The following is a 115,343-nucleotide window of genomic DNA, read 5'->3' on the forward strand; positions in this document are numbered from 1 at the left end:
CTAAAAGGAGAGAGCGTGAAAAAAATACATGGTAGTTTGTGTGTTACTTTATTATTTGCGATGATGCCAAATTTATCATTTGCTACTACGCAAGCTTTGTATGAAAAATCATCATCATCTTATATTATAAAAAATCATTCTTTTGAAAATCAAAATTTTTATGATTATTCAAAAGATGTTTTTATTAAACTTAATGGAAAAAATTATCATGGGATTAAAAATAGTCAAAAAGATATTGATGGGGCAAGGTTAATATATAATAACTTTGGTGTATTAACTCCAGATATTAAAGATGAGGATGTTGTTAGTGTATTAAACACTATGGCTTTTATGAACGCGCGATCTAGTATTTTTTATATTCCTTTTGTTGTAACAGGGTTTAATCTGAAAAAAAATGTAAAAAATAGTCAGCTTATCTTGGAAAATGGTGAATTATCATCAATATATTATATAAAACCTAAAAACATAAATAAAGAATTTCCAAAAGGTGTTGAGGATGCTTATAGATTTATAATTAGTCCTGCTTTTGTAAATTATGCTAATGCAATTAATAACTCACTTATAGTTAAAAATTCTTATATTAATATGGGTGTTGAAAATACTGAAACATTTGCACTAAATGGTGCTCCTTATATAGCAGGTTCTGTTGTTTTAAATGGTATGGCAGATTCGAATAAGCTAAACCTCGAAAAGGGTTCTAAAATAGGCTTATATAATACTCAATATATTACAAATTATGATGGTACCCAACTTTATGATCGTAGGATACCCCATCTTTTTGGTGGATTTGCTACAGATGGTGATGCAAAAAACAACTCAATTGTTTTTAATGGGGTTGATTTTATAGTGCATGGAAAAAAGAATGAATACTTTGCATCTAGTACTATTGAAGCTTATGGTGGATTAGCTAATGCTAGTACGAGTGAGAATTTTAATGCAATTAATAACAAACTTATAATTAATAATATTAATCTAGATTTGGAAGTTGATAAAACAAAAAATCCAAGCTTTTATGATGCTATTTTATTTGGAGAGTTTTTTGGAGGAAAATCTATTAAAGGAAATGCTCTTAAAAATAAAATTTATGTAAGAAATCTTAATACTATAGGAGAATTAAATAAAAATTCTAAAGTGCAAGCTTCTATGAATTTTTATGGAGGTTTTGCTAGTAATGGTCAAGCAAATGAAAATCATGTAGAATTTGACTTTAAAAATCCATTTAAAATTAGTGATAATTTTTCAGGAAAGAATTATTTTAGATTATATGGTGGTTATGCAACAAAAGGAGCAAATGGTAATGTTATTAGTATAAAAAATAATCTTAATGAAGAATTAGTTCCGCAAAACTATAAAGATGAACTTGTGGTGTATGCAGCTAGAACCTTAAGTGGTAATGCTAATGATAATAGTATTAATATTGAAAATTCTTTAATTTCTCTTCCTTTATATGGCTTTATAACCAAAAAAGTTACTATGCAAGATCATGTTTATACGCCTGAACAAGCAAATGGGAATAAAATCTCACTAAGGGAAGTCAAATCATCAAAAAATTTAAGCTTTTTAATCGAGGCAAAAGAAGTCAATGATAATAAGATAACTTATGATTTAGTACAAAGTCTTTCTGAAAATAGTTCTTTAGATAGAGGTTCAAAAATAGTTATAAGAGCAGATGAAAAAGCAAGTAATAATTATATATATTTAAAAGATTATTCTTCAGCTGCTAAAGAAAGTGCTACTGTAGTTGGAGCAGCTAATGAGAGTTCATATAATAAAGTCATACTAGAAAATGCTACATTTGGAACTTCTTCGGATAAAAGAGAAGGGTATTTGCATTTAATAGGTGGTGTATCTAAAAATACTCATCATAATATAGTAGAAATTTTTAATATTAACATAGATGAGTATAAAAACAAAAATGCTGTATTTATTGCAGCATCTGCTGTTTTTAAAGATAAAGACAAAGAGAGTAAATCTTATAATAATACTCTGTACTTAGGTGGTAATTTTTTTACTTATGAAAATGATAGCATGAACTGTATTAGCGGTACAATACTCCATGAACATGCTGAGAAAAAAGTTTATAATCATATAGCCCCACATTTAGAAAATTTATCTAAAAATAATCATCTGATATTAGACGTTGCTTATGTTGGCACTGAAATGGTAAATAATTTTGAAGATTTTACTTTTGTAATATCTAAAAATACTCAAGCAGATCAAGCGATGTTACATATTAGTAATGAACCATTAAACCTTACTTTATCTGGAATTTTTAAAGTATTAGTAAAAGATAACTTAGCACTAAAAAACAAAACCTTTAAACTAATACAAAGTGATAAAGGCTTTGTGGATGAAGATGGTAAAAGCTTAAGTGAATATAGACTCAATAAATATCTAAGTAAAATGTCCTCTAATGTAAAAGACATAGACTACAAACAAATAAAAAACTTAAAAGGTTTTAATAAAGTTAAATTTAGTTTAGAAGCTTCTAAAGATCTAAAAACTATTTATGTGAAATTTAATTAAATAAGGAGTTAAAACATGAAACAAGTTGGAAAAAAAATATTTCTTTCTACCATAGCATCATCTTTAATCTTTTCTCCACTAATGGCTTTACCGCAAGGTGGTAAATTTACTCATGGAACTAGTGGGACTATAATTACTAATGGTAATAGTATGAGTATTACCGGAAAAACAGAAAACGGTAATCATGTTATCCAATGGGGTGGCGGTTTTAATATAGATAGGGGTCAAAGTGTAAACTTTACTACTAGTGGTCAAAATTATCTAAACATTGCTTATCAAAAAGATGCATCTAAAATTTTTGGTTCTTTAAATGGTGGGACTAATAATATTTATTTAATTAATCCTATGGGTGTAGTGATAGAAAAAGGAGGTAGTGTTACCGCAAATAAATTTGTAGCTTCTACTACGCCTTTAAGTAATGATCAAGTTAATGTATTTGTATCACAAGGTTCAAAATTCTCTCCAGCATTTGATGTAAACAAAAAAGGAAACATAGTTAATCTTGGAACTATTAATGCAAATGATATACTTTTAATAGGTAATAAGGTGGAGATTAATGCTGGTAAAATTTCTTCAAATACTAAAAATAATAAATCCAAAATTCATTTAGTTGGTAATAGTGTATATGTGGATGCAGCTGTTGTTGGTAAGGAAAATGATGTTATAGCGACTATAGCAGATAAAAATGGTCAAGCTATAGCTCAGCAAAGTATTAATAGCTTTACAGACAATGGTAGCTTATTACCAGGTGATAATCTCAAATTTGGAGATTATGGAGATGTTGAAAATAAAGCTCAAACTTGGACTAAGTACGGAAGTATCTCAGACGCTGCTGAGTGGAATTTATTTGCACAATATTGGAATGAAAATAAACAAGTGAATGGAGAAAATTTTAGAAATTCTTTTGATAATTTTCGTTTAATTGATGATATTGATTTTAAAGGCCAAAACACTTCAATAGTGGGAATAGATGAAAGTAGTGCTTTTACAAAAAGTTTTGATGGATCAGGATATAGTTTAAAAAACGTGAATATTAATACCAATTCCCAATATGTTGGATTATTTGGTGTTGTAGAAAATAGCACCATAAGAAATTTAAGTATTGATGGTTTAAAAATAATAGGAAATATCAATAGTGCTTATATAGGTGGTATAGTTGGTAAAAATAAAGCAAATAGCAAAACAAATTTTACAAATGTAACAGTCAACGACATTGACATAAATATTAAAGGTGCTAACAATAGAGTAGGTGGAATTATAGGCTGGGGTAATGGTTCTAATGGTGCAATTAAGTTTGAAAATGTAGCTTTAAATAAAATTAGTGTTGAGGGTGGAGAAGGTTCATATGTTGGTGGAATAGGTGGTCACATAGATGGTGGTCATTTTAATAATGTTATTTTAAATGATATTGAAAAAATTATTGCTCATGGTAATTCTAATGGTAAAGCTGGTGGGATAACTGGGTATAGTGGAAGTGCTGCTATGATGAAAGATGTATATTTGTTTTTTAATGCAAATTCAGTTTTATCTGCTGATGGTAAAACATACAAAGCTGGTTTACTAGTAGGTCAAGCTGGAAATGTGGGTACATTTGACAATGTTTATGTTTATTATTCTAATAATCAAAGTGGTACTGTTGATGAAGATAAGGCTTTTATAGAAAAAATAAAATATACAAATGAAAGTGAAGCTAAAAATGGTTTTCATCAAAAAATAATAAGTCAACTTAAAGATGTAAAATACAAGGATGAAAAATATGCTTTTGCTGATTCTTTTAGTAAATCCATAGATGCTTCAAAACTAGAAAAAAACGATTTTGATCCTGCTATGCTTCAGCATATTTTAGATGATATTATGAATGGACATTATGCTTATGATACTAAAACAGGTAAATGGAAAATTGTAGGCGGAAATGAAAACAATGAAATTGATCAAAGTGTTGATTTTTTAAATACATTTTTTGCTAATGGTGCTATAGGAGATGAATTCTTTAAATTTTGGAAAGATGATGGTTCAGATTCTTATAAAAAATTTAAAGCAGCCTATGAAGTTTATACAAACAAAGAGACTATAAAAAAAGAAAAAGAAAAAGAAGTAAAAGCTGCTCAAGATGAATTTAATAATGCTTATAGTGCTTATCAAGATACTTTAGCTGCTTTGATAGAAAGAATTAACGAATATAACAAACTTAATGAGCAAGGTATAACAGATAATTTACAATCAACTTATGATTCTATCTTAGCTAATATTAAAGTACTTGATCAACTATACTCTAACTTAATGAGTTCTTATGATAATTTAAAAGATAATGTTTTTGTTAAAAATGACATTAAAGAAGTTGGAGGATATAATGGATATAGTGGTTCATATGAAATTTTAGGTAGTGTTAATTTACCTATTAAAGGATTATTACCAACATTTGATGAGCCTGGAAAAGGAGGAGGCGGTGAAGATCCAACTGAACCAGAAGTTAAACCTAATATCCCAAAACCTGATCATAACTTGGTAAAAATTGTTTATTTTGAAGATGAAGAGAAAGAAGAAAAAGAAGAAGCAGAAATAGGCGAAGCTAGTGCAGATGCGGGTGGAATTCGTTGTATAGTAAGCGATGAATCTAAAACTATGAATGTGTGTATTACAAGAAAGAGATAAGAGTATGAATAAAAAGATATTTTTTATAAGTTTAATCACAGCCCAAACTTTATTATGGGCTGAATCTGATGAAACAAAAGTTAGAAAAATGATAGAATTATCTCCTCATTCATCTAATCCTCAAGTTAAAAATTTAAGCAATAGCTTAAAAAACAAAGATCAAGCTATAGAGTATAAACAAGAAAAAGAAATAAAACCACAAAGTCAATCTCAAGAAAATGTTAGCTATATTAAAGATTTTATTTTGCATATAGATAATGAAGGTGAGACTTTTGAAAAATTAAAAATTAATAAGGCAGATATTTTACAAGTTCTAGAAGGTTATAAAAAACAAGAACTTAATCTTCAAAATTTAAAAGATATCACAAATATCATTTCTTATATGTGTCAAGTTAGTGGTTATCCATCAACTGTTGCTTATATACCACCACAAGATTTGAGCAATCAGGTAGTTCAGGTAAATATTGCATTTGGCACTTTAGGGAAATTTATCATAAAAGATGAAGAATCTTTAATTTCATCTTATGCTGTAAATAGTAAGTTAAATGAAAGCTTAAAAGGAAAAATTATAACTACCAAAAAGCTTGAAGATGCTATTTTTAGAATTAATGAGATGTATGGTATAAAAACATCAGCAACTTTACAATCTGGAACTGAATATGGCCAAAGTGATATTATTGTTGAAATAGAAAAAGATGACCCAGCTAGTTTTTTGATATATGCAGATAATTATGGAACCAAATCAACTGGTAAGTATCATGCAGGGGTAAGTGCTAGCTTTAACAATCTCTTTAAACAAGGAGATAATTATAATTTTTATCTACAAAATAGTGATGAACAACAAATTAATTTTGGAGCAACTTATAATACTTTTTTAGGGGACTTAAAAATTTCTCCAACTATCTCTAAAGGTTCTTATATACTTGCAGGGGAAAGATATGAAGGTTTAGGTGCTTATGGAACTTCTTTGAATATAGGAGTTAATTTTTCTTATCCTATATTCTTAACACACGAAGCCTCATCATATTTAATCTTTGGAATTACACATAAACAACTACAAGATTATTATTTTGATGGTAGTTTGGGTTTTAAAAAATACAGTGTTGTGGGTAATGTTGGAACACAAGGAACTTATAGAGGAATTCCAAATAACTCTTTTAGCTATACTTTTAATGTGTTTTATGGAAATGTAGATGATGATGGAGGTAGTATAACTTTAGCAGGACCTGAATTGGGTCATTTTGGAAAAATAAATCTAGATGTTAATAATGAGTATTATCTACACGAAAAACTTACCCATTTGTTTAGTTTTAGCTATCAAAAATCTATAGGAGGATCAATACTAGATAGTAGTGAAACTGCTTCTATAGGTGGTCCTTATGGGGTAAGAGCTTATTTAGAAGGAGAAGGTAGTGCAGATAATGCTGTAAAAGCTAGTTTTGGAATAAGATATGAAACCCCTTTGCCAGGATTTTATATTACACCTTTTTATGATATAGGATATTCTTGGTATGAAAATAGTGATAACTATATAGATGATCATTATTTTATGGATGCAGTAGGACTTGAATTGTTATATCTAAATCCTGGAAAATATTATGTAAAATTAGATGGAGCTAGAGCTGCACATCAGTATAAGTATGATGGAGAACACAGAACTAGAATTTATCTTAGTGGTGGGGTGTATTTTTGAAAAAATAAAAACTTTAAAATATAAACTATAACTTTGCTATAATTATATTTTATATTTTAGAGGTGTAAATGAATAAAATTTTATTACTAGCTGATGGGATTTTTGCTAAAGATTTTTTAAGGAAAATTCATAGCAATAAAACTTTTAAAGAATCTTTGAGTGTTGTTTATTATAATGATGAAAGTGTGGATTTGGATTTAGAAAATGAACAAATATCTTTTTATAAATTTGATCCTACAAGTTTGGTTAAACTAGAAAATTTATTAAAGGAAGAATTCCATCAAGCTATCATCTATATGCAAGAAGAAGCAGATATGTTAGCTTGCTATAAAAATTTAAGAAAATTACACCCAAGATTAAACATAGTTATCATGGATTTGTGGAATAGTCAAATTGATGATAATTTTTGCGAAGTGATTAATATTTATGATACTTTAAGCACGAGATTAACAGGTTGTTTAGATAACATGCCTTCTATGGCGCAATTTATAGGGCTTGGACAAGGTGAGATAATGGAGGTAAAAATTCCTGCAGGATCAAGCTTTGCTTATAGACATATAAGCTCTATTAGCCAAAAACGCTTTAAAATTGTAATGGTTTATAGAAATAATGAATTTATCCTAGCAAGACCTGGACTTATTTTAATGCCAAATGATAGTATTTTAATTGTAGGTGATCCTAAAGTTTTACAAAGTGTTTTTACTAATGTTAAAACAAGCTTAGGACGCTTTCCATCGCCTTTTGGAGATAATATACTTTGTATTATAGATATGAAAAAAATGAGTGAGTTTGCTATAGAAAAGCTTATTTTTGCAAGTTTACTTTTGCATGTAAGGATTAATAGTAAAAAGCTTTATTTTAAAGTGATTAATCCTACTTTAACTCCTATGTATTATAAACTTAAAGCCTTGCATAAAAATAGCACTGAGGTGATATTTGACTTTGAAAGTACAAATGTAAAAAACATTAAACCTTTTGTGGAAAATACTAGCATAGGTTTACTTGTAGTGGAAGATTATCTTTTTGAAAAAGAAAAAAGTTTTCTTTTTACTTTAAAAATTCCTGTTTTAAAAGCAGGTAAAGGGGATTTTGCTGACTTAAAATCATCGGTGGTTTTAAGCTCAAATTTTGAAGATGTGGAAGGTATTGCTTCTATTATGCTTGATTTAAATAAGCAAATCCAACTAGGGCTTGCTTTGTATTATTATGATTTAAAACTAAATAAAGCTGAAATTTTTGAATACCACCAATATTTTGAAAGCCTTTCAAAACTCCATGATGAAAAATTACTTTTAATAGAAGAAAAAGAACATAACCCTATCAATAAATTTTCTTATAAACAAAATGTATTGCATTTTGTGCCATTTAATGAAAAAATTTTAGGAAGTAATTTCAATAAAATTTTAAAAACAGATTTAAATACGATATATTATAAAATGAGTAAAAATTATCAATTATTTATACCATCGCTGTGAGAAAACAATGCAAGTTAAGGTAAATTTAGAAAATAATACAAGTTATAATGTCTATATAAATGAGCTAGAAAAGTTAAATTTTGATACTAAAGTAGTGATTTTAACTAATGAATTAGTAGCAAAGCTGCATTTAGATACGCTTTTGGAAAAAATTCAAGCTAAAGAGCTTTTTATCATAAAAATTAAAGATGGTGAAGAGTATAAAAATTTACAAACTATAGAATATATCTTAGATCAAATGTGTGCTTATAAGCTAGATAGAAAAAGTCTGCTTATAAGCTTTGGTGGCGGGGTTATCTCTGATATGGGTGGTTTTGTAGCAAGTATATATCAAAGAGGGATAGAATTTATCAATATTCCCACAACCTTACTAGCTTGTGTGGATGCAAGTGTGGGTGGTAAAACTGGAGTGAATAATAAATTTGGCAAAAACTTAATAGGTACTTTTTATCAGCCAAAAGCGGTGTATTGTGAAAGTAAGTTTTTAAAAACATTGCCTTCAAGAGAACTAGCTGCGGGCATGGCTGAATTTATCAAAATGGCTGTGGTTTTTGATAAGGAAATTTTATCTTTTTTAGAAAATTTGAATGAGGATAAATTTTTAAATGCTAAATTAGATGATATTGCCTTGGCTCAAATCATCCAAAAAAGCATAGAGCTTAAAGCTAGTGTGGTTTCACAAGATGAAAAAGAAAGCGGTTTAAGAATGCTTTTAAACTATGGACACACTTTTGCTCATGTTATAGAAAATCAAACAGGGTATAAAAAATACTTACATGGTGAAGCTGTGGCTATAGGTATGAATATGGCAAATGTTTTAGCGTTAAATTTAGGATTATTAAGTGAGAAAGAATGCCAAAGAGTGCAAAATTTACTTGTGAAATTTAAATTACCTATATCTTATAAAATTTCAAATACACAAGAGTTTTACAATGCCTTTTTCTTGGATAAAAAGACACATTTTCAAAAGATTAATTTTATTTTAGCTTGTGGTTTGGGAAAAGCTTGTATAAAAAATGATATAAACAAAGAAGATATTTTACGCACTTTAGAGGTGTTTGCATGAAAAAGATTTTTTTACTTTTATTTTTACCTTTTTTGATGCTTTTAGCACAAGATGATATAGAGCATTTAGAGCAAAAACTCAATGAATTGCATAATAATTTAACATATAATACTTGGGTGATTAAATATAATAATTTTAATATTTACAGAAAAACTCAAAATGAAATTTTAGCTTTAGAAAAAGAAAGCTTAAAGGCTAATGAGCGCAATAAAAGCATTATAGAAAGGCAAATTTCAATCTTAAAAGAAAGATTAGAGCTTTTAAGTGAGTATAAAAGTGCAAATTTTTCCAAGATGGTTTTAGCGCCTGAAGAAGTTGATAAAATAGATAAACTAACTAATCCTTTAGCCATCATTTCAGCATACTCACACATAAAAAAACTAAGACGTGATAAAGAAGAATATGTTAATCTCTTAAATAGTTTTAAGCAAACTTTAGATGAGCTTATAAAAGAAAATGTTTTAGTGGCTGAGATAGCTAAATTAGCCCCTAGTAAAGAACATGATGAGTATTTAAAAATATCCAATCAAATGGTAAGAGATTTTTCACAAACTCTGCGTTTTGGAGAAATTTCTTATTCTGTGTATGAGAAAAAAATTCAAGAAGAAATTGAAAAAACAACAGCTTCTATTAAAATTCAAGGTGTAAGAGCTTTTAATATAGTTTTGGCTATTATTATCGTTGTAGCCATAGCGTTTTTACTCAAATTTATAGCTAGAAAATATATAGGCGATAATGATCGCTTTTATACAGCAAATAAAATCATTAATTTTATTAATATCAATGTGATTATTTTGATTTTACTTTTTGGATATATTGAAAATATCAGTTACTTAGTAACTGTGCTTGGTTTTGCTTCTGCTGGTTTGGCTATTGCTATGAAAGATATGTTTATGTCTATGCTTGGTTGGTGTGTGATAGTTTTTGGTGGAAGTTTTAGAGTGGGCGATAGGGTTAGAGTTTTTCAAAACAATACGCATTATATTGGTGATATAATTGATATTTCGTTTTTAAGAATAACCTTATATGAAGATATTTCTTTGCTAACTTATACAGATAATCGAAGGAGTGGTAGGATAATTTTTATACCAAATAATTTTATATTTACTAATCTCATATCAAATTATACTCATCATGGTATGAAAACAGTTTGGGATGGACTTGATATTACTTTGACTTTTGATTCAAATCATCAAAAGGCCTTAGAAATAGTGGAAGAAATTGTTATAAAAGCTTCTAAAGGTTATACAAAAATTGCAAAAGAATCTATGAGTAAATTAAGAAATGAATACAGCATTAGAAATCCTAAAGTAGAGCCTAGGTTTTTTACATTTTTGGAAGGTTATGGTATGAGAATTTCTGCTTGGTATATGACAAATTCTTATGCGGCTTTGATTTTAAGAAGTAATATAAGCAAAGAAATCATTAATGAATTTAATAAACATGATGATATAAAAATAGCTTATCCATCGCAAAATTTATATATGGCAAAGCATGAATTTATAGAAAATAAGGAAGATATTTGAAAAAAAAAGTATATTTTAAAACTTTTGGTTGTAGAACTAATATTTATGATACGCAATTATTAAAAACTTATATTAAAGATCATATTGTCACGCAAAATGAGCAAGAAGCTGATGTGATAGTGATAAATTCTTGCACTGTTACAAATGGTGCTGATAGCGGGCTTAGAAGCTATATTAATGGTGTAAAGAAAAATGGAGTTAAGGTTATACTTACAGGCTGTGGTGCTGTAAGCAAGGGAAAGGATTTTTTTGATAAAAAAGAAATTTTTGGAGTTTTAGGGGCTTCTAATAAAGATAAAATTAACGAGTTAATCTCGCAAGATAAAGCCTTTTATGAGCTTGGAAATTTACGCTTTATTGATACAAAAATCGTAAGTAATTATGAAAACCACACTAAAGCTTTTGTAAAAATTCAAGAAGGATGTGACTTTGCTTGTAGTTATTGCATAATCCCAAGTGTTAGGGGTAAATCAAGAAGTATGCCAAGTGAGGAAATAATAAAACAAATCAAACTTCTTGCACAAAATGGTTATAGTGAAGTGGTTTTAACGGGTACGAATATAGGAAGTTATGGTTTAAAAGATAAAACTACACTTGGAAAATTATTACAAGAAATAGGTAAGGTTAATGGTATAAAAAGAGTAAGACTTGGGAGTTTGGAGCCTGCTCAAATTGATGAGAGTTTTAAAGAAATTTTAGATGAGTCTTGGCTTGAAAAGCATTTACATATTGCCCTGCAACACACTCATGAGAAAATGCTACGCATAATGCGTAGAAGATCGCATACGCAAAATGATTTAGCACTGTTTAATGAGTTAAGTCAAAAAGGTTTTGCTTTAGGAACAGACTTTATTGTAGCACACCCTGGAGAAAGTGAATTAATATGGCAAGAAGCTTTAGAAAATTTCAAGCAATTTAAACTTACACATATTCATGCTTTTATTTTCTCACCGCGTGATGGAACACATTCTGCTTCTATGAGTGAACGAATTAATGGTGAAATAGCCAAAGAAAGATTAAATATTTTAAAAGATATAGTCGCGCAAAATAATTATGAGTTTAGAAAAAATCAAAAAGATACTTTAGAAATTTTAGTTGAGAGTAAAAAAGATGGTTTTTATGAAGGCTATGATCAATTTTTTAATAAAATCAAAATTACAAGCAAAGAAGATATTGCTAAACAATGGATAAATATTGAAAAATATGAATGCAAAGAAGATTGTAATTATGTAAGGTTAAGGGATGAAAAATAAAAAGATTATCTTAGCTTCATTTTTATTGCTTTGTGTTTTTGTAATAGTTGCGTTTATAAAAAATCAACCTGATTATATTAGCAAGGCTGCTTATGAAGAGCTTTTAGAGCAAAATTTAATCCAAAAAGCCATAGTAGAAAATAATGAAATATTATTAAAAAGCAAAGAAGGAAATTTTTTAATTGCTAAAGATGTAGTGGATTTAAATGCTTTGTGGCAAAAAATTCCTTTAGAATATGCTAAAGATTATAATTTAAGTGAGTTTTTTTTGATATTTATTTTGCTTGCTTTTCTTGTAAGTTTTTTACTCTTTCTTAATAAAAAAAATAAAGATAGACAAAATTTACTTTCTTTAGAAAAAAATATTTTAGAAAAAAATGAACAAAATAACACTATACAAGATGTAGTAAGTGAAGTTAAATTTAAAGATGTAGCAGGGGTTGATGAGGCCAAGGTAGAGCTTTTAGAAATCGTTGATTTTTTAAAAAATCCTCAAAAATATAAAGATTTTGGCGTGAAAATGCCAAAAGGAGTTTTACTAGTAGGGCCTCCTGGAGTAGGTAAAACCTTGATAGCAAAAGCAGTAGCAGGCGAGGCTGGGGTGCCATTTTTTTATCAAAGTGGGGCTAGTTTTGTAGAAATTTATGTAGGTATGGGCGCAAAAAGAGTTAGAGAGCTTTTTTTAAAAGCTAAATCAAAAGCTCCAAGTATCATTTTTATAGATGAAATTGACGCAGTTGGTAAAAGTAGGGGGGATTTTTCTAATGTAGAAAGAGACAATACTCTAAATCAACTTTTAACTCAAATGGATGGATTTGAAGATAATAGCGGGGTTATAGTGATGGCCGCTACAAATAAAATCGATCTTATGGATAATGCGTTATTAAGATCAGGTCGTTTTGATAGAAGAATTTTTATATCTTTGCCTGATTTTAAAGATAGAATGCATATTTTGCAAAATTATATGAAAGAAAAAAAATCTAACGTAGATTTAGAAAAAATCGCAAAAGCTAGTGTGGGTTTTAGTGGAGCAGCTTTAGAGACTTTAGTTAATGAAGCGGCCATTAATGCTATAAGAAGAAAATCAGATTTAATAGAAGAAAATGATTTTTTTGCAGTGCTTAATAAAGTTTTAATGGGTAAAAAAAAGATTTTCTCTCTAAGCGATAAGGAAAGAAAAATTCAAGCCACATACCAAGCAGCTAAAGCTTTGTGTGCTTTTTATTTTGATGTTAAATTTGAAAAAATTACCTTAATTGAAGATAGATTTAAAGAGTATGAAAATACCATCAAATCAAAATCAGAATTATTAAATAAAATAAAAGTTTTTCTAGCAGGCTCAGTTGCTATGGAGCTTATTTTTAATGAAAGTTACACTAATGCACAAAGTGATCTTTTAAAGGTTAAAGAATTGCTCACTTTCATGGAAACTTTTGCTATGGCAAATGAGGGTTTATTACAAGAGCAAAAGCAAGAAGTGAAAGAATTTTTAGAATTAATGAAGGAAAAAGTAGTGATATTGGCTGGTATTCTTTTGGAAAATGAAAAAATAGAAAAACAAGATGTAGAAAAAATCATAATGGAGTAAAAATGGTAAAAATAGGAATTTTAGTACTTTCAGATAGAGCAAGTAGTGGAATTTATGAAGATAAATCTGGAGTAGAGATAGAAAAAATTTTAGATTCTTATATAAAAAATGAAAAAAGTTTTTATTATGAGCTAATTCCTGATGAGTATGATTTAATTATAGAAAAATTAGCTTATTTGGCTGATGAAGTAAAATGTGATTTGATTTTTACTACAGGGGGTACGGGGCCTGCTTTGCGTGATGTGACACCAGAAGCAACACAAGCAGTGTGTGATAAAATGCTACCAGGTTTTGGGGAGTTAATGCGTGCAAAAAGCTTAGAATATGTACCAACAGCTATACTTTCAAGACAAAGTGCGGGTATAAAAGGAAAATCATTGATTATCAACTTACCGGGTAATCCAAAAGCTATAAGAGAATGCATTGAGCCTATATTTCCTGCTATTCCTTATTGTGTGGATTTGATAGGTGGAGCTTATATTGAAAATAACGAAGAAGTAATTTCTGTATTTAGGCCAAAGAAAAAGTAAGTCTAACTAGACTTACTTTGAGGTTTCATAGCCTTGTGATAAAAGTGCGTTCATACCGCCTTTTAAATTAGTAACTTCTATGCCATTTTGATCTAGTAAAGCAGAAGCTTTAGTGCTTCTTGAACCACTTCTACAAACTATAGCGATAGGTTTATTACTTGAAATCTTTTTAATTTCCTCAACGAAATTTTTATTCACACTGCCATCTTCATTATAAAAGCTAATTTTAATGGCGTTTTTTATTGTACCAGTTTGCGCCCATTCGCTAGGTTTTCTAATATCAATTACTTGATAATTTTCCAAAATATCCGCATTAATATCGATATTTTTAACTTCTGCTAAAACAAAACTAGCACAAAGTGCCAAAGATAAAAATATTTTCTTCATAATTAACTTTCCTTTTTTGTAGCTTCATAGCCTTGCGATAAAAGTGCTACCATGCCACCATCTAGATTAGTACATTCTATACCTAGAGCATCTTCTATCATTATAGCAGTATGTTTGCTTCTTGAGCCTGTAGCACACACAAAGGCTATGTTTTTATTTTGATAATCTACTTTTTCTTTAAATTCTTGGATGAAATTTTCATTCATAAAGCCATTATCATCGCAAAGTGCGATGAGTATAGCTTCTTTTATAACTCCGCTTTTCCATTCGCTTGGGGTTCTTACATCTATAATGCAAAATTCGTGCAAAATATCTTTAGAAATAGCTATATTTTTCATTTTTCTAAAGCCTTAGAAACGATTTTGCTTAAGGCATTGTTAAATTCACTAGGGTTATCTATACCCATGCCTTCGCTAAGTTTAGCCATATTTAAAAGAATATGCGCCATTTCATTAACTAAGGTATCATTTTCTTTTAAGGCTTTTAAAATTTCATGATTAGGATTGATTTCAAGTATAGGTTTAACTTGCTGTTCTTGCCCCATTTGTTTAAGAATTTGTTGCATAGCAAAATCAGGTTTATTTTGATCATAAACAATACAGCTTGGACTATTTGAAAGTCTTTGACTAAGTTTTACCTCTTCAACTTCATCTTTTAAAACTTCTTTTATTTTGATGAGTAAGCTTGCAAATTCAGCCTTTTGTTCTTCGCTAGTTTCTTCACTAGCTAGATGGTTAATAGCACTAAATTTTAAACCTTCAAATTCATTCATCATAGGCATAACTATGGTATCAATTTCCTCATCAAGTAATAAAACATTGATATTTTTTTGTTTATAGCTTTCAAGAAGAGGAGAATTTCTTAAAAGTTTTTCATTTTTTCCGCTGATATAAAAAATTTCATTTTGACCTTCAGCTAGGTTTTGTTTATACTCTTCAAGATCAATTAATTCTTCTTTATTTGAGTTTTTAAAGTATAAAAGCTTAGCTATAGCGTCTTTATTTTCGCCAAAACCATATAAACCTTCTTTTAAAACTTTTCCAAAATTCTCATGGAATTTAAGATAGTTTTCTTTATCTTTTTCTTTGAATTTTTTAAGTTCAGCTAAGATTTTTTTAACACTTGCTTCTTGAACGCTTTTTAAAATTTTATTTTCTTGTAAAATTTCACGGCTTACATTAAGCGGTAAATCTTCTATATCGATAATCCCGCGCACAAATCTTAAATAAGTTGGTAATAATTCTTTATCATCATCGCTGATAAAAACTCTTTTTACATAAAGTTTTAAACCACTTTTATAATCTACTCTATATAAATCAAATGGAGCTTGTGCAGGTATAAAGAATAAAGAATTATACTCTATAGAACCTTCAGCTTTTGTGTGGATATAAAGCATAGGTTTGTTTGAGTCATGGAAGTTTTGTTCATAAAATCTTTCATAATCTTCAGCTTTTAAGCTGGCTTTATTTTGTCTCCATAAAGCACTTGCTGTGTTAATTTGAGTGTTTTTTAATTCTTTTTTAGGTTCTTTTTCACCTTCTTCTAATGGCAAATATTCTTCTTTTTCCATAAAAATAGGAAATTGTATGTGATTTGAGTATTTTTCTACTATACTTTCAATGCGGTATGAGTTTAAAAATTCTTCATCTTTTAAATGTAAGGTTATGCAAGTGCCTTGCTCATCTTTATTTGCATCTTCTATTTCATAACCACTAGCATCAGAAGTCCAAAGATAAGCTTTATCATCTAATGCTTTTTTGCTTAAAACTTCTATTTTAGAAGCCACCATAAAAGCAGAGTAAAAGCCTACACCAAATTGTCCTATAAGTTGAGAGTCTTTTTTGGCATCACCACTCAAGTTTTCCAAAAAGCTTTTTGTACCACTTTTGGCAATGGTTCCAAGATGATTGATTAAATCTTCTTTATTCATACCTATACCATTATCGCTTATGGTTAGGGTTTTTGCTTCTTGATTGAAGTTGATTTGAATTTTTGGTTCAAATTTTAAATTTTTATAAGCATCATCACTCACGCTTAGATAACTAAGTTTATCAAGTGCATCGCTTGCGTTAGAAATAAGCTCTCTTAAAAAAATTTCTTTGTTTGAATACAAAGAATGAATCATAAGTTGTAAAAGTTGATTAACTTCAGTTTGAAATTGCATTTATATCTCCTTTATTTAAAAATTAAAAAACCAATCCATACTGCCAAAAGACAAAGGATAACATTTAAAATAATATTTAGAAAAAAGTGAAAATAATCACCACTTTGCAAAAATAGCAAATTTTCATAAGAAAAAGTTGAAAAAGTCGTAAAAGCACTTAAAAAACCTGTGCTAATTAAACTTTTAGTAAAAATATGCACATCTTTAGAGTTTGCATAAGAAAAAAACAAGCCCATTAAAAAAGATCCTATGATATTAACAAGTAAAGTACCATAGGGAAAATCATGTGGAATGATTTTATTAAAAAAGCTACTAGTAAGCATTCTAGATATAGCCCCTAAAAAGCCACCAAAACCTACAGCTAAAATCGTGCTAATCAAGCTTGTGACCTTTCGTTATCTAAGATTGTTTGCATTTTTTCTCTAGTTTGCTCAAGCCAATCATCTTTACTTATATCAACAAGATCAAGAAATACTACTTTTAAAACGCCACTATTTGCACTAAAGTTTTGTGTGTCTAAAATTTTAGCTGAATCAACAATTACAACAGGTTGGACTTTTAGATTAAGTTTTTCACTTAAAATTTTAGCTCCAACTTTAAATTTTAAAAGTTTTTGTGTTTTAGATCTTGTACCTTCTGGAAAAATAGCCAAAATTCTATCTTCTTTTAGTCTTTCTTTGGCTTCTTTTAAAAGTTTTACTAGACCTTTTGGACTTCTATCTATACAAATAATTTTAGGTTTTTTAATCAAAGTTTTAAAAACGGGGAGTTCACCAAGTTCTTTTTTTGCTATCCAAGATATATTTTTTGGACATAAATCTTCCAAAACAACTATATCTAACAAGCTTTGGTGATTGATTAAAAGTAAATTAGCTTGAGGGTGTATAGAACCTTGAGTTTGGATTTTATAATTTATTATATATTTTTGCAGTTTTGACCATGCTTTTCTGATTTTCCAAATTTTTTCTTGTGATTGCAATAATAAAAAGGCAATGCATAAAAATATAATAGATAAAATAAATTCAATCCAAAATACTAAAGCTTTAAATCTTTGATAAATCTTCACTTTTTACCCAGCCTATTTTTCCATTATTAAATAAAATTTTTTTATATTCATCTCTTGAATCTAACACTTCTACTTCTTGGTTATATTTTCCAGAATAAAAATGAGTTGAGTTAAGAGTTGGTAAAATTTGCACTTTGCTTTCAGCCTTTAATATGGCTTTGTATATGTTATTTTGGGCTAAAAAACTTGCTATTAGAGCCAAAATTGCTAAGCCTAAAGCTACATAGCTTTTCTTAAATACAAACCATAAAGCAAAAATACCACACAAGCTCCACAAAAATACTTGTTTGTAAAAATTAAAGTCATTAGTTTTTGGATTTAAATCACTTTGTGTGCTTATGCTATCTTCTTTAAGTTCTATTTTTAAAGAAAAATCTTTTAATTCTTTAGAATTTAAATTAAAATAAGAAAAATCAAAGCGTGTTTTGCTTTTATCTAAAATAGCATAATAAAACCCACTTTGTTTTTCAAAATCACCTTTAATAGCCTCTACGCCTTGTTTTTGAATATCTTTTATATTAAAACTTGCTAGGTTTGTGTTTTCTCCTGCAAGTTCTATAAATAAAATCATATTATCATTGTCAAAATGGCTTGCTTTTACTTGTTTTACTTCTAAATTACTTGCAACTATGTGTGAGTATTTGTTAGATGGAGCGTCGATTTTTTTAAGTCTAATAGGTTTTATAATTAGTGATGAGCTTTGAAAAATATGATCATTTCTGCTTAAAGAAACGATGATTTTATTTAAATTAGCATTTAAACTTTTTGCTTCAAACCATAATTTTGTATGATATGAATTAGCCTTTTGCTCCCAAATAGGATTAGGATTAATCCAAAGCATATCGTCATTTTTTTCAAAACTCACATTTAAATCAAAACTTACATTAGTTGTGGTGATAACCTCAAGATCTATAGTAAAAGCTTCATCTATGTAAGCTTCATCAGTGTATTCTTTTGCATTTAATACTAAAGAGCCTTGAAGAATAAAATTTTCATCATTGATTTTACTTTCATAATTACTCTCATCGCTTGGAGCGATAGTTTGATAAATTTGCTTAGCTTGATCGTCTAATTGATTGTAGTTTTTTTCTAGGGTGTTATAATCTTCAAAAACGCTATTTTCTTGAGCATATAAATTAAACGCTAGTAAAAAAACACAAAAAACTTTGAAGGTTTTTAGCAATTTAAAAATCCTTCAAACATTTTAAGTCCTACTTTTGAGCCAAGTATATCATCACACATTCTTTCAGGGTGCGGCATAAGTCCAAAAACTTTTTTATTCTCATCACAAATTCCAGCTATATCGTTTAAGGAGCCATTTGGATTATTGATATATCTTAATAAAATCATATCTTTATCTTCTAGCATTTTAATACCATCTTCGCTATTAAAATAATTTCCTTCTCCGTGAGCAATAGGTAATTCTATAATGTCATTTTTTTGGAAATTTTTCAAAAAAGCATTATTGTTTGATACTACTTGCAATGCTTGCATTTTAGAAATAAAACTTAAGCTATTATTATGTTTCATAGCTCCCTTTAAAAGACCAAGTTCTAATAAAATTTGAAAACCATTGCAAATACCTAGGACATATCCACCTTTTTGTACATGTTCTTTAAGTGTTTTCATAGCAGGAGCAAGTTTTGCAATGGCTGCACATCTTAAATAATCTCCATAAGAAAATCCACCTGGTAAAACAATTAAATCAGCACTAAAATCTTGTCTTTCATGCCAAATGATTTCAATTTTTACACCTAGTTTTTCAAAAGCATAAGCTGTATCAAACTCGCAATTAGTTCCGGGAAAACGAATAATAGCTACTTTCATAATATTATCTCATAATCTTCTATCACAGTATTTGCAAGCAATTCTTTACACATTAAATCAACATGTTTTAAAGCTTCTTCTTTATCCTCACAAGCTATATCAAAACTAATTTGTTTTGAGGTTTTAACATTTGATATGTTATTAAAATCTAAAGAATGCAAAGCCTTTTCTATGGCTTTGCCTTGAGGATCTAAAACCCCGTTTTTTAGTGTGATATTTACAGTTACTTTCATTATTTTTCCTAACTTAAAATTCTTTTTAATACTTCTTCATAGGCCATTTTTACATTACCTAGATCTTGTCTGAAGCGGTCTTTGTCTAATTTTTCATTAGTTTTGCTATCCCAAAATCTACAACTATCAGGGCTAATTTCATCAGCTAGTATCATATTTCCTTCACCATCAATACCAAATTCTAATTTAAAATCAATCAATCTTAAACCTTTAGATTCAAAGAATTTAACCAAGATAGAATTGATTTGTCTTGCAATGTTTTTTATTAATTCTAAATCTTTTTCACTTTTTACTAAATTTAAAATCAAACAATGCTCATCATTGATAATAGGATCGCCTAAATCATCATTTTTATAACAAAACTCAACTACAGCAAAAGGTAAAATCGTACCCTCTTTAATGCCCAATCTTTTTGTTAAAGATCCTGTGGCTACATTTCTAGTAATAACTTCAATAGGTATAATATTGCATTTTTTTACAATTTGTTCTTTATCGCTGATAGTTTCTACTAGGTGTGTTTTAATACCTTCTTTTTCTAAAAGATGAAAAATTTCAGTACTAATTTTACAATTTAACGCACCTTTTCCCGCTTCATTACCTCTTTTTTCTGCATTAAAAGCAGTTAAATCATCTTTAAATTCCGTGATGAGTAAATTCTCATCATCAGTTTTAAACATTTTTTTACCTTTTCCCTCGTATAAAAGATCTAGTTTTGTTGCCATTTTACTCTCCTTTTGTGATGTTTAAAATTTTGATTGCATCTATTGCAGTTTTTAATTGTATATCATTATCAATTTGTTCTTTGGTGATGATATTTTTATCTTCTTTATTATCTTTTTTCTTTTCTTGATGTCCGATTTTATCAAGTTCAGCTTGTAAGTGTTTTTTTAGATCGCTTTCTTTGATTTCAAAGCCATGATTTTCTTCTTTACTTACTTTTCCTGGGAATACTTCTATATCAGGACTAACCCCGACAGCTTGTATGGTTCTACCACTTGGTAAATAATATTTTGCTATAGTAAGTCTTAAGCCTTCTTTGCCTTTTTCATCCATTGGCAATATAAGTTGTACGCTACCTTTTCCAAAGGTTTTTTCTCCTATGATAATAGCGCGTTTGAAATCTTGTAAAGCCCCACTTACAATCTCACTTGCACTAGCGCTACCACCATTTACAAGCACTACTAAAGGTGCGTTGGTGATTTTTTTACTAGGATTTGCTTTAAATTCTACATTCTCATTTTCTATTTTTCCTTTTTGTGAGACAATGACTCCTTTATCTACAAAAAGATTTACTAAGCCTACGGCTTGATTTAAAATACCACCCGGGTTGGTTCTAAGATCTAGTATAATTCCTTTTACATTAGGATGTTTTTTGATAGCTTTACTAGCTTCATCTACGACATTTTTATCAAAATTAGTCACTCTTAAATAAAGCAAGTTTTCATTTTCGATTAATTTTGTATAAACGCTATCTACTTTTATAATATCTCTTTTTAAATTGACATCAAATGGTTTTGCATCGCCTTTTCTATAGATAGTTAGAGTGACCTTTGTCTTAGGTTCTCCGCGCATTTTAGAAACAGCTTCATTTAAAGTCATACCTAAAGTTGATTCGTTATTAATTCTTAAGATAATATCATCAGTTTTAATACCTGCTTTATCTGCTGGACTTCCTTCTATAGGAGCTACAACGCTAATTGCTCCATCTTTTTGCGTAATAGTAAAGCCAAGTCCACCAAATTCTCCATTAGTTTGCTCTTTAAGTTCTTTATAACCTTTTTCATCTAAGAAAGAAGAATGAGCATCTAAATTTGTTAGTAAGCCTGCTATGGATTTATCAACCAAATCTGTATAATTAACATCATCAACATAGTATTGTTCTATAATGGACATGGTTCTTGTGAGTTTAGATAAAGCTTCTATTTTCTTTTCTGCTTCACTAGGAGCGGGGTTTTTAGCTTGTAAATTAGTAAAAATAAAAGAAGCAGTTACTAAACTGCAAATGCTAGCTGCGATAATAAGATTTCTTTTTGTCTTCAAAGGAAAAACTCCAAAATAAATATGAATTCATAAAATAATTATCTAATTTTAGTTATTTTTGCTTAAAAAATCGTAAATAAAGTAAATATTTTTATTATATTAGTGCGTTTATATAAAAAATTATTTATAAATATAACTAAATAAACTTGACAATAATAGACTAAAGTTATATAATACATCTCATATAAAAGTAAAAAAGGAGCAAAAATGGCAAATATACAAGATTTTTTAACAGATTCTATGCTTTCAAATATAGAAAGTGCGATTTCTTTGGCCATTCATTCTAAGAATAGTGAAATAAAACCTTTGCATTTATTATGGGCTTTAAGTATTGATAGTTCAAGTTTGCTAAATCAAGTTTTTAATAAATTAAATGTTTCTAAAGAGGCATTTGAGCTAGAAGTAAAAAGTAAAATTTCATCTTTTCCTACTAGCTCAAATGTAAATAAAGATAATATTAAATTTTCAAATGAATTTATTAATTCTTTAGAAAAAGCAAAAGGCTTTGCTTTAGAAAACAAAGATAGCTATTTGGCTGTGGATATGTGGCTTGTCTCAGAAAGTACGAGTGGGGTTATTAAAGAATTTTTATCTAAATTTGTAGATTTAAATGAATTTAAAAAAGAATTAGAATTTATTAGAGCTGGAGCTAAAATAGAAACCAAAACAAGCGATGAAACGCTTGATTCTTTGTCTAAATTTGGTATTGATTTGACTATGAAAGCTAAAAACAATGAACTTGATTCTGTCATAGGCAGAGAAGAAGAAATTCAAAGATTAATGCAAATTTTAATCAGAAAAACTAAAAATAATCCTATTTTATTAGGTGAGCCAGGGGTAGGAAAAACTGCTGTAGTAGAAGCTTTAGCACAAAGAATAGTAAAAAAAGATGTTCCTACTTCATTGCAAAATAAAAAAGTCATAGCCTTGGATATGAGTGCTTTAATAGCAGGAGCAAAATACAGAGGTGAATTTGAAGATAGATTAAAAGCTGTTGTAAATGAAGTAATAAAACACAAAAATATAATTTTATTTATAGATGAAATTCACACCATTGTAGGTGCAGGTGCAAATGAAGGAAGTATGGATGCAGCAAATATTTTAAAACCTACTTTAGCAAGAGGTGAGCTTCATACTATAGGCGCTACAACCTTAAAAGAATATAGAAAATATTTTGAAAAAGATGCGGCTTTGCAAAGAAGATTTCAACCTGTAAATGTAGCTGAACCTAGCGTGAATGAAGCTTTAGCAATGCTAAGAGGTATAAAAGAAAAATTAGAAATTCATCATAATGTAACTATTAATGATAGTGCATTGGTGGCAGCTGCAAAACTATCTAAGCGTTATATAGCTAATAGATTTTTACCTGATAAGGCGATTGATTTAATTGATGAGGCCGCAGCAGAATTAAAAATGCAGATAGAAAGTGAGCCAAATTCTTTAAGAAAGGTTAGAAAACAAATTGAAAGCTTAGAAGTAGAAAATGAAGCTTTAAAAATGGAAGAAAATGAAACTAATGAAAAAAGATTAGAAGAGATTAAAAAAGAATTAGCAAATTTAAAAGAAGAGCAAATCAAACTTAATGCCAAATTTGAAAATGAAAAAGCAGTATTTAATGGCATAAGTGCAAAGAAAAAAGAAATCGATACTTTAAAAAATGAAGCTATTTTGGCTAAAAACAAAGGAGATTTTCAAAAAGCTGCTGAAATAGAATATGGCAAAATTTTAGAGTGCGAAAAAGAGGTATTAAATTTAGAAGAAAAATGGAAACAAATGACCCAAGAAGGAGTTTTGCTTAAAAATCAAGTAGATGAGGATTTAGTAGCAGGTATTTTAAGCAAATGGACAGGTATTAGCGTGCAAAAAATGCTTACTTCTGAAAAGCAAAAATATTTACACATTCAAGAGTATTTACAAGAAAGCGTCGTAGGACAAGATGAGGCTTTGAGTGCTTTAGCTAAAGCTATTAAACGTAATAAAGCAGGGCTAAATCAAGCAACTAAGCCTATAGGAAGCTTTTTATTTTTAGGGCCAACTGGGGTAGGTAAAACAGAAAGTGCTAAAGCTTTGGCTAAATTTTTATTTGATGATGAAAAAGCTATGGTGCGTTTTGATATGAGTGAATTTATGGAAAAACACAGTATATCAAGACTTTTAGGTGCACCTCCAGGATATATAGGGCATGAAGAAGGAGGGGAACTAACCGAAGCTGTTAGAAGAAAGCCTTATAGCGTGATTTTATTTGATGAAGTAGAAAAAGCTCATAAGGATGTATTTAATATACTTTTGGGAATTTTAGATGATGGTAGGGCTACAGATAGTAAAGGCGTAACGGTGGATTTTACTAATACTATCATTATCTTAACTTCTAATATAGGTGCAAATTTTATTATGGAGTTAAAGGGCGAAGAAAGAGAAAAAGCTATCAAAGAAGCCCTTAGAAGCTTTTTTAGACCTGAGTTTTTAAATCGTTTAGATGATATCATTACTTTTAATCCTTTGGGAGAAAGTGAGGCTGAAAAAATAGTTAAATTGCTTTTTAATACCTTGCAAAAAAGTCTTGAAAATAGAGGTATTAAAGCAAGCTTGAGCGATAATGCTGCTAGGTTAATAGCAAAGGTTGGTTTTGATGTAGATTTTGGCGCAAGACCATTAAAAAGAGCCTTATATGACATGGTAGAAGATAAATTAAGTGATATGATATTATCCGATGAATTAAATGAAAATGATGAGATTATTATAGATTCTAAAGATGATGAGATTGTCATTATTAAACAATAAGCAAGTGCAATACTTGCTTATTTTAGAGTAAAATTATCCTATTAACATTAAATTGTAAATACTTCGTATATTTGTTTAAAAAAATATTATTTTTTATCTATTCTTAACAATAAATGTTTTAAAATCTTTAATGATATTTCTATATTTAAGGAACAACAAATGAGTGATTTAGATATTTTTAATCGCCGTTTAGACGCATTAGAAAAACTTCCTCTTTTGAAAAATGAGATTTCTATCTCTAAAGCCTTAGAACAATCAGGTTTTTCAAGAAGAGATTTTATGAAATGGGCTAGTGCAATGACTGCATTTTTGGCACTACCTGCTAGCTTTACTCCAGTAGTTGCAAGAGCTGCTGAGCTTAGTGATAGACTTCCAGTGATTTGGCTTCATATGGCTGAATGTACAGGATGTTCTGAGAGTTTATTAAGAAGTGATGCTCCTACTATTGATAGTTTAATTTTTGATCATATTTCTTTAGAATATCATGAAACTATAATGGGTGCAGCAGGTTGGCAAGCTGAGCATAATCTTGAAGCTGCTATGGAAAAATATAAAGGTAGATATATTTTAATGGTAGAAGGTGGTATACCAACAGGTGCTACAGAAAACTTTTTAACCATAGGACCACACGGTAAAACAGGTAAGCAAATAGCAGTTCAAGCTTGTGATAATGCTTTGGCTATTTTTGCTATAGGTACCTGTTCAGCTTTTGGTGGTATTCAAGCTGCTAGACCTAATCCAAGTAATGCTGTGAGTTTAAGTAAAGTTACAAATAAAACAGTTATTAACGTTCCAGGTTGTCCTCCAAGCGAGAAAAACATTATAGGTAATGTGATTCATTATATATTGTATCAAACATTGCCAGCGCTTGATGCTTATAATAGACCAAAATGGGCTTATGGATTAAGAATTCATGATCTTTGTGAAAGAAGAGGACGCTTTGATGCGGGTGAGTTTGTGCAACAATTTGGTGATGAAGGAGCAAAAAAAGGATATTGTCTTTATAAGGTAGGTTGTAAAGGACCTTATACTTTTAATAATTGTTCAAGAGAAAGATTTAATCAGCATACTTCATGGCCTATTCAAGCTGGACATGGTTGTATAGGTTGTTCTGAACCAGATTTTTGGGATACTATGGGGCCTTTTGAAGAAGTGATGGCAGGAAGATTATTTGATACTGTTTATGGTTTGGGTGCTGATAGTATTTCAGATAAAATTGGTATAGGTGTACTTTGTGTAACAGGTGTTGCTGTTGCTGCGCACGCTGTAATTGCTTCATTAGAAAAGAATAAGGATTAAGAATGTCAAAAAGAATTATTATAGATCCACTTACTAGAATAGAAGGACACTTAAGAGTTGAAGTGGTGGTTGATGAAAATAATGTCATTAAAGAAGCATATTCAGGATCAACTCTATGGAGAGGTTTGGAAACTATTGTAAAAGGTCGTGATCCAAGAGATGCAGGCTTTTTAACTCAAAGAATTTGCGGTGTTTGTACTTTTTCACACTATAGAGCAGGGATTATTGCGGTAGAAAATGCTTTAGGTATTACCCCACCATTAAATGCTGTTTTAACTAGAACTTTAATGAATGCAGCTTTATACATGCATGATCATGTGGTGCATTTTTATCAACTTCATGGGCTTGATTTTGTTGATGTTGTAAGTGCTTTAAGTGCTGATGTAAAAAAAGCAAGTGATGAAGCATTTAAATATACCGATATGCCTTATGCAACAGGTGCAGATAAACTTTTAGAAGTACAGCAAAGACTAAAAACCTTTGTAGATAAAGGAAATCTTGGACCATTTGCAAATGCTTATTATGGACATGCAACTTATCGCTTTACTCCTGAGCAAAACCTTATTGCGCTTTCACATTATTTAGAATGTTTAAGAATTCAAAGAACAATAGCTCAAGCTATGGCGATTTTTGGTGCTAAAAATCCTCATCCACAAAGCTTAACAGTAGGTGGTGTGACTTGTGTTATGGATCTTTTAAACCCATCAAGAATGGCTGAATATATGACTAAATTCCAAGAAGTAACTGATTTTATTAATCGTGCTTATTATCCAGATATCATAATGGCTGCAAAAGCTTATTCTAAAGAAGCAAGTGTATTAAATGATGTAGGAGTAAATAATTTCTACACTGAAAAAGAATTCCAAGTTTCTAGCGATGAGTGGCTGTTTGAAGGTGGTATTATTAGAAATGGTGATTTGAGTAAGGTTGAAGAAGTAGATGAAGCTAAAATCACTGAAGAAGCTACAAGATCATGGTATGCAGACAATGAAGCTTTACATCCTTATGATGGCAAAACTAATCCAAACTATACAGGCTTAATTGATGGTGAAAGCATTGATGATAAAGGTAATATGGTTCATAGTAAGGTATTTGATACTAAAGGTAAATACAGCTGGATTAAAGCTCCAAGATATGAAAATTTACCTATGCAAGTTGGACCATTAGCAAATATTTTAGTAAATTATGCTAAGGGTAATAAAATCGTAGTAGAAGCAGTTGATTCATTCTTAAAAACCACAAATTTACCACTTAAAGCACTTATGAGTACTTTAGGAAGAACAGGTGCTAGAGCGATTGAAGCTAAAATCATTGCTGATCATGGTTTAAAAGCATTTAATTCTTTAGTCGAAAATTTAAAAACAGATGAAAGCACTTGTGCTACTTATGTAATCGATAAAAATAAAGAATACAAAGGTAGATTTATGGGAAGTGCGCCTCGTGGTGCGTTGAGTCATTGGTGTAGAATTAAAAATGGTGTAATTGAAAATTGGCAAGCAGTAGTACCTTCTACTTGGAATGCAAGTCCAAAAGACGCAAATGGAGTAGGCGGTAGCTATGAGCAATGTCTTATCGGTATGAAACTAGCTGATGTTAAACAACCTTTAGAAGTAATAAGAGCTATTCACTCTTATGATCCTTGTATAGCATGTGCTGTGCATGTAATGGATACTAAAGGCAATAATCTTAGCGAGTATAAAGTTAATGTAAATTTATAAGGAAAGGACTTTAGTATGGATTCTAAACATTCCTTAAAATCAAACAGAAAGGCTGAATACGAATTCAGTATTGGCCTTCGTTTTACACATTGGTTAAGAGCAGTTGCGATCGTGATTTTAGTAGGGACTGGATATTATATTTCTTATGTGTTTCAATCTCCATCTATTTCATCTGAACCAACTTTATTTATGCAGGCAAAATACCGTATGGTACACCAAATTTTTGGATTTATCTTAATAGCTTGTGTGATTTTTAAAACATATTTGTTCTTTTTTGATTCAAAAAGTGATGGTGAGAGAAAAAGCATAAAAGATATTTTTAATGTAAAATTATGGATAGAGCAGATTAAATTTTACATTTTTTTAGGAAAGCATCCGCATTTGCAAGGTGTATATAATCCTTTGCAATTTGTAACTTATTTTTTCTTTTATCTTGTTATGTTTGGACTTATCTTAACAGGATTAATCCTTTATGTGCATGTATATCATGAAGGCTTGGGTGGATTTTTATATAACATCTTAAGACCTATTGAAGTAATGTTAGGTGGATTAGCTGATGTTAGAACCTACCATAGAATTTTAATGTGGATTGTGTTGATTTTTATTCCAGTGCATATTTATATGGCTGTGTTTAACTCAGTTAAAGGTAAAGATGGTGCTTTAGATGCTATCTTTAGTGGTTATAAATTTGTAAGAGAAAATCATTGAAACTTCTAATCTTAGGCATTGGTAATATTATGTTTGCAGATGAGGGTTTAGGCGTTCATCTTTGCAAACTTTTAGAAAAAAATTATAAGTTTTATCACGAAAAAGACTCAGTGAGCTTTGTAGATGGTGGAACTTTGGCTTTGCAACTTAGCTATATTATAGCTGAATATGATGAAATGGTTGTGATTGATTGTATTGCAGCAGATGATGCTAAGATCGGAGATATTTTTTTCTTTCCTTATGATGCAATGCCAAAAAAAGTTAATTGGAGTGGTAGCGCACATGAGGTTGAAATGCTTCAAACTTTACAATACATGGAGCTTATGGGAGATTTGCCTAAAACTCAAATTTTAGCCTGTGTGCCAAAGCGCATAGAACCATTGAGTTTTAAACTTTCAAAAGAAGTCTTGAGTGCTTTAGAAAAAATGGAGAAAATTTTACTTGATTTTTTAGAGAAAAAAGGCTTTACTTATGAGAGAGTTGCTAATTATAATATACAAGAGCTTGCTCTAAATTCTTATAAAAGCTAAGCAAAAGCTTAGCTTAATTTTTAATCATCAAATTTTTGTCCTAAGAAATTTCCATTTACATCAGTATAAATTTCCATCATATTATTTAGTTTAAATTTATAACCTTGAATTTCTTTTTCAACTTTAATTATACTTGCATTTGGGTGCATTTTCTTAATCGTTGTTAAAACATTTGGACTTAAAAAAGAAGTATCAATCGGTCTGTATTTTGCATCAATTTCTTTCCAATCTCCATTGATGAAAAACTCAAGTTCAGTTCCATTGTCTAAATAAACATCAAAACTATCAATATCTTGTTTAACTAAAGCTATGTTTGAGCCTGTAAAATGTTTTTGTATAAAATTTTTAGAATTTGCCGGTAAAGCATTTACACCTACAACCATATCTCTTGCAAAAACACAACTTGCTAGAGTTAATGCCACTAAAGCTATTTTTAATTTCATTTTTTATCCTTTAAATTGAATTATTTGTGAAATCATATAAATATTGAGTGAATTTTGTGTGAACTTTGTTTTTTTAAAATAAATAGCAAGTATTTAATTGTATAATGATAAAAAAGTTTTAAAAGGATAAATAATGTATAGGTTTGCACCATCGCCTACTGGAGATATGCATATTGGAAATTTAAGAGCAGCTTTGTTTAATTATATTAAAGCAAGACAAGAAAATACAGATTTTATTTTGCGTATTGAAGATACGGATAATGCTAGAAATATTGCTGGAAAAGAAGAGGAAATAAAAGCTATTTTAAAAGAATTTGGTATAACTTGGCAGCATTATTATGTACAAAGTGAGAATTTGAAATTTCATCGTCAAATGGCTTTAAAGCTAGTAAGTGAAAAAAAAGCTTTTGCTTGTTTTTGTACTGAGGATGAGTTAGCTCATAAAAAAGAATTAGCTAAAAGTAAAAATCAAGCATATAGATATGATGGTACTTGTGAAAAATTAGCAGATATTGATGTGTTAAATTGTGAGAAACCTTTTGTAATCCGTCTTAAAAAACCTCAATCTCAAATGAAATTTACTGATTATATTAAAGGTGAGATTAGTTTTAATCCTGAAGATATTGATAGTTTTGTGATTATGAGAGCAGATAAAACCCCAACTTATAATTTTGCTTGTGCGGTTGATGATATGCTAGAAGGTGTTACTTGTATTATAAGGGGAGAAGATCATGTTTCAAATACTCCTAAGCAAGAGCATATTAGAGCAAGTTTGGGTTATGATAAAAGCATGACTTATGCACATTTACCTATCATTTTAAATGAAGAAGGTGTTAAAATGAGCAAAAGAGAGGCTCATTCTAGTGTAAAATGGATGCTTGATAATGGATATTTAGCAAGTGCTATTGCAAATTATTTAATCCTTTTAGGCAATAAAACTCCAAAAGAGATTTTTACTTTAGAAGAAGCTATAGAATGGTTTGATTTGAAAAAAGTTTCAAAATCTCCTGCTAGATTTGACACTAAGCGCTTGATGCAAATTAACCGTGAGCATATAAAAATGCTTGATAATGATAAATTAAATTCTTTGTTAAATTTAGGCAAAGATGTAGCAGAGCTTGCAAAATTTTATACTCAAGAGGCTAGCACGCTAAATGAGATAAAAGAAAAAATACAAGCTATTTTTGCAGTTAAAAATTATAATGAATTTGAAAATGAGTGTAAGTTGATTAAAGAGATTTTAAAAGATTTGGATTTACCTCAAGAATATGATGAGTTCAAAAAGATTTTAATGGAAAAAACAAATTTAAAAGGTAAAAATTTCTTTATGCCTTTGCGTTTAGTATTAACAGGGGCTACTCACGGACCTGAAATGAGTGAAATTTATACTTTAATCAAGCCTTTTATTAAAGAAATTATAAAGGAGTAAAATGGGAGTTGGAACAAGTTTGATTGTGTCTTTGGTGCAAATTTTTTCTTTAGTGATTGAAATTTATGTATGGATTATAATTATTGCTGCTTTAATTTCTTGGGTAAGGCCTGATCCATATAATCCTATAGTACAAATTTTATATCGTTTAACTAATCCTGCTTATGCTTTTGTAAGAAGATTTATCCCTACTACTATAGGAAGTATTGATTTAACACCTTTGATTATTATTTTAGGGCTTAAATTTATACAAATATTTTTATCAAATTTAATTTTAGGAAGTTTATAAGTGTTGAAAAAAAGTGTGGTATTACTCTTAGCTGGAGTAGTTTTTGCAAATAGTGCTATGTATTCTTATAAAGAATTAGAGCAAAAACCAAATTCTTTAGCTAAGGATTATTATTTATATCGTTTATTAGAAAAAAATGAATTTAAAAAAGAAGAAGTTGAGGGTTTAAAAGAACATATTTATCGTTATGCAGGGCGTATTAAAAATGCTATTGAAACGATCATTCCGCCTTTGGGATATAATAAAGAATATGAAGCTTGTTATAAATTTAATGCGCAAAATATCTTAGATGCTAATGCTACTTGTCAGCTTATAAGATTAAACAGTTTAACTTTTATACAAGATCTTAATACTTCAACGCGTAATGAGATGAAAAAAATTATTCCACAAGATAATCCAAATTTAGTAAAGCTTTTAGAAGCTTTTAATGCTAAAGATCCTCTAAGTTATACGGTTTTAAATTATGATAGTGCAAATTTTTATAAAATTTATGGCTTTTTAAAAGACAAAAAGGATTTTTTCTTAGAAAAAGATTTTGTTGATGAGTTAGTAAAAGAAAAAGAATTTACAAATTTTGTAAAAGAAATTATCATTAAGAAAAAAAGTCCATTGATAAGAAAATCTTTGGTCAATGTGGATGCAAATTTAACTTTTCAAGATAATGCTTTTTATCTGGGAGTGAATGCTATTTTAGAAAATGACGATAAAAAAGCACTGGAATTTTTCCAAGTAGCAAAAGATACTTTTAAAAGCAAGCCTTTAGTAGATAATGCAAATTTTTGGATTTATTTAATCACTCAAGATAAAAAGTATCTTGATGAGCTTGCTCAAAGTGATTCTTTAAATATTTATAATCTTTATGCAAGAGAGTTAAAAGGCTTGCCTTTGCCTAAAATAGAAAAATTAAAGCCAAAAAAACAAAAAAATGACTTTGATATGAAAGATCCTTTTGCTTGGCAAAAACTTGCAAAAGAAATTGCAAAAGGTGCTCCTAATGAGCTAGAAAAGCTTGCAAAAGATTTTTATACTAAAGAAAATATCGCTATTTATGCTTATATTAAAGAAAGAGCTGAGGGTTTTAAAAAACATTATTTTATTATGCCTTATTTTGAGTATTTAAAAGATTATTCTACACAAAGAAAGGCTATGATTTTAGCTTTAGCTAGACAAGAAAGCCGTTTTATCCCAACAGCTATTTCAACCTCTTATGCTTTAGGTATTATGCAATTTATTCCATTTTTAGCTAATCATATAGGCAATAAAGAATTGCAAATTCCAAATTTTGACCAAGATATGCTTTTTGACCCAAAAACAGCTTATACTTTTGCAAATCATCATTTAGATTATTTAGAATCTAAGCTTAATTCTCCGGTATTTGTGGCTTATGCTTATAATGGAGGTATAGGATTTACCACTAGAATGCTCAAAAGAGAAGATATGTTTAGAGCAGGAAAGTACGAGCCATTTTTATCTATGGAGCTTGTTCCTTATGCAGAAAGTAGGGTGTATGCTAAAAAGGTTTTAGCTAATTATATTGTGTATTTGCATCTTCTGAACGATAATACACCGATTTCGAAATTTTTTGAAACTTTAACTCAAAACACTGATTCTCAAAACACAAATCAAGTTTTAAAATAGGTTTTTGTACCAACTCATCAAGGGTGATTTTGTAATAATTTGCATAATCACTTTTGATGATATATTTAAACAACTCATCATTTTGATCTAAGGCTTTTAAGTTAGTTTTTTCTCCATCTATGAGTATTGAAATTTGTTCTTGTTTGATATTGATATTTGGTAAAAAACTAAGCACAAAAACTTCTTTTTGGCTTTTTTCATCTAATACAGGATTTAGATAACTTAACAAAGCTACTACTCTATTATCTTTATAATTAAAATTGATTTTTTGTGCATACATAAGAGTTTGACTTTTTAAATCGATTTCACTTTGTTTTTGGGTTTTATTTGAGCATGCAGTAAAAATAAGTGTTAAAAAAATAATCATATAAATTTTTTTCATATTTTATTCCTAATTTTTTTATAATTATAAGCTTTTAACTTTTAAAAAGATATAATTTTGTTTATTTTCTTTGATTTAAGGAAGTTATGAAAAGATTAGCAATGGCTTTTAGTGGGCCTTCCAATTCAGGTAAAACAACTTTAATAACCCAAGTTGCTAAATATTTTATGGAACAAAATTATAAAGTATGTATTATAAAACATGATCCAAAAGATAAAGCAAGTTTTGATATAGCAAAAAAAGATAGTTTTAAATTTTTTCAAAGTGGTGCTGATGTAATGGTTTTAAGCCCTACAAGAACAACTTTATTTACACATTCTCCAAGTACTTTAGATGAAGCTATTTTCAAACTAGGGGAATTTGATTTTTTATTTATAGAGGGCTTAAAAACCTTAGATATGCCAAGAATTAGTGTTTTTTGCAAAGAAGTAGATGAGAGCTATTTTGCTTATTCTAAGGCTATTGCAAGCTATGAGAAAATCGAAAATAAAAATTTAACTTGGCTTTATTTGGATGATTTAGAAAGTATTTGTGATTTTATATTAAAAAATTCAAAAAAAGTATAGGAGTAAAATATGCAAGAATTAATTAACGATATGCAAAAAGCAGTGATTGAAATTTCAAAAGAACTTAGATATTTAAAAGATTTTGATTATACTACTTCTCAAAATGCTACTGGAGATAATCAATTAAAACTCGATGTAAAAAGCGATGAGATCATCACTAGAATTTTAAAGCAAAGCAAAGGTATAAAAAGCTTAATTAGTGAAGAAAAACAAGAGCAATTATTAATCAATGAAAATGAAAAATACATTGTTGCTTATGATCCTTTAGATGGCTCATCTTTGGTAGATGTGAATTTTGCTATAGGTTCTATTTTTGCTATTTATGAGCAAAAGGCTAGTGCAAAAAATCTAAAAGCAGCAGTTTATGCTATTTATGGTGTGCGTTTAGAGCTTATAGTATGCATAGATACTCCTAAGCTTTATAGGTTAAATGAAAATGATGAATTTGTTTTTGTTAAGGATTTAAAATTAAACGAAAAAGGCAAATTAAATGCAAGCGGTGGGACACAAAAAAATTGGTCAAATACTCATAGAGCTTTTATAAAAGCTTTATTTGATGAAGGATATCGTTTAAGATATTCAGGTGCTATGGTAAGTGATTTACATCAAATTTTACTCAAAGGTGGAGGATTATTTTCATATCCTGCAACAAGTGATGCGCCAAATGGAAAATTAAGAGCATATTTTGAGGTATTTCCTTTTGCTTTTATTTTTGAAAAAGCAGGAGGGCTTTCTACTAATGGAGAAAATGATTCTTTGCTTGATTTAGAATTTGAAAAAATCCATGCAAGTACGCCATGCTTTTTGGGTTCAAAATATGAAATTGAAAAACTAAAACAAGCTTATAAAGGGCTTTAATGGCTGAAGTTAAAGATGAATTTGAACTAGCTTTGGAAGTTAAAAAAAACGAACTTCAAGCTTGTCAAAACGATAAAAACTTAAAATCTTGTTTACCTTGCTCTATGGTTTTTGAATGCTCTTTAAGAAAAGAGTATATTGATGCAGTTTATAAGAGTATGTCTAAAGGTAAAGAAGGTGGATTTGATTTTTAATTAAAGGTTTAAAATGCGTTATATTACTACTCCGATATATTATGTAAATGATGTAGCACACATAGGTCATGCTTACACTACGATTATAGCAGATACTTTGGCTAGATTTTATCGCTTGCAAGGAGAAAAAACATTCTTTTTAACAGGTACAGATGAACATGGCCAAAAGATAGAGCAAGCTGCTAGTGCTAGAAATTTTACCCCTAAAGAATATGCAGATGAAATTAGTTCTAAGTTCAAAAAACTTTGGGATGAGTTTGAAATTTCTTATGATTATTTCATTAGAACTACAGATGAAAATCACAAATTAAGTGTGCAAAAAGCATTTAAAAAAATGTTTGATAAAGGTGATATTTATAAAGGAACTTATGAAGGCTTTTATTGTGTTTCTTGTGAGAGTTATTTTACCCAAACTCAGCTTGTAAATGAGTGTCATTGTCCAGATTGTGGTAAAAAAACACAGCTTTTAAAAGAAGAAAGTTATTTTTTCAAGCTTTCTAAATATCAAGATCAAATTCTTAAATGGTATAAAGAAAAAGAGCCGATTTTACCTAAAAATAAGGCTAATGAATTAATCCACTTTGTAGAAAGTGGTTTAAAAGATCTTTCTATTACAAGAACGAGTTTTGAATGGGGTATAAAGCTTCCAAAAGAACTAAATGATGAAAAACATGTGGTATATGTTTGGCTTGATGCTTTGATGAATTATGTGAGTGCTTTGGGTTATGGACTTGATGATAAAAATATGGATCTATGGCCTGCTCATATTCATTTTGTAGGTAAGGATATCTTGCGTTTTCATGCAGTGTATTGGCCTGCGTTTTTGATGAGTTTAGAACTCCCTTTGCCTAAATTTGTAGCAGCGCATGGCTGGTGGACCAAAGATGGTGAAAAAATGAGCAAATCTAAAGGCAATGTAGTAGCACCTAAAGAAGTAGCAGATACTTTTGGTTTAGAAGCTTTTAGATATTTTTTACTCAGAGAAGTTCCTTTTGGCAATGATGGGGATTTTTCACAAAAAGCATTAATCACGAGAATAAATGCAGAATTAAGCAATGAGCTTGGAAATTTATTAAATAGAATTATCGGTATGAGTGCTAAGTATTCTCAAAATATTATTGATTGCAAAGATGTGAATTTGTATTTTAATCAAGAATTAAATGAATGTAAAGAGTATTTAGATAATGCAATCAATGCTTTAGAAAATATCCAGCCAAATCGCTATTTAGAAGAGCTTTTTAAGGCTTTATCTTTAGCAAATTTAAGTATTAGTAAGTATGAGCCTTGGAATTTAATTAAAAATGATCAAATGCAAAAAGCTAATGCCTTAGTGGCTTTATGTGCTAATATTTTAACAAAAGTTACTATTTTACTTTCAGCTGCTATGCCAAAAACAGCTTTAAAAATTGCCAAAGCTTTAAATTTTGAAATTTCAAACGAAAACTATCAAAAACTAATTTTAAATAATCAATTATGCAATTTAAAATCAAGTGCATGTGAAGCTTTATTTCCAAAAGTTGAATTAACACAAGAAAACAAAAAAGAAGAAAAAGTAGAAGAGAAGCCAAGTTTAGCTCAAATTAAAATTGATGATTTTAAAAAAATTGAAATTAAAGTAGCATTAGTAAAAGATTGTCAAAATATAGAGGGCAGTGAAAAGCTTTTAAAATTTCAACTTGAACTTGAAAATGGCGAACTAAGACAAGTGCTTTCGGGTATTGCTAAATTTTATAAAGCTAGTGAGTTAATAGGTAAGCAAGTTTGTGTCATTACCAATCTAAAAAAAGCTAAAATTTTTGGCCATGAAAGCCAAGGTATGATTTTAAGTGCAGAAAAAAATGGTAAATTAGTTTTAATTAGCCCACAAAGTTTTATAGAAAATGGAGCTTTAATAGGCTAGATGAATATTTCTAATTTTATTGAGCTTGTTAATGCCCAAGTTTTAAACTATGGAGCAACTTCTAGTGTTTATGATTTTAGTATAGATTTAAACAAAGTCAAACAAGCAAGTGTATTTTTTGCTAAGAATAATGAACAAGCTAGTTTTGCTATAAAACTTGGAGCTTATGTTATAGTGAGCGAGGAGAAATTAAATCTTGAAGATAAAGATGTGTTTTATCTTCAAGTTGATGATCTTGAAGAAGCTATTTTTAGGCTTTTTAGATTTTTATGCGAAGAAAAATCTTATGAATTTATATGTTGTAATCATATAGAATTAAAATTTTCAAAAGCCTTTAATTTTAAAGCCTTAAATTCAAATATTTTATTAGATTTTGATCTTTTAAAAAATTCTAAAGAAAAAACTTTCTTTTGTTCTGATGATGAAAAATTTATTTTAAAATTAAAATCAAATTTTCATACATTAAAAGCTTGTAAATATGAAATTTTAGGCTCAAAATCTTTATTTCAAACGAGTTTGCTTTGTAAAAATTTGTATTTTAAAGATTTAAAATTTGCATTTTTTTATGCAGATATTTTTGCTAGTTTTATTGAATTTATAGAAAGTCAAAAATTACCCTTTAGTTTTAATGATAAAAAATTAGAACTTTTTAAAGCCTATTTTTTAAACTCAAAAAATGAAATTTGTGCTTTTGGAGGTAGCTCTAGGGTGATTTTACTCGTGGAAAATGATGAGGATTTTGACTTTATAGCACAAAAACTTCAAGACACTAAGGGTTTTAAAACCGCATTAAAAAATTCTTTATTTTGTGATTTTTCTTATACAAATTTAAAAGAATTAAAAAATTTTCTTGACTTTAGATATTGCTTGATAAAAGAAAACATAGAAGACTTTTTAGAATGTTTTTTTGTCTATGAAAAAAATATTAATTTATTTGATTAAAAAAATATATACTTTAAAAAGCTATATTTCTAATTTTATTTTATTAATTTAAAGGAAAAATATGAAAAAATTTTTATTTTTAAGTTTATTTGCTGCAGCTGCATTGAATGCTGAAATTTTAGTTTATGGCCCAGGCGGTCCAGCTCCTGTTTTAAAAGAACTTGCTAAACAATTTGAAGCAAAAAGCGGAGAAAAAGTTATCGTTAATGCAGGGCCAACACCTAAATGGATCAAACAAGCTAAAATGGATGCTGATATCATTTATTCTGGTAACACATCTATGATGGATGGATTTGTTAAAGCTATGTCAAAACAAATCAAAATACAAGATGTTCAAGTTTTAAATGCTAGAGGTTCAGGTATGATAGTAAGAGCTAATAACCCTAAAAAAATTAAAAAATTTGAAGACCTTTTAAAAGATGGTGTTAATGTTATGGTAGTTGATGGAGCAGGGCAGGTTGGCTTGTATGAAGATATGGCTTTAAAAACAGGAAAAATCGAAAATCTAGAAAAACTTAGAAAAAACATCAAAGTGTATGCTAAGAATTCAAAAGCAGCAGTTGATGAGTGGAAAAATAATCCAAATATCGATGCTTTAATCATTTGGACACATTGGATTAAAGCAGTTGGTGAGAAAGAAAATAAATTTATAAAAGCAGATAAAAACTCAATTATTTATAGAGCTGCTGAAATAGTACCAACACAAAAAGGTTTAAAAAATCCAAAAGTAACTGAATTTATAGAATTTACACAAAGCAAAGAAGCGCAAAAAGTATGGGAAAAAGAAGGTTGGTTAGCTAAATAAATTAAGTTAAAGCATTTTACTTTATTGTAAAATGCTTTTTAAATTATTTTTCGTTAATTTCTGCTTCGATGCTAATTTGTACTTCATCGCTAAGTGTTAAGCTAGAGGTATCTGGAGCAAATTTAAAATCACTTCTTTTAATTTGTCCTTGTAAAGTAAATCCTGCCTTTTCTTTACCACTATCTGTTTTAATAACCCCACCAATTTCAGTATCTAAAACAATATCTTTACTTACACCAGCAATATTTAAAGAGCCATACATCTTACCTTTTTCATTAGAAATTTTTTCATATTTGCTCATAGTAAAAGTGATGTTTGGGTGAGTTTTTGCTTTGAAAAAATCATCTTGTTGTAAATGGGTATCTCTTGCTTTATTTTCAGTATTTATAGAAGCAACTTTTACATTTGCTTGAAGTTTATTAAATTCAAATTTAGTACTATCAAAATCAACCACTGCATCATAATCTTTAAAATTTCCATTTACATTACTAATTTGCAAATGCTTGATTTTAAAAGCTACATTTGTATGAGCTTTATCTAGAATAAATTCTTTACTTAAAGCATTGCTTGCTAAAATTGAAGCAGCTAAAAATGAACCAAGTAGTATTTTTTTCATTAATTCTCCTTTTTTAATTTGTAAAATCTATTATACAAACAAAAATAAAATGAAAGTAAATTTTAAATGTACTCTATAAAATCTTTCATATGGGCTTCTTTAAAGCCTTTTAATCTTAATAAACAACTATCACATTTGCCACAAGCTTTATCTTCTCTTTCATAGCAAGACCAAGTGTATTCTAAGGCTACCTTTTCTTTTAAAGCTAATTCAACTATTTGTCCTTTGCTTAGATGAACTAATGGGGTTTTAATTGTAACATTACAAGTTTTTGTTGTGCCTTCATTGATAAACTCACTTGCTTTTTGTATGAAATTTGCACTACAATCAGGATAACCACTACTATCTTCTTGTACTACTCCTATGAAAATACTTTCGCATTTTTCTTTTTCAGCTATGGCTCCTGCAATAGATAAAAAAATACCATTTCTAAAAGGAACATAAGTATTTGGAACTTCTTTTTCGTGTAGCTTTTCTTTGGGAATTTCTAAATTTAAATCCGTTAAAGAATTACCACCAATATTTGCTATAAATGAAACATCTAAAATATATTTTGTTTTTATGTTAAGTTTTTCACAAATTTTATTAAAACATTCTCTTTCTTTAAGCATGGTGCGTTGATTGTAATCAAAATGCAAAGCAATGATTTCATATCCTTCTTTTTTGGCTAAATACGCACATAAAGTACTATCCATACCACCACTTATAATACAAAGAGCTTTTTTCATACTTTTCCTTAATTTTGATATAATTTGAAATTATAAAATCAAAAGGATAATAATGATTTTTTGCGAAGAAGAAATGGATATTTCTTTTCTTGAAAAAATTGCTCAAAAAATGAGTGATCAAAATATAGAACTTGTTTTGGTAGATGAAAAAACCATGCATGAAATTAATCTTAACCAAAGAGGAGTAGATAAAACTACAGATGTTTTGTCTTTTCCTTTAGTGCAAAATTGTGAAAATTTGCTTGGTAGTATTGTGATAAATTTAGATGAAGTAAGTAAAAAAGCAATGGAATATAAACACAGCAATGAAGAAGAAATGGCATTACTTTTTATACATGCTATGCTTCATTTGCAAGGTTATGATCATGAGGTAGATCAAGGACAAATGAGACAAAAAGAACAAGAATGGATTGAGTATTTTAAACTACCAAAAAGTTTAATTATAAGAACACAAGAAGGGGATTGAATGATTAAAAAAATAATATTAAATTTAGGTTTATGTGTGAGTTTATATGCATATAATGAAAATACATTTACATTAAATATTTTAGAAGGAAAGGAATTTGATATTCACTTATATAGTTCCATTAAAAGTAACACTAGTTATGGTTTTGTCCAAACAAAACAAAAACAATATAGTTTTTGGGGTAGTGCTAAGAATGATGAGTATTATATAGATATAGCAGATTTTGGAACTTGCGTTTTAAAAGATATGCATAAAAATAAATTTGATGCTTTATGTAAAATAGATGAAGTAAAAAAAGAATTTAGTTTTTTAGCCAGCAAGACAAATACGATGATTAATCAGCTATCACTTAAAGAACAAAAACAACTAGATGCTAATAAAACTATAGAATTTGACTTTAGTGAGGATATTTTAAAATTAACAAGTAAAAACGAAAAATTAAATAAAATTATTGATGACTTTAATGAGAATTTAGATAAAAATTCATTAAAACAAAAAGCAAAAGAAAGCTTTGAAAAATGGAGTAAAGAAAACATTTCTAATAATGAGTTTTTTTCTCAAGCTTATATGTTTTACCAAGATGAGCATATTATCTCTTTAGGAAAAAATATTTATGAATATAAAGGTGGTGCTCATGGTATGACTAATTTTTTAAGAAAAACTTATAGTATTGATGATATGAAACTTATAAATATAAAAAATGAGTTAAAAATAGAAAGTGAAGATTTTCAGAATATGATTAAGCAAAAGATTTTAAGTTTATACAGTGAAAATGAATTATTTGATATTAAAGAACTTAAAATGAGTGAAATTTTTGAAGTAAGAAAAGATGGATTAAATTTTATATGGGAACCTTATGAGATAGCTCCATATTCAACAGGAGCAGTTGAAGTTTTTATAAGTTTTGATGAATTAAAACCTTTTTGGAAGAAAAATTCAAAACTTGCTTATTTGAGTAAAATCAAATAAGCATTTAATCATCAAATTTTTGTCTTAAAATTGTTCCATTATCGTCTATGTAAAGCTTCATTTGATTGTTTAGTTTGATTTTATAATAAGAAATTTTTCTTTCTATTTCTATGATTGCTGTATTAGGGTAGATATTTTTGATGGTATTTTGTATTGTTAAAGGTAAAATCGCATAATTTAACGAGCTGAAATTTTCAGCCTCTTTAAATTCTCCATTAAGCGAAAACTCAATCTCACTTCCATCACTTAAATAAATCTCATAAGAATAACCATCTTGTTCTACTAGGCCTATTTCTGCATTAAAATAATCTTTGATAAATTGTTTGATATTTACCGGTAAAGAATCAGGTGCTATAACTATACCTGCATTAAGGGTATTTAGAGTGATCAAAAAAGCAAAAGCTAGTTTTTTCATTTTTAACCTTATTTTATTTTTTGACGATATTGTATCTTATTAGTGTGAATTTTATGTGTAAGCTAGAATTTAAATAGCTTTTTGTTATAATTATTAAAAATACAAAGTAGGGTAATGATAGCTTCTTTTTTAATCGCTTTAAATATTGTGATATTTGTCTTTGTGAATTATTTTTATTTTGGATCCTTAAATTTAGATGCTATTTTAGGTTTAAATTTATTTTTCTTCCAAGGATTTTACTGGCAAATTCTAAGCTCAATGTTTATGCATGGAAATTGGCCTCATTTGATTTTAAATATGATAGTACTTTTTCAATTTGGCTCTATGCTGGAAAAATACTTAAAAAGCTTTAAATTTGCTTTGCTTTATTTAATTGGCGGAATTCTTTGCTCTTTGCTTAGTGTTTTTTATGTGTATTTAAGTTTTGATGGTAGTTTTGTAAACGTAGTGGGCGCAAGTGGTGCTATATGTGTTTTAATGGGATATTATGCATATTTGGATAAAACTGCTACTAAAGGGCTTATCGTAGCTATATTATTAATGAGTTTTGTACCTATTTTTATGGGTGTAAATATAGCTTGGTATGCACATATTTTTGGCTTTATATGCGGATATGTTTTGGGTAAATTTAAGGTTATAAGATGAAATATATTTATTTTATCCGTCATGCTAAGGCTCAAAAAGAAAACTACGATCAAGATTTACAACGAGAGCTTAGTTCTAGTGGAAAAGATGATTTAAAAACTATGATTTATAGGATTAAAGATTTAGAATTTAAAGCTCAAAGCATTATTTCAAGTCCTGCTAGGCGTTGTATAAAAACAGCGCAAAAACTTTGTAAAAGCTTTTCTTTAAAAGAAAAAGATATCAAGATAGAAAAAAACTTTTATGATGGTAATTTAGAAGATGTATTAAATTTTATAAAAGAATTAAAAGAGAGTAGGGTAGTGCTAATTATGCATAATCCTTTATTGCAAGAACTTTGTGAATATTTAGCTCATATAGATTTAGAAAACTTTCCAACTTCTGCTATTTTATGTATGCAATTTGATATAAAAGAATTTAAAGATATAAAAGAACACAGCGGGGAAGTTGTGTTTTTTGATTATCCTAAAAGTCAAGAAAATAACTAATCTACATTTTTAAACTTCAATTTTATTTAAGTAAAAATACAAACTAAAATTTAGTTGAAATAAAAAATATACATCTTTAGTCTTTCATAGCTACATAAAATAACTTATAATATTTTTCAAAAAATTATACTTATTTTTTTATGGATAAGTTATGTTCACTCAAAAATTAAAATGCTTTAAAATACTATAATATAGGTATTTTAAAATATATTTTACTTATGAAAGAACAGATAAATATAAAAGTTTGAAAATTATAGTTTTCAATACAAAATATATATAATTTCAAGATTTTACTATTTATCATATAATTTTACATATATATTAAGTTTAAGTTAAAATATTTTTATAGACTAAAAAAGCTAAAATGATGAGTAAAAAGGAAAATAAATATAAAAGTTTAGCTTGTATGGAATTTTTGGTTTTATTTGGATTTTTGGATTAATCTTGAAAGTTGTCTTGCTAAAAGTTTGGCACTATTTTCATCTTTGCTAAGTTTTTTCATATTTTCTCTAAATTCATAAAGTCTTTTTTCTTGTGCAAAGTCATTTGAAGTATTATTTTGTTTTGAGGTATTGCTTTGGTTTGCTTGCTTTTGCGCGGTTTTTTTCTTAAAAAACATATTATCACCCTATTTTGTTTTTATAATTATAGCTTGATATTTTTTAAGTAAGATTTTTTTATAATTTTTATATTAATTTTAAAGGAAAAAAAGTTTGAAAACCATAGGTTTAATAGGTGGAATGAGTTATGAAAGCACACTTAGCTATTATGAAATAATCAATAAATTAACAAATGAAAAATTAGGAAAATTACACAGCGCTAAGATAGTTTTAACTAGCGTTGATTTTGAAGAAATAGAAGAATGTCAACGCAAGAATGATTGGCAAAAAGCAAGTGAAATTTTAACCCAACATGCCCTACTTTTGCAAAAATGCGGAGTTGATTTTATATTAATTTGTACTAATACTATGCATAAATGTTATGAGAATATACAAAAAAACATTCAAATTCCTATATTACATATAGCTAAAGCTATGCTTTTAGAGCTTCAAGAGCAAAATATCAATAAAGTATTGTTGTTAGGGACAAAATACACTATGCAAGAAGATTTTTATAAACAACTTTTAATTAACTCAAAGATCGAAGTTTTTATTCCCAAAAATGATGATATTTTAAAGCTTAATGATATTATTTTTAATGAGCTTTGCAAAGGTATTATAAATAAAGACTCAAAAAAATATTTAGATGATTTGATTACTCAATTTCCGGAGGTTCAAGGAGTAATTTTGGGTTGTACTGAACTTGGTTTAATTGTAAAAGAAAGCTCTAAAAAGCTATTTGATAGTGCTTATATTCATGCAAAAATGGCTACTTTGAAAGCCTTGGAGAATGAGTGATGAAATATCCTCTAGATTGTGAAGAAAATTTTGAAAAGTCCTTTTTATTTTGGCTTTGTAGATATGTGAAATTTAAGCTTAATTCTTTATCAAATAAGGAATTAAAAGACCCTCAAGCTTTGGCTGTAGTAAATTTAGCCTTAAGCAAGGGTGTTAAAAATATACAAGAGCTTGATGCTTATGTAAAAAAAGCAAGAAATGCAGGACTTAGTGGTGTAAATACGTATTTTAATCCTTTGAAAAAACTTTATGAGTATTTGTTATTTTATAAGCTTTATTCGCTAAAACAAATCGATGAAGAGCTTTTAGTCGAAATTTTAGCAAGTATTAGTGCTTCTTTATCTGATGCGAGTAAGAAAAATTATCGCATAGCTGTGATTAATTTTTTTGCATTTTTAGATAAACAAAATGAAGAAGATCAAAAAGCGCATATTTTTGATATTAATCTTAAAAATTGGGCAGGTATAAGTGGTTCTAAAGGAGTTAAACTGCCTGAATATATGAACGAAGATGAAGTGAGTAAATTTTTAGATGCTATTGATAATACAGATTTTAAAAGCAACACTATACGCAATCGTTTGATTATTAAAATCATCATTTTTACAGGAATTAGGGTTAGCGAGGCTATTAATATAAAATTAAAAGACATTAGCGAAGAAAATGATCTTTATATCATACGTATTAGAGCTAAAGGCAATAAATACCGCGTTGTGATGATTAAAAAAGAGCTTATAGAACATCTTTTAAAAGATGTAAAGGTAAATTATCTTTCTTGTGATGGACTTTTATTTGTCAATCGCAATGGTAAAGCCTTAACCCAAGCTTATGTTTCGCGTATAGTAGAACAAATTTTATTTAAAGCAGGAATTCGCAAGCAAAAAAACGGAGCGCATATGCTAAGACACACTTTTGCTACCCTACTTTATAAAAAACAAAAAGATTTAGTTTTAGTCCAAGAAGCACTAGGCCATGCAAGTTTAAATACTTCAAGAATTTACACACACTTTGACAATGAAAAACTAAAATTAGCTGCAGAAGTAGCAAAAAAACTTCACGATAGAACTTAAATTTTTATAAAAAAATCCGATATATCCTTAAAGAAAGGATATATCATGCAAATAAATGATTATGCTAGTAAAATTAATCCTTATATTTTAAACACTCAAAAAGAAGAAAAAGAAAGTAAAGAGAATAAGAATTTTATAGAATTTAAGTTTACACAAGGTGTGAAAGAGCTTGAAAAAAGTGTTAAAGATAATCAAAATAACAGTGAATCTGAAGATCAATTAAGCAAGCTTTATAGCGAGTTAGCTAAGATACAAGCTAAAATTGCAGAATTAAATGCAAAATTACAATCAAGTCAAGATCCGCAAAAAGCTCAAATGATTAATTCTCAAATTCAAAGTTTAAATGCACAAATGCAAAGTATATATGGCCAAATCATGCAAATACTTTCTCAAGCTATGCAAAGTATACAATGATTTTAATGTTTTTTAGCATTTAAAAACACACTAAGAATGATCAAAGCAAAAGCAAAAAGATCAATCACACTATAAATAGTTCCTAGAAATAAAAAACTCATAAAAGCAGCAGCCACAGGTTCTATACAAGCTATCATACTAGCTTTAAAAGCCCCTATTAATTCAACTCCTTTTAAATATAAACAAAAAGCCCCTATTGTGCCTATAAATACAATCGCGCTCATAGCCAAAAAGGAATTTAAAGAAAAATCATGTTTTGGGATATTTCCTTGTAATAATACAAAAAGCAAAAAAGAAGCAAATAAACTAGCTAAACCCATGATTAAAAATAAGCCATATTTTGCTATGATAAGCCTAGCACTCAAAGAATAAAACGCCACTCCAAGAGCTCCAAAAAAAGCCCAAATAACACCTCTTATATCAAGTTTTAAGTTGTTAATATCTCCATTTGTTATAAGTAAAAATAAGGCAAAAAGTATTAAAAATAAAGCGATTAGTTCTATTTTTTTAGGTAAAATTTTATTTTTAAAACACATAAAAAGCATTATGATTAATGGTGCGTTGTATTGTATCATCGTGGCGGTTCCTGCATCGGTATAATAAATAGCCTTAAAATAACCATATTGAGTTATCAATAAACCAAAGATAGAAAAAATCAAAAGAGAGCTAAGTTCTTGTTTTTGCTTTAGTAGTTTTAATTTGAAATTTTTTGCACCCAAAATTATTAAAATAATGCCGGTAAAAAGCAAACGATAAAAACTCACCCATTCAGCAGAATAATGATTTTTAAACAAATACTCAGCCAAAACCCCACTTATAGCCCAAAATATCCCACCAAGTATGACTAGAAAAACTCCCAAAAAACACCTTTAATCTTATTAATTTATATAATATTTGTAGTAAAATATTATTATATCATTATGTATATATTTTAAGGAAAATTAATGACTTATTTAGAGATTGATGGTGTTGAAAAATTAAATGGAGAAGTGATAATAAGCGGTGCAAAAAATGCAGCACTTCCTTTGATAGCTTCAAGTATTTTAGCTAAAAATGAAGTTCAAATTTCAAATTTACCAAATGTAGCAGATATTTGCACTCTACTTTCTTTGCTTGAAAATTTAGGAGCAAATTATACTTTTAAAGACAATTTTGCAAAAATAAATACAAAACATTTAAATAAAACCATAGCAAAATATGACATCGTGCGTAAAATGCGTGCTTCTATACTTACCTTAGGGCCTTTACTAGCTAGATTTGGAAATTGCGAAGTTTCTTTACCTGGAGGTTGTGCTATAGGCCAACGTCCTATTGATTTACACCTTTTAGCTTTAGAAAAAATGGGAGCTAATATTGAGATTAAACAAGGTTATGTAGTAGCTAGTGGAGAGCTTAAGGGTGCTGATGTGATGTTTGATAAAATCACTGTTACAGGTAGTGAAAATATCATCATGGCAGCAGCTCTAGCTCATGGTAAAACTAGACTTTTAAATGTTGCTAAAGAGCCTGAAGTAGTGCAACTTTGTGAGGTTTTAGCTAGAGCTGGGCTTGATATACAAGGCATAGGATCTTCTGAGCTTGAAATTTATGGCACAAGTGGAGAGCTTTTAGAATTTAAACCTTTTGAAATCATTCCTGATCGTATTGAAGCAGGAACTTATCTGTGTGCAGGGGCTATCACTAACTCAAAAATCACTCTAAAAAAAGTCAATGCAAGCCATCTTAGCGCAGTTTTGGCAAAGCTAGAGCAAATGGGTTTTAGCTTTGATATTAATGAAGATAGTATTAGTATAAATCCTGCTAAAGAAATCAAACCAGTTGAAATTTTAACTAGCGAATATCCAGGTTTTCCAACGGATATGCAAGCACAATTTATGGCTTTAGCTTTAAAAGCAAATGGTACAAGTATTATTGATGAGAGATTATTTGAAAATCGTTTTATGCATGTAAGTGAGCTTTTAAGAATGGGAGCTGATATAAGATTAAACGGGCATATTGCTACTATAAATGGCACTAAAGAGCTTTTGGGAGCTGATGTTATGGCTACTGATTTGCGCGCATCTTCTGCTTTGATTTTAGCGGCTTTAGCAGCTAAAGGCACAAGTAAAATTCATAGAATTTATCATCTTGATAGAGGGTATGAAAATTTAGAAGAAAAATTTAAAAAACTAGGCGCAAGTATAAGAAGGCTTGAAGAATGAGAGATATTTTTACAACTTTAGATTTTTTAAAAGAACAAATCAAAGCAAAAAATGAATTTCAAAAAGTAAATTTGACACAGGCTTTGGGGTGTATTTTATATGAAGATGTTTTTGTGAAAAAAAACCTACCTGCTTTTGATAATTCCGCCCTAGATGGTTATGCATTAAATTATACACATAAAAATGAATTGCTAGAAATAAAAGGAAGCATTTTAGCAGGCGATAAAAATGATTATATTATAGAAAAAAATGAATGCTATAAGATTATGACAGGAGCTAAAATTCCTCAAAATGCAAATACTATTTTAATGTTTGAAGAAGCTTTGCTTGAAGATGAAAAGCTCAATGCTAAAAATGCTAAAGAAAACAATGCTATCCGTTTTAAAGGCGAGGAAGCAAAGCTTGGAGAGCTTTTGTTTAAAAAGGGGCAAAAAATCACTTCAGGTATGGTAGCTATGCTTGCTGCTCAAGGAATTTATGAGTTAAATGTCGTTAAAAAATTGCGTGTTGGAATTTTTTCAAGTGGAGATGAGCTTGTAGAACCTTGGGAAAATGCTGATGAATACAGCATATATAATGCAAATGCTTTTGGAATTTATGCTATTTTGCAAGATTATGCTGATGTTGAGTATTTAGGACTTATAAAAGATGATTTAAATGCATATAAAAAGCTTTTAAAAAATAAAGAATTTGATATGCTTATAAGCAGTGGTGGGGCTAGCGTGGGTGAGGCTGATTTTATCAAACAAGCTTTGCTTGAGTGTGATTTTAGCCCTATTTTTGAAAAAATCAATGCTAAACTTTGTAAGCATGTAAAACTTTTTAGCAAAAGCGATATGCTTTTTCTAGCTCTACCAGGAAATCCTTTAGCTTCTTTAGTTTCAACGCATATTTTTGCAAAAAATATACTCAATTTACTTTATGGTAAAGAACTTTTGGAATTTGATAAAGCAAGATTGACTAAAGATTTAAATTTCAAAGGCCAAAGAAATGATTTTGCTTTTGGAAAATTAGTCGATGGGTATTTTAAACCAAGTGAAGCTAAATTTGGCTCAGGTATGCTAAAACCTTTATGTGAAAACACGCATATTTTAATCACGCAAATTGATGACATAAAATTAGCAAAAGATCAAGAAGTTAAAGTTTTAAAAATTTAATAGGGTATTACACTACCCTATTTTGAATGATTAACTTCTTGCTTTATCTAAGGTTTTAAAAAGATTATTTAAGATATTTTCTTCATTTTTTTGGTATTTGCTTTGGCGTAATTTCTCCCAAGCATATACGCTATAATCTTTAGAAATCGAACCTATATTTAAATCTGTATTACTAAAAGCATTGTTGCTATCTTTTTTATACTCTTTTTCTTCTTTGTCTTTAAGTGCATTAAGTGTAGCTTGAAATTCATCTGAAGATGTGTTTTTTTCTTTGATTTTTGTCATATTATTTAGGGCTAGCGGACTATTTTTATCATTTACTTGCATAAGAACTCCTTTTTTAAAATTTAATAACTATAAGCAAAAAACATTCCTTAATTTTAAAAACTTGACAATAAAATAAAGTTTTGATAAAATCACACTCTACTTTCAAAATGCGGGAATAGCTCAGGGGTAGAGCACAACCTTGCCAAGGTTGGGGTCGCGAGTTCGAATCTCGTTTCCCGCTCCACTTCTTTTAACTAAAATCAAACTTTTTTAATGTATTATACGATTAATATATTTTTATAAAAGGTCGCTGTATTGTTTTTTAAGCAAATCATTCTAGTTTTATTTTTCTATACTTTAAGTTTTGCTTCAAATTTTGATGAAGTAAAATTAGCTTTGATTAAAGAATTTAAGACAAATTATCCGCAACTAGAAATCATTTCTTTAGATCTTAATACTCAATCAAGTTTGCCTGCTGATTTTAATCAATATATTTTTTTAAAGCTGGGTAATCATAATTTTGATAGAGCAGATGGTTTTATAAAGGCTGAATTTAAAACTCCAGAGCAGTTTAAAAAAAATATATTTTTTAAGTATTTTTTAAAGGCAAAATTAGAAGTTTTACAAACCACACGCCCTATTGCGCGCAATGAAAATTTAAGTCCTGCTAGTTTTAAAATTTTAAAAATTCCTTTTGATAAAGCTCCTCAAGGTGTATTAAAAAAAGATGAAATCGCAAATTTAATAGCCAAAAGCAATATAAGAGAAAATATGATTTTAAAATATAATATGTTTAAAACCAAAACCCTTATACAAAGAAATGATTCTGTTTATGGGGTTATCAAAGATGGGGATTTAAGCATGATAATAGAATTAAAAGCCTTGCAAAGTGGAAATTTAAACCAAAGAATTCGCCTTAAAAACAAAGATGGAAAAGTCGTGCATGGTAAAGTTATTAGTAAAAATTATGTGGAGTTAAAATGAGAAAAATTTTAGTAGGTATTAGCGGGGCTAGTTCTTGTGAACTTGGTTTTTTATTATTAAAACATTTAAGAGAAAAAGGGCAAATTTATGCCATTATAAGTAAAAATGCAAAAATAAGCTTTACAAAAGAAAATTTTCTTTTAGAAAATATAGACTTTTTGCAACACATAAAAGATAAATTTGAGCTTGAACATGTAAATTTTTTAGATAATGAAGACATTAGTCAATGCGTTGCAAGCGGATCTTTTGGTATAGAAACGACTTTTATCACGCCTTGCTCGATTAATACTTTGGCAAAAATTGCTTGTGGTATAAATGATACTTTACTTACAAGAGCTGCAGGAGTGGCTTTAAAAGAACGTAAAAAACTCATACTTGGGGTAAGGGAAATGCCCTATTCTACTTTAAATTTAGAACAAATGGCTAAACTTTCTAGCTATGGAGTTATCATCGCTCCTCCTGTAATGGCAAGTTATGCTAAGATTGATAATTTGGAAAAACTATATGATTTTATCATAGGAAAATGGCTTGATCTAGCAAATATTGAGCATAATTTATATCAAAGGTGGCAATGATGGCTAGTTGTATATACCCAGGGACATTCGATCCTATCACTAATGGACATTTAGATGTGATCATTCGAGCTAGCAAGATGTTTGAAGAAGTAATCGTTGCCATAGCTAAAAGTGAGAATAAAAAGCCTATGTTTAGCTTAGAGCATAGAGAAAAAATGGTAAAAATTACTACAAAAGACTTAAAAAATGTTAAAATTACAACTTTTGATAACTTACTAGTAGATCTTGCTAAAAATTTGCAAATAAATATCATTATAAGAGGCTTAAGAGCGGTGAGTGATTTTGAGTATGAATTACAACTTGGTTATGCAAATCACATGCTTTGGGAAGATTTTGAAACTTTATATCTTATGCCAAATTTAAAAAATTCTTTTATTTCAAGCTCCATAGTAAGATCAATTTGTATGCATAATGGCGATGTGAGTAAGCTTGTGCCAAAAGAAATTATACCTTTATTAAAGGAGAGAGATTGTATATAGCTTTTGAAGGGGTTGATTGTGTGGGTAAAAGCACGCAAATAGAGCTTTTGAAAAAATATTTTCATAATGCATTTTTTACTAAAGAACCAGGTGGAAGTGAGCTTGGGGTGCATTTGAGAAAAATTTTATTAGAAAGTAAAATGCAATTTTCTAAAAAGGCTGAGCTTTTGCTTTTTTTAGCAGATAGAGCAAATTTAATCGACATGCATTTAGCGCAAAATAAAAACAAATTTATCATTTCAGATCGTAGTTTTATTTCTAATATGGCTTATGCAAGATGTGATTTTGATCAAAATATTTTATTTGAGTTAAATTCTTTTGCCACAGGTGGAGTTTTTCCACAAAAGGTTGTGTTTTTGCATGGTTCTAAAGAGCTTATTGAGCAAAGACTTTCTAAAAAAGATTTAGATAGTATTGAAAAAAGAGGGATTGAGTATTTTTTAAATATACAAAAAGCTTTAGAAGAAACTTTAGAGTTTTTAAAAACTAAGATAGATATAAAAATTTTAAAATTAGATGCTTCTTTGAGTATTGAAAATTTACATGAAAAGATTAAGGAATTTATAGATGATTAATGCTTTAAAAGGAATGAAAGATTTACAAGATGACCAAGCTGTTCTTTATGAAAAAGTAGTAAAAACTTGTGAAGAAGTAGCTAAAAACTATGGTTTTACTTTTATTAATTGTCCGCATTTAGAACTTACTAAGCTTTTTAAAAGAAGTGTTGGGGAAAGCTCTGATATAGTTGGCAAAGAAATGTATGAATTTATTGATAAAGCAGGCAATGATGTGTGCTTGAGGCCTGAAGGGACAGCTGGAGTGGTAAGATCATACATAGAAGCTAAAATGGATAAGGCTCAAAGTGTTAAAAGATGGTTTTATCATGGCTCTATGTTTCGCTATGAAAGACCACAAAAAGGAAGATTACGTGAATTTCATCAATTTGGAGTAGAAAGCTTTGGTATAGCAAGTGTGTATGAGGATGCGAGTATTATTTTAATGTTAAATGAAATTTTTAAACGCTTAGAAATTCACACAAGTTTGAAGATTAATTCTTTAGGCTGTAAAGAATGTATGGGTGTATATAAAGAAAAACTCATAGCTTTTTTAAATTCTAAAGAAGGTTTTTGTGAGGATTGTTTAAGAAGAAAAGATTTAAACCCTATTAGAGTGCTTGATTGTAAAAATGATCATTGTCAAAGTTTAATCAAAAATGCACCAAAACTAAGTGAAAATTTATGCCCATGTTGTAAAAAAGATTATGAAAAATTACAAAAACTTTTAAAAGAAAATGATGTTGAGTTTGAATGTGATGAGAAATTAGTGCGTGGGCTTGATTATTATTCTAAAAGTGCATTTGAGTTTGTTAGCGATGAAATCGGTGCAAAGGCTGCTGTGGCAGGTGGTGGAAGATATGATAGATTGATTGAATACTTAGATGGTAAAAGTGGCTATGGCGTGGGTTTTGCTATGGGTATAGAAAGGATTATGGCTATTTTAGAGCAAAAACAAAGTGTAAAGCCAAGAGAAGGAATTTATCTTTGTGCTATGGATGAAGCTTATATAGATACTATTTTTAAATTAGCAAATACTTTAAGAAAAAAACATAAGGTATATTTAAGCTATGAAGCAAAAAAACTTGCAAAGCATTTAAACCAAGCAGATAATGCTAATGCTAAAATCTTTTTGTGTATAGGTGAAGATGAAATGCAAAAAGAAGAGATTTTTTATAAAAATTTAGATAGTAAAGAAAATAAAAATATAAAATTAGCAAATTTGGAGAATGAGTTATGATTGATTATGGTATTAATATTTGGGGTGCGAATAATTTTATCATCGAAAATGGCAAAGTATGTGTAAATCATGGTAAAAAACCTGCCATTATAGATATAGTAAATACTTTGCGTGATGATGGTTATAAGGGGCCATTATTGCTTCGTTTTCCTCATTTAATCCATAAGCAAATTGAGCAAATTTATAATAAATTTGCCAAAGCAAAAAAAGAATTTAACTATAAAGGTTCTTTTAATGCTGTGTATCCTTTAAAAGTCAATCAATACCCAGGTTTTGTAAAAAATTTAGTTAATCTAGGTAAAGAATATAACTATGGTTTAGAAGCAGGAAGTAAGGCTGAGCTTTTACTAGCTATGGCTTATAATAATGAAGGCGCTCCTATAACAGTCAATGGTTTTAAAGATAAAGAACTCATAAATATGGGCTTTATAGCGTGTGAAATGGGTCATAATATCACTTTAACTATGGAAGGGCTTAATGAGCTTGAAGCAATGATTGAAATTGCTAAAAATCGTTTTAAACCAAAGCCAAATATAGGTTTAAGAGTGCGCTTGCATTCAGCTGGAGTAGGAATTTGGGCAAAAAGTGGTGGTATAAATTCAAAATTTGGTTTAACATCTACTGAGCTTATTGAAGCGGTAAATCTTTTAAAAGCTAATAAGCTTTTAGATCAATTTACTATGATACATTTTCATTTAGGCTCACAAATTACTGAAATTCATCCTTTGAAAAAAGCTTTAAATGAAGCGGGTAATATCTACACTGAGCTTAGAAAAATGGGTGCAAAAAATTTAAAAGCTATTAATCTTGGCGGGGGTTTAGCAGTAGAATACTCTCAGTTTAAAAACGAAACAAGCAGAAATTACACCTTAAGTGAGTATGCAAACGATGTTGTATTTATTTTAAAAAGCATAGCAGAACAAAAAAAAGATTTAGAGCCTGATATTTTTATAGAAAGTGGGCGTTTTGTAGCGGCTAATCATGCTGTTTTGGTAGCACCTGTTTTAGAGCTTTTTTCTCAAGAATACACAGAAAGTAAGCTTTTATTAAAAGATAAAAATCCAAAACTTATTGATGAACTTTATGATTTGTATAAAAACATTAAAGCTTCTAATGCGCTTGAGTATTTACATGATAGTATTGATCATATGGAGAGTATTTTAACCTTGTTTGATTTGGGTTATGTGGATTTACAAGATCGCTCTAATAGTGAAATTTTAGTGCATTTGATTATGAGAAAAGCTATTTCTTTAGTGGGTGATCAAGCTGATTTGTCGAGTTTGCAAAATGAAGTACAAGAAAAATATTTAGTGAATTTTTCAGTATTTCAGTCTTTACCTGATTTTTGGGGTTTGGAGCAAAATTTCCCTATCATGCCACTTGATAGACTCAATAAAAAACCTACAAGAAGTGCAAGTATATGGGATATAACTTGTGATAGTGATGGAGAAATTTCTTATTCTAAAGATAATCCTTTGTTTTTACATGATATTGATGTAGAAGCTGAAGATTATTTTTTAGGATTTTTCCTAGTAGGAGCTTATCAAGAAGTCCTTGGTATGAAGCATAATCTTTTTACACATCCAACCGAAGCTTGTATAAGTATTAATGAAAAGGGTTTTGAAGTAGAAAGCGTGCTAGAGGCTCAATCTATTTTAGATACCTTAGAAGATCTTGACTATGATATTCATGCAATTATGGATAATATTAATGAAAAAATTTATGCTTCAAAACTTGTTAATGAAAATCAAAAAAAGCATATTTTGGGTGAAATTTATTTATTTTTAAATGATAATGGATATTTAAAAAGCATAGGTTCTAAATGAATATTTTTAAACTAATCAAAGAAGATTTTTCTATGCCAAAGCAAAAAGATCCTGCATATAGATCTTGTGTGGAATTAGTTTTTAACTATCCTGGTGTTTGGGCAGTGGTAAATTATCGCTTTGCGCATTTTTTTTACCAAAAAGGTTTTAAAAAAATAGCAAGGATTATTAGTGGAATTTCTCAGTTTTTAACAGGGGTTGATTTGCATCCTGGAGCTACGCTAGGTAGAAGGATATTTATAGATCATGCAAGTGGGGTTGTGATTGGTGAGACTTCTATTATAGGTGATGATGTTTTGATTTATCAAGGTGTTACTTTGGGCGGAACGAGTTTAGATAAAAATACCAAAAGACACCCTACTATAGAAGATGGCGTGATCATAGGTTCTGGTGCTAAAATTTTAGGCAATATTACCATAGGTAAAAATGCAAAAATAGGTTCAAATGCAGTTGTATTAAAAGATGTTGGGTCAAATTTAACAGCTATTGGTATACCTGCTTATATTAAAGAACATGGTAAGATTGATTATGAAGAAAAAATCGCTAAATTAGAAGCAAGACTTGCTATTTTGGAAGAAAAGCTAAATAAAGAGGATAAATGATAGCAATTACAGGTGGAGGCACAGGAGGACATTTAGCTATAGCTAGATGTTTATTGCAAAGTGCAAGAAAACAAGGTGTAGAATGCATTTATATAGGAAGTGAAAATGGCCAAGATAGACTTTGGTTTGAAAATGAAAATGGCTTTTATAAAAAATACTTTCTAAGTTCTCAAGGCGTTGTTAATAAAAAAGGCTTGGCTAAGGTTCAATCGTTTTTGCATATTGTAAAACTTGCAAGAAAAACAAAACAAATTTTAAAAGAATATAATATTAAAGCAGTTTTTAGTGTGGGTGGATATAGCAGTGCTCCAGGTGCTTTTGGTGCTTTAATGGCAAATATCCCACTTTTAATCCATGAGCAAAATTCAAAAATGGGAAGTTTAAATTCACTTTTAAAGCCTTTTTCTAAAGCTTTTTTTACTGCTTTTGATGATCAAGTTAATAAAGCAAATACTTTCTTTTGTCCTTATCCTATTAGTGAAATTTTTTCACAAAAAGCAAGAGTGAGAAAAGAATTAAAAAATATTATTTTTCTTGGTGGATCTCAAGGGGCTAAATTTATAAACGATCTTGCCTTAGAAAATGCTTTATACTTTAAAGAAAAAGGCATAAATATCATTCACCAATGTGGTAAGAATGATTATGAAAGATGTAAAAAAGCTTATGAGGATTTAAATGTCAATGTAGAGCTTTTTGACTTTGATAAAAACATTATAGATAAAATTTCTAAAGCAGATTTAGCCATATCAAGATCAGGTGCAAGTAGTCTTTTTGAGCTTAGTGCAAATTTACTTCCTTGTATTTTTATTCCTTATCCATATGCGGCTAAAAATCATCAGTATTTTAATGCTTTGTGTTTAAAAGAGCGTAATTTATGTGAAATTTTAACTCAAGAAGAAAAACATCAATTTTTAAATTTGGTAGAAAATTTCTCACTAGAAGAAAAATCTTTAGCTTTGCAAGGATTAGAAAGCGAAAATGGTGCAGATTTTATGATAGAAAAAGCAAAGCAAATGGGGTTTATTTAAATAAAATACTCCCCAAACGCACCATATTTGAACCACATTTTATAGCTAGTTCAAAATCCCCACTCATACCCATAGAGCAAATTTTTGCCCCGTGTTTTTGTAAATTTTCATAGATTTTAAAAGTTTGCTCAAAACTTTCTTGAACTTTTTCCTCATCCATAGAACCTATACACATAATACCTATAAGGTTTAAATTTTTACACTCTTCTTGTATTTGCAAATACTCTTCTATGGCCTTATTTTGCTCTATGCCACTTTTAGAACTTTCATTGGCAGTATTTATTTCTAATAAAGTATCTAATTTATAATCAAGTCTTTTATCTACAGCTTTGGCGATTTTTAAGCCATTGCAAGATTGCCAAAGTAATGGGTTTTGTTTGATTAAAAGATTGATTTTATTACTTTGAAGATTACCTATAAAATGCCACTTGATTTCTAAGTCTTGAAGTTTTTCTTTTTTTAAAGCTAAAGCTTGGACTTGATTTTCTCCAAACTCTACAACACCTTGCTTAAAAAGCTCTCGAATTTGCTCATCTTGAACATACTTGCTAGCTGCTACTAAACGTACATTTTGTTTTATGGTTTTTTCAAAAATACTTTCTAAATTCATCTTTTCCTACATTAATTCATATAATTTTTTACGCTCGCTTGAGCTTCCTATGCCAAGTTGCATACGATATTTAGTGATTGTCCTACGCCCTAGTTGTACACTTGGGAATTCTTTTTGAGTGAGTTCAAGAATTTTTAAATCACTCAAAGGTTTTTTAGGATTTTCTTTTTTAATTAAATTACTAAGAAAATCTTTAATAGTTGCATTAGAAGTTTCACCATCATCAACTGCGGTGGTAAAGAAAGACTTTAAGGGTATTAAACCTCTATCACAACTTAAGTATTTATTTGCAATTGCCCTTGAGATAGTAGAAGCATTTCTTTCAAGATCTTGTGCTAAATCTTTAAGTTGCATAGGTTTGATATCCCCACCCATGAAAAAATCATATTGATATTCTATAATCATAAGTCCTAGTTTATAAAGGGTAGCTTTACGCATAGCTAGTGCATCGATTAAATTTTTAGCATCTTTTAAATAAGTACTTAAAAACTCATGATCTAAACCATCTGCTTCAAAAGCAATTTCAGGGTAATAATCATCATTGATTTTAATTTTAATTTCACCATTTTCTTGATAAATAAATATATCAGGAATGATTTCCATGCTCTCTTCAAAATACTCTAAAAAAGGTGGAATAGAGATTTTTTTAATTATCGCTATAGCCTTTTTATACAAAGGATCTTTGATAAAATCTTTTGCATTTTCTAAATTTAAAATCAACATTTTGCAAAACTCATAAAGCTCATCATCTAAGTCAAAATGCTCTAATGCAAAAATAAAAGCTTCTTGATTGTCTTTTGCTCCTACTCCAACGGGATCAAGATATTTAAATCTTTGTCTGATTTTTTCTACTTCTAAAGGATTAAATTCACCTAAAATTTCCTCATCATACTCAAAATAACCTTCATGATTTAAACATTCTATGATTTTTTCAGCAATGGTTTGGGATTTTTTAGTAGGAAAAAATGGTGGTATGATTTGCTCGCTTAAAAGTTCATACACATTTTTTACTTCCAAGCTTTTTGCATCAATCATTTGCGTGGTGGTATTTTTACTAAAATATTCTTGATAATACTTGTTTTGATTGTTTGTAATGCTTGAGTTTTCTTTGATCTCTATAAAAGGATTTTCTTTAGCAAATTCATCTAAGCTTTCTTTTAGATCTTCAATATTAGCTTGCAATATAGGAAGCCAAGATCTTAAGGTTTGTGATAGTTTTGCTTTTTGTGTTATAGAGGTTTTTTGTTTAAGCATTATTCAAGTCTAAACTCACTTCCAAGATAGTATTTTTTAACATCTTCATTATGCGCAATTTCATTAGCATTGCCACTAGCTAGCAACCTTCCACTTCTAATCACATAAGCTCTATCGCAAATTGCTAGAGTTTCTCTTACATTATGATCGGTGATTAAAACACCTATATTCATAGCTTTTAAGTCATTAATCAAGCTTTGAATTTCACTCACTGCGATAGGATCAACCCCAGCAAATGGTTCATCAAGAAGTAAAAATTTAGGATCACACATAAGTGATCTTGCTATCTCACAACGCCTTCTTTCACCCCCACTTAAACTCATACCTTTTCTGTGTCTAATAGGTTCTATGCTAAGTAATTCTAGCATTTGTTCTATCTTTTGTTCTAATAAATTTTTATCCTTATATATTACTTGGGCAGCTAAAAGTAAATTTTCTTCTACGCTTAAGTCTTTGAAAACACTACTTTCTTGAGGTAAATACCCAATGCCAAGCTTTGCTCTTTTATTAAGCGGTTCTTTTGTGATATCTTGTGAATCTAAAAACACCTGTCCACTTGTTGGCAAAATAAGCCCACATATCATATAAAAACTTGTAGTTTTTCCTGCTCCGTTAGGCCCTAAAAGCCCCACAACTTCTCCGCTTTGTACTTCTAGTGAAACATCGTGTATGATTTTTGTTTTTTTAATGATTTTTTCTAAATTTCTAGCTTCTAGCTTACTCATGTATTATATACTTTCTTTTATTTTCATAAGGAATGATTTGTAAAATTATATTAAAAATTTGATATTTATCTAAGTATTTTTTTAATTTTTCATCACCCCACTCTACCAAATGCAAACCCTCTTCAAAAAAATTTTCAATCAAGCCATTTTTTAAAAGTCCATCAAAACCTTCTTGATAAATATCGTAATGATATATTTTACCTTGTTGAAAATCATATGCTTGCATGATAGAAAATGTAGGAGAATTAAGCGTTTTTTCTACTCCAAGAAATTGAGCATAATTTTGCACCAAAGTGGTTTTACCGCTTGCTAAATCCCCTTGAAGTAAAATAACTCCATTTTTAGGTAAAATTTCACAAAGCTTATAAAGCTCATTTTGACTTAAAATCATTTCTTTCATTGAATTTTTACCACATATTTTTCTTGCATAGCTTTTGGTATACTTTTAGTTGTTGGTATGTCTAAAACTTTATAAATATTGGTATATTCTATAAATTTAATGCTTATTTCATCGCCAATTTTTACTTCTTTACTAGCTTTAACCACTTGATTGTTTATACTTACTACGCCACTTTTGCACATATCCTCTGAAATAGCACGACGCTTAGTAATGTTAACTACATTTAAAAACTTATCTATTCTCATAAAAATATTTTATCAAAAAATACAAGAAAATGTTATAAAATGTCTAAATATTTTACATTATATTAAGCTAAATTCGTTAAATTTTAAAATTATTTTTACAAAGAGGAAAGACAATGAAAAAAGATATCAAAAAAGTGGTTTTAGCATATTCTGGTGGACTTGATACAAGTATAATTTTAAAATGGTTACAAGATGAGTATAAATGTGAAGTGGTAACTTTTACAGCAGATATTGGACAAGGTGAAGAGCTTGAGCCTGCTAGAAAAAAAGCGCTTTCTTTGGGTGTAAAAGAAGAAAATATTTTTATTCAAGATTTAAAAGATGAATTTGTAAAAGATTATGTATTTCCTATGTTTAGAGCAAATGCTATTTATGAGGGAGAATATTTACTAGGTACAAGTATAGCAAGACCTTTGATAGCAAAAGCTTTAGTAGAAATAGCAAATAAAACAAAAGCAGATGCTATTAGTCATGGGGCAACAGGTAAAGGAAATGATCAAGTGCGTTTTGAATTAGGTGCTTTGGCGCTAAATCCAAATTTAGCCATCATTGCTCCTTGGAGAGAATGGGATTTAAATAGCCGTGAAAAACTCTTAGCTTATGCACAAAAACATGGTATTGATATAGCTAAAAAGCCAGGTAAGTCACCTTATTCTATGGATGCAAATTTATTGCATATTTCTTATGAGGGTTTAGTGCTTGAAGATCCTGCGGCTAAACCTGAAGCGGATATGTGGCGCTGGGTGAAAGATTTAAAAGAAACTCCAAATGAAAGCGAAGTGATAGAGCTTGAGTTTAGTAAAGGTGATTTGTGTGCTATTAATGGAGAAAAAATGACTCCTGCGCAGCTTTTAGCAAAACTTAACGAGCTTGGTGCAAAACATGGTGTAGGTCGTCTTGATATTGTTGAAAATCGCTATGTGGGTATGAAAAGTAGAGGTTGTTATGAAACTCCAGGTGGAAGTATACTTTTAAAAGCGCACCGAGCTATTGAAAGCATCACTCTTGATAGAGAAGCAGCGCATTTAAAAGATGAATTGATGCCAAAATATGCAAGTTTGATTTATAATGGTTATTGGTTCTCACCTGAAAGATTAATGCTTCAAGCCTTAATTGATGAGTCACAAAAATATGTAAATGGTAAAGTTAAACTTGAATTATATAAAGGTAATGTAATGGTAATAGGCAGAGAAAGTGCGAATGATAGCTTATTTAGTGAGGCTTATTGCACTTTTGAAGAAGATGCTGTGTATGATCAAAAAGATGCAGCAGGTTTTATAAGATTAAATGCTTTAAGATTTATCATCGCAGGTAAAAATGGAAGAAAATTTTAAAAAAGGAAAACAATGAAAGTATTATTGATTAAAGATGTAAAAAGCTTAGGAAAAGCAGGAGAAGTTAAAGAAGTAAAAGATGGATATGGACAAAATTTTTTAATTGCCAAAGGTTTTGCTAAGGCTGCTACACATGAAGTTTTAAAACAATATGAAGCAGAGCAAAAGAAAAAGGCAGAAAATTTAAGATTTGAGCTTGCAAATTTGGAAAAAATAAAAGAAGAATTATCTAAAATCACTATTTGTATAGCTAAGCCTGTGGGAGCTAATGGAAGCTTGTTTGGTGGGGTTACTAAAGATGAAATCGCTCATGCACTAAAAGAGCAAAAAGGCATAGAGCTTGATAAAAAAAGCTTAGAATGTGATACTATAAAAGAACTTGGTGTGCATGAAATTTCAGCAAAATTAGGTCATGCGATTCATGCTGTATTTAAGCTAGAAGTTAAAGGAGAATAATGTTTCACGCAACTACAATTTTAGCTTATAAAGGTAAAAATAAGTCTGTAATTGGCGGAGATGGACAAGTAAGTTTTGGAAATACTGTTTTAAAAAACAATGCAGTTAAAATTAGAAAATTAAATAATGGAAAAGTATTAGCAGGCTTTGCAGGAAGCACTGCTGATGCTTTTAATCTTTTTGATATGTTTGAGAAATTACTTTCTAGTTCTAAGGGTGATTTATTAAAAGCTGCAATAGATTTTTCGAAAGAATGGCGTAAGGATAAATATCTAAGAAAACTTGAAGCAATGATGCTAGTATTGGATAGAGATCATATATTTTTACTTTCAGGAACTGGAGATGTAGTTGAGCCTGAAGATGGCGCTATAGCAGCTATTGGTAGTGGGGGTAATTATGCACTTTCTGCTGCAAGAGCTTTAGCTAAACACTCAAGTTTAGATGAAGAGGAATTAGTCAAAGAAAGCTTGCAAATAGCTGGTGAAATTTGCATTTATACTAATACAAATATTAAAACTTATGTAATTGAGGATGATAAATGAATTTAACTCCAAAAGAGATTGTGAAATTTTTAGATGATTATGTAATTGGGCAAAAAAATGCCAAAAAAATCATAGCAATTGCTTTAAGAAATCGTTATAGAAGAATGCAGCTTAGCTCTGAACTTCAAGATGATATCATGCCAAAAAATATTTTAATGATAGGATCAACTGGGGTTGGTAAAACAGAGATTGCAAGAAGGCTTGCTAAGATGATGGGACTTCCTTTTGTAAAAGTTGAAGCAAGTAAATATACTGAAGTTGGTTTTGTTGGGCGTGATGTAGAAAGCATGGTTAGAGATTTAGCTAATGCTGCTTTAAATTTAGTAAAAAATGAAGAAAAAGAAAAAAACAAAGAAAAGATTAATGAATTTATAGAAAATAAGATTTTAGAAAAACTTTTACCGCCTTTACCAAAGGGTGTTAGTGAAGAAAAACAAGAAGAATATCAAAATTCTTTAGAAAAAATGCGCGCGAAATTAAAAGCTGGTGATTTAGATGATAGTACAATAGAAGTTGAAATTTCACAAAGCGTGTTTGATACTAATCCAAATTTACCACCTGAAATGGGTGCTATGCAAGATATAGTAAAAGTTATTGGTGTGGGTAATAAAAAAGTTAAAAAAGAAATGAAAGTAAAAGATGCAAGAATAGCTCTAGCTCAAGAAGCAAGTGAGAAAATTCTTGATATGGAAAGTATTAAAGGCGAGGCTTTAAGAAGAGCAGAAAATGAAGGGATTATTTTTATCGATGAGATAGATAAAGTAGCAGTTTCAAGCTCCAATTCAAACCGCCAAGATCCAAGCAAAGAAGGGGTGCAAAGAGATTTACTTCCTATAGTTGAAGGTAGTACTATACAAACTAAATTTGGACCTTTAAAAACTGATCATATTTTATTTATCGCTGCAGGTGCTTTTCATCTAAGTAAGCCAAGTGATTTAATCCCTGAACTTCAAGGGCGTTTTCCTTTAAGAGTTGAGCTTGATTCATTAGATGAGGATGCTTTATATGCTATTTTAACAAGACCTAAAAATTCATTACTAACACAATATATTGAGCTTTTAAAAACTGAAAATGTAGAGCTTGTTTTTGAAGATGAGGCTATTAGAGAAATAGCAAAAATAGCAAGCAAGGCTAATGAAGAAATGCAAGATATTGGTGCAAGACGTTTACATACAGTAGTGGAAAAACTTTTAGAAGATATTAGTTTTGAAGCAGATGAATACGCAGGTAAGGTATATAAAATAGACGATTTTAAAGTGCAAGTTAAGCTTGGAGATATCATAGAAAATAAAGATTTAGCTAGGTATATCTTGTGAAAAGTGGCTTTATAAGCATAGTGGGTAGAACTAATGCGGGAAAAAGTTCTATCCTAAATTCTTTATTAGAAGAAAAAGTTGCTATGGTTTCTCATAAGCAAAACGCTACAAGAAGAAAGATTAATGCAATCATAATGCATGAAAATCATCAGCTTATTTTTATAGATACACCAGGTTTGCATGCAAGCTCTAAGGTTATGAATCAGCTTATGATTGATTTAGCGATTAAAAGCATTGCTGATTGTGATGTGATTTTATTTGTAGCTAGTATTTACGATGATATTAAAGATTATGAAAATTTTTTAAGTTTAAATCCCAAAGTACCACATATTGTGTTGATTAATAAGGTTGATTTAGTAAAAAAAGAAGTTTTGCTTAAAAAATTAAGTGAGTATTCTCAGTTTAGCTCACATTTTAGTGCTATTATCCCCTATTCTGCTAAGCAAAAATTTTATAAAAAAATTCTTTTAGATGAGATGATTAAGTATTTGCCTGAACATCCGTATTATTTTGATCCTGAGTTTATTACTACTACAAATGAAAAGGATATTTATAGAGATTTTATCTTAGAAGCTATATATGAAAATTTAAGTGATGAAATTCCTTATAGCACTGAAGTAAAAATAGAAAAAATCAAAGAATTAGAGCAAATTTATTATATCAATGCCGCTATCATTACAGATAGTAATTCTCACAAAGGAATGATACTGGGTAAAGATGGTGCTACAATTAAGCGTATAGGTACAGAAGCTAGGGTTAAAATAGAAAAATTGGCACAAAAAAAGGTAATGTTAAAATTATTCGTTCAACTTGAGAAAAATTGGCACAAAAACGAGCAAAACCTTAAGAAAATACTTTATGATGAGTAAGAAAACTATTCTAAAAGATTTTCTTGCTTATGAAAAGCTTTTATATATTAAATTTGCAAATCCTATTAGCGAAGATGAAATTTTAAAAAAGAGCTTTGAGGAGCTTGGTCTTAAAGATGATTTTTCTTATAAGCTAAAGTATTTTCAAGATAAATCTTTTGCATATGTATTCTTGTGCAAGTATGAAGATATTTTAGATATTGATTATATAATACCAGAACCCCTGCTTTTTGAAGTGTATTTTAAAAATAACACAAATAGCGAAAATCTTGCATTATTGTTTAAGGAAAAATACATAGTTTTAGTGGAGTATTTAGGATGTGATTTTCAAAATTGTAAAGTTATACCATTAAATGTTTATGATAAAATATATAATGAAAAATTAAAAAATACTTATAAGCACATTATAAGCATAGATGATACTCAAAATCTTAGTAGTTTTGATAAATTTAATAGTAATATTTTTTATCAAAAATTGTTAAAAAATTGCGATCAAGTCAAGATTAATTTTACTAACAAAGAAAAAATAAATCATTTAAAATCTTTTAGTTTTAAGATTTTATTGGCTTTTGTTTGTGGAGTTTTACTAGCTTTAGCTTATCCTTTGTATTTGTATACACAAAAATCATTTTATGAAAATGAGAAAACAAAATATGACAATTTAATAAAAAAGCAAGATGATATTTTAGAACAGGTAAAAATTAATCAAAAGCAAAATCAAGAGTTTAAAAAACTACAAGAAGAAAATGAGTTAAAGGTTGATTTGTTACAAAAATTTTATGCAAATGCACTTTGTTATAAAGATTTTTATGATTTTTTAAAAGTTTTAAATTCTCATCAAGCTTATATAGAGGCTTTGTATGTTAAAAATAATGATTTTATTATAGAGCTTAAAAATGACTATGAATTTTATGAAGATTTTAAAAAGCATCATTTTGTATTAAAAAATAAAGAAGTTAATAATGGAAAAATCACTCTTGTTTTTGAAAAATCTTTATAAAAATTTAGAAAATATCTTTGCTAAGTTATCTGAGCGTGAATTTATATTGTCTTTGATAGTTGTTTTTGTTTTTGGTTTTTTCATGGTTTATATGGGTGTTTTTGACTATTTTGAAAAACAAATGAAGTTGTCAAAAGATGAACTATATATTTTACAAACAAAATACGAGCAAAAACAAGAAGTGATTTCTGATTTAAAAAAAGATGAAAATATATCTTATAATGATCACTCGTTTTTAAGCATAAATAAAGATTATCAAAGTATTTTAAAAGATATAGAAAAGAATCTTAATGGAGTTAAATCTTTGCAAATTCAAAGTTACAAAAGTCAAGATGAATATTTTGCTTATTATGAATTAAGATTAAGTTTTGTTGGCGATTTTATTTTTTTAACGCAGTTTTTGCAAAAATTAGATCCTTGTATAAAAGTTAAAAATTTAGAACTTGTAAAATATGAAAATAAATTAAAAATTACATTAAATCTTGTTTTTGCTCTGGTATAAAAATAATTTTTTTGGTAGAATTTGTCTAAACATGGCAAGCGATCGCTTCTTTTTGAAGAGGAAAGTCCGAGCTGCAATAAGACAAGGATTCCATCTAATGGATGGCTAGGGCAACCTAAGGGAAAGTGCAACAGAAAGAAAACTACCATATTTTATATGGAAAAGGTGAAACGGTAGAGTAAGAGCCTACCAGTAGCTTTGGTAACAAAGCTAGCTATGTAAACCCAATCTGCAGCAAGAAGGGGTGGTTTTTGTCTTATAATATAACCCTTCGCTTGAACTTGTTTGTAAAAACAAGTCTAGATAAATGATCGTTCTTGACAGAACTCGGCTTATAGCCATGTTTTACTTTATATAAGCAGAAGCTTTTTTGAGTTTTTGTAAATTAACAGCTATTTCATCTTGCTTTTTTTTCATAAAAGCTATCGCTTCATTAGTTAGCGCTAAAGCCTCATTGGGACAATCTTTATAATCCGGTTTTTCCATAAGTTTAACTATTTTTTCTACATCTTCAGTATAGACAGCTAGTTTAAATTCATCAATCCATTTTTTTTCACTCATTTTTGGTGTACTTCTCTCCAAGCTTCTAATAAGCCTTTTACCACATTTATTACTTCATCTACTCTTGCTTCACTGTTTTCTATGTTTGCTAAAGAAAGAAGTTGTAATTCTCTAGTGTATAAGCCACTTAAATAATGTGCTACTTCGCCGCCCTTATCATAATCAAGACAATTTAACAATTCAATAAAAATAGCACTAGCTCTTTTTACATAATACACTCTTTCTTCTATATTTTCATTTTGTATAGCTATTTTTATCCTACTTGAAAAGCGCAAAATCCCACTGTATAACATTTCTATAAGTTTTTCTTGGGATTCTACACCAGTTTGATTTTGTGAATATGCACTATAAACTGCACTATTTAGCATTTAAACCCTTTCTTTATTTTAAGAATTTTGATTGTTTGCTGCATTAATCATATTTGCAATAACACTTGCTTGGTTATTTAGTTGTGCAATGATACCATCATATGCTGCCCATCTTGACCACATTGTATCATATCTACTTTCTATGGAAGCTTTAGTGCTTTCTATGGTTTCATTTAGATTTTTTGATTCTTTTGTTAAAGATGCTTTATAACCTCCAAATGAACCTTCAGAACTCATTATTTCACCCATGGTATTTTTTAGCATACCAAAAGTTCCAGTTTCTTCTTTATAAACTGAATATAAGGTTCTAGAACTTAAACCAAATTTTTTCAAAAATTCATTATCACCTTGAATTTCTAAGTTGCTACCTGAAGTTCCTTTGATTTTAAATTGAATTTGTTGATTTTCATTACCTTGGTTAATGATTTCAAAGCTAGCCTCTAAACCTTCTAAGCCAAAACTATTTATATGATCAACCAAATTTTTAGCTTTTTCAATATCATCTTTACCTGTTAATACAAAAGGATCTCCATTTGGAGTTTTGCTTAAATCTATGGTTGTATCATTATAAGTGATAGTAAAACTACCTTCTTTAAATTCTATATCTTGATTACCAAGATTACTTACTCTATCACCAGCTAAATCAATATCTTCAAAACCATTACTTCCTACGAAAAATTTTTCAGCTAATTCAGGATCTTCGTTAAATTTAGAGTTAAATTTTCCTGAATCAAAAGATAAAACACCATCGTTTAACGTTAAGCCATAATCAGCCAAAGATAAACTTACTTTAGAGGAAACTTCAATCCCTTCTGAACTTTCACTATCACCAACCGTAACAGTTCCATCTACTGTTATAGTTTGAAGTAAAATATTGTTTATCTCAGATTTTATATTATAAATTTCGCTAACACCTACAAAATTCCCTTGTACTCCTGCTTCTGGATCATATTTTGTCGCTGCATTAAGATTTATCATTAAATCATTATAAGCAGTGACTAAACTTTCTAAAGATTGCGCAAGTGCTTCAGTGTCTTGAGAAACGTTAAAAGTTATTTCTCCTTTTTGTTTTAATTCTAAGGTAACATCTGGAGCTATATCAGTGATAGTATTAGTTGGTCTTGTCATTTTAACACCATCTACGCTAAAGATAGCGTCCATACCTTTTTGGATATGATTTTCATTATTTGAAGCTACATTGTAGCCTTGTGGAGTGCTAGTATCTAGAGTAATGCCAAATTTATCACTTAATAATGAAGTAGCTTTGCTATCTCTAGCATAATTTGCTTGATCTATATTGCCTTCAGCATCAGTTGCATAACCACCATCAAAAAGACTTAATTGTCCACCATTGGTAGCTCTAAAAGTAAAAGTATTTCCCTCTCCAAAGCTTAATTCCACTTTTCCATTGGTTTGTTTTTTTAAATCTTCTGCTAAACTTTTATAAGTAGTGTTCTCGTCTATATCAATGGTAAATCTATCATATCTTTCACCATTTTTAATAACAAAAGTAAAAGAGGTTTTTTCACCAGGACCAAGTAGTTTCTCGTCAAGATTTCCACTAAAATTTCCGCTTATTTTATCTTTATTTTCTTCTCCAGCACCTGTTGGTCTAAAACCATACAAACCACCAGCACTAATGCTATCTTTATCAAGTCCCCAACCCATAGCATTTAATAGATCTTCATCACCTGAAAAAGAAATATTATTTTTAGTTCCTGTTTCAGTACTTTGTACTACTAAGCGGTATGGATTGTCTCTATCTCCTGTGTTAACTATTTTAGCTTCTACTTTTCCACCTGTTGCGGCATTTATTTTTTCTGCAAGCTGAGATACAGTAGTGCTTTCATCAATATCGATTTTATAATCTTTTCCATCTTGGGTAATAGTAAAAGAAGTTTTGCCATCTACACCTTCTATACCTAAACTACCCATTACAGTAGCAGTCTTATCTTTAAATCCATTACTTTGATATACGTCTTTTTGTGCAAGTTGATCAACAATAACTTTCATGTTTGTAAGATTAGATAAAGATCCTACTGTTAAACCAGCAGCTGCACTATCTCCACTTACACTAGGTGATACTTTTTTCTTGTTAAATTGCGAAGCATCACCTAAGCTATTTACGGCTGTTTGAAACGCAAGTAGCTTAGCTTCAAGTTCTGCTAGGTCTTTTTGTCTTGAAGTATTAGTTTCAAGCTGTGAGTTATAAAGACCTAAATGCGCATTCATTTCTGCTTCTTTTAGCTTGTTTAATGTATCGCTTGTTAAAACTCCTGAACCTATTCCTAAACTTCCTAAACTACCTACTGCCATAATTAACTCTCCTTATCAAAAATAGTGCCAATAACACCTTGAAAATGTTCTATTAGCTTCATAACTTCCTCACTAGGAATTTTGCGTATTAACCTACCAGTATCTTTTTCGGTTACATTAACATACATTTCATTGATTTTATCATTATATGCAAAACGTACGTTTGTTTCTAGTGTTTCCATTTGATTATTAAGTTTTTCTGTTGCATTTTTCAATTTTTCATTTAAATTCTCATCTTGATTATTTAAATTAGTTTGCTGTTGATTTTCTTGAGATACTTTTCCAGTACTTTTTGTATTAAATTGTGCTGTGTTTGCATCCCTTTGAATATTTCCAATGTCCATTTTAAACTCCTTTTTAAAAGACTTTAAAATACTCTATCGACATAATTTTAAAAAACTTAATATTTAGATTAAAAATATCTATATTATTAATAAGCAAAAAGTGTTCTCAAAAAGCTTAAAATTAAAAAATTTCAAACTTTTTGAATAATTTTTCATCATTTGGAAGTAAATTTCTTGTAATAAGTCTATCTATGACTTCTTTAGAGCAATTTGTCATTAAAGGCCATTCTTTATGATAATCTTCTAATGATCCTTTATTTGTTGCATCAATCGCAACGCAATCTTTTTTGATAAATATATCTCTTTTTGCATCTATATTATTTACCACACGCCAAATTAGCATATAAGGATTTTCTAAAATAGCATCTGTATCTAAAAAAACTAAAATTCTAAAATGCTTTTTACAGGTTTGTAATTTTTCAAAAACCTGAACAATTTTTTCTTTTTTATCTATCAAAATCACGCAAACTGGAGCAAAGGTTTGAGTGTAAAATTGCTTTAATTTTAAAATACTTTGATCTTTTTCTTTAAAAAGTGAAAGTAAAGCCTCATCGCTTAGAATTTCAAGTTCAACTTTTTTCTCATCACCACATGCATCAAGCCCTGCTTTGCCACCATAACAATAAGTGCTTGAAGCATGGTCGAGTTGATCACAAATTCCTTCGCTAATAAGTAATTTTTCTTCATCAAAGCGATTGAGTATATAAGGTATGAGTTTGTCATAATCTTTCAAACAAGGCGCATTTTCATCAACAAAAATAGCATGTTTTACAAAACTCATTTGCCCTACTCCCCAAAAAGTATGCATGACTTGTTTTGCATGAGCTGGGTATTTTGCTTCTATTTTGGCCAAGATTAGATTATGAAAAACCCCATTTTCAGGCATGTTATAATCTATCAAATCAGGGGCATTTGTTTGAAGTAAAGGTAAAAAAACTCTTTCTGTTCCAAGTCCCATGTATTTATCTTCTAAAGGTGGTTTTCCCACAACAGTAGCTTGATAAATCGCATTTTTTTTAGCAAAGATTTTTTCTACTTTTAAAATAGGACAAAGTTCAACAGGGGTATAAAAACCTGTATGGTCTCCAAAAGGTCCCTCAGGTGCGAATTCATTTGGATCTACAAAGCCCTCAATTACAAAGTCACTATCATAAGGTACATAAAGATGGTTACTTTTGCATTTTGCCAAAATGGCAGGTTTTTTCTTGATAAAACCATAAAGTAAAAGTTCAAAAATTCCTTTTGGCAAAGGCGCTTGAGCACACCAAATATATAAAGGATCTCCACCTATGGCTATGCTTACTGGCATTTTTTGATTTGCTTTTTTATACTCATGGAAAAAATGGCTCGCATCTTTGTGAATTTGCCAATGCATAAGCAAGGTTTTTTCATCAACTACTTGCAAACGATACATTCCAAGATTATTTTGCTTTCCATCTATACTTTGAGTATAAACTTGCCCCATGGTGATAAAAGGCGTAGCATCTTTTTCCCAAGTTTTTAAAATAGGCATATCATATAATGAATTTAAGCTTTTATAGTTGAATTCTCCATCTTTTTTAATGCGTTTTGGTGGGATATTTTTTAAATCAAGTAGGGTTTTGAAAAAATTTAATTTTGCACCAAAGCTTTGTGGTATATGCATTTTAAGTAAAGATCTAATTTCTTTAGCTACATCTTCATAGTCTTTCCCAAATGCTAATTTTAAAGCTTTTTCATTACAAAAAGTATTTAAAAGAACAGGATAATCGTATTTTTTACCATTTTTTACTGCATTAGTAAAAAGTAAGGCTTTTGAGTCTTCTTTTTTAACTTCTATATAAGCTAAATGTGCCATTTCAAGATCAACATCAACGGGTTCATGAATGGTTTTTAATAAATTATTTTTTTCTAAAAGATCTATGAATTTTTGCATTTATATCATACTCTCTGCTTCTTTTAAAATTTCTTTTGCACCTTTTGCTATCATTTCTTTAGCTAAAAGCTCGCCCGCTTTTGCGTAATCTTGCTTATCAATCATTCTTTTTTCTTTGAGAATTTTACTTGCATCAGGTAAGCCTACTATGGCGCGAATTTCTATTTTTTCATCAATGATTTTTGCATTAATACCTATAGGTACTTGGCAGCCACCTTCTAGAGTTTTTATAAAATCTCTTTCTATATGGGTTTCTATAAAGGCATTTTCATCATTTAAGCATTCAAGGTATTTTAAAATTTGTTTATCATCAATGCTTTCTATACCTAAAGCTCCTTGGGAAGCTGCGGGTATCATCTCATCAAGCTCAAAAGCTCTAATGTATTTTATTTCTTTATCTAAACCTAAGCGTTTAATACCAGCTAAAGCCAAAATAATAGCGTCAAATTCTTTAGCTTTAAGTTTTTCTAAGCGCGAGTTGATATTACCTCTTAGAGAAATGATGTTTAAATCAGGCCTTAACGCTAAAAGTTGCATTCTTCTTCTAAGGCTTGTAGTGCCTACTTTTGCACCTTTTGGGAGGGCATTTAAGCTCTCATAATACTCGCTTAAAAAAGCATCATTTACCACTTCTCTTTTGGAAATAGCAGCCAAAACTAAACCTTTTGGGAAAAAACTAGGCACATCTTTTAAGCTATGTACAGCTAAATGCGAATCGCCCCTAAGCATACTTTCTTCAAGTTCTTTTGTGAAAAGTCCTTTTCCACCTATTTTAGCCAAAGGTGAATCAAGTAAAACATCGCCTTTAGTTTTAAAACCCTCTAAAGAAATTTCTAATTCAGGATGTGTTTGAGATAATTTATTTTTTACATACTCACTTTGCCATAATGCAAGTTGGCTTTTTCTTGTTGCGATGATTAATTGCATTTTTTATGCTCCTGTATGATTTCTACATCTATGATTTCTTCTTCGTTGTTCGTTTGATGATATTTTCTTTTTTGTTTTGTAAATAATTTTAATATCATCATGAAAAATAAGAGTAAAATTCCTAAAAATGTACTTAAAATTCCTGGTATTAAAAGCAAAATTCCTACTATAGTTAAAGAAAATAATTTAATCATACCAAATAAATTTGTATTGGTATTTTGCATAGTGATGAGATTTGTCCAAGTCTTTGCTAAAAACATTGCTCCTAAAAACATACTTGCAAAAACTATCATAAAAAAATTTAAAAAACCAAAAAAGGCTATAAATAAAATACTAGCGATTAATTCTAAAATCAAAAATGCACTTAAATTTGTTTTTACCATCATAGAATTTTCTCTAAGTGTGAAATTACTTCTTGGGTTTTCAAAACTTGTTTTTCTAAGGTATTTCTATGGATCAACTCTACTTCATCATTTTCTAAGCCCTTGCCTACAACTAAAGCATAAGGAAAGCCCATTAATTCAAAATCATTAATCTTTACACCAAAACGCTCATTTCTATCATCAAATAAAATCTCTTTATCACTAAAATGAGTGTAAATTTGTTCAGCAAATTCCATAGCTTTTGTGTCTTTTATATTAGAAACGATAATATCTAAAACAAAAGGAGCTAGAGTTTTATTCCAAATACAACCTTTTTCATCATGGCTTGCTTCTATGGTAACTGCAACCAAACGGCTCACTCCCATACCATAACAACCCATAGTGAAAAATTGAGCTTTACCATTTTCATCTAAATAGCTTGCATTCATTGCTTTTGAGTATTTATTTCCAAGTTTAAAAATATGCCCTACTTCAATACCTTTGCTTTGCTTAAGTTTGTGCTGGCATTTTGGACAAAGATCATGCTCTTTAACTGCTGCAAGATCTTTAAAGCGTTCTTTATTTAAATTTACAACATTGATTCCGACTAAATGATAATCTTTTTTATTTGCACCAATAATCATATTTGTTTCATTTTCAAGCTCATGATCAATATAAAAATCAACGCCATTTAATCCTACAAAGCCGATAAATCCTGGCACTAAACCTGCTTTTTCTAATTCTTCTTCACTTACATCGGCCAACTCTAGTGCATTTGCTGCATTTAGTGCTTTAACTTCTTGTAATTCATCATCACCGCGTATAAAAAATACTACAATTTTTTCTTCATTTTCATAAATAGCTTTTTTAGCAATAGCTTTAATAGTATAGTAAGGGTTAATTTTAAAAAATTCCGCTAATTCTTCTATAGTTTTTACATTTGGAGTGTGAAATTGTGTAGCAAAGTCAGCTTCTGGCCTTTCATCTTCACAACTTTTTTTAGCTCTTTTTGCTGCTTCAATATTTGCAGCATAATCACAATGCTCACATAATAATATATCATCCTCGCCATTTTTAGCCAAAACCATAAATTCTTTTGAACCACTGCCACCAATAGCCCCACTATCAGCTTCAACAGCTCTAAATTCAAGTCCTAATCTTGTAAGAATTTTACTATAAGTTTCATGCATAAGATTAAATTCTTTGTCTAAATCAGCTTCGCTAGTATGAAAGCTATAGCCATCTTTCATTAAAAATTCCCTGCATCTTAAAAGTCCAAATCTAGGTCTAGCTTCATCTCTAAATTTAAGTCCTATTTGGTACAAATGTAAAGGAAGTTGTTTGTAAGAATTTACTTTATTTCTTACTAAAGCTACCATAGCTTCTTCATGGGTTGGCCCTAAAACAAAATCATTTTCTTTTCTATCTTTAAAGCGTAAAAGCTCTTTACCAAAAACATTAAATCTCCCACTTTCTTTCCAAAGTTCAGCTGGGGTATTAAAACTTAAATTTACTTCTAAAGCCCCTGCTTTATCCATTTCTTCTTTGATGATATTTTTAATCTTATCTAAAACTCTTTTTCCTAAAGGTAAAAAATTATACAAACCACTTCCAATTTGTTCTACAAAGGCACCTTTAACTAAAAATATATGACTTGGTAAAGTAGCATCTTTTGGATTTTCTTTTGTGCTTATGGCATAAAATTTACTAAATTTCATGATTATTCTCCAAATTAAATTCACATTTATAAAGGTTTAAACCTTCCATATTTTCATTTTTTAAATCAAACACATAACGCATAGCATTAATTACTGAATCATTTTGCATAGTTCCGCTTAGTTTTTTTAAATTTACGCTAGGATGATGCAAAAATGCATTCATTACTTGTCTTATAAGCTTTCTTGCTTCTTCATGGTTTGAGTGCTTTAAATATCCTTTATCTATAGCCTTTTGTAATTGTTCTTTAGCGATTTCATCAGCTTGTAAGCGTAATTGCTTAACTAAAGGCAAGGTTGCTAGTTTGCTTAGATGTTGAAAAAACTCATTTGTCATAGTACCTACTATGGAATAAGCAATTTGGGCTTGGTGTTCTCTTAGAGTTAAATTTTTTCTTACAACTTCTTCTAAATCATCAACAGCATAAACTATATTTTTTTCATTTGCTTTTACATCAATATCCCTAGGCACTGCTATATCAAAAAAATATCTTTTATAATCTTTTTCTTCTAATAAATCATTGGTTATGATAGCGTGTGGAGCGTTTGTGGCGCTAAAAAATATCTCATATTGATTTAGTACTTCTTTTAAATTTGCAATACTTTCATAGCTTGCATTTTCACCTAAATCCTCGCAAAGCTTTTGGGCATTTTGTATATCTCTATTTAATATCAATACTTTAGCCTTGGCATTTAGTAAATGCTTACAGGCTAGTTCGCTCATTTCCCCTGCGCCTACTACAACAGCAGTTTTATTTTCTAAATTTACAAGTTCTTTAGCTTTTGCCACCGCCACTGAAGCAACTGAAATAGGATTTTTAGAAATTTCAGTTTGATTTCTAACATTTGCCGCACATTTAAAAGCATAATGAACTGCTCTAGTTATATGCACACCACATCTTTGCTCTTGCAGGGCAAATTTATAAGCATCTTTTAATTGTCCAGCAATTTGTGTTTCACCAATAACCAAGCTATCAAGCGAACTTGCCACAGAAAATAAATGATGGATGGCTCCGCTATCTTCGTAAAAATCAGCCTTGATGCTTAAATTTTCTCTATCAACTCTACAAAGCAAACTAAGTGTTTTTAAAATATGCTCATTAATGCTTTCAACATCCCCAACAAAAAGAAAAATTTCAACCCTATTGCAAGTACTAAGCACTAAGCTTTCTAAAATTTTATTATTAGTATGGATTAGCTTTAGTAATTCTCTTTTTTTATCTTCATTAGAAAAGGAAAGTTTTTCTCTAGTAGCAATATCTGTATTTTTATGTGTAAAACTGATGCAGTAATAATGCATTAAAATTCCCTTTCTATCATGCTTTTAATAATATCTTCTAAATCTTTTATATTGTATTTTTTTATAGCTTTTAGTGCATTATTTGCATAAGTGTTTAGTTCTTGGCCAACTTGATTAAAAATTTCATGCTCTTGCATTTTATTTTTAATCCAAGCAAGCTCATTCACACTTAAATCTTTCTTGTAATAAGACTTAAGTATTTCTTGATCTTGTGGATTTAATTTTTCATGTAAATACATATAAGCAAGAGTGGTTTTACCTTCTTTAAAATCATTCATAGTAGGTTTACCTAAAGTTTGCTCATCACCTTTGATATCTAAAATATCATCTACAATTTGAAAAGCTAAACCTAAATTTTTACCATATTCTGCAAAATCATCTTCATTTAAATTAGCAAGTATTGCCCCACACCTTGCACTAGCTTCGATTAAAATGGCTGTTTTATTATATATCATTTGTAAATAAGCGTTTTTATTAGTATTGAAAGTTTCGCTTAAATTTACATCCATTAATTCACCAACAGAAAGCATTACAACGGCATTAGAAATGATTTTTGCTAATTTTAAATCAATCAAAGAAAGCTCATAGAAGGCTTTTGAGTATAAAATATCTCCAAGCATGATAGCATTTTTAGCTCCAAATTGTGCATTGATAGACTTTACACCTCTTCTTAATTTTGCTTCATCAATCACATCATCGTGCAATAAGCTTGCAGCATGAATTAACTCTATAATAGCACAGATTTTATAGCTAATATCACTTTCCCCAGCTATTTTTAAAAGTAGTTTTGAGCGTAATTTTTTACCACCTTGAAGTTTTGAACTCATGGTTAAAATAGGCTCATAATTTAATTCAGATAAAAATTCATGCATATACTGATCGATCTTTTGCACTATGCTTTCCTTAGTTTTCTTATAATTATATTTTATTAAATTTTACTTTAGTTTTGATTAAGAGTGGCTTTTCTAGGGTCTAAAAATTCTACTTCTAATTTCTTATCTCTATCTTCTATATACACAGTAAAAATAGCCTCACCTTTTTTAAAATCACTAAATTCAAGTATCAATCTTGCTCTATCTATATGAGGATTTTTATAATCAGGCACTAAGGTTTGATCAACCCAGTTTAAATTTCTTCTTAAAGACATCACAAATTGTCTAGGGTATTTTTTATACTTTGAATGAACAATGATATTAGTTTGATCAAATAAAGTCCATGAGAAGTCAAAGTAATAAATCTCATCAGGATAGTCAATTTCTTTTATTTTTACACTTGCTTTTTCATCTTTACTCAGGGTAAATTTATAAGTATAATCAAAAAATACTTCAGCCTTTAAAAAGTTAAACATCAAAAATAAAGATAAAAGTAAACGCAAAATCAACCCTCATGCCCTAAAATTTCAGCACTTAAGCCTATGTAAAAATCATTTTTTCTCTCATCTATTAAGAGTGAATTTTCCATTTGAAATTGCGCTACATCGCTTTCATTTAAATTATTTTTTTCTAAAAGCTCTATCATAGCGATATGATCGGCTAATAATTTTTCTAAAACATTTTCCAATGCACCTAAATTTGCATATTTTATTGTTTCAATAAATTTTTCTTTAGGGCTTTTTGCAAACATTTCATCAAAAATATCCATTTTTAACCTTTTATGTAAGTTTGAATTTTTTCTATTAAAGTAGTTTTATCGTTAGCTTCATCTAAGTCTTTAATTTCTTTTTGCCAAGAAATATGTATATAATCCATCTTAGCATTTTTAGCACAAAGTCTATCTTTTAAGCTATCGCCTATGAAAATACTTTTTTCATATTTTGCTTCATCTGCGATTAATCTTAGCATCATAGGATCAGGCTTAGCTTCTATACCATAACTAACACCTAGTATTTTATCAAAATATGAAAGAATGTTTTGTTTTTTTAAAATAGGTACTAAGCTTTCCTGAGGTGCATTAGTAGCTATAGCCAGATAACAATCTTTTTTTTTACAAAATTCCAAAACCTCAAGCACACCATCAAAAAGCACCACACTTTGATCATAATGCTTAATAAAATATTTCTCATAACCTTCTTTAAAGCTAGTATGCGAGTAAGTATCAACCCCATAAAAAATCTTAGCATAATTTTGCCCAGGAGTATTGATAGTATCTAAAATAAACTCTCTTTTTAAAGGTTCTAAATTTAAATCCGCTCTTATTTCATTTACCGCACATACTATAGCATTAGCACTATCTATAAGCGTGCCATCCATATCAAAAATTACATTTATCAATATTCATCCTTAAATTTAATTTTATGTTTGTCTTTTTTATAACTTTGATTATTTTTTAGCTTATACAAAGCATTAGCTTTTGAAGTTAAGGTTTTTTGATCCAAACTCTCATCTAAACACTCATTTACAAAAAGCTCTAAAGCTTTATTATAAGTAGAATCCAAAAACACCGCTTGAACTTTTTCAAAGATTTTAGCATTTTTTTGCATTCTTTCTCTAAAAAGTGTTAAATCAAAATCTTCCCTTTTTAAAGCATTCACAGCAGAGTTGGTAAATTTTTCCAAAGCTCTTACATATTTAACTCTTAAAGCTTTTTCATCATTTTTCATTCTGCTGCACTTGTATTGATTCTACATTGTAATGCTTCTTGTACTAAATTTCTAGCTATTGAAGCTTCAGCATCTACAATGTGTAAATGTTTATCAGTGTGTGGGAAAATGATCTTAGCACCTGTACCACTTGTTTTTAAAACCGTTTGTATGGGTTTATTGAAATTAGAAAGCACTTGATAGAGCATATCAAGTTTAGCTTCATTGCTTATGGTTATAATAGCAACTGAGCATTCTTCTATATTAGCTACTTTTAATGTTTCTACTTGCGCTACACTAGCAAAAAAAACATTCTCATTTCTGCTACGCCCAAGCTCAACTAAATTTAAATCACTTTCTAAAACTAGATATGGAATACCTGTTTTTTTGATCTTTTGCACTACTTCTTGACCCAATCTTGTATAACCAAAAATGATAAAATGATCTTTCATTTTTTGATCACATAGATAAAATTTAGCCATATCATTTTGCTCACCTTCGGCTGCGTTGGCTATTTTTCTAAGATTATTTAAAATAAAAGGTGTTGCAACCATAGTGATGATAGAAACTATAATAAAAATTTGTGCTGTTTTTTCATCTATAAGCGAATTTACTTGCATTAGTGAAAACACCGCTAGAGCAAATTCTCCAATTTGAGAAATACTCAAAGCAGTTTTTAAAGCTACTCTTTTTCTCGTATAAAGGATTAAAAGACCATAAATTACTACAAATTTTATCAATAACACCAAGCTTACAAAAACAAAAATCAAAAACCAATTTTCAAAAACTATATGAAAATCAATTTGCAAGCCAACACTGATAAAGAAAAACCCTAAAAGTAAATCCCTAAAAGGAACCAAATCTGCTTCTATTTTATGTTTATATTTAGTTTCAGCTATCAAAGCTCCAGCTATGAATGCTCCAAGCGAGTAAGAAAAACCAAAAGAATGTGCTAAAAAGCTTGCTCCTATTACGGTAAAAAGTATGGTAGCGATGAAAATTTCATTTGCATTGGTCTTAATGATAAATTTTAAAACATAAGTAAAAAGGTATTTGCCTATAAAATAAAGCAAAACAAGTAAAATCACAGCACTGACTAAGGTTGTAAATAAAAGCTTTGAAATATCAGCATTTTGAGAGCTAAATATATCAATCATTAACAGCAGTGGTATCACAGCAATATCTTGAAAAAGCAAAATTCCCAAAGCTTTTCGGCCATATTCTTCATTGATATCGCCACTATCATTAAGTATTTTTAAAACTATAGCTGTAGAAGATAAAGCTAGAGCAAAACCTGCTATCATTGCTATATGGTTTGCTATACCTAAAATATAAGTTACAAGCAAAGTACAAACCAAACCACAAGTTAGCATTTGCAAACTTCCATTTAAAAACACTTCTTTTTTCATTGCTAAAAGGTGTTTAAATGAAAATTCAAGCCCTATGGTAAACATTAAAAAAACTATACCAAACTCAGCCACATGGATAATGATTTCATTGGTGCTAAAACCATAAAATTCACGCACAAACAAACCTGTGGCTATATAGCCTATAATGGTTGGAATTCCAAATTTTTTAAGTATAACATTAAGTACGACAGCAACTGCTACTGCAGTTAAAAATAAAGTTATAAAAGCATCCACTCACCAACCTTTTGTAATGTTTTATTATTTTATTTTTTCTAAAAAAATTAAGTCAAAATTGCTTCTGTGTTTTACTACTGCTCTTGATTTTGAAGGATTATCTCTTCTATCAAGCTCTAATCTCAATTCTTCAATGGTATTTTCAAACTCATCAATTTTTGTTTTTAGCTTTAAAATCACATCAACACCAGCTAAATTAACTCCAAGATCTCTTGTTAAGCGTAAAATCATTTTGATTCTATCTATATCTTTTTGAGAATAAAGTCTCATTTTACCATCGGTTCTACTTGGTTCAACCAAACCTTCTTTTTCATATTGTCTTAGAGTTTGTGGGTGTATGCTTAAAACCTTTGCAACAACACTTATAAGATACACCGGTTCATCATAACTATGCTCCATTGCATACTCCTTTTAAGGTAATTTTTCTTCTAAAATTTTTACAAATTCAGGATCAAGGCTATTAATATCAGGTATTTTTACATTTAAAATTAAATACATATCTCCATAAAGGTCTGTTTTTCTATTTTGCACCCCATAGCCTTTAAGTCTGATTTTTTGATTGTTTTTTGAATTTGGTGGTATGGTGATTTTAACTTCTTTTCTTGGAGTATGTACGCTGATTTTATCTCCAAAAAGTGCTGTTTTTAAACTAATTTCAACCTTTTTGTATAAATCATCATCTTCTCTTTCGTATTCATCGCTTTTTTCAAGCTCTACCTTTAAAATCAAATCTCCTTTTTGTCCTTGAAAGCTTTTCCCCTTACCTCGTATGCGTAACTTTTCGCCATCTTTTATACCATGTGGAATTTTGATTTTAATTTGTTCGTTGTTGATATTTATTGTGTGTTTACCACCTAAAATTCCTTTTTCAAAAGGAATTTTAACACTTGCTTGTAAGTCTAAATCCTCTTCAAAGCCACCAAAACCCCCAAAACCACTTCTAAAATTATTATTAGAACTAAAACCTCTACCAAAGCCTCCAAAGCCTCCGCCGAAAATATTATTTAAAATATCATTAATATCAGCTCCGCCTGCATTTCTTGAAAAATCATGAAAACTTTGTCCACCAAACATAGAATCACCATATCTATCATATTGAGCTCTTTTTTTCTCATCACTTAAAATTTCATAAGCGGCGTTAATTTCTTTAAATTTTTCCTCAGCACCTGCTTCTTTATTGATATCTGGGTGGTATTGTCTTGCTAATTTTCTATAAGCTTTTTTTATTTCATCTGCGCTAGCATTTTGCGAAACACCTAGTGTTTCATATAAACTATTACTCATTTTTTTATTCCTTATTTTTTATAAGATTATACCATAAACTTTAGTCTTAGTCAATCAAGTTTTATAAGTTTTAAAACTAAAGGTTTTATTTACAATTGCGTAAAAATAAAATTTTATACTTGTGTAAATTGATTTTACAAAGGATAATACATGAAAAAAACTATGGTTCTTTCTTTGGCGTTAGCAACTAGTCTTTTTAGTGCTAGTATTGATTTTAAACAAGCAGATGATAATGTAAAAAGATCTTTACCAACTGATAATCAAAATACTATACTTTCTTATCATGATTCTATACAAAAAGTTAAAAATTCAGTTGTGAATATTTCAACTTCTAAAACCGTTCAAAGTAATTCCTTTGGGATTGATGATTTTTTCAATGATCCTTATTTTAAACAATTTTTTGGTTTTGATTTTCCACAAGCTCCAAAAAGTAAAAAAAATAAAAAAGAAGTAGTAAGTTCGCTTGGATCTGGTGTAATTATTTCAAGCGATGGTTATATTATAACAAATAATCATGTTATAGAAGATGCTGAAAAAATTACTGTAAATTTACCTGATTCTAGCACTGAATATAAAACTAAATTAATCGGAGTTGATCCTAAAACAGATTTAGCAGTGATAAAAATAGAAGCAAAAAACCTACCTGCTGTGGTTTTTGCTGATTCGGATAAATTATTAGAAGGTGATGTAGTATTTGCTCTAGGTAATCCTTTTGGTGTTGGAAGTAGTGTTACAAGTGGGATTATCTCAGCTTTAAATAAAAACAATATAGGTTTAAATCAATATGAAAATTTCATTCAAACGGATGCTTCAATTAATCCTGGAAATTCAGGTGGGGCTTTAGTAGATAGCAGAGGGGCTCTAGTTGGGATAAATTCAGCCATACTTTCAAGAAGTGGAGGAAATAATGGTATAGGCTTTGCAATCCCTTCTAATATGGCAAAATCTATTGCACAAAAACTTATCGAGCATGGAAAAATAGAAAGAGGATATTTAGGTGTAGTTATAGGAGCTTTAACTCAAGATATTAAAAAAGCTTATACCAATCAAGAAGGAGCTTTAATAACAGAAGTTCAAAAAGACTCAGCAGCTTACAATGCGGGATTAAAAAGAGGTGATTTGATTATAAAAGTAGATAAAACTGTGATTAAAAGCCCTATGGATTTAAAAAATTATATAGGAAGTATTGATCCAAAACAAGCTATAGAGGTAACTTATGAAAGAGATAATAAAGTTAAAACAGCTAAATTTATGCTAAAAACAGATGAAAAATCGCTACAATATGAAAAAGATTATATTGATGGTTTAAAATTAGTAGAGCTTGATTCTAAAAATAAACAACAATACCGCATACCTGAAAATATTAGTGGTATTTTAATCACTGAAGTTACTCCAAAATCAAAAGCAGAAAAAATAGGCTTTGAGCAAGGTGATATTATTATAGGTATTGATCAATATGAAGTTTCAAATTTTAAAGAATTATCTAAGGCTTTAGAATTAAATAAAGGCAAAGAATATGTTAAAATTTGGATTAATAGAGGTGGTATGGTTAGAGCTTTACTTTTTTAAGAAAGGAAGAAAATGACAAATATTTTAATGATAGAAGATGATTTAGAATTAGCTGAGATTATAGCTGAATATTTAGAGCAATTTGATATGAAAGTAGATATTGCTCATGAACCTTATATAGGTCTTTCAAGACTTGCTTTAAATCCTTATGATTTAATCATTTTAGATTTAAGCTTGCCTGGACTTGATGGACTTGAAGTTTGTGAAGAAATTCGTAAAAAATATGATACACCTATTATCATTTCAAGTGCAAGACATGATATTAGTGATAAGGTTACAGCTCTTGATTTGGGTGCAGATGATTATTTACCAAAACCATATAATCCTCAAGAGCTTCAAGCAAGGATTAAAAGTCATTTAAGAAGAATTTCAAATACAAAAACCGCTCAAGCTCAAGTTAAAAAAGATCTTGTATATGATAAATATAAACATACTATCACTATGAAAGATCAAGAAATTAGCTTTACCAATGCTGAATTTGATATTTTGAGTTATTTAATTAAAAAAGAAGGTGGAGTGGTGAGTCGTGAAGAACTTGTGTATAATTGTAGCTCTATTAGTGAAGATTCTAGCAATAAAAGTATAGATGTAATCATTAGCAGAATCAGACAAAAAATCGGAGATGATCCTAAAACTCCAAAATACATTCATTCAATCAGAGGTATAGGGTATAAATTAACTCAATGAATAAATCATCAATTTTTTATACCATAACCTTTGTTTTTTTGCTTGCTAGTGTTAGTGTGATTTTGGCATTTTTATGGCTTATAAAATATGATCAGCAAAATTACACTAATGAGCTTAATGCGAAATATTCTTTTATAGCTAATGCAAGATTATTGTATTTTAACCATGTAATTAGCGAAAAAGAATTTTATGAGCAAACAAAAAATTACAAAATGATAGAACTAACAACCCCATCTTCTATAAGAAAAATCATCTACAAAGCTGAAACCATAGCACGCGCTCAAACTAGCACAGGTGTGGTTGAAATCATTACTTTAGAAGATAATGTATATTTAAAAATCATTTTTGATGGTAAGCTTTATTTGTACAAAGATTTAGAATATCAAGGTTATCGTTATTTTGTGATTAAGCTTATTGCTAGTATAGTGGTAATGGTTTTATTGATTTTATATATTTTTATCATTAGAAAATTAAAACCACTTAGAGCTTTAAAAAGACAAATAGATAAATTTGGCGAAAATAAACTCAATGAAATTCAAAATGTCAGTAAAGGCAATGATGAAATTTCTCAAGTAGCAACAGCCTTTTATGAGTCTATTTTGAGAATTCAAAAACTAAACACTTCAAGGCAATTTTTCTTAAGAAATATTATGCATGAGTTAAAAACACCTATTACTAAAGGTTTAATTACTTTAGAAATGCTTGAAGATAGCAAATATAAAGAAAGATTAGTGGGTGCTTTTAATCGTTTGGAAATTTTGATTAATGAATTTGCAGCCATTGAACAAATTACTTCAGGTGCTGGTTTGATTAATTTAAAAAAATACAATATCTTAGATCTTTTAGATGAAGCTAAAGATATAGCTATGAGTGATGATGAAAAAGTAAAAATTAGTATCAAAGAAAGTTTTAGCGTCAATGTGGATTTTAAACTTTTTACTACTGCGATGAAAAATATGATAGATAATGCAACAAAATACTCTGATGAAAATTGCGTTACTATAGAAATAACTAAAGATTATCTTTGCTTTAAAAACAAAGGAAAAGCCTTAGATAAAGACTTGAAATACTACACTCAAGCTTTTACGCAAGGAAAGAAAAACAAAGATAGTTTTGGACTTGGATTATATATTGTTAAGACTATTTTAGATTCTCATAAACTTACGCTTTATTATGAATATAAAGATGGTATCAATCATTTTTATTTTAATGATATACAAAATATAATTTTAAACTAGGAAGCTCATGCCCTTATCGCGTTTAAATGAAGAACAATACAAAGCTGCTAGTGCTCCTTTTGGACACAATCTAATCATAGCAAGTGCAGGCACAGGTAAAACTTCAACCATAGTTGCAAGAATAGCCTTTTTACTTCAAAATAATATAAAGCCTGAAAAAATTATGCTTCTAACCTTTACAAACAAAGCTAGTAAAGAGATGATTGAAAGACTTAGTAGGTATTTTGATAAAAGCATTACTTCAAAAATCACAGCAGGAACTTTTCATAGTACTGCTTATTCTCTACTTAAAGAGTTAAATCATGATATTATTTTAAAACCTGCGAGTGAGCTTAAAATTCTTTTGCGTTCTATTTTTGAAAAACGCACTTTTCATCATTTAAGCGATACTAAACCTTATATGCCAAGCTATTTGTATGATGTGTATTCTTTATTTCAAAATACTAATGCAAACTTAGATGAATTTTATAATTGGTTTTGTCAAAATTATGATGAACAAGCTGTTTATGCTGAAATTTATGAAGATATTTTAAAAGAATACGAAGAAGAAAAAATGCGTTTTAACTATGTGGATTTTAATGATTTATTGATCAAATTAAAACATGTTTTAGCTTCACATCATTTTGAATTTGATGAGATTTTAGTAGATGAGTACCAAGATACTAATACTTTACAAGGTTCATTAATTGATGCTTTTAAAAGTAAAAGTTTATTTTGTGTGGGCGATTATGACCAGAGTATTTATGCTTTTAATGGAGCTGATATTTCTATTATAGGAAGTTTTAAAGATAGATTTATCGATGCAAATATTTTTACTTTAAATAAAAACTATCGTTCTAGTAAAAATATACTTGCGCTAGCTAATAAGGTAATCTTAAACAATGAAAGATTATATCCTAAAGAATTGATTGTAACTAGAGAAGGAGATTTTAAAGCACCAAGTTTGCTAACTTTCAATGAATTATTTGATCAATACTCTACCATAGCAAAAATAATCTTACAAAGTGGAGTTAATCTTGATGAAATCGCTGTTATTTTTAGAAACAATTCTAGTGCAGATGGAGTAGAAGTTGCCTTGAGAGAACTTGGTATAGCAAGCAAAAGAAAAGGCGGGGGAAGTTTTTTTGAAAGCTTGGAAGTTAAAAACTTTTGCTCTATGCTTGCAATCGTGCTTAATCCAAAAGATATCATGGCTTTTATACATTTACTTGAATACACCAAAGGAGTTGGTGGGGTTTTGGCAAAAGATATTTTTGATGCTTTATTAAAATTAGGACATTCTAGTTTAATTAAAGGCTTTTTAAATCCTGATAGTAGCGTAAATTTAAAAAAATACAAAAAACAAAGTTACCAACTAGGACTTTTTGATGATATTGAGGAGCTAGCCTCGCCTTCAAGGTTTAACTTAGAAAGTGAATTTAACACCCATCCTATTTTAAGTCTACCTAAAATCAACGAGTTTTGTGCGAAAAATCTTGAAAAAATTTATCTTTTTATTAAAAAAGCAAGCGAGTGTAAGGTTTCAACTCAGCTTGTAAATTTAATCTTAGAAAATGATTATTTTAAAGAAATTTGTGATATTTTAGCAACCAAAAGAGCAACTAACAAAAGCTCTAATGTCGATTTAAATAAAAAAAATGAAATTTTAGAAAAAATCAATGCAAAAATGTTTGTATTAAAAGAACTTGCTAAAAATTACAGTGATAATTATAAATATTATAATTTTCTTACTCTTGGTGCTAGTGAAATGAGTAGTGGTAGCGGGGTTAATCTTTTAAGCATACATGCTAGTAAGGGGCTTGAGTTTGAACTTGTATTTGTAATTGATCTTGCACAAGGAAGATTTCCTAATCAAAAACTCATGAGCATGGGTGGAAGTTTGGAAGAAGAAAGAAGGCTTTTTTATGTAGCAGTAACTAGAGCTAAGGATACTTTATACTTAAGCTATGCAAAATATGACAAGATTAAAAAAAGCAATTATCAACCTTCGTGTTTTCTAATCGAAGCAGGTATGTGCAAAGAAGAACAAAAATAAGACTTTATTAATCTTTTTATATTATGATTAATAAAAATCATTCAAGGAGAAAAAATGAATAGTGTATTATTCAAAGGAAATAAAGTAAATCTAAAAGGAAATAACATCCAAGTTGGCGATATGGCTCCAAATATCACCTTAAAAGCTAAAGATCTTTCAGGTGTTGAAATTGCCCCAAAAGGCAAAACTCAAATTATTATCAGCGTACCAAGTCTTGATACTCCAGTATGTGCAACTGAAGCTAGAGAATTTAATAAAAAAGCAGCAGCAAGCGGTGTAGAAGTAATCGTAGTTAGCATGGATTTACCATTTGCTATGGGTCGTTTTTGCTCAACTGAAGGTATAGATAATTTAACTGTTGCAAGTGATTTTGTTTCTAAAGAATTTGGTGAAAAATATGGTGTTTTAATGGCTGATGGTCCACTTGAGGGAATTTTAGCTAGAGCAGTGTTTGTAGTTAAAGATGGTGTGGTTGCTTATAAAGAATTGGTAAATGAAGTAACAGAACTTCCAAATATGCAAGCTTTAGAAAGCTTCTTTGGTCAAAGTTGCGGATGTGGTGGTTGTGGTTGCCACTAAAATTTAAAAGCCTTTTATAGGCTTTTAAAACTTAAAAACATGGAAAATTTTCTTTCTCGTTTTGAAATAGAAAAACAAGATCTCAAACTTATACAAGAGCACTTACAAATAATAAACATTGAAAAAGACTTTAAGGTCAATGATAAATGTTTAGGATTTATAAAAATTTTAAAAGGTGAGCTTAGAGCTTTTATTTTAACCCCAAATGCAAAAGAAATAACACTTTTTCACCTTAAAGAAAATGACGAATGCGTTATTTGCTCTGAGTGTAATATGGATGGCATATCTTATGATGTTTTTATACAAAGTACTCAAAATACAAGTATAGCCATCATCCCCTCAACAATTTTTCAAATTTTAAAAGAAAAATACCCAAAAATTAATAATTATGTTTTAAGTTTAATCACCAAGCGTTTTAATACCTTAATCAAAGTTTTAGAACAAGCTTTATTTATGCCTTTATCTTCTAGAATTTGTGATTTTTTGAAAGAAAATGCTAGCAACAATACTTTAAAAATTACCCATGAAGCTTTAGCTAATCACTTAGGAAGCGCCAGAGAAGCCGTTTCAAGAATTTTAAAAGAATTAGAAAAAGAAGGTAAAATCAAACTTGAAAGATCTAAAATAATACTAATTTCTTTGTAACTTTATCACAGAAATACTTTTAAAATTTATTTATAATATCAACAAAAAGGAGAAATTATGAGTAAATTAGAAAGAGTGCTAAGAATAGCTTTAGCCATAGTGGCGTTTTCTTTAGGAGTTTATTTTTCAACTTGGTGGGGATTATTGGGTTTGATTCCTTTATTAACAGGTATTTTTGCTGTTTGTCCTATAAGAGTACTTAGTGGAAAACAAGCTTGTCCACTTGGGGTTTGCCCTATTTCTAAAAAGAAAAACTAGGAATGATTTGCTAGTTTTTCTAGCTTTGGTGTAATGACAAATCTACAATAAGCTTGGTTGGGATTATTTTTAAAATATTTTTGATGATAATCCTCAGCCTTATAAAATTTTTCTAATTTTAAAACTTGCGTAACTATAGCTTTAGCGTAATATTTTTGTACTTTTTGTAAAAAATTGCTAATAATTTTTAACTCCTCATTAGTTTGATAAAAAACAACTGATCTATATTGTATCCCCTCATCAGCACCTTGTTTATCTAGGCTTGTTGGATCATGCATTTTGAGAAAAATTTCTAAGATTTTTTCTAATGAAATTTGTTTTTCATTATAAATTATCTTAGCTACTTCTATATTCCCATCACCATTTATCACGCTTTCATAACTTGGATTTGGCTTGCCACCGCTATAACCTACTTCTGTATAAACTACGCCTTTAATTTCATCAAACACAGCTTGAGTACACCAAAAACAACCCGCACCTAAGATAATTTCTTTATTTGTCATTATTTTCTAAATCCTCATTTTCTTTTAAAACAAGTTGCATAAGATAAAGTTCTTCTCCATCTATGATTTTTAGATCTTTATCTTCGCATTTTGGGCACCAAAAGATATTATTTTCAAGCACTCCGCTAAAATGGCATTTTTGACATTCAACTACTACTTCTTGAATATGCATAATAAATTTAGCATTCTTACACAAAGGACTATTTTCTTTAAAAGTTTCAAAGCTTCTTTGTAAAAGTGGAGGTTCAACCCCGCTTAAGCGCCCTATTTTAACATGCACTTCTTCAATAACTTTTCCTTGAGCATATTCTTCGCAAAGCTCTAGTAATGATTCTGTAATACTTAACTCATGCATTAGCAAATTCTTGGCAAAAGTTCGCCTTTTGGAGCCTCTAAAATGCGTTTTGCTCCATAAGCATTTTCTAAAACCACTCTTGCTTTTTCATTAGCTGTGATTTCACCTATAATAGCTGCATTAGCATTGAATTGTTTTAAAATTTCTAATGCTTTTTGCTCATCTTTTTTATCTACACAAATAATAAAAGTTCCTTCATTTGCAAGCTCATAAGGCTCATATCCAAAAAGCTCACAAACCCCTAAAACTTCATCACAAACTGGAATTTTTTCTTCATATATTAAAAGCTCTAAATTACTTAATTTAGCCCATTCATTTAAAACCGCACTAAGTCCACCACGCGTAGCATCACGCATTGCTTTTATAGAAATATCTGCATTTAAAAGTGTTAAAACTTCATCTTTTAAGCTTTTACAATCACTTTGGATATTTGCCTCTAAATTATTTCTTTCAACCAAAACTGCACAACCATGAGCTCCAATATCCCTTGAAACTAAGATGCTACAACCACTTTTTAAGTCTTTGGTATTGATTTTTTGTATATTTTTACCTATACATGAGGTATTAATATATATTTCATCGCCTTTATTTTTAGGAACAACTTTAGTATCCCCGCAAACTAGTTTTACTCCTGCTTTATCACATTCTTCTTTTATAGATTTTAGTATAATTTTTAACTTTTCTATCTCAAAACCCTCTTCTAAAATCAAAGCTAGTGATAAATATAGCGGTTTTGCTCCCACCATTAATACATCATTTACGCTACCACAAACTGCTAATTTTCCTATATTTATATCTTTTAAAAAGATAGGATTTAGTACAAAAGAATCGGTGCTAAAAGCTAAATCATCTAAAATAGCAGCGTCATTTGCTTCTTTTAAAACATCATTTTCAAAAATAGAAAAAATTTCATTTATCAAAGCATTCATTTCTTCGCCACCACCACCGTGGGCTAGAGTAATTTGTTTCATTTTATGCCTTATCTTGATAGTATTTATAATAAGCCGCACAAGCTCCTTCACTAGAAACCATACAGCTACCTATGGGATTTTTTGGAGTACAAGCTTTTGCAAACACCTTACAATCATAAGGCTTAGCTAAGCCTCTTAAAATTTGACCACAAATACAAGCTTTACTCTCATCTTTACTTTGCACTTTACAATCAAACACTTTGCTAGCATCTAAGTGCGCAAATTCATCTTTTAAACAAAGCCCACCATTTATAATTACCCCAAGACCTCTAAATTCAAAATCACAAGGTTTAAAGTATTTTTCTACTAAAGCCTTAGCTTTTAAATTTCCTTCTTTACTAACTACTCTGTGATATTCATTATAAACTTCAAAAGTATTTGCATTCATTTGCTCTACTATATTTAACACACTAAGCATTATATCAACTGGCTCAAAACCACTCACTGCTATAGGAGTTTTGTATTTTTTAGCAATAGGTTCATAAATGTTTGATCCTGTGATAACGCTTACATGAGAAGGTCCTAAAAAGGCGTCAATTTTTACATTTTTATCTTGCATGATAGCTTCTACTGCGGGTGGAACCAAAACATGATTGATATGAAAAAATAAATTTTTTAAATTTAAAGCCATGCTTTTTTCTATAATCACCCCACTCATAGGCGTAGTTGTCTCAAAACCTATGGCAAAAAAGATTATATTTTTTTCAGGATTTTTTATGGCTATATCTATCACATCCAAAGGTGTATAAAGTGCTCTAATATCAGCTCCTTTGGCTCTAAGATCAATTAAGCTTTCATAACTTCCTGGCACTTTAAGCATATCGCCTAATACACAAAAGATAGTATTTGGCATACTTGCAAGCTTTAAAGCTACATCAATACGCTCTCTTGGCATAACACACACGGGACAGCCTGGGCCATGAACAAAATTAATTTCTTTTGGTAATAAATCAGGCAAACCAAATTTCATAATACTATGCGTATGTCCACCGCAAATTTCCATGATATTAATAGGCTTAGTAATTTTAGAAGCAATAAGTTCTTTTAGGGCTAAAATTCTTTCTTTATCTCTAAAATCATTAATTAAATCCATTTTTTAGCCCCATATCGCCTTCATTTTCATCGATTTGCCCATTTTGCATTTTCTCTGCTATATCTGTATAAATTTTTAAACTCTCTTGTGCAGCTTGAGTGTCGATTTTTTCCATAGCAAAACCCACATGTATAAGCACATAATCGCCTACCTTTAAAGGCTCGCTTATCAAGTCTAAACTCACCCTTCTTTTAACCCCTAAAGTTTCTACTATGGCTGAATTTAGCTCATCAATTTCTAAAATTTTAGAAGGTATAGAAAGACACATTAGTTAAGCTCCTTTTTCATTTTTAGATAATTTATCCAAAGATCAAACCCTGTTTTTGTTTTGCTATCTAAAATCATAATATCTATTTTAGGATTTAGCCTTTTAGCAGCCATAGAAGCTGCTTTAAAATCAAAGTCAAAATGCTGAGCTAAATCGGCTTTAGTAATGACTAATAAATCAGCCTTTCTAAACATCACTGGATATTTTTCTACCTTATCGCTACCTTCTGTTACTGAAAGTAAAACTACATTTAAATGCTCGCCTAAATCATAACTTGCAGGACATACTAAATTTCCCACATTTTCAACAAATACTATATCAAGCTCACTAAGTTTGAAATGATGTAAAGCTTCATGCACCATAAAAGCATCTAAATGGCAAGTTTGTCCTGTGGTGATTTGATGAGCTAAGCCTCCTGCTTTGATAATGCGATTTGCATCATTATTAGTTTCTAAATCCCCTTCAACCACGGCTATTTTTAAATCATCTTTTAAAGTTTTTATAGTTTCTTCTAAAAGTGTTGTTTTACCGCTTCCTGGAGAACTCATTAGATTAATACAAAGAGTATTATACTCATTAAAATGCTCTCTATTATGAGCTGCTTGATGATCATTTTTTGATAAAATTTTACTAATAACATTAATAGTTTTTTCATCTTTTAAAGCTGGATTTTCATGATGGTGATCATGATGATGTTCATGTCCATTAATAGAACAGCCACAATCTTTACACATAATCTTTCCTTTATATTTTTATTTTATTGTATATAAAAAAGTATTAAAAAAATATGAGTTTTATTAAGTTTTTAAAGATAAATAATGCACAAGCTGCCCAAGTGCAATAGAGCTATCATTGCAAGGAAATTGTAAAGAAGTTTTATAAGTGAATTTTTTTCGATCTAAAATTTCAAGTAAGGTTTTATTTTGAAATACCCCACCACACAAAAGCACTTCTTCTTTAAAATCTTTTGAATATTCTATAATTAAATTTGCAATGCCATTAAGCAAACCTGTGCTAATTTTAACCTTATCTTTATCTTCTAAAGCTTGTAAAAAAGCATTTTTAAAGCAAATTTCTTTTTCTTGGATATCAAATTTGTAACTATAATCAAGATTTTTATCATAGTATTTTTCCATCAAAAGTCCAATTTGTGCTTCATAATCAAGCTTTTGTATATCAAAAGCAAAAGCGCCAAAAGCATCAATAATCCTACCAAGAGAACTCGTATATAAAGAGCTTTGAGTGTGAATTTTTTTAAGATTGTTTAATTTTACTTGAGAAAATTTAGCTAAAAACTCGCTAGCTTTGTTTTCCAAATTAAAATCAAAAATCAAAGCTAAAGCTAAATTTGTGATATTTTTAATATCTGCATTAATTAGTTTGAAATTTTTAAAATGATTTAACCTTTCATAGTTTTTTAAATTCGCTCTAAAAATCTCACCACCCCAAATTTTTCCATCATCTCCATAACCTGTTCCATCAAAAACAAAAGCTAAAACATCATTTTTGTAAATTTTGTGTTCAAATAAACAAGCACACAAATGTGCATAGTGATGTTGCACGCGAAAATTTTTATAATCTTTAAATTCTTTTACATAGTTAAATTGTGGGTGTTTATCGCTTAAAATCTGATCAAAATTTAGTTTATAAGAGTTTTGAAAGAAAGTTAAAATTTTAAAAAATCTCTCTTGTATGTCTAAACTTTTCATATCGCCTATATAAGGAGAAATGAAAATTTGATTTTTAAAAAAACAAGCAAATTCGTTTTTTAACTCACTTCCTAGAGCTAGAATATTTTCTTTTGCATTAAAAATATCTGCTGTATTGATATAAAGTGGGTTAAGACCCCTTGAAGTCCTTAAAAACATTACTTCTTTACCAATAACTTGAGCAATGCTATCATCGCTTGAATTGTGTATTGCTCTATCATAATCAAGATAAAAATCAAACACATCACTAAGTTGCTCCAAAAGTTTTGTTTCTTCATAAATAATGCTTTGCGAACTTAGATTAGCACTTGTTGCAATGATAGGTTTTTTAAAATATTCAAAAAGCATTAAATGTGTTCCCATATAAGCTAACATAATACCTATTTTATTGGTATCTGGTACTAAGCTTTTATGGATATTTTTGCTATTTAAAATAACTATGGGTTTTAAATTTGAAGTTAAAAGTTTTGCCTCAGCTTCATTAATAAAAGCTAATTCTTGAGCCATTTTAAGATCTTTTACCATAATAGCAAAAGGCTTTTTAGGGCGATTTTTGCGTATTCTAAGTTCATTTATAGCATTTTCATTTGTGCTATCACAAATTAAATGAAATCCACCCATACCTTTAAAAGCTATGATTTTACCTTCTTCTAAAAGCTTTGCAAGTAAGATAAAAGCTTTTTCATCTTTGGCTAAAATATTTTGACTTTTATCTTTTAAAAAAATAGTAATTTTACATTTTGGGCATGAAAGTGGTTGAGCATGAAAGCGACGATTGGTAGGATCTTCATACTCGCTTTGACAAAAAGAACACATTTTAAACTCATCCATAGTCGTATTAACTCTATCATATGGAAGTTTTTTTATAATAGAAAATCTTGGCCCACAATTTGTGCAAGTGATGAAAGGGTATTTAAAACGTGGATTTTTCTCATCATAAAATTCATTATAGCAATCCTCACAAAGAGCAAAATCACTTAAAATCGGACTAAATTTTTCACTATCTTGTGAAGTACTTATACTAAATTCATTATAAGTTTTTTGAAGTTTTTTATAAGAAAAATTAAAATCATCTATCCTAGCTAAAGGTGGTAAATTAGCAAAAAGTTTTTCTTTAAAAATTTCTAATTCATCATTACTACACTCAAGGATTATAACAACGCCTAAGCTATTATTATAAACTTCACCTTTTAAATTAAGCTCTTTGGCTATATTAAAAACAAAAGGACGAAAGCCAACGCCTTGCACTAGCCCTTTAATATAAATTTCATATCCAAAGCGGGACATCGCTTAACTTAAAAAATGGTATGTGTTTAAATACATTTTTACTAAGGCTTTTGTGCTCAAACAAACTTCCACTAAGCACGGCACAATCAACTTGCTCTTTAGCCTTTAAATCATCAAATAAATCTCTTAAAAAATACGCCAAACTCTCAACAACGCCTAAGGCTATGATTTGATTTTCTACTCCAGCAAGCTTAAAACTCATCACGCTTCTTAAGGTCTTAGTATAATCAAATTCTTTTTGCTCATTAAGTTTAAAGTCTATCCTAACACCTTTTGCCATTTTACTCTCATCCGCTAAAGCCAAAAGCGCTAATGCGGCACTTTGCACATCTTCACCAAGCTCTAAAATCATCCCTACCATGCCAAAAAGATTAAAAAAATTATTAGCCATATTAAGTTCTTTTCGCACTAGAGTAAATTCTTTTTCATAATTAGCTAGTAATCTCTTAGCAACATCATCTTGACTTATAGTTTCATAAAACTCATCAAAGCTTTTTGGTAAATTTAGTTTTAAAAGATTGATTTCTTTATCAAGTAAAATAATATCATCATTTCTTTTACTAAGTTCTAAAAGCAAAGACTTTTTGTCTTTAAAATCAGACAATATACAAGAAATTCTTGCAAAATTTTTATCTTCTTTTTGAAAAATCAAATTTTTAAACTCAGGTAAAATATAATCATAACCCCTACAAATCACTAACTCATTTTCGATTAAAGCTACTTCAAAATCATCCTCAAAATGTTCTAATTTTTTAAAATTTAAAAACTTAATTCCTTCTCTTTCAAGCTCAAAACATAAGGCAAGCAAGAAAAGATTATCGTATATTTTTATTTTAAAATACTCATGATTTAATTGATGATTTTGTCTAAAAATAGCATTAAATTTAAGTTTCATTAGAGGTTTTTCAACCCCTGCTAAGATTTTAAACTGCTCGTTATTACAAGAAAAAAATGCATTGATATGTTTTGGATCACTTGGCATTAAAAAATCATCTAATTTTTCATCAAAAATTTCAAAAGCATAAATCCCTTTTGAATTTTTAAAGTATATTTTTTCTTTATTTTTTAATTTTTCTAAGGCTTTTTTTAAATTATCGCAGAAATTTTCTTTAGTGATTTTTATAAAATCTTCTTCTATCTTAAACTCTTCTTCTACAAAAATACCCCATTCATTTTCTAAAAGCTCGCCTTGGGTATAAGCATTTGCATTAAGTCTTGTTAAAAAACTTCTTTTAGTGAAGTTTTTTTCTTTTTTTATAGGTGTAAAATCTTCTTCTATAACTTTTAAGTCAAATTTGTTTAAAAAAACACTGTGGCTGATATTTTCTAAATTAGAACAAAAGGCTTGAATTTCATCTTTTTCGCCTTTAACTTTAATAATGATTTTTTCATCTTTTTGCTCATAATTATACACATAATCTTTAGCATAATAAGCTAACAAATACTCAAAAATATCGTTTTTAGATTTATAATCAAAAGTAATTTCTAAAAGCAAGTTAAAAAACCTTAAAATTAAATTTTTAAAGCATAAATATAACAATTTTAATTCTAAGGAAAGCTTAAACAAGCTATCTAAAATATAGATAGCTTATCATTTTAGTAGTTAAATTCGGAACCAATAGCGATTTTTTGAATTTCTTTTTTGTTTTCAAGTTTTAAAAGTGGAGCATTTTTATCCATACCTAAAACTTTTGCTTTTTTGCCATCAAGTAATAATGCAACACCTTCAGGTAAAGCATAAACAACTACTTTAGGATTAACAATCAAAAACTCTTCAAGTCTTTCTTCACGACTTTCACCATTATGTCCTACTGGCTTACCTGAGATAAAATGTGGATTGATTTGATGAGGGAAGATATTAAAAGTGTTGAATGATTTTGGTTCAACTATAGGCATATCATTAGTTGTCATCATAGTTGCACCTGCTACATTTGAGCCTGCTGACCAGCCAACATAAGGTATACCCTCGCTTACTCTTTTTGCAATGAGTTCTACTAGGTTATTATTGTAAAGTTGATTTACAAGTTCAAAGGTATTTCCGCCCCCTACAAAAATCGCATCAGCACTTTTAACAATATCAACAGCATTGCCTCTATGTACACTAATTATTTGAAGTCCTAAACTCTCTAAAGCTTTAGCAACTTGTGCTTCATACTGTTCATAAGTTTTTCTAACACCTGCATAAGGTATAAATGCTACTTTTTTGCCTTTTAAATTATTTTTTTCAACAAATTCTTTAAGCCAAGGTAAAGCATGGTTTAAATACCCAGTGTCTTTATATCCTGAACTTGAGAGCAATAAAGCTTTTTGCTTATCTTTTGGAAAATTAACTAAATCGTTTGACTTTGCATTTAATGCAACCCCGCTAAAAAGCATAGCAGCTAAACCAAGAGCACCTACTTTTAACAAATTTCTTCTTTTCATTGTTTTTCCTTTAAAAGATATTTAAAAACAATTTATTTTAATAAATGATTTTTTAAATTAAAATAAATTTTTGTTAAAAAATAAGACTTTTTAGATAAACCTCTCTTGTCTTGTAATCAGGCATTAATTTATGTAAAAAATCATAAAATTCTTTTTGATGATGTGAGTAGATTAAATGTGTAAGTTCATGTAAAATCACATATTCTATAGCTTTTATAGGTTTTTGCATGAGTTTTAAATTTAAGTTTATATATGCTTTTTGATGATTGCAAGAACCCCATCTTGAAATCATTTCTTTAATGCAAATTCTTTGCACTTTTCTCTTGCAGACAAATTGCCATTTTTTTATAAGATATTCAAAAATCACCCTAGCGCTACGCCTTAAAAAAAGTTCTAAGGCTTTTTGATTTTTTGCAAAGATTTTATCTTTTTTTATGAGAACTTTTTTATGATTTTCATTAAAAACTAACTTGTATTTTTTACCTAAAAAATACAACTCATCACTTGCTAAAACTACTCTTTTTAAAGAAAGTTCTTTTTCTTTGGCTCTAATCCAACTTTCATTTTTTTCTAAAAATCTTAAAACATCTCTTTGCTCATAATATAGCGGTATGCTAAGTTTGAAATTTAAATCCCTATCTATCCTAAGTCTTAGATATTTAAGTTTTTTCTTTTCAAAAGCAAAACGAAATTCTTTAAATTCTAAAATTCCTTTTATACTAGTGCTTTGCCTTGCCATTTTTTACTTTTCCATCTATATGAATTTACAATACCGCGTAAAAACTCATCTGCACAAAAACCTATCCAAACTCCAAAAATTCCAAGTCCAGCATAAAAACAAAGCACATAACCAACCGGTAAAGAAACCCCAAGCATAAACACCACTCCACTTAAAAACGGAAATCTCGCATCACCACTTGCTCTTAGCGAATTCACCATGACTATATTAAAAGTTCTTGAGATTTCTAAGAAAATTGAAAGAGTAAAAAGTGGTATCATAAGTTCTTTTAAACTTTCTTCAAGCTTTACCACACCCATGGTAAAATCTTGCAAAACATAATTAAGTAAAGCTACAAAAGCACTTGCTATCACGCTAAAATATAAAGCTATCCAAGTATGTTTATAGGCTACATTTAAGTATTTTGCGCCGACTAATTTACCTATGATAATTTCATTTGCCACGCTTATGGCTTGCCCTACTAGCATGATAAGCAAAGAAATTTGAAAATAAATCGTTTGAACACTTAAGTTTTCTTTACCTAAACTTGCTACAAAAGCAAAAGCTATGGTGTATTGTATAAACCATATCAAATGCTCTCCTGCTGCAAAACCACCGATATTAAAAATCTTTTTAAGCACAGCTTTTTCAAGGCTTATCATCTCTTTGATTTTAAGATGAATTTTGAGTTTAAAACTAAGTATTGCTACAAGCATGCTAAAGGCTACCAAACGCCCAAGTATATTACTAAGCCCTACCCCAAAAAGCTCTAGCTTAGTAAAATGTAATACATAAAAATTTCCTATAAATATCACAATATTCATCAATAAGGTAGTAAACATAACCCAATAAGCCATATTATACACCCTAATAATAGCAGCTAAAACTATACCCATAGCATCAAAAAACAAACAAATTCCAAGCATATGCAAGTAAATCGCACTATCTTTTAAAAGCTCATTTGGAATTTGCAAAAGATAGAGCAAAAACTCTCCATGCCATAAAATCAAACTTCCACACACAAAACCAAGCAAGGCATTTAAAAATAGACTTTGATGAATTGCCTTTCTTGCTAGAGTGTAATCCTTAGCTCCTAAAGCTTGAGCGATCACTACACTACAACCCACACTTAAAAAACTAAAAATAATGATAAATAAATCTGCTACTTGATTACCCGCACCCATAGCCCCAACTAAAAAGTTAGAATACTGTGAAACCATCACAGTGTTGATAATCAAAGAAAAATATCTTAAAAACATTTCAAGCAATATAGGCATACTAAGATGTTTAAGTGAAAGTTGTTTGCTTGCCATAAATACTCTTTTTGATAATAATCTTTTGAAAGTAAAAAGTAATTTTACTTAAAAATTACTTTTTATAAAATAAATAATATTAATTTGAATTTACTATACTTAAAACAATCTGTTCATTTTCCTCTTTAAAAGTATATATTAAATCATCACACTTATATGAGATTTCTTTTTTACAAGTTTTATCTTTTAAAGGTTCTTGTAGAATTTGTGGTAAGTGTTTTTTGACTAAAGTTTTTATTGACATTCCTAATCCGTGATTTAAATTTTTAATCAACCTACCATCTATTTGTTTTTCACAATTAATTTCATATAAGCAAGCATTAAATCCTAATTGATTTAAAAACCCATATAACTCTTTCTTATCTTTAAATGGAGCTATAGTATCATATATACTATGATAACTAATATAAGGAATTTTTTTATAACTTGATTGAAGTTTTAAATGTTCATAATTTAAAATATCTCTAATATTTTTTCTTGCATTAGAAAAATAACAAGGAGAGTATTGATTAGACGTCCAAAAACTTTTAGTAAATAAAAACAAATCAATATTTTCAGAATATTTTATATAAAATTCGCAGTTCTTGGTATAATCGATTTCTTTAGCAAAACCCAAATATGAAAGAGGTGCTAGAGCGTATGAGGAATTATCTATTATGGCATCTACAACCCAAGGGCTTATTTTGGCACATAAATTTGCTAAATATCCCCCATGAGAACTACCAATTAAAATTACTGGTACACCCCCCCCCATATTTTTTTCCACATGTAATATAGCATTAGATATATCTATTGCTTGCATGATGCCAAAATTTTGATACTCATTTTTAGTTGGTTTTAAAGTGGCGCTAAGTTGAATTTTACTTTGATTGTGAATTTTATTTGTTGATTTTAATTCAATCATCTGCTGGTCTATATATTTTAAATCATCATAGGTAAAATCTTTCCATTTTATACCAAAAGCTTTACATGAATGCTCTAGTATAAATTCATCTATATTATCAAATACTATTTTTGCACCATTATTTAATCTTGAACCAATACAGTGATACTCAACACTAAGTACAATTACATCAAAATTACTACAAATAGCTTCAGCTAAATGTCTTCTATAATCACTATTTGCATCATCTCCAAATCCAGAAATAATGCAAACAATAGCTTTTATTTGTTTACTATCATCATAGGTAACTCTATATTCTAATTTACTTTCTCTTTTTATATTTAATTCTACATCATCACAAGAGTCTATGAAATAAGTTTCATTTTTAAGCATGTTAAGCCTTTTAGAAATTTTGATTAATTATATCATCAAAATTTCTAAATAAATAAAAATTACCCAAAAGCTCCGTTTAAATAAGATTTTGTTTTTTCTTCTTTAGGATTTTCAAAAAATTCCTTACTCTCTCCAAATTCTACAAGTTCTCCTAAATGAAAAAACGCAGTATAATCAGCCACGCGCTTAGCTTGTTGCATATTATGTGTTACCATGATCATGGAAAGATTATGACTTAATTCCTTAATAAGCTCTTCTATAACGCTTGAAGATATAGGATCAAGTGCAGAAGTTGGTTCATCTAAAAGTAATAATTTTGGCTTTATAGCCAAAGCTCTTGCAATACAAAGGCGTTGTTGCTGACCACCTGAAAGTGCTAGAGCATTTTGTTTTAGTTTATCTTTAACCTCCTCAAAAAGCCCTACTTTTTTAAGACAATCTTCCACCAAAGCATCTTCTTCATCTTTGTTTTTGATCATCCCATGGAGTTTTGGAGCATAAGAAATATTATCATAAATGCTTTTTACAAAAACATTAGGTTGTTGAAATACCATTCCAACTTTTTTTCTAAGCACGACTAAATCTTGATTTTTAACATCTTTTCCATCAATCTCAACAAGACCATCGATTTTTGCTATTTTGTCATTCATCCTATTAAAACAACGCAAAAATGTGGATTTTCCACAGCCTGAAGCACCTATTAAAGCTGTGATTTTATTTTTTTGAATTTCCATATTAATATCAAATAAAGCTTGTTTTTTACCATAAAATAAATTTAGATTTGTTGTTTTTGCTATCATTTTAATTTTCCTTGAAAATATCTTCTTAAAAGTATTGCTGCTAAATTTAAAATCACTAAAAGAGATAAAAGCACTATAATCCCTGCTGCTGTTCTTTCTAAAAATGCACGCTCTGGCATAGCTGACCATGAAAAAATTTGAGCAGGTAAAACACTTGTTGGCGCAAAAACACTATTTGCTACATCAGGTATGAAAGCTATCATACCTATAATCATCAAAGGTGCGGTTTCGCCAATAGCCCCTGCTAGAGTTAAAATAGAACCCGTTAAAATCATAGGCATTGCCAAAGGTAGCATAATACCTTTTATCATTTGAATTTTAGTCATGCCTAAAGCATATGCTGCATTTTTCATATTAATATCCACACTTTTTAAGGCAGCTTTAGTTGAAACAATAATAATAGGCAAACTCATAATAGCCAAAGTTAATCCCCCAACTAAAGCACTAGAACGAGGCATGCCAAAAAGATTAATAAACACTCCAAGACCTAAAAGTCCAAATAAAATACTAGGAATGCTAGCTAAATTATTTATACATACTTCTATAAAATGCGTAAATACATTTTGCGGAGCAAATTCTTCTAAATAAATAGCCGCTCCAACTCCTATTGGGATACTTACAACCATACATACTAACATTACAAGCAAAGTTCCAACCACAGAAGCAAAGATTCCTGAATTTTCAGGTGATTTAGAGTCTCCATTAAGGAAAAAATTTGTGTTAAAACTTAGTTTGATTTCTTGCTTTTGAACTAATTCATCAACTAATTTTTTTTGTTCATCGCTTAGTTTATTGTAATTTTTTTTCATATATTGATCAACTTCAGAATTTGCTAAAAGCCAAGATTTTTCTTTGATTTGACCTGTTCTTATTTTCCTTTGCTCAGCGCGCGATAAAAGCTCATACGAAGGGCTATTTCTATCAGCATGGGCATAAATGTAAGTTTGCTTAAAAGCTCCTATCCCAAGATACCCTACACTTGATAAAAAAATACAAAGAAAAATAAGGTTTATATAAAGCCCTATTTTACAGAATCTTTTGAAATTTTTTGAAGCTTTTTTTCTTTGTTTAAAAAGTCTTTTCATAAATTTTTCCTTTTATGGAAGCGATTTATCAAATAAACGCTAAAAATATTAATGATTAATGTAATAATAAAAAGCACAAGCCCTAAAGAAAATGCACTTAAAGCCAAAGAGCTGTCAAAAGCTTGATCGCCACTTAATGCTTCTACTATTTTTACAGTTACTGTTGTCATATCTTCTAAAAAATTCATTGTTAAATTTGGACGCAATGAAGCAGCCATAACAACAATCATTGTTTCACCTAAAGCTCTTGAAAGTCCTAAAAGACAAGCTGCAACTATACCTGGCATTGCTTCTGGTAAAATTACTGCAAAAACGACTTCTTTTTTAGTCATACCTAAAGCATAAGCTCCGTTTATCCTTTTTAAACTTACAGCTTCAATGCAATCTTGTGAGAGTGAAGCCACTATAGGAACTATCATAATACCCATGATAAAACCTGCACCTATGGCGCTTTGAAAACTAGCTTCTATGCCAAAGAGAGAAAAAAACCATACTATAAATGGAGCTACAACTATAGCTGCGAAAAATCCAAAAACTACAGTAGGAATTCCTGCTATGGTTTCTAAAATAGGTTTTAAATATTTTTTAGATTTTTTACCCGCAAATACTCCAAGATAAATAGCACACATTACACCTAAAGGTAAGGCTGTTAGCATTGCTATTAATGAAATATAAAAAGTTCCCCAAAATAAACTTAAAGCACCAAAAACACCATGCTTGCTACTTCCATCAGCACCTACAAATGCAGCATCTGCTGCCCACTGACTTGAGAATAAAAAAGTAAATACGCTTTCTTTTTGAAAAAATTTTAACGCCTCGATTAAAATCGTTAGCATAATAGCAAAGCTTACTACTACGCTAACAAAAGCACAAAGAAAAAGCGTTAATTTTATTATTTTTTCTTTTATCAATTTTTCATCCTAAATCAAAAAACTTTCCCTGCTTTAACAAGCTCATCAGTCAATAAACCTTTTTCTTCTATATGTTTTTGGGTTTGTTTTAAAGTTTTTTCATCCAAAGGAACTAATCCTATTTTTTCTAATTCTGCCCCACTCTTAGCTAAATCATCGCTCATATAAATTTTTGCAAATTCAAATACTTCTGGATTTTTCTTAGCATTCATATATATAAATAAAGAACGAGCTAATTTATATTTTCCCTCAGATATATTCTTCTCATCAGCTTTTACACCATCAACGTAAGCAGCATTAATCTTATCATTATTGCTAGCTAAAAATCCGTATCCAAAAAGCCCAAAAGCTTCTTTATCAACAGAAAGTTTTGAAACAATTAAATTATCGTTTTCACCACTTGGTATAAATGCTCCATCTTGGCGTATAGTTTTATATGCACCTTTGTATTCAGGAATTTTTTTAGAAATATCTACCATTACAAGCTCTTCTATACTATCTCTTGTTCCTGAACTTGATGGGGGACCATAGATTGTAATTTTTCTATTTGGTAAATTTTTATTGATTTGTTGCCAATTTGTATAAGGATTTGGGATTAATTTTCCATCTTGCGGAATTTCTTTAGCCAAAGCTAAAAATAACTCATGTAAGCTTATATTTAACGGGGCATTGATTTTATTTTGAGCTAAAACTATGCCATCATAACCTATCATAATACCGACTATATCACTCACACCTGATTTTTTACAAGTTTCAAATTCACTTGGCTTAATTGCTCTTGAAGCATTAGAAATATCAGTAATACCCTCGCAAAACACTTTAAAACCACCGCCTGTGCCAAGACTTTCAACTATAGGTGTTTTTGTATTTTTTATAACAGCATATTCTTCAGCAACAAAAGAAGTAAAAGGATAGACAGTAGATGAACCTGCTATTTTTAATTCTACTGCTTCTAAACTAACAAAGCAAGCCATACTTAAAGCTAAAAGTTTTTTCATTTTTTCTCCTTAGTTAAAAAGTAATGAAAATTTAAAAAAACTTGGAAACATTTTGGATACATGTATTTTTTGATATAATTTTTATATGTTAAATATTATTTTGATAGAAGATGATAAAGACTTAAACGAATTAATCACACTAAGACTTAGCCAAGAAAATATAAAAATTTATAGTTATTTTGATTTTTTTGACTTAGAAACCTTTCTAGATACAAATGAAATAGACTTAATCATCATGGATAGAAATTTACCAAGTGGCGATAGTGTAGAGATGATAAAACATTTAAGAAAAAAAGGCTATATGGAGCCTGTGATTTTTCTTAGTGCAAAGACTTTACAAAAAGATATTTTAGAAGGTTTTGAGCAAGGCTGTGATGATTATATATGCAAACCCTTTGATTTTAATGAACTTTTATTTAGAATCAAAGCTGTAACTAAAAGAAATAAAACTCCAAAAGAACAAATTTCTTATCAAGATTTTACCTTATATATAGAAGACAGAAAATTAATTTATCAAACAAATACATTTGAAAATTTATCAACCCTAGATGTGGAATTACTCAAGTGTTTTTTTAATCACAAAAATCAACTTCTAAGTCGTCAATTTTTAAGTGAGCAAGTATGGAAAAATGACACAACAAGCGATAAGACAATCAATACAGCTATTTTAAGATTAAAACAAAAAATTCCACAAATTAAAGAAAATATCATTTCAGTGCGCTCGGTGGGTTATAAATTGTGTTAAAAATAAAAACATTTTTTCTTTTTACACTTGGATTTTTTTGTATTGCTTTTTTTATATTGTTTTATTTTTTCAATGAAAGCTATATCAATACTACGGTAAAAAATACTTATGAGCAAAAACTAAAAACACTCAATGATATTTTACAATTTCAGTTATTAGATACACTAAATTCCAATAACATCAAGCAATTTGCTCAAAATACCAGAGCAGATTTTATCATTAAACAAAATGATGATATTTTTTCATCATTAAAAGATTATTCTTATTTTTTAAATCACTTTGAGTCTAATTTTACCCATGATTTTTATAAGCAAAAAGAAATTTATTTTAAAGCTTATGCTTATAAAAACTATCAATACATCATCATCGTATATCCTAAAATACATTCTTTGATACAAAATTTTTGGATTAAAAATATTATTATTTTTTCTTTCTTTTTACTTGTACTTGTTGTGTTTTATTTTGTTGTATTTAATTTTTTCAAAAATTATTTTCAAGAATTATTATTGTTTGTTAAAAGTATAAAATCAAATACTAATTTCATTTTAAAATATAATTTTGTTTATGAATTAAAAAATTTAAATTTACGCTTATTGAAAATTAAAAAATTACTCATCAAACAAGAATTAAAAAACAAAAAACAAGCTAAGAAAATTCAAACCAAAAACACCCAACTAAGCAATGTAATCAGCGCTATATCACATGAGCTTAAAAATCCTATAAGCGTTATAGATTTGAGCTTGCAATCTTTAAAAGAAACCAATGATGAAAATATGAAATTATTTTTACTTGAAAAAATTCACAAACAAAGCATAAAAATCAACCAACTAACACATAAACTCAATTTTGTTTTTAATCTTAATTTTAATTCTTTAAATTTAGAAAAATTTGACCTATATGCTTTAAGTAAAAATTTATTAGAAAGTTTTAGAGATGATAGGTTGAAAATTCAAGGCCAAACAAGCTTTATCATAGCGGATAAATTTCTCATAGAACAAGTTATCATTAATCTAATAGATAATGCTCTAAAATACAGTAAAAAAGAGGTACTAATCATCATAAAAAATCAAAATTTTACTATCATAGACCAAGGTATAGGCATAGAAGAAAAACACCTTAAATTTATAACAAAAAAATTCTACAAAGCAAACTCAACACACAACAACTCTTTTGGACTAGGATTGTTTTTAGTTAAAAAAATACTCACTTTACACAAAAGTTCTTTAAAAATTCAATCTAACCCGCAAAAAGGTAGTGTTTTTTCTTTTAGTATTAATTTATAATTTTATGAATACGCTTATTAATGTATTTTTAATGTAGTTCTAACTAATATAACAAAAATAATTCATAAGGAGAAAAAATGCTATCTAAAGAAGTAGTGGCTTTATTAAACGAGCAAATCAATAAAGAAATGTATGCAGCAAATTTGTATTTGAGTATGAGTTCATGGTGCTATGAACATAGCTTTGATGGTGCGGGTGCGTTTTTGTTTGAGCATGCAAGAGAAGAAAGTGATCATGCTAGAAAACTCATCACTTATTTGAATGAAACTGATTCTAAAGTAGAATTAAAAGAAGTTAAAAAACCTGATAGTGATTTTAAATCATTGCTTGATGTGTTTGAAAAAACTTTTGAGCATGAGCAAAGTATCACTGCTTCTATTAATAATCTTGTAGATTTTATGCTTTCAAGTAAAGATTATTCTACTTTTAATTTCTTGCAATGGTATGTAAGCGAACAACACGAAGAAGAAGCACTTTTTAGAGGTATAGTAGATAAAATCAAACTCATAAGCGATAATGGCAATGGCTTATACATGGTAGATCAATACATCAAAAGCTTAATTAATAAATAATTTTTAGCTTCCGTAAATTTGGAAGCTAAATATCTTTTAATTTAAAAGAATTCTTGCAAAATAAAAGTAAATTTGCTAAAATACTTTTTATTTAAAAGGATTTTTATGCAAATGAATGAAATTACTGATAAATTAAAATTTATACTCCAAAAAGAAGGCATAAAAAACGCCAAAGATTCTGATGTGGCTAAAATGCTAAATATCAATCCTGATACCTTTTATGGTATGAAATTTAGAAATTCCATACCTTATAAACAAATACTTCATTTTTTAAATGAAAGAAATATCAATATCAATGCATTTTTTTATGAAAACTCTCTTGAGGGCAATACTCCAGCACTTGATTTAAACTATAATGTCTTAAAATATTATGATGTTAATGCTTCTATGGGAGGTGGAGCTTTAAATGATAATGTAAGTTTTTCAGAAGTGATTATAGATGAAAAACTAAGTGATTTTTTTGGCTCTAAAAATTGTGATATCATCCCATGTATAGGCGATAGCATGGAACCTGAAATAAAAGATGATTCTTTATGCTTAGTAGATAAAAGTAAAAGCTTTAAAGAAGGTGGGGTTTTTGCAGTAAACACTAGAGATGGTTTGTTTATCAAACAAATTTTTAAAAGTAATAAAGGTGGGGTTTATCTACACTCTTTTAATCTAAGTTATGCAGATGTACATTATCAAAATGGCGATTTTTTAATCGTGGGTAAGGTAGTGGGGACTATAAGTAGAATTTAGTATGTAGCAAATAACTTCTTTTTCTATATGATAATTTTTATTATTTAAATTAATAAAAAATAAATATAAATATATTTTAAGTTAATTTTTATTAAAAAATAGTCACAATTATACTTTAATAGTTAATAGATAATAAATAAGAGTATTTTTATCTTTTAACAAAACACGCGAAAGGGAAGTTATGAAACACAAATTAGCTAAGGTTGCTACCTATGCCTGTTTAGCCTTAGGTATAAGTTTAAGTTCGCAAGCTTTTGCTTCTTCAGAGCCTAGAACTCTTGATGGTTATGTAGCTCAAGAGGATGCATTTTTTGACTATCTTTACAAACATCACCCTATTTTTAAATATGAAAAAGAAGGGCGTTTGGTAGGTAAATTTACTCATAGTGATAGAACAGAAAACTGGGTTTTAAATCAAAATGGGGCTAAATTTGCTGCTGAGCATGATTTAAAACAAGCTTCTATTACTTATCGCTTGCCTTATGAATCTTTTTTGGATTTTCCAAACAAATTTGTAGGCCCAAAAAAATGCGGTGAGTGTCACCCTGCTCAATATGCTTCTTGGGAGCGTTCTCGCCATGCAAAAACCGTGCGTTTTCCGCATGAAATGGAAGAAGTTGGTGGAGCTGAAGGTTTAAAAAAACCTATGTATAACTCTCAAGCTACTATTTTACCTGATGGAATTTATCCAAATGATGTTTATGCTCTCATTGGAACACCAAGAACAAAATATGGTTTTATAGATAGATGGCTTGTGCGTGGAACCTACCATGTTGAAGATGGAAATTTGAGTGATTTAAGTGGTAAATTAACCGCTGGAGGCAATCAATTTTCAAGACTTTGGAGTGAGTTTTTAACCCCTGAAATGGCACAAAAAATAGCTGCATTTGCACCTGGTTTTCCTACCAAAATGGAAGATTTTGGAGGAAATGGTTCTCAAGTATGGGGAACAAACTCTTATGCTGCAACTTATAAAGAAAAAGCAGTTTTCCAGCCTGCTACTGCATATTGTGAAACCTGTCATACTTTTAAATTTGACTTTAAAAATAAGGAAGAATTTTACAAAGCACTAGGTAATCCAAAAGAACTTCAAAAACATACCATCTCAAAAGGTATTACTTGCGAGGAATGCCACGGGGCTGGAGCGCATCTTTATGGAGCAAGAGGTGCGGGTATGCCATCAAATTGCGAAAGATGTCATCAAAGATTTTCATATAATGAAACCGATGCTAAAATCAATCCTAGAAAACCTTTCAATGCGTATTTTAAATCAAGTTGTCCTGCATGTGGAACAGAAGGTGCTCAAATGTATTCTTCAGCGCACTATGATAAGGGTATGAGATGTAATACTTGTCATGATCCACACGAAGTAACTTTTAATGATTGGAAAAGCGGTTATACTAAAACAAAACTTAAAAAAACTTGTAAAGATTGTCATGAAACCCAAGCTAGCTTTTTCAAAAAAGGCGGAATTCACGCAAAAGATAGCTGTACAGCTTGTCACATGCCAAATATGATGAGTTGTGAAAACTTTGGAGCGGTTCAAAACCCTGATAAAGGTGGATTTGACAATGTTAGAGCCTCTCATATATGGAATATCAAAGTAGACAAAACCGCAAAAACACTTAACCCACCAGAAGGCAAAGAAAGATCGCCTAAAGTTGGTGGTTGGACTATAGCTAGAGATGATGAGGGTAGATTTTTCCTTGATTTAATGTGGAGTTGTGGTAGAACTAGTTTTAGTGATATTAATCTAATGGGTCCTGGCGCAAGTGGTTGTCATAGCCCTGTGCAATCAACCTTGCCTGAAAAACTTCACTTTAGTAATCAAGAAATGATTTATGATAAAGTAATGGAGTGGCAAAACCCTGTTAAAGAAGGCTATGATAAAATTAGAAAAGGCATAGCAAATATTGATAAAACTTTTGCTGAAAAAACCAAACTTTCAATAGAGCAAAAATCAAAAGTGCTAAGCCTAACTAATCAAGCTCAAGCCATAGCTGATAGACTAGAAAAAGATGGTTCTTGGGGTGTTCATGGACCTGCTTATTCTAAGAAAATCATAGAAGAAGCTTTAATTTATATCCAAGAAGCACAAAATATCCTAAATGGTAAATAAAAACAAAGGAAGAATGAAAAATTCTTCCTTCAAATAAGGAGCTAGTCTTGAAAAATTTAATCACTCGACTTTTTATTGTCCTTTTTACTCTTTTTATGCCATCAGGATTTATTTTTGCTGAGGCTAATGGAGAAATAGGCTCAATAGAAGGTGTAAAAAGCATTAGCTTAGTGCAAGCTCAAGAAATGCTAGATCAAAATAATACTTATTTTTTTGATGTCAACTCAGAGCAAGATAGACAAGCTAATGGCTATATACCTAATTCTATATCAACCTATGTGGAAAATTGGCAAAATTTATTACCTAATGATAAAAATGCAAATTTAGTATTTTATGGTTTAAATCGTTTTAGATTTGAAGCTTCTCAAGCTGCTGCAGTTGCTATAGAACTTGGCTATAAGAACTCTGTTGTAATGCTTGATGGCATTGAATCATGGATAACTTCAGGTAGAAAAGTTGAAAAAATAGACACAGTTAAATGGGAAAAAGCTAAAGAAATTATCGAGTTTAAAGATACTATCCACTCAAGATTTAAATTTAGCAATACCCCATCTTGTCGTGATTGTCATGCTCAAAAAGGTAAAGGCATTAGAGCTGATATTGCAGCAAGTAAAAACTTAATCAATCAAAAATGTGCAACTTGCCATGAAAAAGCAAGCAATGCTTTAGCAAAAAGCGCTCATGGAGTAGAAAAGTTTTTACCCGCTCAAGATATGCAAAAGAAAAAAGAAAAACCATCTTGTGCGACTTGTCACTCTATTCATATTACCCCAAAACATTCAGGAATTTATTCACAAAAACAATTAGTCGATCAAAAATGCGCACAATGCCATAAACAAAAAAGCGCGACTTTTCATATGACTTTCCATGGTAAAGGCATGTTTTTAAGCACTCCAGGTGAAACTCCAAGTGTTGCTACTTGTTCTGATTGTCATGGTAAACACAATATTTTAAAATCAAGTGAAAGAAGCTCAACTCTCTCGTCAATTAACCGTGTTCAAACTTGTAAATCATGCCATCCAAATGCAAATGAAAATTTCGTAAATTGGATGGCACATGCTGATCATAGCGATGGCGAAAAATATCCTGGATTACATGGTGCTTATATATTCATGACTATTTTGGTAATTTCTGTATTTGTTTTCTTTGGAGCCCATACTATACTTTGGTGCTTGCGTTTAATTGCTATGCGTATAAAATATCCTAAAGAATGGAAAGAAGCAAGAAAAGCAGCGCATGAAGATAAAGTAAGAGTAAGAAGATTTAGCACTTTCCATAGAATTCAGCATTTTTTTATGGCAGCTAGCTTTTTGGGTCTTGCATTCTCAGGTTTACCGCAAAAATTCTATGATTCAGCGTGGGCTAAACCTATGATTGATTTAATGGGTGGAGATATCATTAATGCAGCAACCATACATCATATTTCAGCCATAGTAATGTTTGCAGTATTTTTCTCTCATATTGGAGAAATCATTATTGTAAATTGGAAACGCCGTGATGTAGCAAGGGATCCAATCACTGGCAAAATAAGCTTTATGAAAGTTTTAAAAGCTACTTTTGGGCCTGATTCTTTAATGCCAAATTGGCAAGATTTTAAAGATATGAAAGATCATTTTAAATGGTTCTTTGGTTTTGGGCCAAGACCACAATTTGACCGCTGGACTTATTGGGAAAAATTTGATTATCTAGCAGTATTTTGGGGTATGTTTATCATTGGTATTTCAGGGCTTATTTTATGGTTTCCTGCTTTCTTTGGTAAATTTTTACCAGGTGAAGCAATCAACCTAGCAACCCTACTTCACTCTGATGAAGCTTTACTTGCTACAGGATTTATTTTTGCAATTCACTTCTTTAATACACATTTTAGAGCAGATCGCTTCCCTATGGATATGGTGATTTTCTCAGGAAATGTTAGTGAAGAAGAGATTAAACAAGAAAGAAGCGTATGGTATAAACGCTTAAAAGAAAGTGGAAAATTAAGCACTTTATATGAAAATAAAAGTAACTTCAAAGCATATCAATGGCTAGCTAAACTTGCAGGATTTGCAATGCTAATCACTGGTTTGGTATTTTTATTTTTAATGCTTTATACTTTCTTTAACACTATCTTATAACCTTATTCGCTATAATAGCGAATAAGGACTTTTCCTAACTTTTTCAAGGATTTTAAATGTTTAAAACAATACTCACACTTAGTTTTTTAAGTATTTTTTTTATAGCATGTTCTAATGAAGAAAAACTTGATTCTAATTTAATCTCAAATGGCACACAATTTTCTAAAGAAAATTTGCAAAAAGCAAATGATTTAGATAAAAAATCTTATGAAGAAATAGCTCATTTATTTAAAGATAATACAAATATAAAAAGTGATGATAAAAATATTTTAATCATTTTTAGCGCAAATCACTGCCTTTATTGTGATAAATTAAAAGAAGAAATTAAAAATGATAAAAAAATACAAGAACTTATAAAAGACAAATACAGCTCATATTATATAAATATAAGCTATAAAAAAATTCATACATTTTATAAAAACCATAAAAGCGACTTAAGTACAACTGAACTTTCTAGTATTTATGATATAGTAGCCACCCCTACTATTGTAATTTTAAACAAAAACAGCCAAACTTTACTAAATTATCCTGGTTTTATTAGTGCAAAAAGATTAAGCGCTACAATGGAGTTTTTAAACCAAAAAGAAAATCAAAATTTAGACGAAGCAACCATAGCGCAAAAACTTATACATTTTTATAAAGAAAATAATATTTAAAGGTTAAAAATGCAGTATTTTTTTTCTTTTGCGATGAGTTTTTTACTAATGAGCATATACGCCATAGCTTGTGCTGTGGCGACCTTTATAGAAAATGATTTTGGTATTAGTGCGGCTAAAGCTTTGATTTATAATAATGCTTGGTTTGATATGTTGCATTTATTACTAGGTTTAAATTTAATCGGAGTGATATTTTATAACAAGCTTTTTCAAAAGAAAAAATACTCTATCTTGCTTTTGCATTTATCTTTTATAGTGATTTTAATCGGCGCTGGACTTACTAGATATTTTGGCTTAGAAGGAGGAATGCATATAAGAGAAAATGAAAGCTCTAACACCATAGTTACTAGGGAAGAATTTATAAAAATTACTGATTTTGATACTAATGCTAGTTTTGAATTTCCTATTAGCTTTACCCCACTAACTCAAAAGCATTTTGAAAAAACTATTGACTTAAATGGCGAAAAATTAATCATAAGCTCCATCAAATACACTCCGCAAAAAGATTCTATTACACCTGCTAGCTTAAAATTAAACATTAATTATCAAAAAGCAAATACACAAATAATCTTAAATCCAAATTTTACAAATAAACAAGCAGTGCATTTTAACTTGCAGGGAAAAAATTTTACTATCAATTGGGGGCCCAAAGAAATCAAACTTCCTTTTGCGTTACACTTAAAAGATTTTATACTTGAGCGTTATTTAGGCTCTATGAGTCCATCTTCTTATACTTCAAAAATTCAAATTATAGATGAGCAAAATAATATTAACTTAGATTATGATATTTTTATGAATAATGTTCTTGATTATGGTGGATATAGATTTTTTCAAAGCTCTTATGATCAAGATGAGAAAGGCACCATACTTTCAGTCAATAAAGATCCTGGTAAAATTCCTACTTATATAGGTTATACTTTATTAATTTTAGGATTTTTATGGGTTTTATTTGACAAAAACTCAAGATTTCATCGTTTAAGTGTTTATTTAAAAAAAGGCCAAAGTTTTGTATTGTTTATTTTGCTTTTTGCAAATTTACAAACTCCACTTTTTGCACAAGAAAATAAAAATGAAATTTTAAATTTAATCTCAAATTTGCAAAAAAATTCCTATGAACATTCTTTAAATTTTACAAAATTACTTGTACAAGATCATAATGGTAGAATCAAACCTTTAGATACTTTGGCAATGGAATTTGTTTATAAAATCACTCAAAAAGAAAAATTTTTAAATCTTCACTATGATCAAATTTTTCTTGCAATGATGATTTATCCTAAAGAATTTAGAAAAATCAAAATGATAGCTACAAAAACAAGCAAGCTAAGAGAATTAATAGGCACAGATATAAACGAAAAATACATAGCATTTGATGATGTGTTTGATAATGGGATATATAAACTGAGTAATTATGTTGAGGAAGCTAACCGCAAAAAGCCCTCACTAAGAACTAGCTTTGATAAAGATTTGCTAGCCTTAGATGAAAAAATAAATCATGCATATTATATTTATAGTGGTCAAGCTTTAACTATTTTTCCTGATATTAATGAGCAAGGTTTAAAGTGGTATTCTCCGGTGCAAATTTTACCTTTTGCAAAAGAAGATGTAGAGCGTTTACAAATGCTTTTGGTTAGCTATTTTTTACAAGTTCGTAATGGTGTTGAAAATAATCAATGGCAAGATGCAAATGAAATTTTACAATCCTTAAAAGACTTTCAAAATCATTATGGAAGCAGTGTTTTACCACCAAAAGAAAGATTAGATCTTGAAATACTGCTTAATCATTATAATATCTTTGATAATCTAACTTTTGTTTATATTAGCTTTGCGTTAGTTTTTTTCTTTTTAAGTTTTTATACTATATTAAAAAATATTTCTTTATCTGCCTTTGTATATAGATTTTTTTACATCATTTTAAGTATGTGTGTAATCATACATGCACTAGCTTTAATCATTCGTTGGTATGTAGGTGGGCATGCTCCTTGGAGTAATGCTTATGAAAGCATGATTTACATAGCTTTTGCTTGTGTGATAAGTGCTGTGATATTTTTTAAAAAATCACTTTTGGCTTTATGTAGTGCGAGCTTTTTAGCAGGTATTTCACTTTTTGTAGCTCATCTTGGCTTTATGGATCCTCAAATTGGAAATCTAATACCTGTTTTAAAATCATATTGGCTTAATATTCATGTTTCTATTATAACAGCAAGTTATGGATTTTTAGCACTTTGTTTTATTATAGGGATTTTGAGTTTAATTCTTTTTACTTTAAGAGGTAAAAATAAAAATATAGATTTAAACATCACCAAACTACACTGCGTTAATGAAATGTCCATGATAATAGGGCTTGCAATGCTTACAATAGGAAATTTTTTAGGCGGAGTTTGGGCTAATGAAAGCTGGGGAAGATATTGGGGTTGGGATCCAAAAGAAACTTGGGCTTTGATTTCTATTGTAGTTTATACCATGGTATTACATTTAAGATTTATTTTCAAAACTTATTTTATTTTTGTTTTTGCAAGTGCTAGTGTTTTAGCCTTTTATAGTATATTAATGACTTATTTTGGAGTAAATTTTTACCTTTCTGGGCTTCATTCTTATGCAAATGGCGACGCCTTCCCTATACCAACTTTTATATATGTTTTGATTGTGCTTAATTTTGTTTTAATTATTAGCGCAGGAAGAAAACGGGATTTAAATACGCCTAGTTTCTAAACTAGGCTTTGCTTTTTTCTATTTCTTGAAGTGCTAGGATAAGATCTTTTAAATTTTCATAAGGAATATGAACTTTCCAATCTATTCCATTTTCCTTTTTTAAAGCCACACCTATACTTAAGACATCATTGCTTCCTATACCATAAGGATTAGAAAGATTACAAAGGCTTATTTCTCCACTTTTACTACCATGTAATTCTATAGTTTTAAATACTTTTTTACTCATGTTTATCCCTAAAAGCTGTGATAATTTTTGCTTGAAATTTTAGCCAATCTTTTTGAAGCATGATAGGAAAACCACCATAAACCCTAGCACCTTCTAAATTTTTAGTGACCCCGCCTCTTGCGGCTATGGTAGCAAAATCTCCTATTTCTAAATGCCCGCTTGTAGCACTTTGTCCACCCATAGTAACATTTTTACCTAAAATACTTGAGCCTGAAATTCCACTTTGAGCTACTATAAGACAATTCTCCCCTATTTCACAATTAT

General features: G+C 29.3%; 120 protein-coding genes, 1 tRNA gene and 1 other RNA gene (1 of these 122 running past the window's edge). 64 read left to right on the forward strand and 58 right to left on the reverse strand.

The window, feature by feature from the left end:
* Positions 1-15 precede the first annotated feature (15 nt).
* From L8U00_RS01915 to mog, 9 genes are all read left to right on the forward strand, one after another.
* Positions 16-2,526, forward strand: a complete 2,511-nt coding sequence (locus tag L8U00_RS01915; RefSeq protein ID WP_263708341.1) for a hypothetical protein — start codon at positions 16-18, stop codon at positions 2,524-2,526.
* 15 nt (positions 2,527-2,541) lie between these two features.
* The gene (locus L8U00_RS01920) at positions 2,542-5,178 is read left to right on the forward strand and encodes a filamentous hemagglutinin N-terminal domain-containing protein (protein ID WP_263708342.1); all 2,637 of its coding nucleotides are present in this window, start codon (positions 2,542-2,544) and stop codon (positions 5,176-5,178) included.
* A gap of 4 nt (positions 5,179-5,182) precedes the next feature.
* Positions 5,183-6,871 (forward strand): ShlB/FhaC/HecB family hemolysin secretion/activation protein, encoded by a 1,689-nt coding sequence (locus L8U00_RS01925; RefSeq protein ID WP_263708344.1) that lies wholly within the window; start codon positions 5,183-5,185, stop codon positions 6,869-6,871.
* A 68-nt stretch (positions 6,872-6,939) separates the two neighbouring features.
* Positions 6,940-8,346, forward strand: a complete 1,407-nt coding sequence (locus L8U00_RS01930; protein ID WP_263708345.1) for a COG3400 family protein — start codon at positions 6,940-6,942, stop codon at positions 8,344-8,346.
* Positions 8,347-8,353: 7 nt separating this feature from the next.
* A complete protein-coding gene (gene aroB / locus L8U00_RS01935; RefSeq protein ID WP_263708346.1) occupies positions 8,354-9,412 on the forward strand; it encodes a 3-dehydroquinate synthase in 1,059 nt (352 codons plus the stop codon).
* On the forward strand, positions 9,409-10,938 hold the full coding sequence (locus tag L8U00_RS01940) for a mechanosensitive ion channel family protein (RefSeq protein ID WP_318529505.1): 1,530 nt from the start codon (positions 9,409-9,411) through the stop codon (positions 10,936-10,938). The genes aroB and L8U00_RS01940 overlap by 4 nt, the downstream gene beginning before the upstream one ends.
* The gene (mtaB, locus tag L8U00_RS01945; RefSeq protein ID WP_263708347.1) at positions 10,935-12,191 is read left to right on the forward strand and encodes a tRNA (N(6)-L-threonylcarbamoyladenosine(37)-C(2))-methylthiotransferase MtaB; all 1,257 of its coding nucleotides are present in this window, start codon (positions 10,935-10,937) and stop codon (positions 12,189-12,191) included. The genes L8U00_RS01940 and mtaB overlap by 4 nt, the downstream gene beginning before the upstream one ends.
* Positions 12,181-13,779: an AAA family ATPase gene (locus L8U00_RS01950; RefSeq protein WP_263708348.1), complete on the forward strand. Its 1,599-nt coding sequence runs from the start codon at positions 12,181-12,183 to the stop codon at positions 13,777-13,779. Before mtaB ends, L8U00_RS01950 begins: the two co-directional genes overlap by 11 nt.
* 2 nt (positions 13,780-13,781) lie before the next feature.
* Positions 13,782-14,309 carry a molybdopterin adenylyltransferase gene (mog, locus tag L8U00_RS01955; RefSeq protein ID WP_263663365.1) on the forward strand — a complete coding sequence of 176 codons (528 nt, stop codon included), beginning with the start codon at positions 13,782-13,784 and terminating at the stop codon, positions 14,307-14,309.
* Positions 14,310-14,321: 12 nt separating this feature from the next.
* Here the strand turns inward: mog and L8U00_RS01960 are convergent, their stop codons facing one another.
* The 10 genes from L8U00_RS01960 to L8U00_RS02005 are packed head-to-tail and all read right to left on the reverse strand — an operon-like array spanning position 14,322 to position 22,026.
* On the reverse strand, positions 14,322-14,696 hold the full coding sequence (locus L8U00_RS01960) for a rhodanese-like domain-containing protein (RefSeq protein ID WP_263702573.1): 375 nt from the start codon (positions 14,694-14,696) through the stop codon (positions 14,322-14,324).
* Positions 14,697-14,698: 2 nt separating this feature from the next.
* Entirely contained in the window at positions 14,699-15,034 is a 336-nt protein-coding gene (locus L8U00_RS01965) for a rhodanese-like domain-containing protein (protein ID WP_263663363.1), read from the reverse strand.
* A complete protein-coding gene (gene htpG / locus L8U00_RS01970; protein ID WP_263708349.1) occupies positions 15,031-16,860 on the reverse strand; it encodes a molecular chaperone HtpG in 1,830 nt (609 codons plus the stop codon). The genes L8U00_RS01965 and htpG overlap by 4 nt, the downstream gene beginning before the upstream one ends.
* Before the next feature lie 11 nt (positions 16,861-16,871).
* Positions 16,872-17,240 carry a fluoride efflux transporter CrcB gene (gene crcB, locus L8U00_RS01975; RefSeq protein ID WP_263706105.1) on the reverse strand — a complete coding sequence of 123 codons (369 nt, stop codon included), beginning with the start codon at positions 17,238-17,240 and terminating at the stop codon, positions 16,872-16,874.
* The gene (locus L8U00_RS01980; RefSeq protein WP_263708350.1) at positions 17,237-17,926 is read right to left on the reverse strand and encodes a lysophospholipid acyltransferase family protein; all 690 of its coding nucleotides are present in this window, start codon (positions 17,924-17,926) and stop codon (positions 17,237-17,239) included. Before L8U00_RS01980 ends, crcB begins: the two co-directional genes overlap by 4 nt.
* Positions 17,904-19,109 carry an SH3 domain-containing protein gene (locus L8U00_RS01985; protein ID WP_263708351.1) on the reverse strand — a complete coding sequence of 402 codons (1,206 nt, stop codon included), beginning with the start codon at positions 19,107-19,109 and terminating at the stop codon, positions 17,904-17,906. Before L8U00_RS01985 ends, L8U00_RS01980 begins: the two co-directional genes overlap by 23 nt.
* On the reverse strand, positions 19,103-19,753 hold the full coding sequence (gene purQ, locus L8U00_RS01990; RefSeq protein ID WP_263679375.1) for a phosphoribosylformylglycinamidine synthase subunit PurQ: 651 nt from the start codon (positions 19,751-19,753) through the stop codon (positions 19,103-19,105). The genes L8U00_RS01985 and purQ overlap by 7 nt, the downstream gene beginning before the upstream one ends.
* Positions 19,750-19,986 (reverse strand): phosphoribosylformylglycinamidine synthase subunit PurS, encoded by a 237-nt coding sequence (purS, locus tag L8U00_RS01995; RefSeq protein WP_263679376.1) that lies wholly within the window; start codon positions 19,984-19,986, stop codon positions 19,750-19,752. Before purS ends, purQ begins: the two co-directional genes overlap by 4 nt.
* Before the next feature lie 8 nt (positions 19,987-19,994).
* On the reverse strand, positions 19,995-20,708 hold the full coding sequence (gene purC, locus L8U00_RS02000; protein ID WP_263663357.1) for a phosphoribosylaminoimidazolesuccinocarboxamide synthase: 714 nt from the start codon (positions 20,706-20,708) through the stop codon (positions 19,995-19,997).
* A gap of 1 nt (position 20,709) precedes the next feature.
* Complete coding sequence (locus L8U00_RS02005; RefSeq protein WP_318529506.1) at positions 20,710-22,026, reverse strand: S41 family peptidase; 1,317 nt, start codon at positions 22,024-22,026, stop codon at positions 20,710-20,712.
* A 207-nt stretch (positions 22,027-22,233) separates the two neighbouring features.
* Here L8U00_RS02005 and L8U00_RS02010 point away from each other — a divergent pair, with 207 nt between their 5' ends.
* The 5 genes from L8U00_RS02010 (at position 22,234) to L8U00_RS02030 (ending at position 29,062) form a co-directional block, all read left to right on the forward strand.
* On the forward strand, positions 22,234-24,807 hold the full coding sequence (locus L8U00_RS02010; protein ID WP_263708352.1) for an ATP-dependent Clp protease ATP-binding subunit: 2,574 nt from the start codon (positions 22,234-22,236) through the stop codon (positions 24,805-24,807).
* Positions 24,808-24,966: 159 nt separating this feature from the next.
* On the forward strand, positions 24,967-26,106 hold the full coding sequence (locus L8U00_RS02015) for a hydrogenase small subunit (RefSeq protein ID WP_258107370.1): 1,140 nt from the start codon (positions 24,967-24,969) through the stop codon (positions 26,104-26,106).
* Positions 26,107-26,108: 2 nt separating this feature from the next.
* Entirely contained in the window at positions 26,109-27,824 is a 1,716-nt protein-coding gene (locus L8U00_RS02020; protein WP_263708353.1) for a nickel-dependent hydrogenase large subunit, read from the forward strand.
* A 15-nt stretch (positions 27,825-27,839) separates the two neighbouring features.
* Complete coding sequence (cybH, locus tag L8U00_RS02025; RefSeq protein ID WP_263708354.1) at positions 27,840-28,532, forward strand: Ni/Fe-hydrogenase, b-type cytochrome subunit; 693 nt, start codon at positions 27,840-27,842, stop codon at positions 28,530-28,532.
* Positions 28,529-29,062 (forward strand): HyaD/HybD family hydrogenase maturation endopeptidase, encoded by a 534-nt coding sequence (locus L8U00_RS02030; RefSeq protein WP_263663353.1) that lies wholly within the window; start codon positions 28,529-28,531, stop codon positions 29,060-29,062. Before cybH ends, L8U00_RS02030 begins: the two co-directional genes overlap by 4 nt.
* A 20-nt stretch (positions 29,063-29,082) precedes the next feature.
* Here L8U00_RS02030 and L8U00_RS02035 read toward each other — a convergent pair whose 3' ends face one another.
* Entirely contained in the window at positions 29,083-29,505 is a 423-nt protein-coding gene (locus L8U00_RS02035) for a PepSY-like domain-containing protein (RefSeq protein ID WP_263708355.1), read from the reverse strand.
* Positions 29,506-29,638: 133 nt separating this feature from the next.
* On the opposite strand from L8U00_RS02035, the gene gltX reads away from it, so the two are divergent.
* The 3 genes from gltX to L8U00_RS02050 are packed head-to-tail and all read left to right on the forward strand — an operon-like array spanning position 29,639 to position 32,861.
* Complete coding sequence (gltX, locus tag L8U00_RS02040) at positions 29,639-30,934, forward strand: glutamate--tRNA ligase (RefSeq protein ID WP_263708356.1); 1,296 nt, start codon at positions 29,639-29,641, stop codon at positions 30,932-30,934.
* Position 30,935: 1 nt separating this feature from the next.
* Positions 30,936-31,223: a YggT family protein gene (locus L8U00_RS02045; protein ID WP_263708357.1), complete on the forward strand. Its 288-nt coding sequence runs from the start codon at positions 30,936-30,938 to the stop codon at positions 31,221-31,223.
* Positions 31,224-32,861, forward strand: a complete 1,638-nt coding sequence (locus tag L8U00_RS02050; RefSeq protein ID WP_263708358.1) for a lytic transglycosylase domain-containing protein — start codon at positions 31,224-31,226, stop codon at positions 32,859-32,861.
* Here L8U00_RS02050 and L8U00_RS02055 read toward each other — a convergent pair.
* Complete coding sequence (locus L8U00_RS02055; RefSeq protein WP_263708359.1) at positions 32,749-33,243, reverse strand: hypothetical protein; 495 nt, start codon at positions 33,241-33,243, stop codon at positions 32,749-32,751. The genes L8U00_RS02050 and L8U00_RS02055 overlap by 113 nt on opposite strands.
* A gap of 86 nt (positions 33,244-33,329) precedes the next feature.
* Between L8U00_RS02055 and mobB the strand changes: the two genes are divergently transcribed.
* The 6 genes from mobB to L8U00_RS02085 all read left to right on the forward strand — a co-directional run bounded on the left by mobB (position 33,330) and on the right by L8U00_RS02085 (position 38,508).
* Positions 33,330-33,809 carry a molybdopterin-guanine dinucleotide biosynthesis protein B gene (gene mobB, locus L8U00_RS02060; RefSeq protein ID WP_263708360.1) on the forward strand — a complete coding sequence of 160 codons (480 nt, stop codon included), beginning with the start codon at positions 33,330-33,332 and terminating at the stop codon, positions 33,807-33,809.
* Positions 33,810-33,818: 9 nt separating this feature from the next.
* Entirely contained in the window at positions 33,819-34,667 is an 849-nt protein-coding gene (locus tag L8U00_RS02065; RefSeq protein WP_263708361.1) for a class 1 fructose-bisphosphatase, read from the forward strand.
* Positions 34,667-34,861 carry a hypothetical protein gene (locus L8U00_RS02070; protein WP_263675498.1) on the forward strand — a complete coding sequence of 65 codons (195 nt, stop codon included), beginning with the start codon at positions 34,667-34,669 and terminating at the stop codon, positions 34,859-34,861. The genes L8U00_RS02065 and L8U00_RS02070 overlap by 1 nt, the downstream gene beginning before the upstream one ends.
* 13 nt (positions 34,862-34,874) lie before the next feature.
* Positions 34,875-36,761 carry a methionine--tRNA ligase gene (gene metG / locus L8U00_RS02075; protein ID WP_263708362.1) on the forward strand — a complete coding sequence of 629 codons (1,887 nt, stop codon included), beginning with the start codon at positions 34,875-34,877 and terminating at the stop codon, positions 36,759-36,761.
* On the forward strand, positions 36,762-37,703 hold the full coding sequence (locus L8U00_RS02080; RefSeq protein ID WP_263708363.1) for a hypothetical protein: 942 nt from the start codon (positions 36,762-36,764) through the stop codon (positions 37,701-37,703).
* Positions 37,704-37,764: 61 nt separating this feature from the next.
* Positions 37,765-38,508, forward strand: a complete 744-nt coding sequence (locus tag L8U00_RS02085) for a substrate-binding domain-containing protein (protein WP_263702590.1) — start codon at positions 37,765-37,767, stop codon at positions 38,506-38,508.
* Positions 38,509-38,551: 43 nt separating this feature from the next.
* Here L8U00_RS02085 and L8U00_RS02090 read toward each other — a convergent pair whose 3' ends face one another.
* Positions 38,552-39,124, reverse strand: coding sequence for a YceI family protein (locus L8U00_RS02090; RefSeq protein WP_263708364.1), 573 nt, complete (start codon positions 39,122-39,124; stop codon positions 38,552-38,554).
* A gap of 62 nt (positions 39,125-39,186) precedes the next feature.
* Positions 39,187-39,852, reverse strand: a complete 666-nt coding sequence (gene queC / locus L8U00_RS02095) for a 7-cyano-7-deazaguanine synthase QueC (RefSeq protein WP_263679388.1) — start codon at positions 39,850-39,852, stop codon at positions 39,187-39,189.
* A 52-nt stretch (positions 39,853-39,904) separates the two neighbouring features.
* Between queC and ybeY the strand changes: the two genes are divergently transcribed.
* Together ybeY and L8U00_RS02105 are read left to right on the forward strand one after the other, a co-directional pair.
* Positions 39,905-40,318 carry an rRNA maturation RNase YbeY gene (gene ybeY, locus L8U00_RS02100; protein WP_257404513.1) on the forward strand — a complete coding sequence of 138 codons (414 nt, stop codon included), beginning with the start codon at positions 39,905-39,907 and terminating at the stop codon, positions 40,316-40,318.
* Positions 40,319-41,287: a DUF3298 and DUF4163 domain-containing protein gene (locus L8U00_RS02105; protein WP_263708365.1), complete on the forward strand. Its 969-nt coding sequence runs from the start codon at positions 40,319-40,321 to the stop codon at positions 41,285-41,287. It begins immediately after the preceding gene.
* A 4-nt stretch (positions 41,288-41,291) separates the two neighbouring features.
* Here the strand turns inward: L8U00_RS02105 and L8U00_RS02110 are convergent, their stop codons facing one another.
* Positions 41,292-41,702 carry a PepSY-like domain-containing protein gene (locus tag L8U00_RS02110; protein WP_263663340.1) on the reverse strand — a complete coding sequence of 137 codons (411 nt, stop codon included), beginning with the start codon at positions 41,700-41,702 and terminating at the stop codon, positions 41,292-41,294.
* A 114-nt stretch (positions 41,703-41,816) separates the two neighbouring features.
* On the opposite strand from L8U00_RS02110, the gene L8U00_RS02115 reads away from it, so the two are divergent.
* Complete coding sequence (locus L8U00_RS02115; RefSeq protein ID WP_263708366.1) at positions 41,817-42,347, forward strand: rhomboid family intramembrane serine protease; 531 nt, start codon at positions 41,817-41,819, stop codon at positions 42,345-42,347.
* Positions 42,344-42,835, forward strand: coding sequence for a SixA phosphatase family protein (locus L8U00_RS02120; protein ID WP_263676767.1), 492 nt, complete (start codon positions 42,344-42,346; stop codon positions 42,833-42,835). Before L8U00_RS02115 ends, L8U00_RS02120 begins: the two co-directional genes overlap by 4 nt.
* Before the next feature lie 421 nt (positions 42,836-43,256).
* Here the strand turns inward: L8U00_RS02120 and L8U00_RS02125 are convergent, their stop codons facing one another.
* Complete coding sequence (locus L8U00_RS02125; protein WP_263679393.1) at positions 43,257-43,454, reverse strand: molybdenum cofactor biosynthesis protein; 198 nt, start codon at positions 43,452-43,454, stop codon at positions 43,257-43,259.
* Positions 43,455-43,548: 94 nt separating this feature from the next.
* On the opposite strand from L8U00_RS02125, the gene L8U00_RS02130 reads away from it, so the two are divergent.
* The 3 genes from L8U00_RS02130 to L8U00_RS02140 are packed head-to-tail and all read left to right on the forward strand — an operon-like array spanning position 43,549 to position 45,713.
* Positions 43,549-44,232 carry an aspartate/glutamate racemase family protein gene (locus tag L8U00_RS02130; protein WP_263708367.1) on the forward strand — a complete coding sequence of 228 codons (684 nt, stop codon included), beginning with the start codon at positions 43,549-43,551 and terminating at the stop codon, positions 44,230-44,232.
* Positions 44,232-45,299, forward strand: coding sequence for a tyrosine-type recombinase/integrase (locus tag L8U00_RS02135; protein WP_263708368.1), 1,068 nt, complete (start codon positions 44,232-44,234; stop codon positions 45,297-45,299). The genes L8U00_RS02130 and L8U00_RS02135 overlap by 1 nt, the downstream gene beginning before the upstream one ends.
* Positions 45,300-45,344: 45 nt before the next feature.
* On the forward strand, positions 45,345-45,713 hold the full coding sequence (locus tag L8U00_RS02140) for a hypothetical protein (protein WP_263663333.1): 369 nt from the start codon (positions 45,345-45,347) through the stop codon (positions 45,711-45,713).
* A gap of 2 nt (positions 45,714-45,715) precedes the next feature.
* On the opposite strand, the gene L8U00_RS02145 is transcribed toward L8U00_RS02140, so the two are convergent.
* The gene (locus L8U00_RS02145) at positions 45,716-46,573 is read right to left on the reverse strand and encodes a DMT family transporter (RefSeq protein WP_263708369.1); all 858 of its coding nucleotides are present in this window, start codon (positions 46,571-46,573) and stop codon (positions 45,716-45,718) included.
* Between the two features lie 84 nt (positions 46,574-46,657).
* Between L8U00_RS02145 and murA the strand changes: the two genes are divergently transcribed.
* Together murA and L8U00_RS02155 are read left to right on the forward strand one after the other, a co-directional pair.
* Complete coding sequence (murA, locus tag L8U00_RS02150; RefSeq protein ID WP_039618249.1) at positions 46,658-47,914, forward strand: UDP-N-acetylglucosamine 1-carboxyvinyltransferase; 1,257 nt, start codon at positions 46,658-46,660, stop codon at positions 47,912-47,914.
* Entirely contained in the window at positions 47,911-49,071 is a 1,161-nt protein-coding gene (locus L8U00_RS02155; RefSeq protein ID WP_263708370.1) for a molybdopterin molybdotransferase MoeA, read from the forward strand. Before murA ends, L8U00_RS02155 begins: the two co-directional genes overlap by 4 nt.
* 30 nt (positions 49,072-49,101) lie before the next feature.
* On the opposite strand, the gene L8U00_RS02160 is transcribed toward L8U00_RS02155, so the two are convergent.
* Entirely contained in the window at positions 49,102-49,398 is a 297-nt protein-coding gene (locus L8U00_RS02160) for an invasion antigen C (RefSeq protein ID WP_039668370.1), read from the reverse strand.
* Positions 49,399-49,507: 109 nt separating this feature from the next.
* Between L8U00_RS02160 and L8U00_RS02165 the strand changes: the two genes are divergently transcribed.
* The 9 genes from L8U00_RS02165 (at position 49,508) to L8U00_RS02205 (ending at position 56,626) form a co-directional block, all read left to right on the forward strand.
* Positions 49,508-49,582, forward strand: a tRNA-Gly gene (locus L8U00_RS02165).
* A 71-nt stretch (positions 49,583-49,653) separates the two neighbouring features.
* Positions 49,654-50,322: a flagellar basal body P-ring formation chaperone FlgA gene (gene flgA, locus L8U00_RS02170; protein WP_263708371.1), complete on the forward strand. Its 669-nt coding sequence runs from the start codon at positions 49,654-49,656 to the stop codon at positions 50,320-50,322.
* Complete coding sequence (locus tag L8U00_RS02175; protein WP_263708373.1) at positions 50,319-50,897, forward strand: UbiX family flavin prenyltransferase; 579 nt, start codon at positions 50,319-50,321, stop codon at positions 50,895-50,897. Before flgA ends, L8U00_RS02175 begins: the two co-directional genes overlap by 4 nt.
* Positions 50,894-51,376, forward strand: a complete 483-nt coding sequence (coaD, locus tag L8U00_RS02180) for a pantetheine-phosphate adenylyltransferase (protein WP_263708374.1) — start codon at positions 50,894-50,896, stop codon at positions 51,374-51,376. The genes L8U00_RS02175 and coaD overlap by 4 nt, the downstream gene beginning before the upstream one ends.
* Positions 51,367-51,951 (forward strand): dTMP kinase, encoded by a 585-nt coding sequence (gene tmk / locus L8U00_RS02185; RefSeq protein WP_263706145.1) that lies wholly within the window; start codon positions 51,367-51,369, stop codon positions 51,949-51,951. Before coaD ends, tmk begins: the two co-directional genes overlap by 10 nt.
* On the forward strand, positions 51,944-53,170 hold the full coding sequence (hisS, locus tag L8U00_RS02190) for a histidine--tRNA ligase (RefSeq protein ID WP_263708375.1): 1,227 nt from the start codon (positions 51,944-51,946) through the stop codon (positions 53,168-53,170). Before tmk ends, hisS begins: the two co-directional genes overlap by 8 nt.
* A complete protein-coding gene (gene speA, locus L8U00_RS02195; protein ID WP_039628312.1) occupies positions 53,167-54,996 on the forward strand; it encodes a biosynthetic arginine decarboxylase in 1,830 nt (609 codons plus the stop codon). The genes hisS and speA overlap by 4 nt, the downstream gene beginning before the upstream one ends.
* Positions 54,993-55,598, forward strand: coding sequence for a serine O-acetyltransferase (gene cysE, locus L8U00_RS02200; protein WP_263708376.1), 606 nt, complete (start codon positions 54,993-54,995; stop codon positions 55,596-55,598). Before speA ends, cysE begins: the two co-directional genes overlap by 4 nt.
* Positions 55,595-56,626 (forward strand): UDP-N-acetylglucosamine--N-acetylmuramyl-(pentapeptide) pyrophosphoryl-undecaprenol N-acetylglucosamine transferase, encoded by a 1,032-nt coding sequence (locus L8U00_RS02205; RefSeq protein WP_263708377.1) that lies wholly within the window; start codon positions 55,595-55,597, stop codon positions 56,624-56,626. The genes cysE and L8U00_RS02205 overlap by 4 nt, the downstream gene beginning before the upstream one ends.
* Here L8U00_RS02205 and L8U00_RS02210 read toward each other — a convergent pair.
* The 5 genes from L8U00_RS02210 to L8U00_RS02230 are packed head-to-tail and all read right to left on the reverse strand — an operon-like array spanning position 56,619 to position 59,860.
* Positions 56,619-57,236, reverse strand: a complete 618-nt coding sequence (locus tag L8U00_RS02210; protein WP_263682277.1) for a YggS family pyridoxal phosphate-dependent enzyme — start codon at positions 57,234-57,236, stop codon at positions 56,619-56,621. The genes L8U00_RS02205 and L8U00_RS02210 overlap by 8 nt on opposite strands.
* A 6-nt stretch (positions 57,237-57,242) precedes the next feature.
* Complete coding sequence (locus L8U00_RS02215; protein WP_263706152.1) at positions 57,243-58,490, reverse strand: RNA polymerase factor sigma-54; 1,248 nt, start codon at positions 58,488-58,490, stop codon at positions 57,243-57,245.
* The gene (gene lptB, locus L8U00_RS02220; protein WP_039618272.1) at positions 58,490-59,215 is read right to left on the reverse strand and encodes an LPS export ABC transporter ATP-binding protein; all 726 of its coding nucleotides are present in this window, start codon (positions 59,213-59,215) and stop codon (positions 58,490-58,492) included. Before lptB ends, L8U00_RS02215 begins: the two co-directional genes overlap by 1 nt.
* Positions 59,208-59,615 carry a tRNA (adenosine(37)-N6)-threonylcarbamoyltransferase complex ATPase subunit type 1 TsaE gene (tsaE, locus tag L8U00_RS02225; protein ID WP_263702605.1) on the reverse strand — a complete coding sequence of 136 codons (408 nt, stop codon included), beginning with the start codon at positions 59,613-59,615 and terminating at the stop codon, positions 59,208-59,210. The genes lptB and tsaE overlap by 8 nt, the downstream gene beginning before the upstream one ends.
* On the reverse strand, positions 59,612-59,860 hold the full coding sequence (locus L8U00_RS02230) for an RNA-binding S4 domain-containing protein (RefSeq protein ID WP_039618276.1): 249 nt from the start codon (positions 59,858-59,860) through the stop codon (positions 59,612-59,614). The genes tsaE and L8U00_RS02230 overlap by 4 nt, the downstream gene beginning before the upstream one ends.
* A gap of 113 nt (positions 59,861-59,973) precedes the next feature.
* On the opposite strand from L8U00_RS02230, the gene L8U00_RS02235 reads away from it, so the two are divergent.
* The 8 genes from L8U00_RS02235 (at position 59,974) to rnpB (ending at position 66,230) form a co-directional block, all read left to right on the forward strand.
* Positions 59,974-61,194, forward strand: coding sequence for an argininosuccinate synthase (locus tag L8U00_RS02235; RefSeq protein ID WP_263708378.1), 1,221 nt, complete (start codon positions 59,974-59,976; stop codon positions 61,192-61,194).
* Between the two features lie 12 nt (positions 61,195-61,206).
* On the forward strand, positions 61,207-61,650 hold the full coding sequence (gene rplI, locus L8U00_RS02240; protein ID WP_263708379.1) for a 50S ribosomal protein L9: 444 nt from the start codon (positions 61,207-61,209) through the stop codon (positions 61,648-61,650).
* Positions 61,650-62,192 (forward strand): ATP-dependent protease subunit HslV, encoded by a 543-nt coding sequence (gene hslV, locus L8U00_RS02245; RefSeq protein ID WP_120759032.1) that lies wholly within the window; start codon positions 61,650-61,652, stop codon positions 62,190-62,192. The genes rplI and hslV overlap by 1 nt, the downstream gene beginning before the upstream one ends.
* Positions 62,189-63,508: an ATP-dependent protease ATPase subunit HslU gene (gene hslU, locus L8U00_RS02250; protein ID WP_263708380.1), complete on the forward strand. Its 1,320-nt coding sequence runs from the start codon at positions 62,189-62,191 to the stop codon at positions 63,506-63,508. The genes hslV and hslU overlap by 4 nt, the downstream gene beginning before the upstream one ends.
* Positions 63,505-64,377, forward strand: a complete 873-nt coding sequence (gene era / locus L8U00_RS02255; RefSeq protein ID WP_263708381.1) for a GTPase Era — start codon at positions 63,505-63,507, stop codon at positions 64,375-64,377. Before hslU ends, era begins: the two co-directional genes overlap by 4 nt.
* Positions 64,367-65,377: a hypothetical protein gene (locus L8U00_RS02260; RefSeq protein ID WP_263708382.1), complete on the forward strand. Its 1,011-nt coding sequence runs from the start codon at positions 64,367-64,369 to the stop codon at positions 65,375-65,377. Before era ends, L8U00_RS02260 begins: the two co-directional genes overlap by 11 nt.
* On the forward strand, positions 65,340-65,879 hold the full coding sequence (locus L8U00_RS02265; RefSeq protein ID WP_263702611.1) for a hypothetical protein: 540 nt from the start codon (positions 65,340-65,342) through the stop codon (positions 65,877-65,879). Before L8U00_RS02260 ends, L8U00_RS02265 begins: the two co-directional genes overlap by 38 nt.
* 26 nt (positions 65,880-65,905) lie before the next feature.
* Positions 65,906-66,230, forward strand: an RNA gene (gene rnpB, locus L8U00_RS02270) — RNase P RNA component class A.
* Here rnpB and L8U00_RS02275 read toward each other — a convergent pair.
* The 17 genes from L8U00_RS02275 to L8U00_RS02355 all read right to left on the reverse strand — a co-directional run bounded on the left by L8U00_RS02275 (position 66,225) and on the right by L8U00_RS02355 (position 81,192).
* The gene (locus L8U00_RS02275; protein ID WP_257941661.1) at positions 66,225-66,440 is read right to left on the reverse strand and encodes a hypothetical protein; all 216 of its coding nucleotides are present in this window, start codon (positions 66,438-66,440) and stop codon (positions 66,225-66,227) included. The two genes, rnpB and L8U00_RS02275, sit on opposite strands and share 6 nt — an antisense overlap.
* On the reverse strand, positions 66,437-66,808 hold the full coding sequence (gene fliS / locus L8U00_RS02280) for a flagellar export chaperone FliS (RefSeq protein WP_263663313.1): 372 nt from the start codon (positions 66,806-66,808) through the stop codon (positions 66,437-66,439). The genes L8U00_RS02275 and fliS overlap by 4 nt, the downstream gene beginning before the upstream one ends.
* Positions 66,809-66,826: 18 nt before the next feature.
* Positions 66,827-69,124, reverse strand: a complete 2,298-nt coding sequence (gene fliD / locus L8U00_RS02285; protein ID WP_263708383.1) for a flagellar filament capping protein FliD — start codon at positions 69,122-69,124, stop codon at positions 66,827-66,829.
* A 2-nt stretch (positions 69,125-69,126) separates the two neighbouring features.
* Positions 69,127-69,468, reverse strand: a complete 342-nt coding sequence (locus L8U00_RS02290) for a FlaG family protein (protein ID WP_263708384.1) — start codon at positions 69,466-69,468, stop codon at positions 69,127-69,129.
* 121 nt (positions 69,469-69,589) lie between these two features.
* On the reverse strand, positions 69,590-71,383 hold the full coding sequence (locus L8U00_RS02295; protein WP_263708385.1) for a menaquinone biosynthesis decarboxylase: 1,794 nt from the start codon (positions 71,381-71,383) through the stop codon (positions 69,590-69,592).
* Positions 71,384-72,310 (reverse strand): hydroxymethylbilane synthase, encoded by a 927-nt coding sequence (hemC, locus tag L8U00_RS02300; protein ID WP_263708386.1) that lies wholly within the window; start codon positions 72,308-72,310, stop codon positions 71,384-71,386.
* Positions 72,301-72,696, reverse strand: coding sequence for an FxsA family protein (locus L8U00_RS02305; protein ID WP_263706168.1), 396 nt, complete (start codon positions 72,694-72,696; stop codon positions 72,301-72,303). Before L8U00_RS02305 ends, hemC begins: the two co-directional genes overlap by 10 nt.
* Positions 72,693-74,393, reverse strand: coding sequence for a proline--tRNA ligase (locus L8U00_RS02310; RefSeq protein ID WP_263708421.1), 1,701 nt, complete (start codon positions 74,391-74,393; stop codon positions 72,693-72,695). Before L8U00_RS02310 ends, L8U00_RS02305 begins: the two co-directional genes overlap by 4 nt.
* On the reverse strand, positions 74,380-75,687 hold the full coding sequence (gene hemA / locus L8U00_RS02315) for a glutamyl-tRNA reductase (protein ID WP_263708387.1): 1,308 nt from the start codon (positions 75,685-75,687) through the stop codon (positions 74,380-74,382). The genes L8U00_RS02310 and hemA overlap by 14 nt, the downstream gene beginning before the upstream one ends.
* Positions 75,687-76,580 (reverse strand): polyprenyl synthetase family protein, encoded by an 894-nt coding sequence (locus L8U00_RS02320; protein WP_263708388.1) that lies wholly within the window; start codon positions 76,578-76,580, stop codon positions 75,687-75,689. The genes hemA and L8U00_RS02320 overlap by 1 nt, the downstream gene beginning before the upstream one ends.
* Before the next feature lie 47 nt (positions 76,581-76,627).
* Positions 76,628-77,035, reverse strand: a complete 408-nt coding sequence (locus tag L8U00_RS02325) for an exporting protein (RefSeq protein ID WP_263679458.1) — start codon at positions 77,033-77,035, stop codon at positions 76,628-76,630.
* Positions 77,036-77,064: 29 nt separating this feature from the next.
* The gene (locus L8U00_RS02330) at positions 77,065-77,328 is read right to left on the reverse strand and encodes a DUF2018 family protein (RefSeq protein ID WP_039618310.1); all 264 of its coding nucleotides are present in this window, start codon (positions 77,326-77,328) and stop codon (positions 77,065-77,067) included.
* A 2-nt stretch (positions 77,329-77,330) separates the two neighbouring features.
* Complete coding sequence (locus L8U00_RS02335; RefSeq protein ID WP_263708389.1) at positions 77,331-77,957, reverse strand: HAD family hydrolase; 627 nt, start codon at positions 77,955-77,957, stop codon at positions 77,331-77,333.
* A complete protein-coding gene (locus L8U00_RS02340; protein ID WP_263708390.1) occupies positions 77,954-78,286 on the reverse strand; it encodes a hypothetical protein in 333 nt (110 codons plus the stop codon). Before L8U00_RS02340 ends, L8U00_RS02335 begins: the two co-directional genes overlap by 4 nt.
* Positions 78,283-79,908: a cation:proton antiporter gene (locus L8U00_RS02345; RefSeq protein WP_263663303.1), complete on the reverse strand. Its 1,626-nt coding sequence runs from the start codon at positions 79,906-79,908 to the stop codon at positions 78,283-78,285. Before L8U00_RS02345 ends, L8U00_RS02340 begins: the two co-directional genes overlap by 4 nt.
* A 24-nt stretch (positions 79,909-79,932) precedes the next feature.
* Complete coding sequence (locus tag L8U00_RS02350; protein ID WP_039668403.1) at positions 79,933-80,307, reverse strand: heat shock protein transcriptional repressor HspR; 375 nt, start codon at positions 80,305-80,307, stop codon at positions 79,933-79,935.
* A gap of 12 nt (positions 80,308-80,319) precedes the next feature.
* Positions 80,320-81,192 (reverse strand): J domain-containing protein, encoded by an 873-nt coding sequence (locus L8U00_RS02355; RefSeq protein WP_263708392.1) that lies wholly within the window; start codon positions 81,190-81,192, stop codon positions 80,320-80,322.
* Positions 81,193-81,342: 150 nt separating this feature from the next.
* Here L8U00_RS02355 and L8U00_RS02360 point away from each other — a divergent pair, with 150 nt between their 5' ends.
* From L8U00_RS02360 to L8U00_RS02390, 7 genes are read left to right on the forward strand one after another with little or no spacing between them, the layout of a single operon-like run.
* Positions 81,343-82,761, forward strand: a complete 1,419-nt coding sequence (locus L8U00_RS02360) for a DegQ family serine endoprotease (RefSeq protein ID WP_263708393.1) — start codon at positions 81,343-81,345, stop codon at positions 82,759-82,761.
* Between the two features lie 12 nt (positions 82,762-82,773).
* Positions 82,774-83,448: a response regulator transcription factor gene (locus L8U00_RS02365; protein ID WP_120759067.1), complete on the forward strand. Its 675-nt coding sequence runs from the start codon at positions 82,774-82,776 to the stop codon at positions 83,446-83,448.
* Positions 83,445-84,686, forward strand: a complete 1,242-nt coding sequence (locus L8U00_RS02370; RefSeq protein WP_087700579.1) for an ArsS family sensor histidine kinase — start codon at positions 83,445-83,447, stop codon at positions 84,684-84,686. The genes L8U00_RS02365 and L8U00_RS02370 overlap by 4 nt, the downstream gene beginning before the upstream one ends.
* 7 nt (positions 84,687-84,693) lie before the next feature.
* Entirely contained in the window at positions 84,694-86,721 is a 2,028-nt protein-coding gene (locus L8U00_RS02375; protein WP_263708394.1) for an ATP-dependent helicase, read from the forward strand.
* A 54-nt stretch (positions 86,722-86,775) separates the two neighbouring features.
* A complete protein-coding gene (gene tpx, locus L8U00_RS02380; protein WP_012661493.1) occupies positions 86,776-87,300 on the forward strand; it encodes a thiol peroxidase in 525 nt (174 codons plus the stop codon).
* 39 nt (positions 87,301-87,339) lie between these two features.
* Positions 87,340-87,945: a Crp/Fnr family transcriptional regulator gene (locus L8U00_RS02385; protein WP_263682258.1), complete on the forward strand. Its 606-nt coding sequence runs from the start codon at positions 87,340-87,342 to the stop codon at positions 87,943-87,945.
* Positions 87,946-88,002: 57 nt separating this feature from the next.
* Positions 88,003-88,203, forward strand: coding sequence for a DUF2892 domain-containing protein (locus L8U00_RS02390; protein WP_012661495.1), 201 nt, complete (start codon positions 88,003-88,005; stop codon positions 88,201-88,203).
* Here L8U00_RS02390 and msrA read toward each other — a convergent pair.
* The 16 genes from msrA to L8U00_RS02470 form a co-directional block, all read right to left on the reverse strand.
* The gene (gene msrA, locus L8U00_RS02395) at positions 88,200-88,706 is read right to left on the reverse strand and encodes a peptide-methionine (S)-S-oxide reductase MsrA (protein WP_263708395.1); all 507 of its coding nucleotides are present in this window, start codon (positions 88,704-88,706) and stop codon (positions 88,200-88,202) included. The genes L8U00_RS02390 and msrA overlap by 4 nt on opposite strands.
* A complete protein-coding gene (locus L8U00_RS02400) occupies positions 88,696-89,061 on the reverse strand; it encodes a hydrogenase maturation nickel metallochaperone HypA (RefSeq protein ID WP_039618337.1) in 366 nt (121 codons plus the stop codon). The genes msrA and L8U00_RS02400 overlap by 11 nt, the downstream gene beginning before the upstream one ends.
* Positions 89,061-90,032 (reverse strand): hydrogenase expression/formation protein HypE, encoded by a 972-nt coding sequence (hypE, locus tag L8U00_RS02405; protein WP_263708396.1) that lies wholly within the window; start codon positions 90,030-90,032, stop codon positions 89,061-89,063. Before hypE ends, L8U00_RS02400 begins: the two co-directional genes overlap by 1 nt.
* Before the next feature lies 1 nt (position 90,033).
* A complete protein-coding gene (gene hypD, locus L8U00_RS02410) occupies positions 90,034-91,125 on the reverse strand; it encodes a hydrogenase formation protein HypD (protein ID WP_263708397.1) in 1,092 nt (363 codons plus the stop codon).
* Entirely contained in the window at positions 91,112-91,393 is a 282-nt protein-coding gene (locus L8U00_RS02415; protein ID WP_039618343.1) for a HypC/HybG/HupF family hydrogenase formation chaperone, read from the reverse strand. The genes hypD and L8U00_RS02415 overlap by 14 nt, the downstream gene beginning before the upstream one ends.
* Positions 91,393-92,127, reverse strand: a complete 735-nt coding sequence (gene hypB, locus L8U00_RS02420) for a hydrogenase nickel incorporation protein HypB (RefSeq protein ID WP_039628341.1) — start codon at positions 92,125-92,127, stop codon at positions 91,393-91,395. Before hypB ends, L8U00_RS02415 begins: the two co-directional genes overlap by 1 nt.
* Before the next feature lie 63 nt (positions 92,128-92,190).
* A complete protein-coding gene (hypF, locus tag L8U00_RS02425) occupies positions 92,191-94,389 on the reverse strand; it encodes a carbamoyltransferase HypF (protein WP_263708398.1) in 2,199 nt (732 codons plus the stop codon).
* Positions 94,370-95,884, reverse strand: a complete 1,515-nt coding sequence (locus L8U00_RS02430; protein WP_263708399.1) for a hypothetical protein — start codon at positions 95,882-95,884, stop codon at positions 94,370-94,372. Before L8U00_RS02430 ends, hypF begins: the two co-directional genes overlap by 20 nt.
* A 101-nt stretch (positions 95,885-95,985) precedes the next feature.
* Positions 95,986-96,813, reverse strand: a complete 828-nt coding sequence (gene pepE, locus L8U00_RS02435) for a dipeptidase PepE (RefSeq protein WP_263663294.1) — start codon at positions 96,811-96,813, stop codon at positions 95,986-95,988.
* Positions 96,814-96,886: 73 nt separating this feature from the next.
* Positions 96,887-97,552 carry a M48 family metallopeptidase gene (locus tag L8U00_RS02440; protein ID WP_263708400.1) on the reverse strand — a complete coding sequence of 222 codons (666 nt, stop codon included), beginning with the start codon at positions 97,550-97,552 and terminating at the stop codon, positions 96,887-96,889.
* Positions 97,528-98,844, reverse strand: coding sequence for an MATE family efflux transporter (locus L8U00_RS02445; protein WP_263708401.1), 1,317 nt, complete (start codon positions 98,842-98,844; stop codon positions 97,528-97,530). Before L8U00_RS02445 ends, L8U00_RS02440 begins: the two co-directional genes overlap by 25 nt.
* 79 nt (positions 98,845-98,923) lie before the next feature.
* Entirely contained in the window at positions 98,924-100,120 is a 1,197-nt protein-coding gene (locus L8U00_RS02450) for a DUF2920 family protein (RefSeq protein WP_263708402.1), read from the reverse strand.
* 59 nt (positions 100,121-100,179) lie between these two features.
* Positions 100,180-100,920, reverse strand: a complete 741-nt coding sequence (gene pstB, locus L8U00_RS02455; protein WP_263708403.1) for a phosphate ABC transporter ATP-binding protein PstB — start codon at positions 100,918-100,920, stop codon at positions 100,180-100,182.
* Complete coding sequence (pstA, locus tag L8U00_RS02460; protein ID WP_263708404.1) at positions 100,917-102,005, reverse strand: phosphate ABC transporter permease PstA; 1,089 nt, start codon at positions 102,003-102,005, stop codon at positions 100,917-100,919. The genes pstB and pstA overlap by 4 nt, the downstream gene beginning before the upstream one ends.
* On the reverse strand, positions 102,002-102,916 hold the full coding sequence (gene pstC / locus L8U00_RS02465; RefSeq protein ID WP_263708405.1) for a phosphate ABC transporter permease subunit PstC: 915 nt from the start codon (positions 102,914-102,916) through the stop codon (positions 102,002-102,004). The genes pstA and pstC overlap by 4 nt, the downstream gene beginning before the upstream one ends.
* A gap of 14 nt (positions 102,917-102,930) precedes the next feature.
* A complete protein-coding gene (locus L8U00_RS02470) occupies positions 102,931-103,914 on the reverse strand; it encodes a substrate-binding domain-containing protein (protein ID WP_263708406.1) in 984 nt (327 codons plus the stop codon).
* A gap of 85 nt (positions 103,915-103,999) precedes the next feature.
* Here L8U00_RS02470 and L8U00_RS02475 point away from each other — a divergent pair, with 85 nt between their 5' ends.
* The 8 genes from L8U00_RS02475 (at position 104,000) to ccsA (ending at position 114,853) form a co-directional block, all read left to right on the forward strand.
* Positions 104,000-104,659 carry a response regulator transcription factor gene (locus L8U00_RS02475; protein ID WP_263708407.1) on the forward strand — a complete coding sequence of 220 codons (660 nt, stop codon included), beginning with the start codon at positions 104,000-104,002 and terminating at the stop codon, positions 104,657-104,659.
* Positions 104,653-105,942: a sensor histidine kinase gene (locus L8U00_RS02480; RefSeq protein WP_263708408.1), complete on the forward strand. Its 1,290-nt coding sequence runs from the start codon at positions 104,653-104,655 to the stop codon at positions 105,940-105,942. Before L8U00_RS02475 ends, L8U00_RS02480 begins: the two co-directional genes overlap by 7 nt.
* Positions 105,943-106,019: 77 nt before the next feature.
* A complete protein-coding gene (gene ftnA, locus L8U00_RS02485; RefSeq protein WP_012661514.1) occupies positions 106,020-106,514 on the forward strand; it encodes a non-heme ferritin in 495 nt (164 codons plus the stop codon).
* Between the two features lie 105 nt (positions 106,515-106,619).
* Positions 106,620-107,255, forward strand: a complete 636-nt coding sequence (locus L8U00_RS02490; protein WP_263708409.1) for a helix-turn-helix transcriptional regulator — start codon at positions 106,620-106,622, stop codon at positions 107,253-107,255.
* Positions 107,256-107,436: 181 nt separating this feature from the next.
* The gene (locus L8U00_RS02495; RefSeq protein WP_263708410.1) at positions 107,437-109,374 is read left to right on the forward strand and encodes a cytochrome c family protein; all 1,938 of its coding nucleotides are present in this window, start codon (positions 107,437-107,439) and stop codon (positions 109,372-109,374) included.
* Positions 109,375-109,469: 95 nt separating this feature from the next.
* Positions 109,470-111,488 (forward strand): rhodanese-like domain-containing protein, encoded by a 2,019-nt coding sequence (locus tag L8U00_RS02500; RefSeq protein WP_412175419.1) that lies wholly within the window; start codon positions 109,470-109,472, stop codon positions 111,486-111,488.
* A gap of 56 nt (positions 111,489-111,544) precedes the next feature.
* The gene (locus L8U00_RS02505) at positions 111,545-112,144 is read left to right on the forward strand and encodes a SoxW family protein (protein ID WP_263708412.1); all 600 of its coding nucleotides are present in this window, start codon (positions 111,545-111,547) and stop codon (positions 112,142-112,144) included.
* Between the two features lie 9 nt (positions 112,145-112,153).
* Complete coding sequence (gene ccsA, locus L8U00_RS02510; RefSeq protein WP_263708413.1) at positions 112,154-114,853, forward strand: cytochrome c biogenesis protein; 2,700 nt, start codon at positions 112,154-112,156, stop codon at positions 114,851-114,853.
* Position 114,854: 1 nt separating this feature from the next.
* Here ccsA and L8U00_RS02515 read toward each other — a convergent pair whose 3' ends face one another.
* Both L8U00_RS02515 and lpxD read right to left on the reverse strand, forming a co-directional pair.
* Positions 114,855-115,079, reverse strand: a complete 225-nt coding sequence (locus L8U00_RS02515; protein ID WP_039618362.1) for a hypothetical protein — start codon at positions 115,077-115,079, stop codon at positions 114,855-114,857.
* Positions 115,072-115,343, reverse strand: partial view of a UDP-3-O-(3-hydroxymyristoyl)glucosamine N-acyltransferase gene (gene lpxD, locus L8U00_RS02520; protein ID WP_263708414.1) — the final stretch only. It continues 688 nt past the right edge of the window; only the last 272 of its 960 coding nucleotides appear in the window; its start codon lies off the right edge, out of view; it ends in the stop codon at positions 115,072-115,074. The genes L8U00_RS02515 and lpxD overlap by 8 nt, the downstream gene beginning before the upstream one ends.

It is taken from the genome of Campylobacter sp. IFREMER_LSEM_CL2256 (genome assembly GCF_025771645.1).
Taxonomy (GTDB): Bacteria; Campylobacterota; Campylobacteria; order Campylobacterales; family Campylobacteraceae; genus Campylobacter_D.

Bases quoted from the DNA above. Each gene is read 5' to 3' on its own strand.
- L8U00_RS01920 (WP_263708342.1), top strand. From the start codon at position 2,542: ATGAAACAAGTTGGAAAAAAAATATTTCTTTCTACCATAGCATCATCT.
- L8U00_RS01925 (WP_263708344.1), top strand. From the start codon at position 5,183: ATGAATAAAAAGATATTTTTTATAAGTTTAATCACAGCCCAAACTTTA.
- L8U00_RS01930 (WP_263708345.1), top strand. From the start codon at position 6,940: ATGAATAAAATTTTATTACTAGCTGATGGGATTTTTGCTAAAGATTTT.
- aroB (WP_263708346.1), top strand. From the start codon at position 8,354: ATGCAAGTTAAGGTAAATTTAGAAAATAATACAAGTTATAATGTCTAT.
- L8U00_RS01940 (WP_318529505.1), top strand. From the start codon at position 9,409: ATGAAAAAGATTTTTTTACTTTTATTTTTACCTTTTTTGATGCTTTTA.
- L8U00_RS01950 (WP_263708348.1), top strand. From the start codon at position 12,181: ATGAAAAATAAAAAGATTATCTTAGCTTCATTTTTATTGCTTTGTGTT.
- mog (WP_263663365.1), top strand. From the start codon at position 13,782: ATGGTAAAAATAGGAATTTTAGTACTTTCAGATAGAGCAAGTAGTGGA.
- L8U00_RS01960 (WP_263702573.1), bottom strand. From the start codon at position 14,696: ATGAAGAAAATATTTTTATCTTTGGCACTTTGTGCTAGTTTTGTTTTA.
- L8U00_RS01965 (WP_263663363.1), bottom strand. From the start codon at position 15,034: ATGAAAAATATAGCTATTTCTAAAGATATTTTGCACGAATTTTGCATT.
- htpG (WP_263708349.1), bottom strand. From the start codon at position 16,860: ATGCAATTTCAAACTGAAGTTAATCAACTTTTACAACTTATGATTCAT.
- purQ (WP_263679375.1), bottom strand. From the start codon at position 19,753: ATGAAAGTAGCTATTATTCGTTTTCCCGGAACTAATTGCGAGTTTGAT.
- purS (WP_263679376.1), bottom strand. From the start codon at position 19,986: ATGAAAGTAACTGTAAATATCACACTAAAAAACGGGGTTTTAGATCCT.
- purC (WP_263663357.1), bottom strand. From the start codon at position 20,708: ATGGCAACAAAACTAGATCTTTTATACGAGGGAAAAGGTAAAAAAATG.
- L8U00_RS02010 (WP_263708352.1), top strand. From the start codon at position 22,234: ATGGCAAATATACAAGATTTTTTAACAGATTCTATGCTTTCAAATATA.
- L8U00_RS02015 (WP_258107370.1), top strand. From the start codon at position 24,967: ATGAGTGATTTAGATATTTTTAATCGCCGTTTAGACGCATTAGAAAAA.
- L8U00_RS02020 (WP_263708353.1), top strand. From the start codon at position 26,109: ATGTCAAAAAGAATTATTATAGATCCACTTACTAGAATAGAAGGACAC.
- cybH (WP_263708354.1), top strand. From the start codon at position 27,840: ATGGATTCTAAACATTCCTTAAAATCAAACAGAAAGGCTGAATACGAA.
- L8U00_RS02035 (WP_263708355.1), bottom strand. From the start codon at position 29,505: ATGAAATTAAAAATAGCTTTAGTGGCATTAACTCTAGCAAGTTGTGTT.
- gltX (WP_263708356.1), top strand. From the start codon at position 29,639: ATGTATAGGTTTGCACCATCGCCTACTGGAGATATGCATATTGGAAAT.
- L8U00_RS02045 (WP_263708357.1), top strand. From the start codon at position 30,936: ATGGGAGTTGGAACAAGTTTGATTGTGTCTTTGGTGCAAATTTTTTCT.
- L8U00_RS02055 (WP_263708359.1), bottom strand. From the start codon at position 33,243: ATGAAAAAAATTTATATGATTATTTTTTTAACACTTATTTTTACTGCA.
- mobB (WP_263708360.1), top strand. From the start codon at position 33,330: ATGAAAAGATTAGCAATGGCTTTTAGTGGGCCTTCCAATTCAGGTAAA.
- L8U00_RS02065 (WP_263708361.1), top strand. From the start codon at position 33,819: ATGCAAGAATTAATTAACGATATGCAAAAAGCAGTGATTGAAATTTCA.
- L8U00_RS02070 (WP_263675498.1), top strand. From the start codon at position 34,667: ATGGCTGAAGTTAAAGATGAATTTGAACTAGCTTTGGAAGTTAAAAAA.
- metG (WP_263708362.1), top strand. From the start codon at position 34,875: ATGCGTTATATTACTACTCCGATATATTATGTAAATGATGTAGCACAC.
- L8U00_RS02080 (WP_263708363.1), top strand. From the start codon at position 36,762: ATGAATATTTCTAATTTTATTGAGCTTGTTAATGCCCAAGTTTTAAAC.
- L8U00_RS02085 (WP_263702590.1), top strand. From the start codon at position 37,765: ATGAAAAAATTTTTATTTTTAAGTTTATTTGCTGCAGCTGCATTGAAT.
- L8U00_RS02090 (WP_263708364.1), bottom strand. From the start codon at position 39,124: ATGAAAAAAATACTACTTGGTTCATTTTTAGCTGCTTCAATTTTAGCA.
- queC (WP_263679388.1), bottom strand. From the start codon at position 39,852: ATGAAAAAAGCTCTTTGTATTATAAGTGGTGGTATGGATAGTACTTTA.
- ybeY (WP_257404513.1), top strand. From the start codon at position 39,905: ATGATTTTTTGCGAAGAAGAAATGGATATTTCTTTTCTTGAAAAAATT.
- L8U00_RS02105 (WP_263708365.1), top strand. From the start codon at position 40,319: ATGATTAAAAAAATAATATTAAATTTAGGTTTATGTGTGAGTTTATAT.
- L8U00_RS02110 (WP_263663340.1), bottom strand. From the start codon at position 41,702: ATGAAAAAACTAGCTTTTGCTTTTTTGATCACTCTAAATACCCTTAAT.
- L8U00_RS02115 (WP_263708366.1), top strand. From the start codon at position 41,817: ATGATAGCTTCTTTTTTAATCGCTTTAAATATTGTGATATTTGTCTTT.
- L8U00_RS02120 (WP_263676767.1), top strand. From the start codon at position 42,344: ATGAAATATATTTATTTTATCCGTCATGCTAAGGCTCAAAAAGAAAAC.
- L8U00_RS02125 (WP_263679393.1), bottom strand. From the start codon at position 43,454: ATGTTTTTTAAGAAAAAAACCGCGCAAAAGCAAGCAAACCAAAGCAAT.
- L8U00_RS02135 (WP_263708368.1), top strand. From the start codon at position 44,232: ATGAAATATCCTCTAGATTGTGAAGAAAATTTTGAAAAGTCCTTTTTA.
- L8U00_RS02140 (WP_263663333.1), top strand. From the start codon at position 45,345: ATGCAAATAAATGATTATGCTAGTAAAATTAATCCTTATATTTTAAAC.
- murA (WP_039618249.1), top strand. From the start codon at position 46,658: ATGACTTATTTAGAGATTGATGGTGTTGAAAAATTAAATGGAGAAGTG.
- L8U00_RS02155 (WP_263708370.1), top strand. From the start codon at position 47,911: ATGAGAGATATTTTTACAACTTTAGATTTTTTAAAAGAACAAATCAAA.
- L8U00_RS02160 (WP_039668370.1), bottom strand. From the start codon at position 49,398: ATGCAAGTAAATGATAAAAATAGTCCGCTAGCCCTAAATAATATGACA.
- L8U00_RS02175 (WP_263708373.1), top strand. From the start codon at position 50,319: ATGAGAAAAATTTTAGTAGGTATTAGCGGGGCTAGTTCTTGTGAACTT.
- coaD (WP_263708374.1), top strand. From the start codon at position 50,894: ATGATGGCTAGTTGTATATACCCAGGGACATTCGATCCTATCACTAAT.
- hisS (WP_263708375.1), top strand. From the start codon at position 51,944: ATGATTAATGCTTTAAAAGGAATGAAAGATTTACAAGATGACCAAGCT.
- speA (WP_039628312.1), top strand. From the start codon at position 53,167: ATGATTGATTATGGTATTAATATTTGGGGTGCGAATAATTTTATCATC.
- cysE (WP_263708376.1), top strand. From the start codon at position 54,993: ATGAATATTTTTAAACTAATCAAAGAAGATTTTTCTATGCCAAAGCAA.
- L8U00_RS02205 (WP_263708377.1), top strand. From the start codon at position 55,595: ATGATAGCAATTACAGGTGGAGGCACAGGAGGACATTTAGCTATAGCT.
- L8U00_RS02210 (WP_263682277.1), bottom strand. From the start codon at position 57,236: ATGAATTTAGAAAGTATTTTTGAAAAAACCATAAAACAAAATGTACGT.
- L8U00_RS02215 (WP_263706152.1), bottom strand. From the start codon at position 58,490: ATGCTTAAACAAAAAACCTCTATAACACAAAAAGCAAAACTATCACAA.
- lptB (WP_039618272.1), bottom strand. From the start codon at position 59,215: ATGAGTAAGCTAGAAGCTAGAAATTTAGAAAAAATCATTAAAAAAACA.
- tsaE (WP_263702605.1), bottom strand. From the start codon at position 59,615: ATGAAAGAAATGATTTTAAGTCAAAATGAGCTTTATAAGCTTTGTGAA.
- L8U00_RS02230 (WP_039618276.1), bottom strand. From the start codon at position 59,860: ATGAGAATAGATAAGTTTTTAAATGTAGTTAACATTACTAAGCGTCGT.
- L8U00_RS02235 (WP_263708378.1), top strand. From the start codon at position 59,974: ATGAAAAAAGATATCAAAAAAGTGGTTTTAGCATATTCTGGTGGACTT.
- rplI (WP_263708379.1), top strand. From the start codon at position 61,207: ATGAAAGTATTATTGATTAAAGATGTAAAAAGCTTAGGAAAAGCAGGA.
- hslV (WP_120759032.1), top strand. From the start codon at position 61,650: ATGTTTCACGCAACTACAATTTTAGCTTATAAAGGTAAAAATAAGTCT.
- hslU (WP_263708380.1), top strand. From the start codon at position 62,189: ATGAATTTAACTCCAAAAGAGATTGTGAAATTTTTAGATGATTATGTA.
- L8U00_RS02260 (WP_263708382.1), top strand. From the start codon at position 64,367: ATGATGAGTAAGAAAACTATTCTAAAAGATTTTCTTGCTTATGAAAAG.
- L8U00_RS02265 (WP_263702611.1), top strand. From the start codon at position 65,340: ATGGAAAAATCACTCTTGTTTTTGAAAAATCTTTATAAAAATTTAGAA.
- L8U00_RS02275 (WP_257941661.1), bottom strand. From the start codon at position 66,440: ATGAGTGAAAAAAAATGGATTGATGAATTTAAACTAGCTGTCTATACT.
- fliS (WP_263663313.1), bottom strand. From the start codon at position 66,808: ATGCTAAATAGTGCAGTTTATAGTGCATATTCACAAAATCAAACTGGT.
- fliD (WP_263708383.1), bottom strand. From the start codon at position 69,124: ATGGCAGTAGGTAGTTTAGGAAGTTTAGGAATAGGTTCAGGAGTTTTA.
- L8U00_RS02290 (WP_263708384.1), bottom strand. From the start codon at position 69,468: ATGGACATTGGAAATATTCAAAGGGATGCAAACACAGCACAATTTAAT.
- L8U00_RS02295 (WP_263708385.1), bottom strand. From the start codon at position 71,383: ATGCAAAAATTCATAGATCTTTTAGAAAAAAATAATTTATTAAAAACC.
- hemC (WP_263708386.1), bottom strand. From the start codon at position 72,310: ATGCAATTAATCATCGCAACAAGAAAAAGCCAACTTGCATTATGGCAA.
- L8U00_RS02305 (WP_263706168.1), bottom strand. From the start codon at position 72,696: ATGATGGTAAAAACAAATTTAAGTGCATTTTTGATTTTAGAATTAATC.
- hemA (WP_263708387.1), bottom strand. From the start codon at position 75,687: ATGCATTATTACTGCATCAGTTTTACACATAAAAATACAGATATTGCT.
- L8U00_RS02325 (WP_263679458.1), bottom strand. From the start codon at position 77,035: ATGTTTAACTTTTTAAAGGCTGAAGTATTTTTTGATTATACTTATAAA.
- L8U00_RS02330 (WP_039618310.1), bottom strand. From the start codon at position 77,328: ATGGATATTTTTGATGAAATGTTTGCAAAAAGCCCTAAAGAAAAATTT.
- L8U00_RS02340 (WP_263708390.1), bottom strand. From the start codon at position 78,286: ATGAAAAATGATGAAAAAGCTTTAAGAGTTAAATATGTAAGAGCTTTG.
- L8U00_RS02350 (WP_039668403.1), bottom strand. From the start codon at position 80,307: ATGGAGCATAGTTATGATGAACCGGTGTATCTTATAAGTGTTGTTGCA.
- L8U00_RS02355 (WP_263708392.1), bottom strand. From the start codon at position 81,192: ATGAGTAATAGTTTATATGAAACACTAGGTGTTTCGCAAAATGCTAGC.
- L8U00_RS02360 (WP_263708393.1), top strand. From the start codon at position 81,343: ATGAAAAAAACTATGGTTCTTTCTTTGGCGTTAGCAACTAGTCTTTTT.
- L8U00_RS02365 (WP_120759067.1), top strand. From the start codon at position 82,774: ATGACAAATATTTTAATGATAGAAGATGATTTAGAATTAGCTGAGATT.
- L8U00_RS02370 (WP_087700579.1), top strand. From the start codon at position 83,445: ATGAATAAATCATCAATTTTTTATACCATAACCTTTGTTTTTTTGCTT.
- L8U00_RS02375 (WP_263708394.1), top strand. From the start codon at position 84,694: ATGCCCTTATCGCGTTTAAATGAAGAACAATACAAAGCTGCTAGTGCT.
- tpx (WP_012661493.1), top strand. From the start codon at position 86,776: ATGAATAGTGTATTATTCAAAGGAAATAAAGTAAATCTAAAAGGAAAT.
- L8U00_RS02385 (WP_263682258.1), top strand. From the start codon at position 87,340: ATGGAAAATTTTCTTTCTCGTTTTGAAATAGAAAAACAAGATCTCAAA.
- L8U00_RS02390 (WP_012661495.1), top strand. From the start codon at position 88,003: ATGAGTAAATTAGAAAGAGTGCTAAGAATAGCTTTAGCCATAGTGGCG.
- msrA (WP_263708395.1), bottom strand. From the start codon at position 88,706: ATGACAAATAAAGAAATTATCTTAGGTGCGGGTTGTTTTTGGTGTACT.
- L8U00_RS02400 (WP_039618337.1), bottom strand. From the start codon at position 89,061: ATGCATGAGTTAAGTATTACAGAATCATTACTAGAGCTTTGCGAAGAA.
- hypE (WP_263708396.1), bottom strand. From the start codon at position 90,032: ATGAAACAAATTACTCTAGCCCACGGTGGTGGTGGCGAAGAAATGAAT.
- hypD (WP_263708397.1), bottom strand. From the start codon at position 91,125: ATGGATTTAATTAATGATTTTAGAGATAAAGAAAGAATTTTAGCCCTA.
- L8U00_RS02415 (WP_039618343.1), bottom strand. From the start codon at position 91,393: ATGTGTCTTTCTATACCTTCTAAAATTTTAGAAATTGATGAGCTAAAT.
- hypB (WP_039628341.1), bottom strand. From the start codon at position 92,127: ATGTGTAAAGATTGTGGCTGTTCTATTAATGGACATGAACATCATCAT.
- hypF (WP_263708398.1), bottom strand. From the start codon at position 94,389: ATGTCCCGCTTTGGATATGAAATTTATATTAAAGGGCTAGTGCAAGGC.
- pepE (WP_263663294.1), bottom strand. From the start codon at position 96,813: ATGAAAAGAAGAAATTTGTTAAAAGTAGGTGCTCTTGGTTTAGCTGCT.
- L8U00_RS02440 (WP_263708400.1), bottom strand. From the start codon at position 97,552: ATGGCAAGGCAAAGCACTAGTATAAAAGGAATTTTAGAATTTAAAGAA.
- L8U00_RS02445 (WP_263708401.1), bottom strand. From the start codon at position 98,844: ATGGCAAGCAAACAACTTTCACTTAAACATCTTAGTATGCCTATATTG.
- L8U00_RS02450 (WP_263708402.1), bottom strand. From the start codon at position 100,120: ATGCTTAAAAATGAAACTTATTTCATAGACTCTTGTGATGATGTAGAA.
- pstB (WP_263708403.1), bottom strand. From the start codon at position 100,920: ATGATAGCAAAAACAACAAATCTAAATTTATTTTATGGTAAAAAACAA.
- pstA (WP_263708404.1), bottom strand. From the start codon at position 102,005: ATGAAAAGACTTTTTAAACAAAGAAAAAAAGCTTCAAAAAATTTCAAA.
- L8U00_RS02470 (WP_263708406.1), bottom strand. From the start codon at position 103,914: ATGAAAAAACTTTTAGCTTTAAGTATGGCTTGCTTTGTTAGTTTAGAA.
- L8U00_RS02475 (WP_263708407.1), top strand. From the start codon at position 104,000: ATGTTAAATATTATTTTGATAGAAGATGATAAAGACTTAAACGAATTA.
- ftnA (WP_012661514.1), top strand. From the start codon at position 106,020: ATGCTATCTAAAGAAGTAGTGGCTTTATTAAACGAGCAAATCAATAAA.
- L8U00_RS02490 (WP_263708409.1), top strand. From the start codon at position 106,620: ATGCAAATGAATGAAATTACTGATAAATTAAAATTTATACTCCAAAAA.
- L8U00_RS02495 (WP_263708410.1), top strand. From the start codon at position 107,437: ATGAAACACAAATTAGCTAAGGTTGCTACCTATGCCTGTTTAGCCTTA.
- L8U00_RS02500 (WP_412175419.1), top strand. From the start codon at position 109,470: ATGCCATCAGGATTTATTTTTGCTGAGGCTAATGGAGAAATAGGCTCA.
- L8U00_RS02505 (WP_263708412.1), top strand. From the start codon at position 111,545: ATGTTTAAAACAATACTCACACTTAGTTTTTTAAGTATTTTTTTTATA.
- ccsA (WP_263708413.1), top strand. From the start codon at position 112,154: ATGCAGTATTTTTTTTCTTTTGCGATGAGTTTTTTACTAATGAGCATA.
- L8U00_RS02515 (WP_039618362.1), bottom strand. From the start codon at position 115,079: ATGAGTAAAAAAGTATTTAAAACTATAGAATTACATGGTAGTAAAAGT.